Here is a 115,343-nt window from a genome sequence, read left to right as displayed (position 1 = left end):
GCGGCGGTTGCCGAGCCGGTCGCCCAGATAACCGGTGAGCGGCATGGTGATACCCATGCTCACCATAAAAGCCGCGACAATCCAGGTTGCCCACAGCGGGCCTATCGCAAACACCTCGATAAACACCGGTAACGCCGGGTTAAGCGAGCTGTTATTCAGGCTGACGGTGGTGGTGCCGAGCAACACGGTGGCCACCACCAGCCCGCGCGATGGCTGGCGTTCCGTTACCTGACATTGAGTTACCGGATGTTCAGTTACCGGATGTTCGATCACCTGACGTTCACTCACCAAGCAGGGCTCCGTCGGCATCACGCATCACCGCATCCGCGTCCATAAACGCCTGTATCGGACGGGGATGGCAGAGAAAATCGGCATGAGAGATGTTATAGCCATAGGCACCCGCCAGCGGCAGCACCAGAATGTCGCCCACCGCAACATCGCCCAGCCGTTGATCGCGGCTCAGGACATCTTTGGGCGTACAGAGCTGCCCGACCACCGTCCACGCCTGCGCCGTTGACGCCGCGCCGTCATGTCGCGGTGTACGATGGCGCGCAATGGGGATAATCGGGTGGTCATGCCCCTGCGCCACCGGCAAACGAAACTGATGCGTTCCCCCCCGGCAGACCAGAAAGCCTTTGCCGTGGCTGTATTTTTTATCCAGCACTTCGATGGCGTAATACCCGCAATAGGCGCTGATGAAGCGGCCCGGCTCGAAACGCAGCAGCGGCGCATCGCGCAACGGCGCCAGACGGTTTTTCAGGTCATCGCACAGCGCCTGCCAGTCAAAACGCGCAGGCGTCAGGTAGGCCACGCCGATGCCGCCGCCCACATTCAGGTGCCGCACCGTCTCTGGCCGCGCCGACAGCGCCTTCCAGTGCGGCCAGCGTGTCAGGTAGAACGCCAGCAACTGTTGATGGCGCGCGACATCCATCTGGTGCGACATCGCATGAACATGAAAGCCGGTGAGTTGCAGGTGGCTGGCGTTATCGACATCACGCACCGCCTCGGCCAGTTCGCTTTCATCGATGCCGAACGGCGTTGGCGTACCGGCCATCGCCAGTTTGCTGGTCAGCAAGTCAGGCAGCGTCGGGTTGATGCGTAACAGCACCGGCTGCACCACGCCGTGCGCGCTGGCGCACTGTTGCAGGCGCGCAATTTCACGGCGGCTTTCGACGTGGATTGCCTGCACGCCGTGCGTCAGCGCCTGAGTAAAATCGGCATCCAGCTTGCCGGGCCCGGAGAAAACAAACGGCTTGCGGGTGTCGCACCCCAGCACGCGGGCAATTTCACCACCGGAGGAGATTTCAAAGCCGTGTACCAGCGGGGCCAGCGCATCCAGTATCGGTTTTTCGCTGTTGGCTTTGATGGCGTAATACAGCTCCACCCCGTCAGGCAAGGCCGCCATCACCCGGCTGACGTGCTGGCGCAGCGCGTTCAGGTCATAGACAAAGGCCGCCAGCGGGTCAGTTTGTTGCTGCTGCAACCGGATAATGGCGGCGCGAATGTGTGCAGGCAGCGCAGGCGCGCCATCACGGGCATCGCGGTCTGCCTCAGCCCCGGCGCTGGGCGACAAAAACAGATTAGCCATAATGCACCGCCCGTGGCGACGCACCGTTATGCGAAGGCGCGCGCGAACTGGCCCCCGCCGCTGTCTGTATGGCCGGATTCGGCAGCACCGCCCAGGGCGCGGTCAAACGCACATATCCCGCCTGCCGGTCAGCCTGTGCCGCCAGCCTGACTTTCAGGTTGGTTTTGCACGCCACCGGGCCACCGGCTATCAGCGCGTCCAGCTCCGGTGCCGGGGCTGACAGCGTGTTGCGAACCAGGCACAGTTGCTGGCGTACTTTGCGCCACATCGGCGTCGCCAGGTGTGGCCGCTGATAGCTCAATGCCAAAATCGCTTCTGACAAATGATTGATAAACAGGCAATACATGATGCGGTTCCAGCCCTGCTCGCGGGAGTACAGCAGTGACTGGCGCACCCGGGGGTGAACCGCGTCGTCCAGATAACGCACGCCGAGATCATCGGTGAGTTTAACGCCTTCAAAATCACGCAGCAGCACCTGCTGAGGACGCCCCCGGTGGTGTACCAGTACGCTGTTTTGCAGATGCGGCTCCATCACTACGCCGTGATTGAAAAACAGGGACAACACCGGGTTAACCAGCTGTGCCTGATAGAGATCAAACCAATGCAACAAGGCGTGGTCGTCAAGCGCGACACCATACTGAGCACGCAGGAAGGGCTGGATCATCGGTTGCAGATCAACGCCTCGGGCAAACAGCGCGCCTGCCATCAGGCTGTGTTGCGCGCCGCTGCGCTGGCAGAAGTTCTCGCGCAAAATGCCGCCGGTTTGCTCACGAAACCAGTGGCTATCCTCCTCACTCGCCCCGGCCGGACTCCAGCTCACCACGCCGGGCTCCGCCACCGTCATAAGCCCGCCCAGCGAATCGGCATGGTGGCGGTGCAACTGGCGGAACAGGCGGTCAATCAACACCGTGCTCTCCAGCTCATACCAGGCATTTTTGCGCACACAGTTGGTGATGCGCACGTTGAGCGAGCCCTTGATAAAGTAGTCGTGATCGGCAATAAACCAGGTACGGATCGAGGCGGTGGGGCTGGCCACTCGCCCGCTCTGCCCCAAATCACGAATCTGGCCATCGCGCAGTAATTGCGCCACCCGCTCATCTTGCATAAACAGCTGCGCCTGTACCGGATGCATACAGATAATGGCGTGCCCCGGCGAGGCGGGTTGCTGGTCGGCAAACCCTTCAAGCACCTGTGCAGGCGTGAGGCCATTCGCGCCGATGTGCAGGCCATCTTGCGGCACCTCGAACTGATGCAGCGCGGCACTGGCCTGAAATTCCGGTGCCCACTGCCGCTGGCCAAGATGCGCGGGCCATAGGCGGGCTTTCGGTGCCGGGTGGCTGGGGTGGCCAAACCACAACCCCTGCTCACTTTGCAGGTAATGTTGCAGCGGCGCGGCGTTAGATACGCCGCTGCCCTCAGGCGCGCGGTTATGACTGACAATCTCGCTAACCAGCCGTTGGCTTTGCAGAATTTGCTGATATAACTCCGGGTTCTGACGCCCCATCTCCTGCTCACAGGCAGCCAGTAATCGCGCCACCAGCGTGGCAAAGTCCGGGCAGCGCCAGGTGTCCTGCGGCTGGCGCAGGTAAACATCGGACTGATAATACTGGCTGCCAAAACTGTCTTTACGATCCACCATGACGAACAGCTCGCCTTGATTGGGCAGCGCAATCAACAGCGGAATCCCGTTCCAGTCTGCACCATCAAAATACGCCCCCGGCGCAATTCCGTTCATTTCGTCTGGCCACCGATATCGCACGTTCCCATTCGGTATGGCGAATTCTTTGATAAAGCAATTAAGCAAACCCTGTAGGGCGGCTTTTTCACTTATCATGTTGGACAAAACATCATGATTTCGGCTATTCATCTCTGCTCCATAAGAATAATCATTGGCCGGCGGTGTATTTCGCAATAAAGGTTAATCATCCTGAATAATAAGCGTCACCTTGCCCCGCCTTGCGGCGGGACAATTTATCAGAAGTCAACGCTATAACCCAATGTCACGGTTCTTCCCCGCCCGGAAAAATAACGCGATGGATTGACAATCGCACTCTGCGAGTAATAGGTGATGTACTGTTTATCTAATAAGTTTGCGACCGATAAATTCACTTTCCCTTTCGGTAATTTATAACCGACCGCCGCATCCAATAATAAATAACCATTAAAGTCTTTCGCACTTTCATCCATTATGCGGTCAAAGGTATAGTTCGCCTGAATAAAGGACGACCATTGCGGTGTCCAGTTGGCCGACCAGCTTGCTGTCATACGATCCGGCGGCACATTCAGCCCGTCCAGTTTGCCCTCAAGACCGCCATTCCCTTTGCTGTCATAGCGGCCCTGCACGTGGGAGTAGCCCAGTTTCAGGCGGTGGTCGTCATTGAGTTTATAGCCAAGCGAAGCTTCGATGCCGTCAATACGGGTGCGCTGACGTTCGCTCTGGAACGTGCCGCCAGCGTCCACCACACGCTCGCCCAGCTTGGCGCTGGAGCGGTAGTAACTGAGCTCAAGATCCACCGGGTCTTTCTGGATACGAAAACCGGTTTCGATGTTATCGGTGACAATCGGCTCCAGCGGCAGCATGCTGACTGACTGATTGGCAACTTTAATACCGCGCAGCGTACGCCCGACATCAGGAATACCAAACCCCTGCGAGTAGTTGACGAACAGACTCAGTGGCTGGTAGGGCGTAGTCCATACCGTACCGACGTTATACAGCGTCTTGTTAAAGCTCAAGCGCCCGCCTTGCACATCCACGCTGCTATTCGGTGCCTTGACGGTACTCGCCGCCACGGTACGGAAGCTGTCAATATCCAGACGCGCGTATTCATAACGCACCCCGGCGGTGATTTTCAGCGAGTCCACCGGTTGAATATCCCACTGCATAAACGGCGACAGATCGGTGTATTTCATCTCAGGCGCATACAGGCGCTGGGTCAGCCATAAATCTTGTTTACCGGTATCAATCAGGGTGTCAAAGCCGACCGTGGCTTTCAGGTAGTCGTCCCAGAGGTCATCCTTGGTCAACGACACTTTTGTACCGTAGCGGCTGGATGTGACCCGAGACTGGTCATACAACCGGTTGAGCGGCGCGAGGCGAATGTCCTGGAATGAAGCGGAGGTATCCGCGCCAAATAGCGACTCGTAATTCTGGTAATAGGCCAGCGAATTGAACTTCATGCCCGCCAGATTGTAATTGTCATAGGTTGCGCTGGTCATCCACACCTGATTCATCGGCGCATCGCCAACCGGGCGCTGGGCTATCGATGTGGTCGGGATGCCCTTATCCCTATCGCCCGCCACACCGAGGTAATTCATCTTACCTTTCACCTGATAGCGGTTCAGGCTCACCTGCACGCGCTGGTCATTGTCCAGCCAGTACCCGACCTTCGCCATCAGGTCATACGCGCGGGAATCCATCATATCGCCCTGGGTGTTATCGACACCGACCGGGCGATTTTTCCCGTCAAGAAACAGGCCCTGATCTTCATAACTCATGGAGAACAGGTAATCGAGGTAGTCTTCACGTCCGTTAAACCCGTAGGTGGTTTTATAGCTCATGGTATCGCCATCCAGCCTGGAGGTGGGCGATGTCGCCTCGACGCTGAAATGCTGATTAAACGCCCCCGGCTGCGGGCGGCGGGTAATAATATTGATAACACCGCCGGTGGCACCAATACCATTGCTGGCGCTGGCACCGTGAATCACCTCGATACGCTCCACCATCGCAAAATCGATAGTGTGCATCTCGCGCCCGGTCGGTCGCAGCGGGTTGGACTGCGGAATACCATCAATCAACACCAGCGGCGCACGGCCACGAAAAGTTTCGCCGCTGCCGCTCATTTTCTGACGACTGGGTGCCATTGCCGGTAATAAATTACTTAATATTTGCGATGAGTCGCTGGTAATTTGCCGCTGTTGATCAATTTGCTCTTTGGTAATAATCGTCACTACCTGTGGTGAGTCTTTTTTCTCGGTATCCGTTCGGGAAGCCGTAACGACCATTTCATTATCATTTTTATTTACACTGTCTGCCGCATTAGCCTGCGAAAATAAAAACAGCGGCGTTAACGCAGATAATACCCGAACCTTCATTTATTCAGCCTCATGATAGAATTTCCCAGTCAAAAATAATGAGCACCGGTTTTCATTACCTGTGCCGATAACTAATAAGATAAATACCGTTTTTTATAATGGTGCCAGCGGCCCTCGTATTGGCAAAAACAGGAATTAACCACGCACCTGCGCCAAGGCTTCGATTAATGCGCGCTCAAAGCAGGCCACCACCTGTACACATTGCGGTTCGCTAATGATTAATGGCGGCAGCAGCCGGATAACATTCCCCTGCCGCCCGCCACGCTCCAGCAACAGCCCCTGACGGAAGCAGTGCTGTTGGATCGCCACCGCTAATTCGGCATCCAGCGGGTAAGCGCCGGTGGCATCGGCAGCCTGACGTTCATCAACAATTTCAAGCCCCAGCATCAGCCCACGCCCGCGTACCTGTCCAAGGCAGGGGAAGCGAGTTTGCAAGCGGGCAAACTGTTGCTTTAGCCACTCACCGCGCACGCCTGCCTGTGCCGCCAGCCCGTCGCGCAGCAAAATCTCGATGGTGGTTTTGCCCGTCGCCATCGCCATCTGGTTGCCGCGAAACGTGCCGGTATGGGTGCCGGGCTTCCAGGCATCATATTCACGGCGTATCGCCAGCAGTGCCATCGGCAAGCCGCCGCCGACCGCCTTTGACATCACGATAATATCCGGCTCAATGCCCGCCTGCTCAAAAGCAAACAGGCTACCGGTGCGGCCAAACCCGGTCTGGACTTCATCGACAATCAGCAAAATACCGTGACGCTGGGTAATGTCGCGCAGGGTTTGCAGCCAGCGCACTGGCGCCGGATTCACGCCGCCTTCGCCCTGTACCGCCTCAACAATCACCGCTGCGGGCAGAGGCATACCGCGCTCAACATCCTCAATAAACCGTAGTGATATAGTGGCAAAGCGCCGTGACACCTGCGTCACCGCCGAGTCCCAGCGGGCAGCGATACTCATGGGGATACGGCAGGAATTGCACGCCGGGCATCAAATTGTGTACGGCATCTTTCGGGCCGGTATTGCCCGTTACCGCTAACGCGCCATGGGTCATGCCGTGGTAGCCGCCGGAAAAGCTGATGATACCGCCGCGTCCGGTATAGGTTTTGGCAAGCTTTAAGGCGGCCTCGACCGCATCGGCTCCCGACGGGCCGCAAAATTGCAGGCAGTAATGCGCATCACCGCCCGGCAACTGCGCCAGCAGGGTTTCACAAAAGGCATCTTTCAGCGGGGTAGTGAGATCCAGCGTGTGCATCGGCAGGCCGGAGGAGAGAAACGCGTGAATGCTGGCCACCACCTCCGGGTGGTTGTGCCCTAGCGCCAATGTCCCGGCACCGGCCAGACAGTCGAGATAGTCATTGCCCTCGACATCCGTCACCCATACGCCTTGCGCCTGCCGGATGACCAGCGGCAGTTTGCGTGGGTAACTACGCACATTCGACTCAAACCATCCTTGTCGTGCCAGATAATCCGCATTGGTTTTTTGCAGAGCATCCTTAACAGCAAATTGTGTTGGTAACATCGCTCTCACTCCGTGTGATATTGATAATGACAACAATTATCATTAACAATAATGGCACTCAAGTGTTATTTAGATGCTGTTTTTCATAACCAAATCCTTACAATTTCTGACGCTATATTCACTAAATGCATACAGAATCGGCAGTTACTCCCCTTTTTCCCGCTGCTGGAACGCCGGAATCAGCCAAAAGGCAAAGCGCCATTTTGTGATCTTAATCACATACGACTGCGCTCTGTTTCGTAGCCAAATCGCCTTCATCACCGGGGGAATAAAAGGCCGTCTCGCCTCACGCAGGCGTGTGGATTGAAAGAGTGGTTGCCGATCGGAATAGCTGTGCGCTGGATTGTGCCGGATGGGAGATGAGCGGTTGTGAAAAGAAAAAGCCAGTCGGATGATCAGACTGGCTTGGTGTGTCGCCTCAGCTGCGGGCTGAGTGCATCAGAAGGGGTGTTCACTGGAGTGCGGGTTCCTTATTGACAGGTTTCGGTTTCGCCTCTTCTACCGCACGCAGGCTAACCAGCGCACGTTCGGCTTCTTGCAACACCTGCTGGCATTGCGCAGGGGTGATGGTCAGCGGCGGTTCGATGCGAATGGTGCGGGCGTTATTCAGCGTACCGGCCACCAGCACCCGACGCTGAAACAGCTCGCTGGCAAACGCATAACCGGTGGTGTTGTCCTTAAACTCTATTGCTTGCAACAAGCCTTTGCCGCGCGCCTCGACAATCAAATCCGGGTAAGCGCGCACCAGCGTTTGTAGCCCGTCCAGCAACAATGCGCCCTGACGTGCCGCCTGCGTTGCCAAATCGTCACGCAGCAACACGTTGATAGCCGCCAGCGCCGCCGCACAAGCCAGCGGGTTGCCGCCAAAGGTGGTGGTATGCAAAAACGGGTTGTCAAACAGCACCGAAAAGACCGCTTCCGTCGCTACCGTTGCGCCAATCGGCATTACGCCGCCGCCAAGCGCCTTCGCCAGACACAAAATATCCGGCTGCACGCCGTAGTGTTCGCAGGCAAACATTTTGCCGGTGCGCCCCATGCCGGTTTGCACCTCATCGAGGATAAGCAATGCGCCAATCTCATCGCACAAGGCGCGGACTGCGGGCAGATAGCTATCCGGCGGCACGATCACCCCGCCTTCCCCTTGAATCGGCTCAAGAATAATCGCGGCAATGCCTTCACCGCTGCGCTGGCAGGCGATGACCTGCTGGCGCATGGCGGCAATATCACCGAACGCGACATGATGAAAACCGGGCAATAACGGCATAAAGGGGCGGCGAAACACCGGCTTGGCCGTCGCCGACAGCGCGCCGAGTGATTTGCCATGGAACGCGCCGTGCGTGGCAATGAAGCTGAATTTACCGTGCGGCGACTGGTAGGCTTTCGCCAGCTTTAGCGCCGCTTCTACTGCTTCGGTGCCGCTATTACTAAAAAAGCTGTATTTCAGGTTGCCGGGCGTTATTCCAGCGAGCGTTTTCGCCAGCATCGCCCGCAGCGGGTCAAGCAATTCCTGGCTGTGCAGCGGCTGGCGAGCCAGCTGTTTTTCCACCGCCGCCACTACCGTCGGGTTACGGTGGCCAACGTTGAAAATGCCATAACCGCCGAGGCAGTCGAGGTACTCATTACCGTTGGTATCAATCAGCGTGTTGGGGCCGCTGGTGCGCCATTCCACCGCAGCAAATCCGCCACCGGCGGTAACGGATTTTCTGTATTCCAGAAAACCGGGGTTAACGTAGTCCCGAAACGCGTTGAGGGTGTCGCGGTTTAGGGCCGCCAGCGTTTGCGGGGAAGGGGTGTCGTTCATTATCCAATCGAGGGCCAGCTGAGAACTCTCTAGCGGGTTAAGGGGCGTAGGCATTCTGGACAAAATGAGCTCCTTGGGCGTGAGGTATCACGTGATACCGCCTCTTATCATGCATATCCCACACCACTTGCTCGTGCTGCGAAAAAATAAATATTTTTCGCTTAAAATAGCGCTTTTGACAAAATTTCATATAAAAGATGCGGCATCGGGTGGGCGCGTTGACACGCCCCCGATGAAGCGGCCAGCCCGATGCCACGTGGCGCACCGCCAGCCCAACCCGCTGCCGGTGACTGCGCCGGTGAACAGACACCGATGCTGCACAGTCACTGTGCAATCGGTGTGCCATTCGCCCTGTTATGGCACAGACGCGCGTGATGGCCGCCGCTTAGTGGCGAATCATCACATGGCGCACGATGGTGTAATCCTCCAGCCCGTAAATGGACATGTCCTTGCCGTAACCGGAGAGTTTCTGGCCGCCGTGCGGCATTTCACTGACCAGCATGAAATGGGTGTTGACCCAGGTGCAGCCATACTCCAGACAGGCCGCCAGCCGATGCGCACGGCCAATATCCTGCGTCCATACCGACGAGGCGAGGCCGTAGTGCGAGTCATTCGCCCAGGCGACCACCTGGGCTTCATCGTCAAACGGGGTGATGGAAATCACCGGGCCGAACACCTCCTGCTGCACGATTTCATCGTCCTGACGCGCATCCGCCAGCACCGTGGGCTGGAAATAGTAACCCGCGCCGGGCACGCGTTCGCCGCCGGTAATCAGCCGGATGTGCGGCTGGGCGCGGGCGCGCGCCACAAACCCGGCCACCCGTTCAAGCTGTGCGGCAGTAATCAGCGGCCCGAGTTCGGTGGCCGGGTCTTCCGGCGCGCCGATGTTCAGGCTGGCGACCGCGTTACCCAGTTTCTCCACCAGTTGCTCATAGATGGGGCGCTGCACGTAGAGACGGCAGGCGGCGGTGCAATCCTGCCCGGCGTTATAAAAGCCGAAGCTGCGGATGCCATCAACCACTTGCTCCAGGTCAGCATCCTCAAACACGATGACCGGCGCTTTGCCGCCCAGTTCCATATGCGTGCGTTTCACGCTGCTGGCTGCATTCGCCACGATGTGCGCACCGGTGGCAATCGAGCCGGTTAGCGACACCATGCGCACCCGTTCATGGCCGGTCAGCACATCGCCGATTTCCCGCCCTTGCCCGAACAGGATATTGACCACCCCGGCCGGAAACAGATCGGCCAGCAGGCTTGCCAGATACAGCGTGGTCAGCGGGGTTTGCTCGGCAGGCTTGAGCACCACGCAGTTGCCCGCCGCCAGCGCCGGAGCCAGCTTCCACGCCGCCATCATCAGCGGGTAGTTCCATGGCGCGATGGACGCCACCACACCGACCGGGTCGCGGCGAATCATCGAGGTGTGGCCCTCAAGGTATTCGCCTGCCGCAGAACCATTCAGGCAGCGCGCCGCGCCAGCGAAAAAGCGAAACACATCCACCACCGCCGGTATCTCATCATTGAGTACCGCATGATAAGGCTTGCCGCAGTTTAATGATTCCAGCCGGGCCAGCGTCGGGCCGTGCTGCTCAATGTTATCAGCCAGTTTCAGCAACAGCGTGGCGCGGGTTTTTGGCGTGGTTTGCCCCCAGTGGGCAAAGGCGCTGTCGGCGGCGAGAATAGCCGCTTCAACCTGGGACAAATCCGCCTGCGCAATAGCGACAATCGCCTCCCCTGTCGCCGGGTTGTACACCGTGTAAGGCGCGCCGTGCCCCGCCACCCGCTTCCCGTCAATCAACATGTCAATCAGCACATTATCGTGCGCATTAGTGCGAATAGTATTGTGCATAGTATCGTGCATCGTTGCTCTCCTTACCGTGGTTGCCGTGGGTTGCGCACTGCTCCCGTCACCAACCTTTAAGCAAGATACCTGCCAATTTTTAAGCACCCTCTTTCTGTTTATCACTCGGCCACCGAATAGCCGTGACGCAATAATGGTTGTTTTTAAGGTTAACTGAATGTCATTCTCAGATAATTAATGGCCGAACAATACCGAATCATTGAAAAGGGAAATATGTGACAACGTTGGCAGATTTATTAATAACGCGCCAAATGGAATGAAAAATATGCGCAATTATCGCTTGTCGGCAGGCGGGGTTATTTGACATTATTAATAAAATAGCGTTCAGATGAGAAAACAATTAAAAATCATGCAATTAATATTAAACATGGATATATTCTATTATTATTCATCTTTTATCGAAGGCATCGCGCACCAAATAAAGGCAAATAACCAACGATAAAAAAACCATGTTACAACAAAAAAATCACAACTAAACATAACAAAAAACACAACAACATGAAAATAAAAACATTTTTATTGCGACACATCTTTATTGATGTTTAAAAAATTAATCTTTTGATTAAAAAACTAAAAAAATCAGTTATTTTTTATTCTATTGCCATGCAGCAATTAATTGTCGATTAATAAAAGAAAGAATTGAAATACTAGACTTAGATCAAGAAAAAACACTCGGAATAATCCCTATAGTACCCATGACGACAGTAATCCAATCTCAATTAATTAACTCGTCATGCTGAGTAATGGGGAATTTATGGACTTTATCATTCAACTTGTCATAGTCCTGATCTGCCTGTTTTACGGTGCGCGCAAAGGGGGTATCGCGCTCGGATTACTAGGGGGTATCGGACTCGTCATTCTGGTTTTTGTATTCAAACTCGAACCTGGGAAACCACCGGTAGATGTCATGCTGGTGATTATTTCTGTGGTCGCGGCCTCAGCCACGCTGCAAGCATCAGGCGGCCTGGACGTGATGCTGCAAGTCGCGGAGAAAATGCTGCGGCGTAACCCGAAATACGTCTCTGTTATTGCGCCGTTCGTCACCTGTATTCTGACGATTCTGTGTGGTACCGGCCACGTGGTCTACACCATCCTGCCGATTATTTATGATGTCGCCATCAAGAATAATATCCGCCCGGAGCGCCCTATGGCCGCCAGCTCGATTGGCGCACAAATGGGGATTATCGCCAGCCCGGTGTCTGTGGCCGTGGTGTCGTTAGTGGCCATGCTGGGTAAATTCACCTTCCACGGCAAACACCTTGAGTTTCTGGACTTACTGGCTATCACCATTCCGTCTACCCTGCTGGGTATTCTGGCGATCGGGATTTTCAGTTGGTTCCGGGGGAAAGATCTGGATAAAGACCCGGATTTCCAGAAATTTATCTCTGTGCCGGAAAACCGTGAATACGTTTATGGTGATACCGCTACCCTGCTGGATCGCAAACTGCCGCGCAGCAACTGGGTCGCAATGTGGATTTTTCTGGCAACGATCGCCGCTGTCGCCCTGCTGGGCGCGGTAGAAAGCCTGCGCCCGTCATTTGACGGCAAACCGCTGTCGATGGTGCTGGTTATCCAGATGTTTATGCTGCTCTCCGGTGCCATCATTATCATCGCCACCAAAACCAACCCCGGTTCGATTTCGAAAAACGAAGTGTTCCGCTCCGGGATGATCGCTATCGTGGCGGTGTACGGTATTGCCTGGATGGCGGAAACCATGTTTGGTGCCCATCTGTCAGAAATTAAAAACACGCTGGGTGCGCTGGTGAAACAGTATCCGTGGGCCTATGCGCTGATACTGCTGCTGGTGTCCAAGTTCGTCAACTCGCAGGCTGCGGCGCTGGCCGCCATTGTGCCGGTTGCGCTGGCGATTGGCGTTGACCCGGCGTATATCGTCGCCTCGGCACCGGCTTGCTATGGTTACTATATTCTGCCGACCTACCCAAGCGACCTTGCCGCAATTCAGTTTGACCGCTCCGGCACCACCCGCATCGGCCGCTTTGTCATTAACCACAGCTTTATTCTGCCGGGGTTGATTGGCGTGAGCACCTCGTGTGTGTTTGGCTGGGTCATCGCTGCACTGTACGGTTACTACTAAGGCGTTACGCCGTCAGGCTGCGTTTGTTGTCTCCCCCCACCGCCCGTTTGGCTGCTGCCTGCGGGCGGTTTTTCGTCGCGGCCACATACGTCAGCGCGCATGCAGAACCCATTATCTTATCAGCCGCGCCAGTGCCTGATGCTGCATGACCCGCGCCCACGCGCAGGCCACGTTATCAGGCAGGGTCACATGACCAATAAACCCCGCTCCCGACGGCCCATACCCTTCTTTGTCATCCCGCAGCCGCCTAACCTCGCCCAGGATCATGGCAATATAGCGCTCCGGTTGCCAGATGCCCGGCAACGACGCCCCGGTGATGAGAATCTCATCATGAACGCTTATCAGCCGAGGTGTGAACACCGGCCAGTTGATAAACCGGCTCGTCAGATTCTTGTTACTCCAGCTAAACCGGTATGTTTCAGCGGTACGTCGCTGCATCAGCGGGTCTTGCACCAAAATAATCGTCTGGTGTGGCAGCCGTTTTTCGAGCAGGTAATCACGGCTAAAGTCGGCATTTTCACCACAATTCCTTGAGTCGCTCTCAATCAACATTCTCTCGGCTGGAATAGCAAATAGCGCCTCACCGATACGGGCAATGATAGCGGCTTCGCTTTGCCCCTCGGGGTTGATTGCAGCGGTCATCGGGTTATTTTTTACCGCTTGCTGCAATAATGGCGTGGAATGCCCAACCCCACCACTGACCAGCACCGGGATATCGGCCTGTTTTGCCAATGCCAACGCCCCAAAAATCGTCGGCAGGATCGCATGGCCCGCCATCACCATCAGATCCGGCTGCACAGCCTCAAGGGAGGAGAAATCATCACAGGCCAGCCAGCTCGCCAGTTGGTTTAAATCGCTGATTATTTCATCAGATAAGTTCATTGTGCCCCCTCTGGATAGCAAAAAACACCCTGCGAGCAAAACGCTTGCAGGGTGAGAGATAATGGCAGTAAATCGGGCCGTTAAACAGCAAGACGTCCGGTTAACCGGACGTCGTAGCGATAGGGTTATACAGCAGGGTTACACGGTAAAGTTACGCGGTAAGTGACGCAGAAAAGTTACGCAGCAGGGTTAGCCTGCGCACGGTTAAGCGCTTGTTCGTACTCGCGCGCTTTATCTTCGTCAAACTGCCCTTCCCATTTTGCGATGACCAGCACCGCCAGCGCATTGCCCACCACATTGAGTGCGGTGCGCGCCATATCCAGAATACGGTCAACACCGGCAATAAACGCCAGCCCTTCCAGCGGGATCCCAACACTGCCAAGTGTGGCCAGCAACACCACAAAGGAGACGCCCGGCACACCGGCAATCCCTTTAGAGGTGATCATCAGCGTCAGCACCAGTACCAGCTCCTGCCACAAACTGAGATCGATACCGTATAGCTGGGCGATAAAAATCGCGGCGATGCTCTGATAGAGCGTTGACCCATCAAGGTTGAACGAGTAACCGGTCGGCACCACAAAGCTGGTGATGGCTTTCGGCGCACCGTAGGCTTCCATTTTTTGAATAATACGCGGCAACACCGTTTCCGAGCTCGCCGTCGAGTACGCCAGCACCAGCTCATCTTTCAGAATGCGGATAAGCGTCATGATGCGCAGGCCGCACATTCTCGCCACCGACCCCAGCACCACCAGCGCAAAAAACAGCACCGAGAGATACACCAGCACCACCAGTTTGGCCAGCGGCCACAGTGACGCGAAACCGAAGTTGGCCACGGTGACGGAAATCAGCGCAAACACGCCCACGGGCGCATAACGCATGATCATGTTGGTGACGCGAAACATGGTTTCCGAGGCGCTACGAAAAACGTTAAGCAGCGGATCGCGCTGTTCGCGCGGCAGTGATGACAAACCAAGGCCGAACAGCACCGAGAAAAAGATAACCGGCAGCATGTCGCCTTTGGCGAGTGCTGCAAAAATATTGGCAGGAATCAATGACAAAATCGTGCTCACCAGGCCGTGCGCACCGCTTTGCACCTGCTCGGTGGTTTTTTCATATTGGGAGATATCCACCCGGGTCAGCGCCGACATATCAATGCCGTGGCCCGGCTGGAACACGTTGGCCAGCGTAATCCCCAGCACAATCGCCAGTGTGGTGATGATTTCGAAATAGACGATGGTTTTAAACCCGATACGCCCCAGTTTCTTGGCATCGCCCACGCCAGCAATCCCCACCACCAGCGTAGTGATGACGATAGGCACGACAATCATTTTGATAAGGCGGATAAAGATATCCCCGGCCGGACTGAGCACATTGAGAATCAGCCACTGTTTATTCGCCGGATGCTCATGCAACCAGGCCCCGACAGCAATGCCGATAATCAATGCGACGAGAATCTGCCAGGCCAGGCTAAATTTTTGTTTTTTCATAATAAAAGTCCATTGTCTGTGCTCCCTGTAACGACTCGCCGATAGCCTGCTACGGCTAACGGGCGCTTCAGCGACAGCTGAATTGCGACAGATGAAGGAGGTGGTTTAAGGATGTGTGTTGCGTACTGACGTCACGTTGCATTCATGGCCCACAGGTAAAATATGATGCACCAAAACAGAACGTAACATCCAGATAGTTATGCACAAAAACAGATAGTTATGCATTAAAGCCGCACAACCATTTGTATTGCCGAAGAAAATGATGCGCATAACCTATTGTTATGGCGGGACATGCTACTATCCCCTCCCCCTGAGATCAAGCGCTACCTTTACTGGAGTTTTCATAATTATGCGTTTCATCACTATCAGGCAGGTCAGTGCAGGCGGCGGGATGACATCGTGAACACATCGGCGGGAAAGCGAAACGGCGCGGTTTTTCCACACGAGGGGAAACAAAATAACACAGATGACGCAACAGACCGATAACCTTTACATTCGCCTTTTGGCGGTTGATTGTTCGGCCTGTTACGTGTGACGCGGCGCCGTCAAATTTGATAATCAATCACCACGTCATCGTCAGCGAACACCCGCGCCTTGATCTCTTCTGGCGTCAGTTCAGGGTTGCACAGCTGAATGAATTTCCAGGTGTAGTTGCGCTGCAATTGCCCGCGCTTTAACCCAAGCCACACGGTGTTCGCCTCAAACAGATGCTGGGCCTCGAGCCTGACCAGGCCCGCGTCACGCGTCGGGTCAAACGACATGTCAGCGACAATTCCCACGCCCAGCCCTAGTTCGACATAGGTTTTAATCACATCCGAGTCTTGTGCGCTGATGGCAATGTGCGGCGTCAACCCGGCGGCGCTGAAGGCGCGGTCAATACGCGAGCGGCCAGTAATGCCCTGCCGGTAAGTAATCAGTGGCACCTGGCTCAGTTTATCCAGCGTCACCACCGGCTCTTGCGCCAACGCATGACCCTGCGGCACTAAAATCGCGTGGTGCCAGCGGTAATAAGAGAACGCGGCCAGAGAATTGACGTTGATAAGCAGCTCGGTCGCAATACCGATATCGGCTTCGCCCGACTCCAGCATCGCGACAATCTCATCCGGCGTGCCCTGATTGAGCACCAGTTGAACCTGCGGGTAGAGCGTGCGAAACGCTTTAATCACCGCAGGCAGGCTGTAACGCGCCTGCGTGTGCGTTGTCGCAATCACCAGTTGCCCGGCGTCATTATCGCTAAACACATTGGCTAACCGCCTGATGTGGTTCGCATCATTCAGGATGCGCTCGGCCATCACCAGCAGCTCTTTGCCCGGCTCGGTCATGCCCAGCAAGCGCTTGCCGCGACGAATAAAAATCTCAATCCCCAGCTCATCTTCCAGCTCGCGAATATGGCGACTCACGCCTGACTGAGAAGTGAACAGGGTATTGGCCACCTCAGTCAGGTTATAGTTGCACCGGGCCGATTCACGGATAATTTTTAATTGTTGGAAATTCACACTGTTGCCCTCTGACAATGGCCGCTATTCGCCGACGAATAGGGTAATTCCTTTGACTGTTAGCACTATTGATACGAAGTATTGTTATTCCGCACAAATAAAGAAAACTTACTTGTTATAACCTTAATGCATATAAGCGCGGTATTGACCGTCAATATTTACCGTCAACCCCCGGACAGGGGTTTGCCTTTCGCTCATGGCTCTGTGACCATGGCGCACGGTATCAGCGCCCCGGGCGGTCACGGACGGGCAACGAGGTGAATGTGGTGAACGTGGTAAGAAACAGGGTAAGAAAATGATAACTGGCGTCGTGTTTGCACTATCCGCTGGCTTGATGTGGGGAGTGGTCTTTGTCGCCCCGTTGTTAATACCGGATTATCCAGCGGCGCTGCAATCAACCGGGCGTTATCTGGCATTTGGCATGATTGTGCTGCCGCTGGCCTGGTTTGACCGGGCGCAACTGCGGCAACTGACGCGCCGCGACTGGCAAGAGGCGCTGCGTCTGGCATGCGTGGGTAATCTGCTCTATTACCTGTTTCTGGCCAGCGCCATTCAACGCACGGGAACACCTGTCACCAGTATGCTTATCGGTACGCTGCCAGTTGTGATGGCAGTCAGTGCCAATCTGCTCTACGGTCATCACGATGGCCGCATGCCGTGGCGACGGTTAATTCCGCCGCTGGTGCTCATCACGCTGGGGCTGATACTGGTTAACCTGTCCGAGCTGCATGGCGATGCCGCCAATATTGCGCCAGCGCGCTATCTGGCGGGTCTCGCACTGGCGCTACTGGCGCTGGCCTGCTGGACATGGTATCCGCTGCGCAACGCGCGCTGGCTCCGCCAACACCCGCAAACGCCCCCGTCAACCTGGGCAACGGCGCAGGGGCTGGCAACCTTGCCGATGGCGTTCGTCGGTTTTATCGCGGTGAATGGTTATTTATCGCTGCATGCACCCGATTTTCCACTGCCCTTTGGCCCGTTGCCGTGGCGCTTTCTCGCCTTGATGGTGATTATCGGCCTGTTCAGTTCCTGGCTGGGTACGCTGTGCTGGAATGCGGCCAGTCAGCGTCTGCCGACGGTGCTGGTCGGCCCGTTACTGGTGTTTGAAACCCTGGCGGCGCTGGCTTATACCTTTTTGTTACGCCAGAGCTGGCCGCCCTTGATGACCAGCGCTGGCATAGTGTGCCTGATAACCGGCGTCGTATCTGCCATGCGAATCAAGCTCGAGCCGGTCATCAGGGTCAGTGAGGCGCAGCGCCCGGCCGCGTCGCCTCGCGAATAACGGCGTGGCCGGATGCAGGCCGTTCAGGGCAATCAGTGCTGGAGGAAATGGGCCACATCCTGCTCCACTTCCTCCATCTGTTTTAACGCCTCCAGCGTATCGCGCGCTTCCTGCTCATCCAGCCGACTCATGGCAAACCCGACGTGTACCAGCACCCACTGGCCCATCAGGGTCTCAGGCGTAATACCATCAAGCACCAGTGTGACATTGACTTCTCGCCGCACGCCGCAGACATCCACCCACGCCAGCTGATTATCATCCGACGCCCACGCCACGACTTGCCCTGGAATTCCCAGACACATATCCCTCATCCTCGTCATTGACTGCAACATGCCTCAGCGCAAGCCTAAGCAAATTTGATGCCAGCTGATTTGATCCCACGCACGAAGCAGCGCGATCGCGCCCTGCCACGGCTTACCCTGAGCTGCGACCGGCGCGGTCAGTCAAGAGTGACGACCTGCGCGCCCGGTGGCGTCAAAAACGTCGTCACTAATGTCGAGCCCGCCCCTGTCGAGGGGTGCTCCTCCGGCCAGGAGAAAATTAACATATTGATTTAAAAGAACATCACACCCATTTTTTTCTTATGGCATGGAATATGCTTGGGCCGCAGTAAACATTTCTATCACCCTGGATTTCTATCACCCTGGAGGGTATGGCTATGAACCGCTTCGTCATTGCGGAGCCAACACGTTGTATCGGATGCAACACCTGCATGGCCGCCTGCACGCAGGTGCATCGCCAGCATGGGTTGCAGGCTCATCCGAGACTAAGCGTTGAGCGCGAAGCTGGCGGCACGGCACCCGTGTTGTGCCGACACTGTGAAGACGCACCCTGCGCCAAAGTGTGTCCGGTGAATGCTATCAAGCATCAGGACAACGCCGTCATGTTGGACGAAAACACCTGTATTGGCTGCAAACTGTGCGCCATTGCCTGTCCGTTTGGCGCGATCACGCCATCTGGCAGCACCCCGCTGGCGACACCGGCGACGTTTGAACAACACATCCCGCTGTCACTGCTGTCGGATGTGCCGGTCAGCCTGCCGTCGGTACATCCGATGCTGTCATGGAATGCCGGTGTGCGCAGTATCGCGGTGAAATGCGACCTGTGTGACTTCCACGCGCAAGGGCCGGAATGCGTGCGCGTCTGCCCGACGCAGGCACTCTATCTGGTCGATGACGCCAACCTTGATGAAGCGATTGCCGCCAAACGCCGTCAGGCGGCGCAGTGGCCGCAGGGCAATCTGCCCTTTCCACCCGATGAGACTGACTGGGGGCACAACCTATGATGACGCCATTAGCATGGCTGGGCCTGTCGCTGGCGCTCTATCTGGCCGGTGCGCTCTGCTCACTCCTGTTTTGCCGTCAGGAAGCGCTGGCTATCCGCCTGAGCGGTTGCTGCGCACTGGCCGCTGGTTGTGCCGGTCTGCTGGCCGCCGCACCGGTATTGCTGCAAGGCGGTGCCATCAATGTGGTTTTCGCCGGCCCCTTTGATGCCTTCGCCCACCTGACGCTGCGCATTGATTCGCTGGCCGCGTTCATGACGCTGGTTATCTCGCTGCTGGCCGCGCTCTGCGCGCTCTACTCGCTGGCCTATCTGGAGGAGTATCGCGGGCGCGGTGCCTGGGCGATGGGGTTCTTCATGAACCTGTTTATCGCCTCGATGGTGGCGCTGGTGGTGGTGGATAACACCTTCTACTTCATCGTGCTGTTCGAGGTGATGTCACTGAGCTCCTATTTCCTGGTGATTGCCGATCAGGATGAAGAAGCGGTGAGCGCCGGGCTGCTCTACTTCCTGATAGCGCACGCCGGCTCAGTGCTTATCATGATTGCCTTCTTCCTGCTCTACCGTCACAGCAACAGCCTGGATTTCGCTGATTTCCGTCAGGCTTCGCTGTCGGCACCGCAGGCCTCCATCGTGTTCCTGCTGGCGTTCTTCGGTTTTGGTGCCAAAGCGGGCATGCTGCCGCTGCACGGCTGGCTGCCGCGCGCACACCCGGCCGCACCGTCACACGCCTCGGCGTTGATGTCCGGCGTGATGGTGAAAATCGGCGTGTTTGGCATTATCAAAGTCGGCATTGATTTACTGGGCGCGACCGAAGCCTGGTGGGGCGTCGTGGTGCTGGCCTTTGGCGCGGTGTCCTCGGTGCTAGGCGTGCTGTATGCGCTGGCCGAGCATGACATCAAACGCCTGCTGGCGTACCACACGGTGGAGAACATCGGCATCATCCTGATGGGGGTCGGCACCGGCATGATAGGCATCGCCACCCATCATCCGCTGCTGGCGCTGCTCGGTTTGCTGGGCGGGCTGTATCACCTCATCAACCACGCTGTCTTCAAGGGGTTGCTGTTTCTCGGGGCCGGGGCGGTTATCTCGCGCGTACACACCAAAGACATGGAGAAAATGGGCGGGCTGGCCCGTTTGATGCCGCGCACCGCGCTGGCGTTCCTGATGGGCTGTATGGCGATTTCCGCCCTGCCGCCGCTGAACGGTTTCGTCAGCGAATGGTTCACCTATCAGTCGCTGTTTACCCTCAGCCATGACGGTCACATCGGTATGAAACTGCTGGCACCGCTAGCGATTGTGATGCTGGCGATCACCGGCGCGCTGGCGGCAATGTGCTTTGTCAAAGTGTATGGCATCAGTTTTTGCGGCGCACCGCGCAGCGAAAAAGCCAGCCACGCCGCCGAAGTGCCGTGGCCGATGACCGCCGCCATGCTGCTGCTGGCGCTGCTGTGTGTGCTGCTGGGTGTTGGGGCAAGCGTGGTGTCACCGGTTATCACCCGTATCGCCGCCGATCTTGCGCACACTCCGGCGCTGACGATGGCCGCTGGCCTTGGCGTGTTCCCCGGCGATGCCGGGCAAACCCGCCTGAATACCCCGCTGATTTTCATCTTGCTGCTGGCGCTGCCGCTGCTGCCGCTGATGCTCTACAGCCTGCTGCGCGGGCCGCGTCTGGCATTTCGCCAAAAAGGGACGCCCTGGGCGTGCGGTTATGGCTATGAACAGGCGATGTCAGCTTCCGCCGGGAGCTTCACCCAGCCGCTGCGGGTGATGTTCGCGCCGCTCTATCGCCTGCGCAAAACCCTCGACCCGGCCCCGTCCATGCAACAGGCGCTGGAGTTGACCACCCGCTCGGCGGCCAGGGTTGAACCGGTGCTTGACGAGCGCATCGTGCTGCCGCTGGCGCGCGCGGTGCAGGGCCTTGGCCGGGCGGTGCAATGGATTCAGCACGGCGACTTTCGGGTCTACTGCCTGTATGTGGTGGCCGCGCTGGTGGCCTTACTGCTGACGACGCTGGTTTAAGGAGAGCACAATGAATCCGTCTTCGGTTATTTTTCCGCTGCTCTGTGCGCTGGTGCAGGCGCTGGTGTTGATGGCCGCTGCCCCGCTGCTGTCCGGCATGTCGCGGGTTATCCGCGCCAAGATGCACTCACGTCAGGGCCCCGGTGTCTGGCAGGACTACCGCGATATCGTCAAACTGCTGCGCCGTCAGGAAGTGGCGCCAGAGCACAGCGGCGGCGTATTCCGCCTGATGCCGTTTATTCTCAACGGCTCGATGCTGCTGGTGGCGATGACGCTACCGGCTATCACCACCCAGTCGCCGCTCGGCGCAGCCGGTGATGTGATAACGCTGCTGTACCTGTTTGCCATTTTCCGCTTTTTCTTCTCGCTGTCCGGCCTCGACTCCGGCAGCACCTTCGCCGCCATCGGTGCCAGCCGCGAGCTGACGCTCGGCATTCTGGTGGAACCGATTCTGATGCTCGCCCTGCTGGTGGTCGCCCTGATAGCCGGTTCCACCAACATCGGCAATATCAGCCAGCAACTGGCCAGCGGCGATTGGGTTGCCCCCACCGCAACCGGCCTGGCGCTGCTGGCCTGCGCCTTCGCCACCTTCATCGAGATGGGCAAAATCCCGTTTGATGTGGCTGAAGCCGAGCAGGAGTTGCAGGAAGGCCCGTTGACCGAATACGCCGGTGCCGGGCTGGCGCTGGTGAAATGGGGCATCAGCCTCAAACAAGTGGTGGTAGCGACGCTGTTTTTGTCGGTCTTTGTGCCGTTTGGCAAGGCAGAAACCCTCAGCGCGGCGGGCCTGCTGTGGGGCACGCTGGCGCTGGCTATCAAACTGGTGGTGGTATTTACCCTCGCCGCCCTGATTGAAAACAGTCTGGCGCGCGGGCGCTTTTTGCTGACCGGCCGCGTTACCTGGCTCGGCTTCGGCGTTGCCGCGCTGGCCTTTGTTTTCTACCTCACCGGACTATAAGGAGTCGGCACCCATCATGGAGACTATTGCTCTCGCCACCCTGCTGCTGCCGTTTCTCGGCGCGCTGTTAATAGCCGTGGTGCCGCAGCGCCTGGCTAAAGGGGTGTGTACGCTGTTTGCGCTGCTGGCAACACTCGGTATGGCCTGGCTTGCCGGGTGCTACCTGCAAAGCGGCAAGCTCGACACCGTCGTCACCCTCTACCGTTACGGCCAGGCCGATTTGTTCGGCTTTGTGTTTGACCGCGTCAGCCTGTTAATTGGTTTTGCCGTGGTTTCGCTCGGCTTTCTGGTTAGCCTCTACTCGTGCGGCTACCTGACGCTCGGCAACCGCGAACACCCGCACGAAGGCAGCAACCGTTACTACGCCTTCCTGCTGGTGTTTATCGGCGCAATGGCCGGGTTAACGCTCTCATCAACGCTGCTCGGCCAGTTAGTGTTCTTTGAAATCACCGGCGGCTGCTCCTGGGCGTTAATTGGCTATTACCAGAAACCGAAATCACTGCGCTCGGCGCTCAAAGCGCTGCTGGTCACGCATGTGGCCTCCGTCGGCCTGTATCTGGCCGCCGCCTGGCTGTTCGCCACCACCGGCACCTTCGCCCTGAGCGCCATCGCCCAGTTAGATGACACCAGCAAAATCGTCGTGTTTGGCGGCATTCTGCTGGCGGCCTGGGGGAAATCAGCCCAGTTACCGCTGCACATCTGGCTGCCGGATGCGATGGAAGCGCCTACGCCGGTGAGTGCCTACCTGCACGCCGCGTCGATGGTGAAAGTCGGGGTGTATATTTTCGCCCGGGCGATTTTGTCAGCCGTCGAGGTGCCGCACATTATCGGCGTGGTCGGTGTGATTATGGCAACCCTGACGCTGGTGTACGGTTTCTGGATGTACCTGCCGCAAAAAGACATGAAGCGGCTGCTGGCCTACTCCACCATCACCCAGTTGGCCTACATCTTTCTGGCGCTGTCGCTGTCGATTTTTGGCTCGCGCATGGCTTTTGATGCGGGCCTTGCCTACATCTTTAACCACGCCTATGCCAAGAGCCTGTTCTTCCTGGTGGCCGGGGCGCTCAGTTATAGCTGCGGCACCCGCATGTTGCCGCAACTGCGCGGCATGTTAACGCGCCTGCCGCTGCTCGGCGTCGGCTTTTGCGTCGCGGCGCTCGCCATCACCGGGGTGCCGCCGTTTAACGGCTTTTTCAGCAAATTCCCGCTGTTTGCCGCCGGGTTCACCCTGTCAAACGAGGCGGTGTGGCTGCTGCCGGTGTTGATAATCGCCCTGGTGGAATCCGTCGCCAGCTTTGCCTGGTTCCTCTACTGGTTTGGCCGCACCGTGCCGGGTAAACCCTCCGAGGAGGTGGCCGGTGCGATACCGGTGCCGGCGTCAATGAATCTGGTATTGCTGGTGCTGATTGTGATGTCGCTGTGCTCAAGCGTCATCGCCGCACTCTGGCTGAAATAAGGAACGCCCATGACTGGATCGCTTCTCGTCAATAATCTGGCTGGTCTGTTAATCATCACCTCGATGCTGGTGATAGCCGCCAGAAAACCCACGGTTTCCGCCGTGCTGTACGCCTTGCAATCGCTGGTGCTGGTGCTGATTTTTATCGCGCTCGGCAACCTGCTGGGCTCTCACGAACTCTTTTTGTGGTCGATGACGGCCTTCGCCACCAAGGTGGTGTTGGTGCCGGTCATCATGTACCGCGCCTTTCGCCGCCTGAGTGACCCGCAGGCCGACGGCGGCGTGCTCAGTACCGCCACGCTTATTCTGATTGCCAGCGTGATTGTGCTGCTGAGTTATTTCGCCGTCGCCCCGGTGCAATTGCCGATAGTCAGCGCACTTAAGCCGGTGCTGGCGGTGTCGCTTGGCCATTTTCTGATTGGCCTGCTGTGCATCGTCAGCCAGCGCAACATCCTCAAGCAGGTGTTCGGCTACTGCCTGATGGAGAACGGCGCGCACCTGACGCTGGCGCTGCTGGCCTACCGCGCGCCTGAACTGGTGGAAGTGGGAATTGCCACCGATGCCATTTTCGCGGTCATCGTGATGGCGCTGATGGCGCGCAAGATCCACCGCACGCTGCACACCCTGAATGTTCAGCAACTGACCGCGCTGAAAGGATGATGACCATGACAACGTTGGATCTGTTTTCTGTGCTGCTGGGGGTGCCGCTGGTAGCGGCGCTGCTGGCATTCGCCTGTCGCTTTACCGGCGTGGCCGCGCGCCAGTTGGTCAGCCTGATGCACCTGCTCGGCATCGGCGCACTGCTGGTGGTCACGCTGCTGTCGGTATGGACGGTCTACCAGCAAGGCGAACTGTTGGCCGCCGGGCGCTGGTTACATCTCGACAGCCTGAGCGCGCTGTTTTTAGCCATTCTCGGTGTGATTGGTTTTCTCACCGGCCTTTACTCCATGGGGTATATGAACCATGAAGTGGACAGCGGCGAAGTCAGCGTCACCACGCTGTGCCACTATTACGGCTTTTTCCACCTGTTCCTGTTCACCATGCTGCTGGTGATAACCAGCAATAACCTGATTCTGATGTGGGCGGCGATTGAAGCCACCACGCTCAGTTCCGCGTTTCTGGTCGGGTTGTATGGTCAGCGCTCGTCGCTGGAAGCGGCGTGGAAGTACATCATCATCTGTACTGTCGGCGTCGCCTTCGGCTTATATGGCACGGTGCTGGTGTACGCCAACGCCGCCAACGTGATGGCCGAGCCGGGCAACGCCATTTTCTGGACTGAAGTGCTGCACCACGCCAGCGAGCTCGACACCACGCTGATGCACCTGGCGTTCATCTTCATTCTGATTGGCTTTGGCACCAAAACCGGCCTGTTCCCGATGCACGCCTGGCTGCCGGATGCGCACAGTGAAGCGCCAAGCCCCACCAGCGCCCTGCTCTCTGCGGTGTTGCTGAACTGCGCGCTGCTGGTGATTGTGCGCTACACCATCCTTATCAGCGCCGCCATCGGCCCGGACTTCCCGCAGCGTTTACTGCTGGTGTTTGGCCTGCTGTCGGTGGCGGTCGCCGCCCTGCTGATTCTGGTGCAACGCGACATGAAACGCCTGCTGGCCTACTCCAGCGTGGAAAACATGGGGCTGATTGCCGTGGCGCTCGGCATCGGCGGCCCGCTGGGGGTTCTGGCGGCGCTGCTGCACACCCTCAACCACAGCCTGGCGAAAACGCTGCTGTTCTGCGGCTCAGGTAATGTGCTGCTGAAATACGGCACCCGCGACATGGACGCCGTCAAAGGCATTTTGCGTGTCGCCCCGGTGACGGGCGCACTGCTGGCCGCAGGCGCACTGGCGCTCGGTGGGATGCCGCCGTTTAACGTGTTCCTCAGTGAGTTTATGACCGTGACCGCCGGTATCCACGCCGGTCATCTGCCGCTGGTCATCGTGCTGCTGGTGCTGCTCACCGTGGTGCTGGCCGGGCTGGTGCGCATGGTGGCGACCACGGTGCTCGGCAGCCAGCCGGAGGCAGTCAGTAAAGGCGAGCTCGGCTGGCTCACCACCGCCCCGATGCTGGTGCTGCTGGTGCTTATGCTGGTGATGGGCACGCGCATTCCGCAACCCGTGACCCAGTTGCTGGAGCGGGCCACGGCGATTGTGCTCAATGACACCGTGCTCAATGACAGCACAGCCCGCCCTGACGCCGCCAACGCCCTCAGCCTGCGCCCGCAGCCTGCGCCGCGTGAGGCTGGCGCATTTATACCGATGACAGGCACGGAGCCTGCCGTTTTATCCACTGCTTCCCGTCAGGAGATGTCCCGTGACTAATTCATTCACTGCCACTGCCCAGCCTGCGTTAGGCGCGCAATACGTCGCCCAGGTCAGAGCCCAATTCCCGACGGCTATTCTGGAAGAAGAGCGCCAGACCGAAAACCAACTGACGATAACGGTTAAGCTCAATAGCCTGCCGGAAGTGGTGGAGTATTTGTATTATCAGCACGGCGGCTGGCTGTCGGTGCTGTTCGGCAATGACGAGCGCTCGCTTAACGGCCATTTCGCCGTCTACTACGTGCTCTCAATGGAGCAAGGCGAGAAGTGCTGGGTGGTGGTCAAAGCGCTGGTGAACCCGACGGTGCCGGAGTTCCCGTCCGTCACGCCGCGCGTGCCTGCCGCTGTGTGGGGCGAGCGCGAAGTGCGCGACATGTACGGCTTGATCCCGGTCGGCCTGCCGGATGAACGCCGTCTGGTGTTACCGGATGACTGGCCGGATGAACTCTACCCGCTGCGTAAAGACGCGATGGATTACCGCCAGCGCCCGGCCCCGACCCGCGACGATGAATCCTACACCTTCGTCAACGAAGCCACCGGCGACACCCGCGTGGTGCCCATCGGCCCGATGCACATCACCTCCGACGAACCCGGCCATTTCCGGCTGTTTGTTGATGGCGAGCAGATTATCGACGCCGACTATCGGCTGTTTTATGTCCATCGCGGCATGGAAAAGCTGGCGGAAACCCGCATGGGTTACAACGAAGTGACCTTCCTGTCTGACCGGGTGTGCGGCATTTGCGGCTTTACCCACAGCGTGGCCTACACCAACTCTATTGAGAATGCGCTGGGCGTGGTGGTGCCGCCACGCGCCCATGCCATCCGCAGTGTGCTGCTGGAAGTCGAACGCCTGCACAGCCACCTGCTGAATATCGGCTTATCCAGCCACTTTGTTGGTTTCGACACCGGTTTTATGCAGTTCTTCCGGGTGCGTGAAAAATCGATGCAGATTGCCGAAATCCTGACCGGTGCGCGTAAAACCTACGGCCTGAACCTGATAGGCGGCATTCGTCGTGACATTCTCAAAGATGACCGGCTGAAAACCATCAAGCTTATCCGTGAAATGCGCGAAGAGGTGACACAGCTGACCGATATGCTGCTTGGCACCGCCAATATGGGCCAGCGCACCCAGGGTATTGGCGTGCTGGATAAGCAAATCGCCCGCGATTACAGCCCGGTCGGGCCGATGATCCGCGCCAGCGGCTTTAAGCGCGACGTGCGCGTTGACCACCCGTTCGCCGCCTATCTCGATTTACCGATGGAGCTGCATCACCTCGATGCCGGTGACGTCTATTCGCGCGTGCTGGTGCGGGTGCGCGAAGTGTTTACTTCGCTGGCGATGATTGAGTTTAGCCTCGACAACCTGCCGGAAGGCCCGATCCTCAATGAGAACATTCACTATCAGCCGCACAAGTTCGCGCTCGGCTTTACCGAAGCGCCGCGCGGCGAGGACATTCACTGGAGTATGACCGGCGACAACCAGAAGTTGTTCCGCTGGCGCTGCCGTGCCGCCACCTACGCCAACTGGCCGGTGCTGCGCTTTATGCTGCGCGGCAACACCATATCGGACGCGCCGCTGATTATCGGCAGCCTTGACCCCTGCTACTCCTGTACCGACCGCGTCACGCTGGTGGATGTGCGCAAAAACAAGATAACCACCGTGCCGTATAAAGAGATTGAGCGTTACGGGCTGGAACGCACCCGTTCACCGCTGAAATGAGGAATCGCTGATGATCAAATTATTCAAAACCATCCTCAAAGCGGGCAACAGCACCGTGAAATACCCGTTCGCGCCGCTGCCGGTGCCAGCCGGATTTCGCGGCCGCCCCGAGTACGACCCGCAGCAGTGTATCGGCTGTGCCGCCTGTACCATGGCTTGCCCGGCCAATGCGCTGACGATGGAAAACGCGCTGGAAAGCGGCACCCGTATCTGGCAACTGTTCCTTGGCCGCTGCATTTTTTGCGGCCGCTGCGAGGAGGTGTGCCCTACCCGCGCCATTGTGTTGTCGCAGGATTTTGAAATGGCGGTGGCCAGCAAAGCGGATTTGTATCAGCGCGCCACCTTCCAGCTACTTAACTGCCACGTTTGCCAGCGCCCGTTCGCGCCGCAAAAAGAGGTGGAGTACGCCATGGCGCTGCTGGCGCACGCCGGGGTGCCGGAAAGCGAAGTCGAAGCGCGCCGCGCACAGTTTGAAACCTGCCCGGATTGCAAACGTAAACAGAACATGAACCATCGGGGCAAGGTGCCGCTCAGTCAGCACCTGCCGACCCCGAGTACACAGAAAGGGGATGCGTCATGACCCAACTTCCCGACGGTGTCGATCACTACCAGACCACACCCATCACGCTGGATGAACAGGCACAGCAGCTCAAGAAAACGCTGCTCAAAGACATTAAACGCTCCGCTTACGTCTATCGCGTGGACTGCGGCGGCTGCAACGGCTGTGAAATCGAGATTTTCTCCGCCATTACGCCACTGTTTGATGCCGAGCGTTTCGGTATCAAAGTGGTGGCCTCACCGCGCCATGCCGATATTTTGCTGTTTACCGGCGCGGTGACGCGCGCCATGCGCACACCGGCGTTGCGTGCGTATGAATCCGCCCCCGACCCGAAAATTTGTATCTCGTACGGGGCCTGCGGCTGCGGCGGCGGCATCTTCCACGACCTGTATTGCGTGTGGGGCGGCAGCGACAAAATCGTGCCGATTGATGTCTATATTCCCGGCTGCCCGCCAACACCGGCGGCGACCATTTACGGCTTTGCCGTGGCATTAGGGCTTCTTGAGCAAAAACTGCACGGCAAAGATCACCAGCAGGCCGAACAGGAAAAAGCCGCGCTGATCCACCCCTCGCTGCCGCTCGATCTGCGCGTGCAGGTTGAACGCGAAGCCCGCCTGATGGCCGGTTATCGCCAGGGCCGTGAAATCAGCGACAGCTTCCTGCGGCTGCTGGAAAACCAGCCGCTGGCCGGGTTTGAACAGCGGGTCACACGCTGGCTTGACCAGCACAACGACCCGCGCCTGAACGAAATCACCGGCCATTTGTTGCGCATTTACCACGCCATGCTAAACGGGGAGACGGTACGATGAGCGCCGACGTGCGTTTTTACGCGTTAAACCGCAAGTTCCTCGACAGCCGCGACAAAATCCCGGAGCAGGCGCAGCAGGTGATGTACTACTCGCTGGCTATCGGCCACCACGTCGGCGTGATTGATTGCCTGAAACAGGTGCTGCACTGCCCGCTGTCGGAGTACGAAGGCTGGGTCGGCCAGTTGGCTGATGACGAGGCGCGCCGCAAAATGCTCGGTCTGCTGCGCTTTGGCGAAATCACCATCGACAGCACCCATGTGACCTTGCTGGGAAGCGCCTTCGGTGCGCTAAACGAGCGCGACAGCCACCCGGACTGGACGCAGTCGCTAATGGGCCAACTGGCGGCAATCCAACAAGAGCCTGCCATCTACTTAATGGTGAAACGCCTTGATAACTGAACACCCTCTGCGCACCGATAATATGGTGCTGACCGTCGGTAACACCATGATGGGCGATGACGGCGCAGGCCCGCTGCTGGCCGAGCGCATGACGCAGCAACCGGTCAATGGCTGGTCGGTGATTGACGGCGGTGCGATTCCCGAGAACGCCGCCCATACGCTGCGCTCGCTCAAGCCACGCCGCCTGCTGGTGGTCGATGCCACCGACATGGGGCTGGCACCGGGAGAGATGCGCATCGTTGACCCGCAACGCATCGCCGAAGACATGCTGATGAACACCCACAGCCTGCCGCTCAATTACCTGATAGACAGCCTGAAAGAAGACATTCCCGAGGTGATTTTTATCGGTATTCAGCCAGCGCTGGTGGCGTTCTACTTCCCGATAAGCCAGGAAGTGACGCAGGCCGTCGAGCAGCTCTACCAGCGTCTGGCTGCCTGGGAGGGCAACGGCGGCATTGAGGCGCTCGTCTCGGCCTGATAGCGAGGCGATGACGGGCGTGGTTATTTGCCCGGCATTGCCGCGCTATAGCACAGCTATATCATCGACCGTGTGGCGATTCAGCCGGTCAGGAACTCGCCCGGTCATGGTGTCGTTCCCCGCATAATAGCCACTTCGTGGCCGGGGAGCGGCCCGCCAACCTCCACACCGGCAAGATCATATCGTCGCTGCATGCATATATAGCCGCACGTATGTACAACCGCGCACATGCATAGCGGCGCACATGCATAGCGGCGCAATTGACCCACGGCTTGCGTGCAATAACCGAATAGCATCAATCATTGAATAATATCAATCGTTGAAACACATATTCCCTCAAGCAATAGCGCTATTCCTTGCCCTTATTTACTGGCGAGAAAAATAACGGCAATAACAGTGAGAGAATATTATTCACCACAATAAACACACTGAGAATATTACTATCCCCACACTATCGTTACGATTATTTCCAACCCGGAATTTATTGGGTTAATCAATAATAAGCACGGTATTTTTCTGTTACGCCATATGCCGCATGGCCGCCAACGCCAGCCACGGCGCTAATAACATCGCTAATAACATTGCCATTACCCGGCGTTCATATCAGCGCACGCTTCAGCGAAAATCGTATTGAACACCTCAGCGCATACCAGCACAAAATTAGTATTAAATACCATTAATTTAATAATTAACAGAATAATAAAATGCAATAAAGCCAATTATCACCATTAATACTCCACTAAGTGACTTTATCACGCGGTTTAATTTTTTATTACCCCTCGATGTTGCTTAAATGTTAATGATGAATTATTTTTTTAAAGCTTATGGCTAACTGAAGCGCGCCAAAAATGTGAGATTGATCATGCTATTGCGTATTTTATTACTCTGCAATCGCAATCAAATCATGGCGCTCAGTCAGTGTAAAATAAGCCGCTCTAAAATAGGGATACCGTTTACTGGCATGGATGGCTGGCATGTTATTTACCTTAGGTGTTTCAATGATTGTTACCGTGTGGTTTGCCATTACCATGGTGTTTGGTTTGATCTTACTATTAAAGTAAGTCATTTCCCTGCACGTCATAATGGCTATCACTCTGCTGGGCGGATAATGCAGGCCGCGACGCGTCCCCGCGTCTGAAATAGTTCTGAGTCTGCAACGCAAAATATAAAGATTCACGTCTCTCTTAACAGGTCGCACCCGTTTATTGCTATTCGGGTTCCCCTCTCTTTTTCCATAATTCAGGATAACTATTGATGCGAAGCCTTTATGATGAGCAGGAGAAATTAACCACCACGTGCAGTTGCGATGACCCGATTGCCTGCCTGCAACATATGTTCGTGGATATGACAGCCAAACGGCGCGTGGCGCAGGGGCAATGCCCGGCGCGTCGCCCGGTCTTTCTGCGTACCCACGGGATTATCAAAGGTGCCCTGACGTTTCATCCCGACATTCCGGCTCCGTTACAGCACGGGCTGTTTGCCCAACCCGGCAGCCAGCATCCGGTTTATGTGCGTTATTCGTCAGACCTGGCCGATGGCCGCCCGGACTGGGAGAGCACCATCGGTATCGGCATCAAGATTTTTGATGTCCCCGGTAAGAAAGTGGTCAGTGATGACGGTGAAAACACCGCCGACCTGCTGTTACAGAATGTGCCGTTCTTCTTTGTTGATAACGCGCGCCAGATGTGTGAATTCACCAAAGCCAGCTTCGAAGGCTGGGGCAATGAATGGGTGCGCCGCTTCGCACCGGCCACCAACCAACTGCTTGATGACATGGCCAAACCCATCCGCTCGGTGCTGGAAACCCGCCTGTGGAGCGTGGTGCCGTTTCAGTTAGGCGACACCTACTGCAAATATATTCTGTCGCCCGGCACCTCCACTTTCGCCGATGACCCGGACATCAACGACCCGAACTTTCTGGCCACCGATCTGGCCGCCCGGCTGTTAAAAGGCGACGTGACGCTGGAGATTTTTATTCAGCCGCGCCCGGACGCCGCCCAATATGGCGACGCCTACCTTGATGAGCATTTCCCGCTGGATAAGGCCACGGTCATCTGGGATGAGAAAATCGCCAAACCGGTACCTGTCGCCACCATTGTGTTGCCAGCCCAGGATATTCGCCAGCAAGAACAGGCGATTTACGGCGACTGGCTGGCCTTTAATATTGGCCGGGTGCCGCACGCCAACCGCCCGGTCGGCAGCCTTGCCGAAGCCCGTATGGTGGTGTATCAGGCCAGTGCCGATTACCGGCGCAGGCAAAACGACCAACCGGTCAGCGAACCCAGCGCGCCGGGTGAACCCCAGATTAAAAACCCCAGTTGCCCGTTCCCGCACCATAAAGCGCCAGAGCAACCGCAGGCGCTCTCTGACGAGCAAATAGCCCGCATCACCCAGGTGCGCATTCACCCCGGTATCGGCGTGATGCGCGTTGGCAACAGCCAGAACGATTACACGATAGGCCCGGAAGTGACGCACCCGGCGCGCACCGAATTTGGCCAAACCCGTGACGAAGGCGGCGCGATGAAACGTCAGGCGGCGCGCTTTCGCCTGTATGGGTATGACCAGTACGGCAATGTGGTCGGCGAAATTCAGCAAAGCCACAACAGCCAGATTGAGTGGTCAGTACATCTGGCGAACCGCAAGGCGCAGTGGTTTGAATTCAATGCGGCGATGGATTTGCCCGCAACCTGCAACCTGACGGTGCCGCTGCGTAACCCGGATGTCACCGGCAGCGATCGCGCGGCGCTGTGTATCGACCCCGGTGAAAAACGCATCAGCGGCCTGAGTATGCAGGACGGCAGCTTTGCCCTGACGGGCAATTTCCAGGGCACGCCGGTCTACCTTGGCGAGCTGCGTACCGACGCCGTTGGCCGCCTGCTGGTGCTGCCCGGCTACGGCGTTTCCGCCAGCCCGGAAAATAAACCGGTGTACGTGCCAAGCCACCCCACCAGCTTTAATAACGCCGCCGGTTGGTATGACGACATCGCCGACGGCCCGGTTCACGCCAAAGTGACCATAGGCGACAAAGATTTTACGGCCGATGCCGCCTGGGTATTCTCGGCACCGCCGAACTACGCCCCGGACTTAACCAGCTGGCGCACGCTGGATGACCTGCTGCGCAGCGTCTACATTCAGGCGGGCATGATGTCGCTGCCGGAGCAGGTGTCTTTCAACACGCACATTCGCCCCATTCTTGAGCGCATCAGCAATCTGCAATGGGTGAATAAAGGCATTTCGGCGATGTTTGGCGCTGACGGCCCGATGAATTTCAATGATGCCGCCCTGATGCGCAAGCTGTCCTTCGCGCCCGAAAGCAGCCTCTACCCCGACCCTTATGGCGAACTGCGCCGCACCGTGTACAACAGCTTCCGCTCGGCGTTCGGGCAGGATCAAGATCTGAACGGCTGGCCGTGGCAGTATGGCGACACCTTTGGCTATAGCGATCCGAGCGAAGCCAGCGCAGTGGAGGCACAGACCTATCTGCGCCTACCGGCCTACTATGACTACCTGCTCTCAAGCTGGGTGAAGGGCGATTTTATTGATGACTACGCGCCCGAGGAGCCGCAGCCCCACACGCTGGCACAAGTGCCGCTCCAGCATCAGCCGGAAATGCTTGACCGCGCCGCTATGCACTTCTGCCTGGCCGATGCCTTCCACCCCGGCTGTGAGCTGACCTGGCCGATACGCCATGCTTCGCTGTTCCGCGCGCCCTATCGCATTCGCGAGCGCGTGCCCGGCAGCGGCGAGCCGGATTATGGCAGCACCCTGACGCAAACCGATGTGCTGCGCATCAACGGCCCGCTCTACGCGCAAGGCCCCGGTGATTTAACGCGCTGGATGGCCGTACCCTGGCAGGGCGACACCGCCTATTGCCGTTCCGGTTACGATATGGAGTATGACCCGTATTTGCCGACCTACTGGCCGGCGCATGTGCCAAATCAGGTGCTGACGCTGATTGACTATGAAACCCTGTGCGACACGCGCAAACCTCTGGATGAACGCATTGCCGCCTTCCATAACCGCCCGTCGTGGTTACGCCAGTTGCCCAGCCAGAACCCGGCACCGGAGCAAATGATGTACATGATTGCGCATTTCGGCGAGCTGGGCATTCTGGAGGCGCGTCCTCGCCCGGCGGATTTAAGCTGGCTGCCCGAATTCTTGTATGTGGAAAACCTGACGGTCGCCAAAGAGGGCGAGCTGGAAGAGGCGCACCGTATCTTTACTGAACGCTATGTGCGGCTGGGCTTCCATGACCGGTTGCTGGCGGAAGCCGGATGGTTTAACGAGGAGCACCGTAATGCCTTTGCCACCATCAAACTGCGCAGCAGTTAATCCCGCACGCTCGTCACCCCGCGTGCTGCGCCCGCGCGTCGTGGTACTGGGCAACGGCCCGGCAGGTATTGCAGCGGCCTGCGTACTGGCGCAGGCCGGTGTTGACACCGTGCTGGTCGGGCAAGAGACCGGCCATCAGCTTAAGGCGGGTGAATCGCTACCGGGGGCGGCGCTGCGGCTGTTGCGCCGCCTGGGTATCGCCTCGCTGGAGTCACTGCTCACCCCGGACGCATTTCTCGGGTGCAGTGCCACGGTATCGGCCTGGGGGGAAGATAACTGGACGTACAAAGACGCGCTCTATAACCCGGAGGGCGGCGGCTGGCACCTGCTGCGCCACCGCTTTGATGCCATGCTGCTGGCCCATGCCCGCACGCAAGGCGTAGCAACGCTGTTCGGCCACGGCCACAGCCTGACCCCGCTGGGGTCAGGCCACCGGCTGACCTTCTGCGACCCGCCTGCGGGCAGCGCCGGAGACGATGCGCTGCCGGTTATCGAAGCCGACTTTTTGATTGACGCCACCGGGCGTCACTGCTGGGCTGGCCGCCGTCTGGGTGCCAGGCCGGTCAAACTCAGCCAACAGTTGGCCGCCGTCGGCTGGCTCAACGGCCTGCATGATGACCGGGATGACAGCACCCGGATTAAATCGGTGGCGGACGGCTGGTGGTACAGCGCACGCTTGCCGCAAGGGTTACGGGTGGTAGCCTTTCACGGCTTACCCCGTGCGGTGATGGCGCTCACTCGCCACCCTGAGGCGTTTCGCGCTGCCTGCCACGCCAGCGGCGTGTTGCCCGCCTCGCTCAAGGCAATCCCGCGCCCGCAAAAACTCAACGCCTGCGATGCCAGCGTCACGCTGACGCCACATGCCGCCGGGGAGAACTGGCTGGCCGTCGGCGATGCCGCGCTTTCGTTCGACCCGCTCTCTTCTCAGGGCATCTTTTTTGCGCTCTACAGCGGCATTCGCGGTGCCGAGGCCGCCCTCGCCTGCCTGCACCAGCCCGCGCAGCGCGCGCAGGCGCTGGACGATTACCGCCAGCAGGTCATGCGGGTGTTCGCCGTCAATCAGCAAACCCGGCAATTGTTCTATACCCGCGAGCTGCGCTACCGCCAGCATGACTACTGGCAGACCCAACAGCGCGCTGTACGTATTCACCGTTAACTGCTCTTGCACTGACAACCCGTGTCACAGCGGGCTGAGGCTGTTGACAAACAGCGATATTGTGTTGTGACGGGTGAAGTTTGTCCGGTCAGTGAAGCATGTCGTGCGGGATAAACGGTGTTATTTCTTTGCAGCTTCATCGCTCGCACGACAAGGAGAGGTGCAAGCGCCACCTCTCCTTGACCTCTGGCTGGTGGCTAAACTGTGCCGCTTCGCGGTCCCTTCGGCGTTCGCCTTCGCGGTTCGGGCCGCCCGTGACGTGTTCCCAACACGGCACGGGCTTTCGCCGCATCCATGCGGTTCACCCGGCGAAGTCGCCCACCTCAGCACAGTTTTTGACGCCGAAAAGAGGCGTCGTCCTGGACTTAATACGTTTGTCAGCCGTCTGGCTGCCGCTGGTTTTATCTGCGTGTCATCCGCCATCGTCAAATCTGCCGATAGCCGCATTACGACACTCGACATCCTGAGAAACGTCAGGGCATTTTTTCTTCTTAAATTCTTTAATTCATTAAAAATCAAATCATTAAACCATAAGCCTTCATTCTGGCATAAACCCTGCTTTGTCTATGGCGATGTGTCGGCGGCGCTGCCCTCGACATAACCCTTAGACCCTCTGAGCCGCGCAAGGAGATCTTGTCATGAACCGGTTCGTTTTAGCAGACCCCAGGAAATGTATTGGCTGCCGCACCTGCGAAGTTGCCTGTGTATTGGCACACAATGACGGCCATCCGTCATCGCTGTCGGCGGAACATTTCGCGCCACGCCTGAAAGTGGTGAAGGGGCTGAATGTCAGTACCACGATTCAATGTCGTCACTGTGAAGACGCCCCCTGCGCGAACGTCTGTCCGAATGGCGCTATCGTGCATGCTGGCGACCATATTCAGGTGCAACAGGAAAAATGCATCGGCTGTAAAACCTGCGTGGTGGCCTGCCCTTACGGTGCCATGACGGTGATCAGTAAACCGGTGGCCCGCATCAGCCATTATCAAACGCTGGGTAACTGCATCAAGGCTGAAGCGCACAAGTGTGACCTGTGTGAAGGGCGCGCCAATGGCCCGGCCTGTATCGAAGTCTGCCCGACCAAGGCCCTGCGCATGATAAGCCGGGACGACATTCAGGACATGATCCAACGTAAACAGCGGCGTGCCGCACTCGATGAAGCCGTGGAAATAAAATTCTGACCGTGCCCGAGCGGTACGATGAAGGAGAGCAATGTCATGCAGAAAGTAATCACCGTCTGCCCTTATTGTGGGTCGGGCTGTAAAATCAACCTGTTGGTGGAAAATGGCAAAGTGGTCGGCGCAGAAGGCGCCAACGGCCTCACCAACGAAGGCGAGCTGTGCTTAAAAGGCTACTACGGCTGGGATTTCCTCAACGATACCAAGTTGCTGACCCCACGCCTGAAACAGCCGATGATCCGCCGTCAAAAAGGCGCGCCGTTTGAAGTGGTGTCCTGGGAAGAGGCTATCGAATTTGCCAGCTCTCGCCTGCTGGCCATCAAAGAGAAATACGGCCCGGATGCCATCATGCATACCGGCTCATCACGTGGGCCAGGTAACGAAACCAACTACGTGATGCAAAAATTTGCCCGCGCCGTCACCGGCACCAACAACATCGACTGTTGTGCCCGCGTGTGCCACGGCCCGTCCGTTTCCGGCTTGCAGGTGACGCTGGGTAACGGTGCCATGAGTAACTCGATTTGTGAAATCGAAAACACCGAGTGCATTTTGGTGTTCGGCTACAACGCCGCCGATTCCCACCCGATTGTGGCGCGCCGCATCATCAAGGCCAAAGAGCGCGGAGCGAAAATCATCGTCTGCGACCCACGCCACATCGAAACCGCCCGCATCGCCGACCTGTGGCTGCCGCTGAAAAACGGCTCCAACATGGCGCTGGTCAACGCATTTGCCAACGTGCTGATTAACGAAGGGCTGTACAACACCAATTTCGTGGCGCAGCACACCGAAGGGTTTGAGGAATACCGCGAGATAGTGGCGAAATATACCCCGGAATATGTCGCTGACATCACCGGCCTTGACCCGCAGCTTATCCGCAAGGCTATCCGCATGTATGCCGCCGCGCCGTCCGCCACCATTCTGTGGGGCATGGGCGTTACCCAGTGGACGCAGGGTGTGGATGTGGTGAAAGGGTTGTCTGGCCTGGCGCTGCTGACCGGCAATCTGGGCCGCCCGAATGTGGGTGTGGGCCCGGTGCGCGGTCAAAACAACGTGCAGGGTGCCTGCGACATGGGCGCGCTGCCCAACCAGTTCCCCGGCTACCAGAAAGTCACCGATGCCGACGTGCGCGAGAAATTTGCCAAAGCCTGGGGCGTGCCGTCGCTGTCCGATCGTATCGGCTATTCGCTGACCGATGTGCCGCACAAAATTAAAGAAGGCAAAATCAGGGCTAACTACCTGATGGGGGAAGACCCGCTGCAAACCGAACCGGATTTGTCGGTGGTGCGCGAAACCTTCAACCAGCTGGATTTGCTGATAGTCCAGGATATCTTCATGACCAAAACGGCGGCCGTGGCCGACGTTATCTTCCCGGCCACCTCATGGGGTGAACATGAAGGGGTGTATTCTGCGGCCGACCGTGGCTTCCAGCGCTTCTATAAAGCGGTTGAAGCACAGGGCAACGTGAAACCGGACTGGGAAATCATCAGCCTGATGGCGACGGCAATGGGCTACCCGATGCACTACAACAACACCCAGGAGATCTGGGATGAGTTGCGTCATCTGTGCCCGCTCTACTACGGCGCGACCTACGATAAAATGGCCGGTCTTGGCTATATACCGTGGCCATGTACTACCGAAGACAGCCCCGGCACACCGTGGTTGTACGAGGGTAACAAGTTTGACCGCCCGAACGGTAAAGGGCTGCTGTTTGCAACAGAATGGCACCCGCCGATGGAGCTGACCGACGCCGACTACCCGCTGGTGCTCTCTACCGTGCGTGAAGTCGGCCACTACTCCTGCCGCTCCATGACCGGTAACTGTACGGCGCTGCAAACCCTGGCCGATGAACCCGGCTACGTGCAGATGAACCCGGAAGATGCCGCCGCACTCGGTATTCGCGATCAGCAATTGACCTGGGTGGCGTCGCGTCGCGGCAAAGTCATCAGCCGGGCGATGGTCAGCGAGCGCATCAACAAAGGCGCGGTGTACATGACCTACCAGTGGTGGATTGGTGCCTGTAACGAGCTGACGCTCGATGAAGTTGACCCGATCGCCAAAACGCCGGAATACAAGCACTGTGCGGTGAAACTCGAGCCGATTGCCGACCAGCACTGGGCGGAGAACTACGTGCAACAGGAGTACAGCGCACTGAAAGCCCGGCTGCGTAAAGAAGCTGAAGTCGCCGGTTAATACCGACCGGCTGCGCCCGCGACACACCACATATCTGCACGGTGTCGCGGGTGCCGCCCAAACGACATGCTGGGTCAGCCGCCTGCGGCTGACCGGTCATTCACGGCTTATCCGCGCGTCGGGTAGGCCGTTTTACCAGCTCGCCGCCGCAGTTCGGGCATTTCCCGGCTAACCGCTGCGTGGCGCATGACGCGCAAAACGTGCATTCAAACGAGCAAATCCGTGCGTCCTCAGCCATCAACGGCAACGGTTTTTCGCAGCATTCACAATAGGGTTTCATCGCCAACATCGTCTCTCTCCTCCACAGTTATCCGCCACCATCCTGACACCTTTATTCTGGCCCTCATCCTGACACAATATCGCACCAGACCGACAGGCCAAAACAGAACAGCGTCATGCAGGTAAAGGACTGCGCGCGCCGGTTTCAACACACCGACGCCGCACCTGGCGCATCAGGCAATCCCTTCGATTTCCCGGGTGGAGATGCCCATACGCTGCATCCGTGACAGCAATGACCTGCCCCCGGGATTAAATACAAAACTCAGTTAGTAATGTCGGCTCCTTCACTCTCAGAATTACCCTTTCTCCAGCTCGCTGCAAATTCAGACGGCGTCTGATAATTCAGCGTGGAGTGCGGGCGACATTCGTTATAATCCTGACGCCATTCGCTGATGGTTTTCCTGGCATGACTGACGTCGCTGAACCCGTGTTCATTCAGGCATTCATCGCGAAAGCGTCCGTTAAAACTCTCAATAAATCCGTTCTGTGTCGGCTTGCCGGGCTGGATAAGTCGCAACTCCACTCCATGCTCAAAGGCCCACTGTTCGAGCGCGCGGCAGGTAAACTCCGGGCCCTGATCGGTTCTTATCGTAGCCGGATAGCCGCGAAACAGCGCAATGCTGTCCAGAATACGCGTGACCTGCACGCCTGAAATCCCGAAGGCAACAGTGACCGTCAGGCATTCCTTTGTGAAGTCATCGACGCAGGTAAGGCACTTGATCCTGCGACCGGTAGCCAGCGCATCCATGACGAAATCCATCGACCAGGTCATGTTGGGCGCCGCCGGGCGGAGCAGCGGCAGACGTTCTGTTGCAAGCCCTTTACGACGACGTCTGCGTTTAACGACCAGCCCGTTCAGATGATAAAGGCGGTACACGCGCTTGTGATTAACCAGAAGCCCTTCACGGCGCAGTAACTGCCATATGCGGCGGTAGCCAAAACGCCTGCGCTCCAGTGCCAGTTCAGTAATGCGCCCTGATAAATTGGCATCAGCCGCCGGACGCTGAGCGTCATAGCGGCAGGTCGACAGGGACAAACCTGTGAGTCTGCAGGCACGACGTTGCGACAGACCGGTCGCATCACACATCAACACCACGACTTCGCGCTTCTGGTCTGTCGTCAGTACTTTCGCCCAAGAGCCACCTGAAGCGCCTCCTTATCCAGCATGGCCTCGGCGAGCAGCTTCTTGAGTCTGGCGTTCTCTTCCTCAAGTGACTTCAGGCGCTTAACCTCAGGCACCTCCACGCCGCCATACTTCTTACGCCAGGTATAAAACGTGGCGTCGGAAATGGCGTGCTTACGGCAGAGCTCCCGGGCTGAAACGCCGACTTCAGCCTCGCGGAGGATACTGATGATCTGTTCATCGGAAAAACGCTTCTTCATGGGGATGTCCTCATGTGGCTTATGAAGACATTACTAACATCGCGGTGTATTAATCAATGGGGAGCAGGTCAGCAAGGTGGTGCGTTTTAGCCCCAGTCGCGCCTTTAGGAAAGTGAGGAACCAGAGAGTTAGTTTTTGCAGACAGCCCACAAATGCTATGCTCAGCACAACGAAATCCAGTTAGTAAATAGCGGCCCATCGCGTCTGAATCCGCCATCAGAAAATGACAGTCAGGCAATGCGATTTGCACTGTAGGAGTATAAACATGCAAAGATTAACCGATGAAGAGCTGTTAGCGCTGTTAAATGATACAGAGTCTGACCGTGCCGAACGCAAAGAAACGTTTAAAGGCGATGTACCAAAGAAAGCACGCCAGGCTGTCTGCGCCTTTGCCAACGATCTCCCCGGTTATAATCGCCCTGGCGTCCTGTTTATTGGAGCCAGGGACGACGGCAGTCCCAGTCATCTCGACATTACGGATCAACTACTGTTGTCTCTGGCGGATATGAAAACGGACGGGAATATTCTTCCTCTGCCTGTTTTAACCGTGGAGAAGCGCCGTCTTAACGACGCTGACATGGCGGTTGTTACCGTCATTCCATCCGATATGCCCCCCGTAAAATACGAAGGCCGTATCTGGATACGTACCGGCCCCCGGCGCTCAATAGCCAACGTACAGGAAGAAAGGATACTCAGTGAGAAACGCCGTTATAAAAATCTCCCGTTTGATATCTATCCGTTACCAATCGCACGGCTAAATGACCTGTCTCGTATGATGTTTGAAAGCGAATACCTGCCGCAGGCGTTTGCCGACGATGTGCTGGAGGAAAATGGCCGAAGTTATGAAGAGCGTCTGGCATCGTGCCGGATGATAGTCTCCCCTGACGATACAACACCAACCGTGTTAGGCCTGCTGGCGCTTGGCAAGAGCCCGCAAGATTTTCTGCCTGGTGCCTATATTCAGTTTTTACGTCTAGACGGCACAGAACTGGCTGACCCGGTTATCGATGAAGAAGAGATCAGCGGCAGCATCGTCGATATGCTGCGTCGAACAGAAGAAAAGTTAAAAGCACATAATCGCTCGGCTGTGGACATTACCTCTGGCCCAACTCATCTGATTTCATCGCCCTACCCACAGGCCGCGCTCCAGCAAATTCTTTATAATGCTGTGCTACACAGAACGTATGAAAGTACCAATGCACCTATTCGGGTGTATTGGTTTAATGATCGTATCGAAATCAACAGTCCCGGCGGGCCCTACGGTAATGTCACGTCAGAGAATTTTGGTCAACCCGGTGTAACGGACTATAGAAATCCCAATATTGCCGATGTGTTAAAGACATTTGGTTTTATACAAGCTTTCGGCCGTGGTATCGCGACAGCCAGACGGGAAATGGACAGGAATGGTAATCCCCCGCTGGAATTCGAGACTAACCAGACGGCAGTGGTATGCATTTTGCGAGGTAAACAATGAGCACTCCGGTGTTGACATTCTTCAATAACAAAGGCGGCGTCGGCAAAACCTCGTTGATTTATCACCTGGCATGGATGTTTGCCAGCCTGAGGAAAAGAGTGGTAATCGCCGATCTGGATCCTCAGGCCAATCTCACTGCGGCCTTTCTGGATGAAGATGCTATAGAAGACATCTGGAGCGCCCGCCATTCCAGTGCCACCATTTACCAATGCATAAAACCGTTGACGGGAGTTGGCGATATTACTCAGCCACATCTGCAAAACATTACTACCGATCTTTACCTTTTGCCTGGAGATGTCGCGTTATCGGGTTTTGAAGACGCACTCTCATCTGAATGGCCAAACAGCATGGCCGATAACAATTTATACCGGCCAATGCGGATATTGACCGCATTTTGGCAGGTCATGCAAATGGCCGCCGAAAAAGTACAAGCGGATATTATTCTGGTTGATATCGGCCCTAACCTGGGCGCAATTAATCGCTCGGTACTCCTGGCGACGGATTATGTTGCTATCCCACTCGGAGCCGATCTCTTTTCACTGCAAGGCCTGAGCAACTTAGGGCCAACTCTCAGAAGCTGGAAGAATCTTTGGCGCAAGCGTCTGGAGAACTGGAAAGACAGTCCTGAGTCAGCCAATTATCCTGATTTCAGTCTGCCTACAGGGCAAATGCAGGCCATTGGCTACCTGTGTCAACAGCATGGTGTACGCCTGGATCGCCCGGTAAAAGCGTATGATAAGTGGGTACAACGGATACCGTCGGTATATCGTGCGGCAGTCCTCAATGAGAACCCTGTTCAGGGGATGAAACAAGAATCCGATCCTTACTGTCTGGCAACCATCAAACATTACCGTAGTCTGATCCCGATGGCACAGGAATACCGCAAACCCATTTTCAATCTGACATCCGCCGACGGCGCTATCGGCAGTCATGCCAATGCCGTCAGCGATGCAAGAAAAGATTTCCGACAATTAGCCATTAAAATCGCAGCCCAGATAGGTATGACGATATAAAGGCTGATAACGACGAATGACGCATAAACCGGGTGACGCCAACCCCGGTTTATACATCAGGCAATCCCTTCGATTTCCCGGGTGGAGATGCCCATACGCTGCATCCGTGACAGCAAGGTGGTGCGTTTTAGCCCCAGTCGCGCCGCCGCCCCTTTCGGGCCCGCCACGATGCCGTTGGTTTCACGCAGTACCCGAATAATGCGATCTCGCTCCGACTCGCCCTGGCCCGCCGATGGCTGAAGCTCATCCTGCCCGGCCGCCTGCGCTGGTGGGGCTGCATAGGCTGGCGGAGCAGAATATGCTGGTGGAGCAGAATGTGCTGACGGGGCCGAATGTACGGGCGGAGCAGAATGCGCTGCAAGCGGATGAGCCGTTATGTGATGCGAGGCCGGTTTCGGCACATCCAGCGGCGACAAATGGTGCTGCAACTCATCCATATGCAGATTAAGCGTGGTGCCGCGCGTCAGGATCACCGCACGCTCCACCACATTTTCCAGTTCGCGCACATTGCCGGGCCACGGCAGGCGGCTTAACTGGCGCAGCATGTCACTGGGAATGCTATCAATGGTACGGTTCATACGCCGGGCTATTTTGCGGGTAAAAAATTTCACCAGCAGCGGAATATCTTCCGGGCGTTCGCGCAATGGCGGGATGACGATAGGAAATACATTCAGGCGGTAGTAGAGATCGCTGCGGTACTCTCTGTCTGCCACCATCTGTTTGAGATCGCGATTGGTGGCGGCAATCAGCCGCACATCCACCGGAATCACTTTGCTGCCGCCCAGCCGTTCAATTTCCCGCTCCTGCAACACCCGTAATAATTTGGGTTGCAGCTCCAGCGGAATATCGCCGACCTCATCGAGAAACAGCGTGCTGTTATCCGCCAGTTCAAAGCGCCCCTGCCGCTGGCTGGTCGCCCCGGTAAAGGCACCTTTCTCATGGCCAAACAGGTCACTTTCCAGCAAACCGGAAGGGATGGCGGCACAGTTCATTTTCACCATGCGCTGTGACTTACGCTGGCTCAGGCTATGAATGGCGCGGGCAATCAACTCTTTCCCGGTGCCGGTTTCACCTAAAATCAGCACCGTGCTATCGCTGGCGGCGACCATTTCCACCTGCTCCAGCACCTGACGAATCGCCGCGCTGCGGCCAATAATCTCGCCAAACTCATCGCCGCTACGCTGGTGAATGTGCTCGGTTAACTGCTCGGTCAGGTAGAAATTTTCATGCACCAGCGAGTCTTTCATGCGGGTGATTTGCTCATACGCCAGTGCGTTATCCAGCGCAATCGCGATACGGGCGGCAATCTGGCGCAGCAGACGCAAGTCAGCCTCACTGACCGCCAGCGCGGTGCGGTGCGCCAGTTCCAGCACCCCCAGCACCCGGTTGCCAAACGCCAGCGGCAACAGACAGGCGTGAGACAACGCGCTATCAAAAAACAGTCCGAGCGGCCTTGGCTGGCTGCTGTTGTGAGGCTCATCGCAGCTTATCAACTGGTATTGGTTGTGCGCCATCACCTCATCGGCCAGCATTCCGGCGCGATCCACCTCGCCCTGCACCGTTTTCGGCGCACCGGCATGGGGGGATTGCCCCGGTTGCAGCACCCGGTTATCGGGATAAATCGCCGCGAAATACTTCGCCCGGCTGTCGTTTTCCGCCTCTTTTAATACCAGCGCGATAAAATCGATGCCGAAGAAGCGGTGTATTTCACGCGACACCTCCAGCGCCAGCGCTTTGAGCTCCAGCTTGGAAATCACCGTATTGGTGACATCCACCAGAATGCGCAGATGATCGCGCTCATGACGCAATAGCGCCTCTTCGCGCCGCACCTGTTCGCGCTCATGGATGTTTTCCACCGCCAGCGCCACCACGCCAGCGACCGCCTGGAAAAACGCCAGTTCGCTGTCGGTAAACTGGCTGCCGTCAGTCTTGATAAACTCCACGCCACCCAGCCCCCGGTGGCTGCCTCGCAACGGGCATTGATAGTAATCACTCAAACCGCAATAGGCGGGTTGGTCAATCAGTTGGGGGAAATCGCGCTGAAAATGCAGACGATCGCAGTGCAACGGCGTCTGGCTGCCCCACACTATCGCACCGGGGCCGCTGGCCATTAACAGCGCATCATCGCTGTGCTGCGTCTGACCCGTGGCGCGGTCATGACGATAAAACGCCATCTGATTGTGCAGCGGGTCAAGCAGCAGCAAATTTACGCGGCCAAAACGCACCACGGAAAACGACATGCTATCAAGCGCTTGCAGCAAATCAGGCAGGCTACGCTGTTGCAGCAGCGTCTGAGACACTTTCAGCAAGGCATCCTGCCACAGAATGGACAGTCGGGACGGGGAATCTGTCAGTCGTGTCGCCATAACCACCGTAATCTAATCTCCATAGATATGCTGGGGAAATAGTGTAAAAGCTTCACCAACGAAATGACATGCCACCTCACCAATAGCTTGATCTGAATCGTGCTAAATCCGCTAACCGCTCACCGGACAAGCATTCGAACGACATGGGCGAATTATAATAAGAACCATTTACCTGTTTGTATAACTTTCAGCCAGCGTCACGCGCTCCGCGAGCGCCACATATTCTGGCGCAATGATAAGCGCCATGACGGCTTCCCCTCACCTTTGCACTTTATATAAACACCGCATAAACATTTTAATTACATTGAACGCCGTAAAATAACACGCCATTTTCAATTATTCGATATTAAAGCAGGTCATTAAAATACTTGTCATTTTTAATTCGTCACGGCCAATGCCGTCATCAACGGGCGATATAAATATTTTCTAAAAAAAGAATGATTACTATTTATTAATCACCTGCGTCATTAGCAAATAATAGTGTGTTTAACGCGGATAAATAATTTAGCGGTCATTATTGAATTTATTACTGACTCGATGCGAGATATAAGAAAATATTATGGTTAATACAAAAACCGCCCTCCCGACGAACACAGTAAAAAATAACGCATTGAAATATAAAAAATTAAACAATAGCGGGAATGATGAGCAGGCAGGGGGTTCACCGATAAAAGGCATGGGAATAGCCCTGTTTTATGCCTGTTAAGTGATGAAATTCATTTTATAAGCAGAAAAAAAGGGCAAAAATCCGATTTCGTTGTACTATTCCGCCCGGCAGACACAACACCCCACAAACATCCCAGGGTATAGGGCTGCGCCAGCGCAGGCCGTTACACCACAATAAGACTTGTGTGTTGTCTGAAATACATACATCAACATGAGGTTTATATGCAAAGGCAGAAGTTATTAATACAGATAATGCTGGCGATAGTGCTCGGTATTTTGATCGGCTGGGCGTGCCACCAGTATCTTGATGCGTCCCGCGCCAAGGAAGTCGCCTCCTATTTTAATATGGTGACGGATATTTTCCTTCGTCTTATCAAGATGATTATCGCCCCGCTGGTGTTTGCCACACTGGTTTCCGGTCTGGCGAGCATGGGCAACTCCTCTGCGGTAGGTCGCGTTGGCCTGAAAGCGATGACCTGGTTTATCACCGCATCCTTTCTGTCACTGCTGATTGGCATGATGCTGGCAAACTTCTTCCAGCCGGGCGTCGGTATGAATCTGGTCGCCGCGACAAACCATGTCACCACCGGCCTGAACACCGATGGGTTTACCCTGAAAAACTTCATCAGCCATATCTTCCCGAAAAGCATCATCGAGGCGATGGCGAACAACGAAATTCTGCAAATTCTGGTGTTCTCGCTGTTCTTTGGCTCGGCGATGGCGTATGTCCGCCAGCACAACAAGCAGGCTAATTTCATTCTCTCCACCATTGAAGAACTGGCCAAAGTGATGTTCCGCGTCACCGATTACGTGATGGCGCTGGCACCGATTGCCGTCTTTGCCGCGATTGGTTCCGCCATTACCACCCAGGGCCTGGGGCTGATTTATGACTTCGGTAAATTAATCGGCGAGTTCTATCTCGGCCTGGCGCTGCTGTGGAGCGTGCTGTTCCTGGTCGGTTACGCCTTCCTTGGCCGCTCGATTAAAGACCTCGCTCGCCTTATCCGCGAACCAACCATGCTGGCTTTCGCCACGGCGAGCAGCGAGTCAGCCTATCCGAAAACCATGGACGCGCTGACCCGCTTTGGCGTACCGAAAAAAATCACCAGTTTCGTGCTGCCGCTCGGGTACTCCTTTAACCTCGACGGCTCCATGATGTACCAGTCATTCGCCATTCTGTTTATCGCTCAGGCTTACAACATTGACCTGAGCCTGACTCAGCAGATCCTGATTCTGCTGACGCTGATGATAACCAGTAAAGGTATGGCTGGCGTGGCGCGCGCCTCGGTGGTGGTGGTGGCGGCAACACTGCCGATGTTTAACCTGCCGGAAGCGGGCATTCTGCTGATTCTCGGTATCGACCAATTCCTCGATATGGGCCGTACCGCCACCAACGTTATCGGCAACAGTATCTCCACAGCGGTTGTCGCCAGCCTGGAAAAAGGCGTGACCGATGATGAGGAAGACGATGACGCCGTGGTGCTTCAGGAAGCCAGGCAAGAGGCGTGATAGCCTGTGCTAGCATCATTCGTGCTATCAAAACAGCGGCTGTGGCCGCTGTTTTTGTTTCCGTTACCGGTGCTCAGGAAACGGTTATCGCCGTCATAAACGCTCCGGCGCACGCGCCTGCATGATGCGCCAAAAGGCTTCGGAAGCCATATTCAGCCGCGCATCGAGCCGATATAAATAGACCTGCATTTTCATCACCGCCCGCTCCAGTTTCAGCACCACCAGTTCACGGCGCGCCAGCTCGTCACGAATCGCGTAATCCGGCAGCCAGGCAATGCCGTGGCCTTGCATCGCCATGCGTTTGAGCAATTCACTCATCGAGGAGACGAAATTGACGCTAAAACGCGTCGGCGGCTGTGTGGCCAGATAGCGGTTAACCTGCCGCCCCATGTAGCTGGTGTCGGTATAATTGAGTAACGGCAGCGAAGACGCTTTCAGGTCAAACAGCGGTTTGCCCGCCGCATCGCAGGCACACACCGGATAGAGCATCGAGTCCATCATCGGCGTGTGGCGAAACGGGTCAGACAGTAGCTCCTCATTATGAAACGAGAAAATAAAATCACTGCGCCCTTCCTTCAAATTACGGACGGCATCATCGACGTCGATAGACTCAACGGCAAAAATCATCGCTTGCCGGTCAGGAACGTCGGCCAGCCAGTGCGGCATCACAAACACCGATAGCGAGTGGGCTGCGGCAATGGTTATCCGGTTTTTATACTGGCTGCCGCCGTGCAGTTTATGAATCTGGTATTCGAGGTCATCGAGCGTGTTGCGCACATGGGCATGAAAAATTTTGCCGGGCTCCGTGAGCTGCAACGGTTGGGCGGCGCGATCGAATAAGGCGAACCCCACCGCCTCTTCCAGCGCCTGAATCCGGCGGCTAAAGGAGGATTGCGAGATGTTGCGGGTCTCTGCCGCCAGCGTAAAACTGCGATGTGCTTCCAGCGCAATAAAATCATATAACCATTTGGTTTCAATATTATTTAGCATTCACCACCCCTCGATTTCACCACGCATTATACGCATAACTCTGCACTCATAATGCAAAACATACATAGCAGATGGGAATTTCGCAATTCACATTTCCCCGGCTGATTGCGATGATTTTTCCACCCCCCCCTTTTTCTTTTAGTGAGGCAACGTCCATGAACCCTGTGATCGGCATTCTTGGTGGTATGGGCCCCGGAGCCACGGTGGATGCCATGCAAAAGCTCATCCGCCACACGCCCGCCCGTAAAGATCAGGAGCACATTCCGACGATTGCAGTCTCGATTCCCGATATTCCCGATCGCACCGCCTGTTTGCTTCACCACAGCGCCTCGCCGCTCGCAAAAATGATTGAGTATCTGTATGTGCTGGAGAATGCCGGGGCAACCTGCATTATTATGCCCTGCAACACCGCTCACTACTGGTTTGCCGAACTCAAGCGGCACAGCCGGGTGGAGATGCTGAGTATTATTGATGCCGCCTGCCAGCAGGTTCAGGCGCAACGCTTGCAGCATGTGGCGATTCTGGCAACCACCGCAACGGTGCAAGGCGGGATTTATCAGCAGGCGCTGGCCGCGCAACAGGTGCGCTGCACACTGCCCGATGCCGCACAACAAGAGGCGGTGATGGGCAGCATTTATGCTTACAAAGCCGGTGACGAAGCGGCAGCGCGCGCACTGCTGTTACCGGTGGCGGCGGCGCTACAGCAGCGTGGTGTGGAAAAAATCATTCTGGCCTGCACCGAGCTGCCGCTGATTCTGGCACCAGAAGTACAGGCCAGCCCAGGGCACTACCTTGATGCCACCGAAGCGTTAATTCGCCAAACCGTGGACTGGTATTACCGGCATCAACCCTCGTCGCCGCTGGCGGCATGATGTGGCTGCGCCGTCAGCGCTATGGGTATGCTTCCCGGCATGGGTTATGATGCTGCCAGATGACCCAGACAGAAAGCCCGGAAGCAAAACCGCATGAAGACAAAACCCATCACGCTTGATGACGTAGCACAACACGCTGGCGTGTCTTATCAGACGGTATCGCGGGTGCTCAATCAGGCCCCGCATGTCTCCGCGCGCACGCGTGAGAAAGTTGAACAGGCGATGGCGGCACTGCATTACGTGCCCAATCGCGTCGCGCAGCAACTGGCGCGCCGCCACGCCGCCACGATAGGGCTTGCCACCACCGACCTCTCGCTGCACGCCCCCTCGCAGATTGCGGCGGCGATTAAAACCACTGCCAGCGAACACGGCTTTAATGTGGTGATGTCGATGCTACGCCCCACGGCTCAGGGAGCGGCGTCTCAGTCAAATGACGCCCACCTCGCCGACACGCAGCTTGCCGTCAATGAGCTCCTGTCACAACGGGTGGATGGCATCATCATCAACGTGCCGCTGGAGCGTGAGGCCGCCGCCCGTATCGCGCAATTGTGTACCACCACCCCGGTGCTGTTTCTCGACACCGACCCTGACGCCGCCTTGCCCAGCGTTATGTTTGATGCCGCACAAGGCACCCGACTGGCCATCGACCATCTGGTGGCGCTGGGGCACCAGCGCATTGCGCTGTTAAATGGCCCGCTCGGTGCCGTTTCTGCTCGTTTACGTTATCACGGCTGGTTACAGGCGCTGGCCGCGCATCAGTTACGCGCCTGCGCCGTCGCCGAAGGCGACTGGAGTGCGCACGCCGGCTACCAACAGGCGCAGCGCTTACTGGCTGGCCCGGAAAAGCCCAGCGCTATCGTAGTGGCTAACGACCAAATGGCGCTCGGCGTACTGCGGGCCATCCATGAACATGGCCTGCGCGTTCCCGAGCACCTCTGCGTCATCGGGTTTGACGATACCCAGGACAGCGCCTACTTTCAGCCGCCGCTGACCACCATTCGGCAGGATTTTGCCCATCTTGGCCGCGAAAGCGTCGAGCGGCTGGTCAAACACCTGCAACGCCCGCAAACGCTGACGCCCTTAACACTGGCAACCTCGCTGGTGGCACGCCAGACCACCGCCCCGTGGCAAGCGGTGTCGCCATCGCCAGGCGAGGTGGCGCAACAACTGATGGCGCTGGCGCGCCAGTTACAGCGCTAACCCGGCACCGCTATCGCCCAGAGCAACTATAGGGGCTGATTTTGTGATCCGCCCCGCTTTCCGCCGCGCCATTCCTTTACTCCATTGCGCTAACCGACGATCCTCAACCGCAATTGTGAGCGGATAACAATTTTTCATTTTCTCTGTTTCGTTATCCGCAGAGACAACCCATACTATTGCCATCTCCCGTGAATCTCATTCTTGTGTCGATCGCGCGGCTCCGGCTCCGTTAACAAAGGAACGAACATTTTATGTCCAGCACCAGCACACATCTTCCCGTATCCGGCCTCTCGTTGGCCGCCATACTCGCCCGGCGAGACTGGGAAAACCCGGCCTGCCCGCATATCCGCCGTCTGGAGGCCCACCCGCCGTTCTCAAGCTGGCGTAATCTGGCAGACGCAAGGGATGACCGCCCCTCCGAGCGCCGTGTGTCTCTTAATGGCGAATGGGCATTCAGCTACTTCAGCCAACCGCAGGCGGTGCCGGAAAGCTGGCTGGCACAGGATTTACCCCATGCCGATCGCATCACGGTGCCCTCCAACTGGCAGTTGGCAGGCTATGACGCACCGATTTACACCAACATCAAATACCCGATCCCGGTTAACCCGCCTTTCGTGCCTGATGACAACCCCACCGGCTGTTACTCGCTCACATTCTCACTCCCCGACAACTGGCAACACAGCGGGCAAACCCGCATTGTGTTTGATGGCGTCAACTCGGCTTTTCATCTGTGGTGTAACGGGCAATGGGTCGGTTATTCACAAGACAGCCGCCTGCCCGCCGAATTTGACCTGAGCCCTTGCCTGCAGGCGGGGGAAAACCGGCTGGCAGTGCTGGTGTTGCGCTGGTCTGACGGCACCTATCTGGAAGACCAGGATATGTGGCGCATGAGCGGCATCTACCGCGACGTTTACCTGCTGCACAAACCGCTCATCCACCTCAGCGATGTGCAGATAACCACGCCACTGCGCCATGACTACAGCCAGGGCACGCTGTGCGTCAGCGCCCGGGCTACATTACCGACAACATTACCGGCCACATCCACCGCCGACGGGCCGCAGCACGCGCCGCGATTACAGGTGCAACTCTGGCGCGCCGGGCAGTGCATCGCTCAGGGCCACGCCCCCTTCGGCACCCCGGCCATTGATGAGCGCGGCGCTTATCATGACCGGGTGACATTGCAACTGGACGTTGCACATCCTGCGCTCTGGAGCGCCGAACAGCCGCATTTGTACCGCGCCGTTGTCGCGCTGGAACAGGCCGATGGCGTATTGATTGAGGCTGAAGCCTATGACGTCGGCTTTCGGGAAGTGGCGATTCGCGACGGGTTACTGCAACTGAATGGCCAACCGCTGCTGATTCGCGGCACTAATCGCCATGAGCACCACCCCACACTCGGTCAGGCCATTGATGAAGCGACGATGGTGCAGGACATCCTGCTGATGAAGCAGCACAATTTCAATGCGGTGCGTTGCTCTCATTACCCGAATCATCCGCTGTGGTATCGCCTGTGCGACCGCTATGGCCTGTACGTGGTGGATGAAGCCAATATTGAAACGCACGGCATGCAACCGATGAGCCGCCTCTCTAACGACCCAGGCTGGCTGCCCGCCTATGCCGAACGCGTCACACGTATGGTGCAACGCGATCGCAACCACCCTTGCATTATTATCTGGTCGCTGGGCAATGAGTCGGGCTATGGGCCGACCCATGCGGCACTATACCAATGGGTCAAACAGCAAGACCCGACCCGGCCAGTGCAATATGAAGGCGGCGGCGCGAATACACCGGCAACTGACATTGTCTGCCCGATGTACGCTCGCGTCGATCAAGACCAGCCGTTCCCGGCGGTGCCGAAGTGGTCTATCAAAAAATGGATTGGACTGCCGGGCGAACAGCGCCCGCTGATCTTGTGTGAATACGCCCATGCCATGGGCAACAGCCTCGGCGGATTTGACCGCTACTGGCAGGCGTTTCGCCAATACCCGCGTCTGCAAGGCGGTTTCGTGTGGGACTGGGTCGATCAGGCGCTGGTTCGTGAGCAAAATGGCAAAACGCACTGGGCCTATGGCGGTGACTTTGGCGATAAGCCAAACGATCGTCAGTTCTGCCTCAATGGTCTGGTGTTCCCCGACCGCACGCCGCACCCGTCGCTGTATGAAGCGCAGCGCGCCCAACAGTTCTTCCAGTTCACCCGGCACGCAAACGCGCCGCTAACCTGCACCATTACCAGCGAATACCTGTTTCGCCACACTGATAATGAAGAGCTGCACTGGCGCATTATGCAAGATGACGTACAACTGGCATCAGGCTGCGTCACGCTGGATATTGCGCCGCAGGGGCAACAGACGCTGGTGTTATTGCCGCACATCCCGGCGGCGCAAAACCATGCCGATATGTGGCTGACGCTCGAGGTGATACAACCTGCTGCCACCGCCTGGTCGAGCGCCGGTCATCGCTGCGCCTGGGATCAATGGCCACTTCCGCAGCCATTAGCCCGGCCAGCTCCGCGCGCGCAGCCTGCCGCGCGCCCGCAACGGATAGACACCGACAGCACTATCGACATTCAGCTCGGCGAACAGCGCTGGTCGTTTGATAAGCAAAGCGGCCTGCTGGCCCAATGGTGGCGTGAGGGTAAACCGCAGTTTGTCACACCGCTGCAAGATAATCTGGCGCGCGCGCCGCTTGATAACGACATCGGCATCAGTGAAGTGGATAATATTGACCCCAATGCCTGGGTGGAGCGCTGGAAACTGGCCGGTTTCTATCGCTACCAGACACAATGCCAGCACATTGATGCCGAAACCCTCAGCGACCGCATCGTTGTCACCACCGAGCACATCGGCCATGACCAGCAACAGGTGCTGTTTATCAGCCGCAAGCGCTGGCAGATAACCGCCGAAGGCATCGTTGACGTCAGTGTCGAGGTCGAACTGTCCAGCACCCTGCCGCCACCGGCACGGGTAGGATTGAGCGTGCAGTTGGCAGACGTCCACCCTGAGGTCAGTTGGCTTGGGCTCGGGCCGCATGAAAACTACCCCGATCGCCGCCTCAGCGCCCTGCATGGCCGCTGGCACCAGCCGCTGGAAGCGATGCACACGCCGTACATTTTCCCCTCAGAAAATGGCCTGCGCTGCCACACCCGGCAGTTGCACTACGGCGACTGGCAGATTAGCGGTGATTTCCACTTCGGCATCGGCCGCTACAGCCGACAGCAACTGATGGATTGCACCCACCAGCATCTGTTACAGCCTGAAGCGGGCACCTGGCTCAATCTCGACGGCTTCCACATGGGCATCGGCGGCGATGACTCCTGGAGCCCAAGCGTTGCGCCAGACTTCCTGCTCACCGCTCCGCATTACCGCTACCAATTACAGTTACAACTGCGCTAAACCCTCTGACCGGCAGCCTCCCGCTGCCGGTTCAGCCACCGGGCCCGGCACAACTGGCTAATTCAAGCGCAAAAATGCGAAAAAAACGCCACATTGCACACTCACTCGCCAAACGCACCAAAAATCTGTTTTTCACCTTTGACATGCCCATCCTCCCCCGCTATTATTCGCCCCGTTCACAAGATTCCTCTGTAGTTCAGTCGGTAGAACGGCGGACTGTTAATCCGTATGTCACTGGTTCGAGTCCAGTCAGAGGAGCCAATTTAAAGAAAGCAGACGTTCACCAACGTCTGCTTTTTTGCTTTTTATCAATCAGTTATCCCCCTCTTCAGGTTCTCCCTCGTTCACCAAAAAACGCTACTGCCCACGACTTTTGTTGGTAGAATTGTTGGTATTTCTGGTTCGATTCTGCTTATACCAACAACTCAAGGGGGCAAATCGTGTCTCTAACTGATTCCAAAGTAAAAAATGCCAAATCTCTTGAGAAGGAATATAAGCTTACTGATGGCTTTGGTATGCACCTGTTAGTGCATCCTAATGGGTCTAAATACTGGCGCTTGTCTTATCGTTTCGAAAAGAAGCAAAAAATACTCGCTTTAGGCGTCTACCCGGCTGTTTCACTGGCAGATGCCAGACAACGGCGAGATGAAGCGAAAAAGCTGTTAGCGGCAGGAATTGATCCGAGCGCTAAAAAGCAGGCTGATAACAAAGCGATTCAGGAAAAACGTAACAATACCCGCGCTTTCAAAACGGTAGCCAGAAACTGGTTTGCCACCAAAACCACATGGTCGGAAGATTATCAGCGTTCTGTCTGGACCCGTATTGAAACCTACCTGTTCCCTGATATTGGCAATAGAGATATTGCTGAACTGGATACGGGCGATCTGCTGGTTCCCATCAAAAAGATAGAAAAGCTGGGCTATCTGGAAATCGCTATGCGGGTGAAGCAATATGCCACTGCTATTATGCGTTATGCCGTCCAGCAAAAGATGATCCGCTTTAACCCTGCCTATGATTTGGAAGGTGCGGTTCAGAAGCCACAGACAGAGCACCGCCCCGCTATCGAGCTGGAAGAGATACCCGCCCTACTGGAACGCATTGAAGGCTATCAGGGACGTAGCAGGCTGACCCTGCTGGCGATAAAACTCACTCTGCTGATATTTATTCGCTCCAGCGAACTCCGCTTTGCCAGATGGTCAGAGATCGATTTTAACAGTGCCTTATGGGTTATCCCTGAACAGCGTGAAGCGATTGCAGGGATCAAACATTCAGGCCGTGGGGCTAAAATGCGCAGAAAGCACTATGTTCCTCTGTGCCGTCAGGCGCTGGACATTCTGAAAGAGCTAAAAAACCTCACCTATGACGTTAACGGTGACGACGGCTTTATCCTGACGGGCTGTTATGATGCGATGAAGCCAATGAGTGAAAACACCATTAACAAGGCGCTGCGTAAAATGGGTTATGACACCAAAACCGATCTGTGCGGTCATGGTTTCCGTACGCTGGCGTGTAGTGCCTTGATTGAATCGGGTATCTGGCCGGAAGATGTGGTTGAGCTTCAAATGAGCCATATGGAAAAGAACAACGTTCGCGCTGCCTATACTCATAAGGCCAAACACCTTGAGCAACGTCGCCTGATGCTGCAATGGTGGGCTGATTTCCTCGATGCTAACAGTAACGGGATGGTTAGGCCGTTTGAGTTTACGCAGGAAGGATAGTTTTTAAGCGACCGATACAGATGGCTTGTTTAACTTAAAACCAGTAAGTTTGATCTAAAAAATCTTTTTTTGCTCTTATTATCATTTTTTCTAATTATCAAGAAACAAGGAGTAGAACATGATAATCCTATTTTGTAACATTGGATGGATGAAAAAATATGATGGAATTGACGGGGACTCTATCGAACGTGGAGGGGCCTACAACAAAACGGCTACAGGCCATGAAGTTTGTAATTTTACGAACTCTGATGGGTATGTATATGGATATGTACAACCAACTGGGCAGATAAAAATAGAAAAATTAGGTGCCAAAAGGAAGGATAAAAAGATTGATGGTATAACTGTTGTTTGGCTTGCCGGTCCCGATTCTGGCGGTACTGCTGTTGTTGGTTGGTATAAGAACGCGACAATATTCCGTGAATCACAAGATCTAACATCTCCCTCACTAACACATAAAAAAAACGGCATAACTACTTTTAGAGTAAAAGCGTTATGGAAGGATGCTTTTTTATTACCCTATGATAATAGAAGCCTAATGATCCCTAGAGCCGTCAAAGGTGGAATTGGACAAAGTAATGTTTGGTATGCCAATACTCCAGAAAGTAATGAACATGTCACTAAAGTAAAAAAACTTATTTCTGAATTTGATATAAATAATCATATACCAGATATAGACCAAGAGGTTATGGGAATCGAAGGCAATCCCAGATTTAGAGCACACATACAAAGAGAAAGAAACTCAAAAATTGTTAAAGAAAAAAAGCGAATTACACTGAAAGAAAAAGGTTGTTTGAAATGTGAAGTATGCAACTTTGATTTTTTTGAATTTTATGGTGAAGATGGATATGATTTTTGCGAAGTACATCACTTGATACCGCTACACAAATCAGACGGGACTACTATTACTAAACTATCTGACCTTGCGATAGTTTGCTCAAATTGCCATAGGATAATACATAGAACAATACCAATGAATTCACTTGATGAGTTATCTAATAAAATTAATCAGCGAAAAATTCAAAATTGAATTTAATATAATACCAAGAATAAGATTATTCGCCTCACTTCGCTTAGCCGCCGGTTCATATAGTTTTGGGATTATGTGAATCTGAAAAGTGGGAGACTTATCTGCCATAAATTTTCTTGTATTACGTTTAGCAATTGACTAGCACCAATCCTAGCCTTACATTGCAGCCGATCAGGTACGAACACCTGAACACCCGTTTCGCCCCTGAAAGGTATTGGCGTACCAAACAGGGGCTAACCACACCGTTATGGAGCTAACGCTATGGCTGTTTATCAGTTTACCCATTCCCCACCTGAAGATCTGCATCTGGATACGGGCTTTTTTACTTCGGGCCAGTCTGTTCTGGAGGTGTGTTATGTTCGATAACACGCCGCTGGAACTGGAAGAAATTATCGATCAGTGTCGGGCATTGATTTACGCTGTTGTTGAAATTGATAATCCCCAAGTCAAAGAGATCCTGAGTTTTGTGCTGTGGGAGCGCCTTGATTTCCTGTATCGGACATTTCATTCCGACAGCACTGACGACACAGAGGGCGAATTTCAGGCATAACCGATAGGAAAAAAGTCAGATTGGCCTTGCGGTGGATCTGACTTTTAAACGATGTTATGGATAATACAGAGTGAAAACAAATGCTCTGTCAGTTTGATGAACAGAATACAGGCTCATTCCAGTTTGACGCATAACCGCCGCCGCACCCTTCACCTAATGTACGCCATGAACTCCAGTCGCCATTATGTTCAACACGTCCCACTTCGAGAGGCCATTGCCCACCACAATAATTTGCACAAACCTTAATCGAATTACCGTCAGCCGCTTTCCAGAGACCATTAACACAGGAAAGAATCGCGCCATTTGCTGCTCTTCCCTGCAAGCCATTCGGTGAACATCCCCAACCAACATTGGCTACGCCATTAATCTGTAAGAACTCTCCTGTTGTTAATCGTTGGCTAGCAGTAATTTGAGAATACGAGTTAATATTTCCATTTGCATTAATATTTCCATCTAACTGGGCATTTCCAGAACCATAGATATTACCATCTTTATTCATATAGGCTTTTGTTGAGGATTCATTTCCGGTATAAATACTGTTTTTGGCATAGACGCTATCTCCCGTACTGATACTTCCATTTGCTGTTATAGTTTGGCCTGAAAAAATATTTCCTGATGCATAAATATAACCATCTTTGTTAATCATTGTAGCAAACTGAGCATCAGTTCCTGTTGTTCCCGGCTTCAGGGTTGCAATGGTTCCTCCAGCTATGATGTCCCATGTTCTTAAACCTCCCCCCCATCCAGCCGGATGATCACCGGGAGACAAACCATTAGTTGCCATATTACCATTTGCAATCACACTCTGGCCTGAATAGACATTGCCTGAAGCAGTAATATCACCACCAACACTTGCATTACTACCCACGGTAAGTGTTGTTCCCACCTGTGTTTCGCCGGTTGATTTCAATGTCCCTGACATCGTTGTCCCGGCTGCTGTGATGTTTTGAGCGTTGTATATGTTCTGACCACCCATATTCAGATCGCCCGTCATAGGGAGCGTTCCATCACGACGCAGGTAAACAGAATACATTGCAGAATCATATCCCACACGATAAGCCAGAAGCCCCGCAGCGGTGATATTGCTGTAGTCCGTAGAGAGTTCTGACCACTGACCACCATAACCTGATGCAGCGGTAGTTGTTTTTGTCATTCCACTGTCAATGCCAGCCGCCTGCATTGCCTTACCCAATAAGTCATAACGAACCTTGCTGCCATCAGCCCATACGTTCGTCGTCGTGATCAGGCCATTAATGATGTAGTTGGGAACGTTCCCTGAGCGTCTCAAAAAAATTTTATATGAAGACTTTTGCGCATTAATACCAGAAAAAGAGGAAGGTAATAACCCTTCATTAACCAGCGTCTGATAGGTAATTTCACAGACTGAACCCGAACACATTCTTGGTCCCGGATCACTTGACTGGCTGCTACTGGATGTCAGGGTAGAAAGCTTGTCATATCGGATATTGATATAGCTATTTACCGCCTCACCCATTTGCTTTATCTGGTCCCCCACGGCTTTAGCAACAACAGTTTCCTGTTCATTTTTCATATCCTGAAATTTCATAAAAGTCACTGTGGTTCCAACACCCAGCACCAAAATGAGTTCTAACAATGAGAACCCTTTCTTATTTTGTTTTTTCATTTTCATCGTCCTTTTTATTTCCACGTACTATTCAATTAACAAAAATAAAAAAGAGGTCAATATAAACAATAGGGTTTTAATCAATCAAATTAATAATATCTCTGGTATATTCTCAAATGAGAATATTAATCAATACTTACTTTTTTATTTACGATGAATCATTTTTATATACTATAGAACGAACCTGAGTATAGAATATAATCACCCACATAAATCAGACACATTTAATTCTTTCAAAAAACACCTTAATCATTAGAAATAGCACTTCAGGATCTTTTATTGCTGATTGAGTAATGCCGTGGATAAAAACATCATTAATATAATTCAAAATCGGCGCATCAAATTTATGTTCTCCGTTTTTTACAATGATTTCATTTATTCGCTTATATGAATCCAAGTCAAACACTACATTGCTTTTAATTTTTTCAACATTTTCTTTAATAACATATAAATAAACCCGAATAACCCAAGCATCTTCGTCCTGTATCAATCTAAAGAAAGGTTGTTCAAAAATGATTATATTTTCTGTTTGGCCTTTATTTTCTCTTATTGTATATAGCATTACACCTCCATTTAAAAATAATGTTCTTGTCGGAGAGCATGGTGGTCAAAATATGTCCACCCCGCCAGTATTACGAACATTGTACTTATAACTATAGCATCGCAATTCAAATACAAAATAATACGAGGTCTATGATACCGCCCGTTTCGGTTTATTTTTATTATATAAATTATATTTTATCAAATTCAAATTTTTAATCACTAAATAACACATCCTCTCGTTTTATTTTTCAGATATATGTATACTAAAAATGATTCTCAACCATCAGGATAACTAACAATGAGTGAAGCCCTAAAAATATTAAATAACATTCGCACTCTTCGCGCTCAGGCCCGTGAAACCGATTTGGCAACACTGGAAGAAATGCTGGAAAAGCTGACCGCCATTGTTGAAGACCGGCGTGAAGAAGAATCCAGCGCACAACAACAAAACGCAGAGCGTCAGGCTAAAATCGAAGCCTTACGCGCCAGACTGCTGGAAGATGGTATTGATCCGTCTGAACTGCTCGACGCAGGTGTTACCAGCAAAACAGCAAAAGCCAAACGCACTCCCCGTCCAGCTAAATACAAATATACCGACGAAAACGGCAACGAACAGACGTGGACAGGTCAGGGACGGACACCTAAAGCTATCGCCGCAGCGCTGGAAAGTGGTAAAACGCTGGAAGACTTTGCTATCTAATCAATGACTCCCTGTTGCATTGATGCAATGGGGAGTCACTTTATCGGACAGGCTGTTCTGTGCCAAATGCGAACTTTGCTTGCTTTACAATGTATTCATTATTGAGAAGCAGGCCACTTTACTGAACCTAACCTTAGGGAAACATCATTTTAACCAACTGAATTTCTTAGTTTTATTTTTCCGATAGACTTGTTGTAGAGCATTGATTTTAGTCAGGTTAAGTAGGAAAATGGAGAAAGTTAAAGAATTCTTCAGGGATTAGAACAGATGAGCATGTTAGAGTGGAAAAGAAAAAATGGCACAGATAGCTTAGTTCTTTTTATACATGGACTTAAAGGTGGAAGCGATACGTGGTCATTTAATAAATCTATTTCGTTTCCTATTTTGCTCTGCGGTGATATCGAGTTGGAAAATTACGATATTGCTTGTTTTGAATACTTCACTAATTTTACCAATTTATTCGGTAATAAAACAGGAATGTTACGAAGATTTTTCAATAATACTAAGAAGAGAGAAATTAACCTTCCTGTAAGTGAAATATCTCAACTTTTAGTTACAGAGATAGACTTACATTTAGGTCAGTACAATAACATCATAATTATAGCGCATAGTATGGGAGGGTTGATTGCAAAGTCTTGTATCCTCAAACTAATCAACTACGAGCGTTCAAGAAACATTAAGGGGTTCATTTCTTTAGCTGTTCCTCATTCTGGCTCGACTATTGCAAATATCATGTCATCTTTAGTTACTAAGAATATTCAAATTTCAGACTTAAGTGTCTTTAGCAATGAGACAGATGCTTTAAATCGCGATTGGCTTAATGCTAATAATCTGCCTAAGGCAAAATTTGTTTATGGCACTAACGATAATATAGTTAAGAAACAAAGTGCATTGCCATTGCATATTCAAGAAAAAGACTACATTGCAGTGAATGAAGATCATCAATCAATTTGCAAACCAGAAAGCATTGAAAACAATGTATATGCTGTGGTTAAAAAATTCATAATTGAGATTTCCAACGAAGAGTCTGATCTACTTACACAGGCAGAGTTTATTGACGAAAACCAATATGACAATGAGTTTTTTGTTTTAAAGTTAATGCTTGCCGATGTGCATAATGATTTTACTAATCACGCCAAAGAATATTATTATAATGCTGAATTGGCACGTAATTTATTTACAAGTGATTATGACAGAAATCTATTGGGTAAAATTTACAGACAAATTAAAAGTCTCTATCAAACACAATACCAATTAGCATTATCCAATCGATTGTCCTCCGATCAGTTAGTTGCATCAATACATAGTAAAATTGATCAAGAAGATAAAAAAGAACTATCAACTGTTTTATCTAATTTAGATAGTTTGCACAAGAAAGGAATGCTTCATCAGTTAGCTAATAAATTGAATAGAGATGTTATTTGGTCAGCGGATACAACAGTGGAATCTCTGAGTATTCTTAAGGGTAAGAAATGAATGCATTACCATATATTCCCTTGGATGAAGAGCTATCCTTAAATTTGGCTATTTTCTCAAAGATCTTACATTTACTAGGGAAGAACAAACTTGGTAAACCAACTTTGGATATAGACAAAGCCAAGATTTTTATGTATCTAATAAAAAACCCATCAAAGATAGAGAGGGTCATGATATTAGCGGGTAAAAAAGCGCCTTCAATTGATATAACTCAAATATATACAATAAAAAGCATGTCAATCAATGTTGATATCCTGTTCTCGAAAGAAAAAATTAAAGAAGTATTAATTAATATGTCAGCTCTAGGTTTCTTAACTGTAAAAAAGATTGAAGATGTTACCTTTTTGGAATTATCAGAGTCTGGATTGAGTTTTGCAGAGTCGTTAGTAGGTGGATATTATGATCAGATACATTTATATATTGATGGAGTTTCCTCTTTAAAATCATTAAGCGCTAGTAAACTTTATAAAATTCTAAATAATGTTTTCACGGAGGCAGAATGACATCTTATCTACGGATTGATAGATTAATCTTGGTGGGAAGCCGGAAAAATTATTCCGTGAGTTTTGAAGATGGGTTGAACGTCATTCATGGAGATTCTGATACAGGAAAATCCAGTATTTTGGAATTTGTAAATTATTTGCTCGGTAGTAGTAACATTGAACTTGCCGATGAGATGCTAACTTCTCTTGAATATGCAGCCTTAGAGCTAACAATTAATGATGAAGCTTGCACAATAGTGCGGAATATATTCAATCCTAATGAGTTAATTGACACTTATAATTGTCATTTTCATGATATATCAAATCATGTACCGAAAAAATTCGCACCAAAATTTAATTCAAAACCCGGCCCGGATGGTTTCTTTTCAGATTACTTAATGGATTTATTAAACTTCCCAAAACTCAAACTTAAAGTATCACCTACACAAGATAGTTCAAAATTCAGGCGGTTAAGTTTTAGGGATTTAATGAGATTCTGTTATGTAGATCAAGACGACATGGGTAGTAAATCTCTACTGCATTTAACCGAATGGACAAGATATGCTCATGTTAAGGAAGTATTTAAATATATATTTAATGTCTTTGATGCTGATATTTCTGATTTAGAATCTCAAATATCCGATAAGAATACTCAGCTAAATAAGTTATCAAAAAAATATGAAAATGTGTCTGATTTTTTACGTGAAACTGGTTATGAGTCAGTTTCATCAATTGATGATGAAATAAATTCTTGTGATATTTCACTTGAAGAAATTACTGAGGCTATTAATGCTCTTAATCAGAACATGACTTCGAATTCTGAAACATACAAGGAACTTAAAGCATTTCATACTGAGTTTAATCTTAAACTTAAATTAACCATTAAAAAATTATCTGAACTATCAACCAAGCAAGAACAGTATATTCGTCTAAAAAACGATTATAAAAATGACATATCCAAAATACAAGCGATACACTTGGCCAATTCAAAGATTGGAAAGATTAATGAATTGAAATGTAATTGCCCTATTTGTGATAATGTTATTAATATTAAAGATGTAGATAGCTTGAACAGATCAAAACCCGAAAAACTTGATGAAGAATTAAGCTCTCTAATTCGAAGAGTTAAATCAATTGAAGAACTGATATTTTCTCTTGCCAATGAGCAAGTTGTGCTGAATAAGGTCAGAGTTTCTCTTGAAGAAGATTTGAATAAATCGGCATCTATGATTGATACTGAAACAAAGGATATGATAACTCCATTCTTAACTCAGCGAGATGCATTCTTAAAAGAAGCAAATGACCTGAAGAATAGAAGAGCTAATTTAGTATCGAGTTTAAGAATAAGAAATCATCAAGAAGAAATTCTTAATGCACAGAGCAGGCTGAAAGATAATCTGATAAAACTGCAAGATGAACTGGAAAGAATGCGTAGTGAAGCACCTGACATTACTGGGGTTTTATCTAATTTAGGGGATAATCTCAGTGAGTTCCTTGAGCATGTTAATATTAAAAATAGGACTGGCATCTCCATACATTCAACTACATATTCTGCAGTTGTAAGAGGTAGGGATTATTTCAAAATCACCTCTGGAGGTCTTAGGACATTGATTACAATTGGATATATGACATCCATACTTAAATACTCTATATTCAATAATATCAATCACCCTAAGTTTTTGTTATTAGATACTGTGGGTAAATATTTGGGGAAGAATACGAAGCAACAGTATCTTTCTGGTACTGACGCGAAAGAAGATGTAATAGAAGGAACATCTGATCCTAAGAAATATGAATTGGTCTTCAGTGCCTTAATCGAACTTTGTAACCTAGCCGAAAATAAAAAAATTCCGTGCCAAATAATCGTAGTTGATAATGACGTGCCTACGGTGTTAGCTGATTGGCTCAAAGAAAGAACTGTTGCTCAGTACAGTTCGACCGGAGAAAATGGTTTACTTAAAGGATTAATAGATGATATCTAAATGTGCCCCAATTAAGGGACATAATTAATACGAATTATCAATGTATTGCTCAGATTGGGCTGTTTGTGGTCATCCCTCCCAAAAATCGATGACGGTGTAAGTGTCCAGACAAAACACATTATTCACTTTAGAAATTATTCGGCATCACTTTATGTGAAAAACGTCTGCTGCTCGCTCAGAGTAGACAGCCATATTCTGCCACGCCTAATACCCTAGATAAGCTACCGCGCCCTCTAGGGCTTGCTCAACAGCTCACCGACCTAAAAGCAAGTTTTAGGCCGGTTCACCGTTCGGACGTGAAAAAAATAATTAACATTTGGATTTATTTATAACATTTTCGATATAGACTTGACCTTGTGCTCTGTAAACCTGAACATCACGCTCAGATAGATTAGATATGTTAAGCAGAACCCCAAAGACTAATTCTTTATCTACATAACCAATATCACATCCTAAAACTTTGGCAACCTCTGCACCGAAAATAATTTTCTGGCGGGTGTTTTCTTTTTTTGTCTGCTGTTTCTTTTTGGCTTCCAAGAAATATAAGCGTTCCTGTGCTGAAGCAATTTGTTGTTTTATATCCTTTCTAGTCATTTATGTTCTCCCCAATGTTTTTTCTTGTTGGCATAAGGGACATCTGCATAATCATAACCATTACCAATTTGTTTCTTGATTGACTTAATCTTCAATTTAAATTGTTGCTTTATCTGGCGCTGTTTTGCTTGTTCCCTAATATTGATTACTATCTTTTCTGCTTCTAAATAGGCTTATACTGTATCGGTATAGATACCATCATCTAAAAGTCGCTTGGCTTCCCAATCAATGGCTTCATCATTATTTTTATACATTATACCTCCTTGTTTTTGTTATATATTATCCTTTATCACATTTTTGATAATTATCAATACAGGAAGATGATTTTATTTAACGTCATGCAAGTAGCATCTTTTTAAGAAGAGTCATTTATCTGATATATTTGTTTTTATCAAAAGCAGCACTTTGTGATTGTTTACGACAATCACTATGCTGAAAGTAGGTTAAAAACAAAGTTTACAAACAGGGTATACAAAATCACCTTGTACTTAAAGCTCCGGCCTCTCCGCGTTACTTATTTTTGTTTATTAATGTTTTCCATTCCACCTTTAAATTTTTTACTTTGATTCCTTATCTTAACCTGTGAATTGTGCAACAGGGAAAACTACCGATAAACTTACCTATTTTCTTGTTTTAGCGCTTTCCCGCCTTACGGCGGGATAAATTAACACTCTTTTTGTCCTTCGGACGCTATCTAAAACCCATCGTTATAATATCGAGTAATACTTCGCCCGTTTATCCAGATTGCGCCGCTTAATTCGGCGTTTTGTTTTACAGGCATTCATATATTTCGTATTAATTAAGTAGGGAGGCTTTTACATTGTCTCTATTTTTAATAAGACAATGCCCACTTATACACTGCTACGCAGTGTGTGGGGTCTACCGACGGTTGCCTGCCGCAGGCTAACACCGTTTCCTTCGGAAACAACGTCAACGTCAACCCCGAAGTTTTTCTTGCGAAAAACTAACGGCAGCATAGTTATCGTTGCGTTTTATATTTTGGTTTTATTTTATATTGAGGTCTTTTATTATATGGCGATATTTCATCTGGAGTTTAAAATTGTGAAACGTTCTGAGGGTATGTCTTCCTGCAGGAAGGCAGCCTATCATAACAGGTCAAGAATAACAGATGATCGCACTGGCAATACTTATGATTTCAGCCACCGAACAGATTTATTCCATCATCTGATATTAGCGCCTGTTTCAGCACCTGCTCATATTGTCGAAAACTCAAGCTCCTTGTGGAATGAAGTTGAAAGGGTTGAGCGTCAGAAAGATGGTCAAACAGCCCGTTATTTTGATGTGGCTATTCCCTGTGAACTGAATAATGAAGAAAAGATAAAACTGGTCGTTGAATACTGCCAGAAGAATTTCGTTGATAAAGGGATGATTGCCGATATCGCTTTCCACGATCTTGATGGTAATAATCCCCATGCACATGTGATGTTGACATTAAAACCGATCACCGCTGATGGCTTTGGTAAAAAAGAAAGAAGCTGGAACGACAAGAAAAACGTAATCCTGTGGCGTGAAGCGTGGTCTGCTCTTGCCAACCGCTACCTTGAAGCTTCCGGCGTGTCAGAACGTATTGATCATCGTTCTATTGAGGCTCAACATAATGAAGCACTCGAACATGCTGCTATTACCTTGGATGCAGAAGAAAAAGCACTATGGCTTGCCAAAGCAACAGCAACCAGCCGCCCGGCAATGCAACGTATTCATCGTGCCAAATGGAACAGTCGAAGCGTTCAGGAAAAACGTGCTGCTGAACAGGCTGTACGTGATGAGATGAAACAGGAAGCTCAGGGCACATATAGTGTCTTCAAAGATTTGGATCTTCAGATCGTTGTTGACCTCAGAAGCTTTACCGTATCGCAGCTTCCTGAACCTGTTGAAATCGTCTTACCTGAAATACAACCTCGAACAGAGTTCTCTGAAACAGGTTCGCAGTCAGCATCATCAGAAGACCAAAAGCCTGTTCTGGTTGCCCCTGCGCCTCATACACGCACCAAATTGAAAACCCCATCCTCTTCAACGGCCAGAGCGGTTAAACGCGCTCCTGTTAAAAGTAAGAGAAAGCAGGTTAAACCCCGTCAGGACGGTATTTTTAAACGTTTCACTTTGCTGGTAGTGGAATATATAAGAGAAAAATTTGTCTGGGCCAGAAAGAAACCAGCTCCTGTTTCCGTTGAAGCTGATCACGATAAGCGTATTGCTGAAAACTATGTGTTTGATGAGGTGCAGGGGATCTATATTCCACGTGCTGAGTATGAAAGACGCGCAAGGTTTAACAGTGACACTTATAGTCCAACACCTGATGAAATAAGACGTTTTCCAAGTCGTCCGGTTAAGTCAGTACAGCCTGATGATGATCTTGACTACATACCTACGCTTTCTAGTGGCAAAAAACCGCTATTGCCTAAACTTAGACCGCATAATTATCATAATGAGTAATAATAACAGTTGGCATATGTATAATTGATTGTGATAATCATATTGAACGTTATAAAATATCATGAGAAAATCTAATTTAATTTTTTCATTATGGAACAGTACATCAGAATGTGTGCGCACGAAATATACTCAAGCCCAGCCGAACTATACTGGCATGAGCCAATAAATCTTGTCGAAATCAACTACAACCGAAAACACGAACTGATATATCAAATACCGGAAAGTTATGGTATTTATATTTTCCATCGGCGTTATGCTGAATTCGGCGAGGCATTATACATTGGCAAGGCTTCTAATTTAAGGAGAAGGATATCTCAAGAGTTAAATGCCAAAGAGCTGATTGAGCATGTGAGAGATGCGAAAAGAGGAGCTAAGCTATTATCTTTTGCAGAAATAAAAATGCATGGCAATTGCAATAAAGATAAGTGTATCGATGATATAGAAAGTGCTCTGATAGAATTATCTATGAACAGAGGTGACCATCTATTTAATACTAAAAAAACAAAAGTACACCTTCAAGAGGTAACGTCACTAGGTGAGAAACCATCATTTTTAGAAAAAAAATTATATATGTATCAATAATAAGCAGAAAAAATGGAAGGCAAAAAACTGTCTTCCATTTTTTAATTTATTCGTTAGTGGGGTTTCTCTGATCTAAAGCATCCTGATATCGCTGCCGTTCAACAATATTCAGATTTGCATCAAGCAAAACACTCCGCCCCTTCACAGCAATATCGTAGTCAATTTGTGATTGCATCTCATATTCTTTAGTCGGTTTAAAATAATCCGACTGCGGTGCATATGACGATGCAGAATAACCAGAATATGTTTTACTCCCAGCACAACCGAGATAAGCCAGCAGACAGGCAAACAGGAAGCACAACGTCCATACCACATTGAATCCATTAAGCGTGTATCCGCTGCCACTCACATTTGAAAATACGCTATGAAATCTGACGGCATAGACAATCAGGAATGATGAGAGGATAACAACCCTACTTTTACCTACGGTCAAATGCTTACGTATAAATTTTATCGTTGGCACCAGTGTGACCATAAACAGCCCGATAGCAGCTAACATCAGCCATAACGGGAACAGTCCGTATTTTTGCGTGGTGTTCTGCGATAGCGTCACAATAGAAAGTACCAAGAAGGCGTTCAGCAGAAAAAGTCTCAGGGCCAACGATGCCTTAACCTTCTTTGGTATCTTACGGAGAAACAGTACCGGTGCCAGTGATGGTATGTTCATCAGCAGAGCAATCAAAAACATCCAGATAGTGTTCATAGCGTCTTTTCCTGAAATTACTGTGCTGACCAGCCGTTATTGGTTTTCACCAGAACAGTTTTGGTTTCTTCAGGTGTAGCCATCCCCTTGACGCCAGAAAAGGCTTTCTTATCCACCCAGCCCGGCACACCATCGAGTTTCCACGTATAGGTCACTTGCGTCATTTTAACGCCATTACCTTCGCTGGGTTCGGTCCAGCTTTTAACCTCAGCGACAGCACGATGACCCACACAGGCACCATCTTTGCGATCCCAAAACTCGACTTCCTGACCTTTATCGGTAACTTCCAGAACATCAACACTGTTAAACCCGTTAGATTCTTGTGAAACCTTTAACAGCCCTTGTTCAACAAGCCCTTTAAGGATTTCATCACTGGCACTGTATCCGGCAGAGCGAAAACCACGGTTCACACGTCTGGGGAAGCCTTTATTGAATACAACATCATTGTCTTTTAGTGAGTAGCACACGTTGGACTGTGATATTTTTGCGTTGATAGCCTTCTCAAAGTCGCCTTTCTCACCACATCCCGCCAGAACCAGTGCCGTGCCAGCAACGAGCAAAATCTTCTTCATCTACTTATCCATCCTGATAATCAAAAACGCTGTCATTTAAGGGAGGCGACTGTTTACCGGTGTCCGTTACAGCTTGTTCTGAAAGACACATAAGAGCAAAGCCACCTCATTAACCAATTGATAGCTTTCAATTATTTCTGCTGGCCGTCATATCGTTTGTAACGATCAAAACTGAAATAATGATAGACATTAACTATCATAACTTGCATATTCGATCGATTAAAACAATTAAAATACCGATCGATAAACCTATTTTAATCGCTATCATCTATCAATATGCAATTATCGATCTGATATACCGATCATTTTACTTGCCATACCTGACGCTGATAGATAGAGTTAACCAGAGGCTCATAAAGCGATTTGCCACGTACTTCTGGCTCAGTAAAAGCAAATGCCTTAGATGGTAAGAAACGCGCTACAGGCTGTTTATGGGGCAGGACATGGCTGTTATGCACATCAGGGAAACTACGCAGGCAAGATTTCATATGGAATAACGTGATAATCACTTAATTTACCCGATTACTCGTTCACCTAATGCTTTTCCATTTTCTGTGGAGGCATACGTTCGCCAGTAATCAATGAAACAGGCTTGTGGCGGTTTATGACCAACACGATTTTTAATCTCCCTCATACTGCTTTTTTATTGTTATGTTTTATCGGAGTTAATATGAAAAAAATGCTTATTGCGGCACTGGTGATCCTACCTCTTTCCGCCTGTACGACTTATGGTAATAAATCTCTGAAAAACGAAACCCAACAGAGCGTTAAAACCAAAATCGTTAAAGGGAAAACTACCCAGCAGGAAATCTTAGCTGCATTCGGTGATCCTCAATCACGCGCCAGCAATGATGGTCAGGAAATGTGGTCCTACTCCAGTATGTCAGGCGAGAGTCAGATATCGAACTACATCCCCGGTCTGGCCCTACTGAAGAACAGCAACACCGCTCATATGAACTCCCTTGAGATCTGGTTCAAGGGGAATGTTGTTGACCGATATAATTTCAGCCAGACGGCGAGTAAGGTTTCGCGGGGGTTGTTGGATTGATGGTTGTATAATTGACGTCATATACTTTTAAATACCAATAGCCACAATGAGCATCTACACCCGTTGAGGCTATACTTTCATTTTCTATATAACCTGACTGAAATTCATATTATATAATTCATATGGCGACGCCAATTTTTTTCGATAAATATTTATAATTTTATATAGGTGTTATTATCATTCTATTTTATGCCGCCAATCTTTACATAAACTAATAAATCAACCCTATAGATTTATAGCCTATTGAACCTTAATTTCATTACTCCAATTGAAAATTTCATTTCCACGACCATTGAAAATAAATAACTTTCTGATGGTGGTAAATTAAACAATCACCTTCTCCGAATAAATTAAAATAAATATATCAGAATTATAACCACCTATTAATTATAGTTTTAGTAAGGTAAATAAAGAAAAACCCATACTTAATCGGAATCATTTTATCTATATCTCGCATTATTTTTAACCGCTATAAAATCAGACACATCATCTTCTTGATGATATATTTTTTCATGTGTTGTCTTATAATTAAAAAAAGAATCAAAATAATGCCTTGTCAAAACATTAGAACAACTATATACGATACGCAATTTCTCTGCCGACTCTTGAAAAAAAGCAAGGTTAATCCCTGTATTGTCTTTAATTGAATTATACATGATTGCATCAATTTCAGGATTTATCTCATAAATAGCCTCAGACAATAATGCTGACAGGTAATATGAATATTCCGTTTTATCGTTCAATATTGACAAAAGAACATTTTCTGCCGCTGCTAACCCCATAATAAATCCATCAGTAAAATTTTCACCAAATATAGACCTGTAGAAGTCGTTTGTTTCCTTTGAATCTCTTGGACGTTGAAAGTAAGAGTTTAAAAAATACCCTAGCTTGTAAAAACTTATATTCCCCGTTCTAAATTTTGTAAGTTGAAATCGTTGATTTTCTGCAATCCCTGACTCAGCTATTGCTGTAAACTCATGAAAAGACGTGTATAATATTTGTTTGTGCGTTGTATTTAATCGTCCGAGTTTAGTGTTTTTTAACGGGGGATACATTAAATCCTCTCTAGTTGAGTAATAATTAATATTTTCATCACCTATGTATCTTACTCGGTATAAATTAGTATCAGTTTCAATCTGATTAGTTATCCGTAAAAAACTCAATAACTCTTTAAAAATATTGATAACCCTTATACCTTCATTACATTCTCGAAATATTATTTTATTTCTATATAACTCATCATTTTTTATTCTATTTTTTATTTCTTCTAACATTTCTTTGAATCTCATCACTTGATCTAAATTCAACCCTAAAAGAGCCATCATTGAAATCCTCATGTATCATTTTCACCAAATATCACACTCAGCGGTCTTAAGCGTGTCAACAGCTTGAGATAGTGCATCGCCTCATAGAGATCACCGTTAAGACTATGCTCCAACTCGTCGTTTCTGAACACTATCACGTAGCCATTAGTAAGTTCCCACATGTCTGGAGGGTTTGTCGATTCTATCGCTATTTTGTGTCAGTACCAATATATTCAGCTACTGGATAGCCCATATCTGTGTGAAGCACCATACCGCCAAAGGTATTCAATTCAGATAAGAAGTTATCTTCAGGGACAAGCGCATTCATCAATATGGACTCATCTGGAGCATTGGTTTTCATCCTACCACATCATCCAGAACACTAACGGGCGTTTTGGGATTCTGACCGTTATAGGTTTCAGGTTATGGCAGCAGCGACCTTACAGTTTCTTCGCTGACTTGGCTGAGTTCAGGAATCAATTTCCAGATTATTATCCGCATTTACAAACGTTCTAATGTCAACTTATAACGCCAATTTTCTTTGGACCGCCCAGAACAAGGAATACCACTGACTATTGAAACAGGTTTCGATTTTTCAGTAGTAATGTTTATTCTTTGCATTATCTGTGATGTAATGGGGGCTTCAGCATAAACAATACTATTTTGATCTCCAATCTTTTGAATCCCATCAATGCTTGTAATGGTGTAGTTCAGTAAAACATCAACTGTATCTGATAATCCATTATGCCTTTTCGGATAAAGAATGGCAGAAACTGAGCTAATAGATGATGTTTCATTTTTAATATCAAATTGAATTGGAGTAATATCACCACCAGAGGTAGATGCAGTAATATAAACTGGTTTAGATGGATCAGATCCGTCACATGAATCAACGAAAGAAATTTTAAACTTTAAAACCTCATGATTAGACTGAACCTTATCTGTTTTTGCATAGGCGACTCCATTTAAAGAAAATAAATAAATCGCTACAACAGTCACTAATGTTTTTAAAAACCCGATGTTTTTACCTTGAGATTCTTTTTTATAAAAATGAATCCTGCCATTTCCCGATATAACTTTTTTTATTGTAATCATATTTACCTCTTTTATTATTATTTAATAAATATAATATATACCCATAATCATAATCAAAATCAAATTTATTACTCTCTTCAGAGTAAAGTAATTACCACAGAGATCATCGGATTCTTTTTTATTTTTTCAATATCTGAATTTCCCTAGCGTTAGTAATTTAGCATGCTGTCGTTTTTACGCTTGAAAATGACATAGAAACTGATTACAGAGTCAGGAACACTGACCGTACGGTCAGTCATATACTTTCGTCCTAAGTCTTATACTGTAAGAGCTACAGGCCAATTTTTCCTTAATTTAATTTTTGCAATAAGTAAGATGTAATACTTAAGAGGGTTAAAAGAAACCGGGCGATTTTTATGATCGCCATGAGGGGTTTCGACATTAAAAATGATTAGTTGTTTATGAATGAAGTTTATATTTTTTATTGTGAAGCTTTCCTTTTTATTTCACTAACCTCTTTTTGAAAATCTCCACCATCTATGAGTTGAAGCTCATGTGCTGACGCACGGCTACGCCCTAACGCTGTAAAATATATTTAACGATTTAACAATAGTGTTTTCTATGTTGAGAGGAAAGCCAAAAGGATCGATCAATCTCTGTTCATTTAATCATAATAAGATATGTCTGAACCTATATGTCATAACAGTATTAGCACTAAAACATATAGCATTTGCTCTTAAACGTATAGGAAAACTATACTCAGAGAAGCAGCACTTCGTGATTGTCCGAAACAATCACATTGCTGGAACAGGGCTTGCCCCTGTTAGTGATGGATTTATCCATAAAGAATTGCGGCGATAGCCGCCAATAAAATATAAGAAAAACAATTGCAGTATTCCTAAAACACCAGCAGCGCTTCGTGATTGTATGAAACAATCACATCGCTGAAAATTAGCATCAAGAAAACCGCATATTTTCACGTAAAACTCTCTTTACATAAGAAAAAAGGAAAGCTGGACTCTCTTAACTTCTTACTAATTATTTAATTATAAGCACTGTCCCAGCCCAATAAAATCAAGGCTTCATAACTTTTTTTGCTATGTTCGAACATAGCAAACTCCTATGTGCGCACATAGATCCGTCCTATGTTCGAACATAGCAAGATCTATGTTTGAACATAGTTTTTTTAACATATAACAATAGCATAATAATAAAATCTCTATTTTATTTATAGTTTAACTATTGACTTTTATTTTTCTGCATAGTATTAAAAATAACATAATAAAAACTATAAGAGAGAATACTATGAATACTAATGACACTGAACTACTTAGCCTATTTGAAACATTAACCACGGAACAAAAGATTTATATCGCAAGACATTTACTGCAAAACAAAGAAATAAAATCGACCACAGTCATCGCAACAGATGAAGATAAAGCGATCTCATTTGCACAGCCTTATGTTTTTGCTTTTACTTCTAACTTTCGTGTTTTTTCTGATTTGGATATATCTAAGAATGAATTCCGCGTATTGACCTATATATTGGAATACATGGAGTTCGGAAATCTTATCAACCTTTCACAGTCATCACTCTGTAAAGCATTGAATATCGCATCCGGTAATATGTCAAACATATTCAAAAAACTAAAACAGAAAGGAATACTCGTTGAGCATCATGGTCACCTGTATATTAACTCGAACATTTTCGCCAAAGGTCTAAGCCATCAACTTGATGAGAAGCGTAAAGAGCATTTAAGTAATGCCAGAAGTCTTCATGCAGAGATTGAACAATACCCAGAAAACTATACTGATTACTCAAAGCAAGAAAGACGAAACTTAGCGTTGGAAACAGAAACGAAAGAGATCTACACGGATGCCTTTATTTTTAGTAAGAAGAAAAAGAATAATGCTGTTCCTAATGCTAAAAATAGTATCAAGATCGATAAACCCCGAAAGGTATACAAACGAACGAAAGAAAATGAAGTGGCAAGAAAAAACTTAGCTGATGGCACAAATCTTTTGAAAGCAGTATCCTGATAAAACAATAATAACAAGAAAAAAAATGAAAAAACTACCCGGTTCACTTGTGATAAAACTTCATGAAAAACTATCTAAAAACGACATTCTGAATGTCTTAGCTGAACAGATGGCTATGCTTGAGGAAACATTTGGCATTGAAGAGTTCAAACTCTATTCTTATCTTGAATGTTATCGTGACAATAAAAAACAAGCTTTATATCACAATAGCCGAAACACCGTTGTAGGTTCATTTAATTTAAGAAGTCAGGAAAACTTAGAGAATACAGCAAAACTAATCGCAAAAGAGGGTAATAATCGTATTATTTCTTTTGATAAAAAACTTGATACAAATAAAATATTCACTACAGTTGAAAACATTCAGTCGAGTAATCCTTATCGATATTGGGAAAATAACATTCAGGTTATTCCAGCTTCGCAGGTAAGTAGCATCATTCAAAATGAACAAAATCGCCAACAGGCAGAGAAAGATAGGCTCTATCTCATCGAACAGCAACGTAAGAAGGAAGAACAAACCCGTAAAGCCAGAGAGAAAGAAGAATATGAGCGACCGCTAAAATTTTTTATCACCAAAAAAATTAAAGAAAGTGGCTTATCCGAAAGGGACTTCAAAAAACATATTTGTTCAAGCTATAACTATCTAATAAATCATACAACAAAGTCAAAATATTTTGCTAATCGAAAAGATCTGTTAGATAAATATTACGATATCAGATTGATTCGTTATTCAATCAAAAGACCTGATGGTAAAATAGGTAAGGTTGAGATTTATACTGATAATGGTGAGCTGATTTTTGAGCAATATAAAACGCTTCAGCTTGTTTAAAACACCCCTTTACAATTTATTATGCCAGAATGGTATAGGGTTAATATTACACTCACCGGGAACGCAGATGAAAATAATTTTTAACCATCTGCTCAATTTGACACTTTCTCTATATACCTTAATATATAAATATAACAATCATTATTAACGAGGTATTTATGAGGAATGTAAAATTAGACAACAGCGATTTATTAGCATATTTAGATACTATTGAAAAACTAAAACAACAACCATCAATGGATGAATATAAAGGAGGATATCGTAAACTGCGTAATGAAGACGCATTTGAATATGAAATTAAGAAATATAAATCTGCACATACAGAACTACACAGGCTAGATAAAAAGAGAAAATCTCTAATGGTTAATTTCATCGATGAACTTAATCCTATAAGTTATTCAGAAGCTAAAAAATCTGTCCAATCATCAGGGGATTTTAATAAGCTTTATGAACGCAGGCTTTATGCGAAAGCGATTGTAGAAAAAAGTGATGATGAAATTATCGCTCTCGTGGTAAAGCAACGAACTGAAGCGGCACTTGATTTTCAGCAGTCTGTTGAGAAAAACCTTGAGCAACTTTCTGATATATCATTTTTAGTAAATGGATATGCGATAACGAATACAAAAAACAGGAAAATGGATGTTTAAATACTTATGATAACAATAATATTTGCAGCACCAACAATACGGTGTAATATTATCTAATAACGCTCTGAGTTTTATCAGATTGAACCTGACAGTGGTGAAATGCAGACATTACGCCCGCACCACCAGAAAATAATATTGATAGACTTTTACTACTAAGATGATTAATACTTTGAACGTGTTGCATATTCACTGCTAAGAGTTTTCAACAGTTCATTATCATGTTCACTTTGAAGCGTTCGCTTCTCTTCTTCCTGTTCAATCTCTTTTTCAATTTGAGAAAATGTTTTACGTCCACGCGTACTTAGTTTAGCCTTGACCGTTGGTTCGTTGCTTGTGAAATTTTTTTCAAAATCTAATTTAATGGTTCTCATTTCAGCGTGCATTTTTACGTACCCTCTAACCATGCTTTCTTTAAACTTATAAAATCCACGCCTTTTATTTCCGAAAGCTGAAACAACAATCTCTCCATAATCAGCCTTGCCTAATAGAGACAATATCCTTCCAAACTTTTTCTCGTCAGGTGGAGCATTAGTTATTAATTTTTTCCAGACAAGTTGATCAATCACGTCAGAGTAAGAAATAAAAATATCACTTTTTTTACGCTGCATATCTGCCGAATCCGCCACAGCCCAAAGAAGATACGCCACATCCGGGCTTCTACCTGCTGTAGCTAAGTTATAATCTTTCTTCAAAAACTCAGCGACAGAACTAACAGCATCTTTTAAACCGTCTAAAAACAAATGAAAATTTATTTCATCCGTGTTATTCTGATAAGCCTTAATTAACATCTTTTCACAGATAAGATGAACATAATGCGGATAACCATCACTAAGACCAGCAATTCTAAAACGGATATCATCAGGTACTGATAGATCAAATTCCTTAAATGCCCTATCAATAATAGCGTAGCGTCCACTCCACGACAGTGGCTCAAGATTTAACTCTTGGATTTGGCGTGAGCTTGAAGCATGTCCACCCAGCAATTCATTTAATGAATCGCCTATACCTGTAAATATGATTTTTACAGGGCTTTTCTTATCACCGAGCTGTTTTAATAGAGTGCCAAATTTCTCTTTCTCTTCAAGTGATATTATCCTATCAAACTCATCAATGACAATATAAGGGGCTTTTGAGTGAATTTTTGTTAATAAGCCCAATGCATACACAGCAGAAGAAACATCATTGATCTCCACTTTTTCTTGCTGTTGTTTATGCGTTTTGTTTTCAATCTTAACCCAAGTGGCACTAATACCTATAGATGCGCTCGCAGACCACTCCGAACGACTAGCATCAATCTGTTCGACCGCATCCCGAAAAGCATCAGCAATGATCCCTGCAAGCGTAGACTCTGGAACACAGCTCACAAAAATAGGATCATTCTCTTCTTGCATATTGAAAGCAACGGTATGCGCTAAAGAGGATTTACCAACTCCGCGATCACCATAAATAAAAGCATGGCGACCCGGCGCATGTAGTGCTGTTTCGAGTGTATCCACCTGATCGCTTCGACCGAACAGAAACTCATTAGTATCAATTGGTTCTGCCGGACGGACAACGGTGTATAAATCGTTTAAGAACTCATTTCTTGAGACTTGTAGAAAATTTTTCACTAACGCCCCTTGATAACTGTGCAGCGGACGAACGGATATACAGATGTATATAAATACTGCACCTAACGACACTACACCGGATCTTATATCCTATAGTTAAGATATAAAACAATCAACAGCAATTAATTATCACTGTTGGTGGTATAGCAGGAAGAGGAGTGATCTATTCCCCAGTTTTTAACGCATTATATAGTTTGTAATGTTCTCCTATGGCTCAAAACGGCCTATCAGATGATAGTATAGCCCCATTAATAAAAATACCGATCAAATCTGAATTACCGCCAGTCACGCAGATCCTCTGGTGATACCCCATCCTTCTCCATCAACTGAGGAGCCTCTTCATCTTCAGCTTACGCGCCTTCTTCTCACCAATCTCCTGATAGTATTCTTTACGCCGCTCCGCTACAACCTTGCGGAACTTCTTCAACAGTTGGTTCAGGGTTTTAAGGTCTGTCGTAGCGGCTTCAGCTTGGATTTTTCTGTACATAAACATTACGTGGAATTCATCAATCATATTAAGCCTCTCAGTTTTATTTTCTATTTTATTTCCCTCTCAGCGAGGGAATACAGCCATTAATCATTGATGATTTACTGTTATTTTAAGTTTCCAATAAATACGGTCATCAGTGCCATCTTGCTCTATGTTTTTTAACACCAGTTCAATGATATGTTCTTTATGCCAATATAAAATCTTTTCCTTCAACTCATCAAGATTGATGTCAGATAAATCTTTATATCTCTCATCTTTAACACACACCTCAACTTCATGTGCAGTCAGAACGTCATAAAATATTTCTGATAGCATTTCTCCTGATACAATATTCATTGCTGTTTCAGGCTCTTTTTCATTTATGTGATAAATCGTTTCACAATACCCCTGTAATACTGTTGAAATAATATATATTGCTGCTTCACTTTTTTCTTTCAATACTATCTCTTTCATTTTTAATCCTTCTGTTATATTTATGGTTGTTAGCCCCTTGCGGGGCAACGCTAAACTTACTTTCTAAAACAATCTGAATACCGCACCAACATTGCCGCGACTTGTTCAAAGTTTACTTCGGTAATATCACCACGATTACCTTCTTGGGCCGTAAACTTCTCAAAGTTGTTCTGGATATGGTCAAATACATTCATAATGAATGGACTCATAAAATCAGGCTCATCCAGCAGCTCCGTACTTTCACCATTAATCTCTTGCAGGACTTTCCAGCTTGCCTTAAACGACCTTTTAGCAAGATCAAAGAACAGTGCCGTGGATTTATTTTCAATAACGTTTTCTTTAAACATATTTATATCCTCATAGTTAAATGCTTTTATATTTCACTTTGATATTATTTACCCTGACGAGGCAGATCTAACACCTACTGGTGGTCGTTTAAAATATAGAAGCTCACTGCATTGTGTATTTCGCGTAGATTCACAAGAACTTCATCAAAGTGAACATCATTAAGTGAACCTTTATATTTGTGCCTTTTTAAAAACTTGTTAAAACCTATCTTGCTGTTTCCTATAACTGCTTTTAAAATATCTTCCATATACTCATCATCCTCAAGGAGGTAATAGAACCTTTCCCCCACACATTCCTGCATGCGTCGTAAATACTTATCATAACCCTCACAACTTTTTAATATAAAATATCTTGTGGAATCATTGGTGACATTCATTTTCATTGATGGCAATACCATACTCTTCATTTTATTTCCTCTTGTTTATATTATTTAGATACACTGCGTGATTGTGAAATGGCGTTATCAATCCACGCATCAATCTCACTTTCGATAAAAGCTACTGCTCTTACACCCGTTTTTACCTGTGTAGGAAAACGTCCGGCTTTGATAAGTTCATAAATCCACGTCTTACCAAATCCTGTTCTTCTTATTACTTCCGGCAAACGAATAAAGCGCTGTTTTTTATTTTCTTCGATTTGAACCATATTTATCTCCTGTGTTGTTCGATGGAGATAATTCTAGGATTTTGGCTTGTTCTAAACTAGGGATGTTCAGAAAAGAGTTTTTTACGCAGATTTTTGGGAGGATAAAAATTGGGTATGTTCAGATTCAGTGAATATAGGCGATATCTGCATTGCGCAACACACCGCCTCTTGAAAGGTCAGTTCTGATCAAGTTCCTCCTTGTCCTTACCAAGTTCATCTTCGATCAGTTCCTGTACTTTCCAGTGTCTTCTGTCGTCGTATCTGTACGTAAAATCGACAAAAGACTGATAGTAAGTATGCTTTGTCAGATACTTGACTGCCAGTGGATGATCTGTTGATTTCACTTTTTCAACATCACGAATACCGCCTTTGAACTCATCAGGGTATAAAAAGCTGGTCAGTTGCGGCATACCAATCCTGACCTCTTCACCCTGCGCCCAGAACAGCAAATCCATGATGGGAATGATGTTGTAATCAAGTATTCTTTTGAGGTTGCTAACCCCAAAACGGAAATCTCTGGCTGGAGGCTCAGGAGCCTGTAGTTGTTCTTTCCACTCAGGCACCATCACTTTAAGGTGATTTATGATTTCTTCGGATGACGTTTCCGCCAGATTAATTTGAACCAGCATCAGCCCCTCGTTGTTTACCCCGGCTTCCTTCAGATAGTGTGAGACTTCCATATGAGGTAGGGGTTTTCCTTCCGGGTTAACGTATTTATCGAAAGCAGCAACATAACCCGCCACCTCCCATAGCCCTTGGTGTGTGACAGGCTTGATGGCATAGCTGGAAGAAAGCTCTTTCTTTGGCCCTTCGAAGATATCCCCAAAAATGACTTTACCATCCAGCAAATCATCATAGTAATCATCATGTATCTTCCTGTTTTCGTAACTCATCGAAGCCAGACGGCTTTCCATCCGGTAAACGATAATTCGGTTCTCTATCTCTTGGAAAAGCTCTTCGACCGTCAAATCATGAAGCTCGCTGTAATTCTCAATATTGAACCATTCCTTAACAGCTTCGGCGATCTCCGCTTTGGTCATAACGTATCCTTTTGGTTTTACTTATCTCTTTGATATGTTATGCCTAAAGATATCGGTTTTGATGTTGCTAATCTATTGAAATAAAGCGGATAAAAGCAAAAGCATACCAAGCCCAAGCATGCATATTGTTCAATAGAGTTCAGCACCGCATGTTGTCATAACCAATTGTTTTTAATTGACATTTTATACAAGCAGATTAAATAATGTTGGTAGAAGTGTTGGTATAAAAAACACTAACATTATGAAAACCACGAATAACAGGAGTTACAGATGAAGTGCGAGTCCAGTCAGAGGAGCCAAATTCTTGTTTTCATGCCGCTTTGCGAATCTCTATGTGATTCAGATTCAATAAGTTAGCGTGAAAAGTCTTCCCGATGCATTTTCAGTTTTCCCTCCGCATCGGGAGAATTTGGTGGTCAGATTTGGGGTCAAGTTGGTTCGATGACGGAGTGACCCCCAAATGTCTCTTAACGACTCAAAAATCCGCAACTTAAAATCATCCGCAAAACCATTCAAAGTTTCCGATTCTCACGGTCTGTACCTGCTGGTTAATCCAGGCGGTTCACGCCTCTGGTATCTCAAATATCGTATCAATAAAAAAGAATCCCGCCTCGGCTTAGGTGCCTATCCTGATGTCTCTCTGGCCGATGCTCGTCAACAGCGTGACGGTATCCGCAAGTTGCTGGCACAGAATATCAACCCAGCGCAGCAACGTGCCGCAGAAAAGGCGGCTCGTTCACCTGCAAAGAGTTTCAAGACCGTGGCATTGAGCTGGCATAAAAGCAACAGAACCTGGTCAGAAAACCATGCCGCCCGTCTGCTCGCCAGCATGAATAACCATATCTTCCCGATAATTGGACACCTGCCGGTCACAGAACTGAAAACTCGCCACTTCATCGACCTGCTGAAAGGGATTGAGAAAAAAGGTTTGCTGGAAGTGGCGGCACGAACCCGGCAGCATATGTGCAACATCATGCGTCATGCCGTGCATCAGGAATTAATAGAGCACAATCCGGCGGCAAATTTGGATGGCATTATCGCCCCTCCAGTTAAACGTCACTACCCTGCCCTTCCGCTGGAGCGACTACCGGAGCTGTTGGCTAGCATTGAGGACTACAAGCAAGGGAGAGAATTAACCCGCTTGGCAGTCTCACTCACCCTGCACCTGTTCATCCGTTCCAGCGAATTGCGTTTTGCCCGTTGGTTTGAGATCGATTTCAGAAACAAAATCTGGACCATTCCAGCCACCCGCGAAGCCATCCCCAGAGTGCGTTATTCCGGGCGTGGGGCCAAAATGCGCACGCCGCATATCGTTCCCCTATCCCGTCAATCCGTCGCTATTCTGAAACAGATACGGGAAATTTCCGGACATCAGGAACTAATATTTCCCGGTGATCATAATCGGTATAAGCCGATGTGCGAAAACACAGTCAACAAGGCGCTGAGGTTGATGGGTTATGACACGAAAGATGAAATCTGCGGTCACGGATTCCGGGCAATGGCCTGTAGCGCCCTGATGGAGTCTGGCCTATGGTCGCAGGATGCCGTTGAACGTCAAATGAGCCATCAGGAACGCAATAGCGTTCGAGCGGCTTACATCCATAAAGCTGAATATCTCGATGCCCGTAAAGCGATGATGCAATGGTGGTCAGATTATTTGGATACCAACCGAGAAGGATATGTTGCGCCATACATTTATGCTCAACAACATAAGACGGCTGGAGCGGCCTGATCGATAATGCACCTAAAAGCAGATCCTGATAACAGGATCTGCTTTTCAGACTGCGAGAAAATCTTGCCTCAACCTTTCAAAAAAAATAGAGAAAAATCAGTGAATTATGCAGCCATGATACCTGAATGAAGGCCTATTGCGGGGTAATCAATAACGTAGAATTAGGGTTACTTTTCTTATAACGATGGTATTGCAATATTAGCGTTGCGAGATCTTCATCGACAGCATAAAAATAGGCTTCCGGCACATCCAGCACCGCCGCAAACCGGCAAACCAGACCAAAATCCGGTGAACTGACTTCCCTTTCATATTGGCTTACGCGGGAACTCGACGTCTCTTCATCCAGCCCAGCGAGACAACCGAGCTCGACCTGTTTTAACCCTGCATTCACTCGGGCCAATCTTAATCGTTTACCAATCACGGCATTACCTGCTTCGCAGATTAACATAAGCCGATTATCGCCGTTCCCGCCATGCCTCTCTTAAAGTGGTTCTTTACCCAGTAAATTTAAAATTTATTATTGGTTATTTTAAACTCAAAAATGAAGATTTAATTTATTGATAGTAGGAATAATTAAATTTAGAAGGGTAAACGCACAGGAATTGAACACCAGACGCATTAGGGCACCAACCTTACTGAGGTGTGATGAGCAGCATGGAGTTTGGGTTGGCTTTCTTGAAACGGTGATACTGTAAGATCAAGGTGGCGAGATCGTCATCGACGGCATAGAAATACGCTTCAGGAACATCCAGCACTGTAGCAAACCGAGAAACCAGCCCAAAATCTGGTGCACTGACTTCTCTTTCATATTGGCTCACGCGAGAGCTTGCCGTTTCCTCATCCAGACCAGCTAGGCAACCGAGCTCTGCCTGCTTTAATCCCTTGTTCACCCGGGCTAGTCTTAATCGCTTACCAATCACGGTGTTATCCACTGTACTGATCAACATAGACTGATTATCGCTTCTCTCTGCAAGCCCTTCTTAAAGCATTTCTTTCCTAAATAAATTTTATCTTTATTTTTGATTGTTTTTTCACCCATAATAAAGATATAGTTTACTGGAAGAAGTAAAGTTTTAATCCAAGAGGAGGAAGTATGAACATTGAACAACAGGAACAACGAATGGACTGGCATCCTGCCGATATCATTGCAGCCCTGCGCAAACGAAAGACGACGTTAGCAGCCGTATCACGTGAGGCAGGTCTTAGTTCATCAACGCTTGCAAATGCACTAAACCGACCCTGGCCGAAAGGTGAACGACTGATCGCCGACGCACTGGGCATTCCAGCGAGTGAAATCTGGCCGAATCGTTATTTCGATTCACAAGGGCAACGCATTCCGCGAGAAATTCGTCATAAAAACAATTAGATCACTTGCTGGGCTTAATCGCCAACAATCAGGGAATAACATTCTGGTCTCCACTCGATTCAACCATTCCGCATCATCAATTGGTTCGTTAATTACCTCGAACCAATTGATATGCCCTGAATCAGGATATTTTCATTCCTTTTTGATGTGGAGCTTTGGTCGTATTGCTCTGAATAAAACCAGCAACACACAGAATAAAAATCGACATTAGGAATGTTGACCCATCTGCTGATAGCGTCCCAGTTGGAACATTTTTGTGACCGCCAGCGAAAAGCGATTAATAACATCATCGTTATAATAACAACCTCTCATTAATCCTATTCCTCATTTTTAGAATCCTATCTATACGTCATGGCTGCATAAGGGAATGTTAGACACCTATGCATATATCATTTTCATATAAAGGAGATGAATCATGATAATGAAAAATAGGATGTTCAATACCAAAAGTGATGCATTTAACTGGATTACGATACCAGAAGCTATTGCAATAGCGACTCAGATAAGAAACTCACCGTTAACAGAAGCTGATATTTATCGCCATGCCTTATATGGTGACATCAACCTTTCGATCTACTTCCAATCTCCAGTCATCTTACGAAGAATCAAAACATCAAATGCTAAGGCAAAACTTAAGCCTATAGGCAATCATTTGATTAACCAGCTATGCATTCTCGAAAAAAACTGTTTCATCAATAACAGAAACTTAATCGTCACCACCGAGGGGAAATATACTTACCCCACTCAACAAGTGATTGATACAACGCTTATCGGCTATGAATATGTACTGGTTCAACGTTTATTAGCGAGATCTCTGGGTATTCCACTACCTGTAATCGGAGAAAATCACGTTAACTATGGTCTTACTGTCAATATCGGCGACGATCACTTTCAAATATTTGAGAAAATCAGGTATCGCGAAAGGATAAAACAGCAAATCATGAGACTCCCTAAAAATATCGCATCACATATTACTGAAAAAATCCTATACCAGAAAACAAGGCAGTATAGCCATAGAGAATATTTTCCGATTCATGATTTACCTAAGGATGCCTGTTTCGTCATAAAACATACCGAACTTGAGAAATTAATTAACATGCCCGCCCAAAACGATACCTCTCCCCCCTCCTCGACGCGAATATCCACTCCATTATCCAGACTGTTCTGGCTTGCCTGTAAAAACAATGAAGCTATCAGCCCATTAATCAGGCAACCTTATAAGCTTCTGTCCATCTTTGAACAATGGGCATCAGACGAAGGCATGACCGATCGATTCAGTGGCGATACGTTAAAAACGGCGCTTGAACGTGGTTCGCCGACGTCCGTTTAAGCACCCAATTAAAATGACATTACACGCTTCAATCTAAAAACCCGTATTAAGGATTGTGGTGTCCGTAATACGGGTTCTTCCACTTTCACTCCTTTCCTCACTGTGTTTTTTTGTCATCTCCGGGCATATCCCATTTCTGCACTGGAGGTATTTATGACAGCTCATCAGTTATTACGCCTGAAACAAGTGGAAGTAAAAACCGGTCTGAAACGCTCGCAAATCTACCTGTACATGAAAGAAGGTACGGTAATCCCCCCATTTTTAACCGGGCAGATAAGTAGAATCAGATAAGCGCTGAATATGCTGCATTGGTGTGAAGCCATTCAGTGCCATATTCGGTCGTTCGTGATTATAGAACCATTGCCATTGTGTGGCGTATTCCTGTAACTCACTCAGCGAATAAAACAGATAGTGCCCCAGCCAGTCATAACGCACTGTCCGGTTATAACGCTCAATATACGCATTCTGTTGTGGCTTCCCCGGCTGAATAAAATTGAGGATGATATTTTGTCGTTCAGCCCATACTATCAGAGTGTTACCTGCATATTCTGGTCCGTTGTCACATCGAATCGATGCCGGTTTCCCTTTCCATTCAATCAGTTGTTCGAGAGTTCTGACTACCCGACTGGCCGGAAGGGAAAAATCGACCTCTATTGCCAGGGCCTCGCGATTGAAATCATCAATAATATTCAGCAGACGAACGGAGCGACCATCTGACAACTGATCATGCATAAAATCCATTGACCAACTCTCGTTACTGCCAGTGGGGACCCTCAGTGGTTCCGGCTTTTCACGTTTCAACCGTTTTTTAGGTTTTATCCGCATATTCAGCGACAGTTCGCAGTAAATCCGGTAAATTCTCTTGTGGTTCCAGACAAAGCCTTTCACGTTGCGCAGATACAGGTAACACAGGCCGAAGCCCCAGTTTCGCTGGCTGTCCGTGATGCGCACCAGCCAGTCAGCAATCCGTTGATTTTCCTGACTCAGTAAGCGCCTGTATCGGTAGCAACATTCGCTGACGACAAAGAGCTGACAGGCCAGACGGATACTGATCCCCGGTGTTCAACTGCATGCAGAGCCATCTGCTTCCGGTCTGATGGCTTCACCACTTTTTTGCCATCGCTTCCTGAATAATTTCGGCCTTCAGACGCTCTTCAGCATACATTTTTTTTAGTCGGCGATTTTCTTCTTCAAGCTCTTTCAGTCGGCTCATCAGTGCAGCATCCATCCCGCCAAACTTTGAGCGCCATTTATAAAAACTGGCACTGCTGATGCCATGCTCCCGGCACAGTTCAGGAACCGGCGTACCCGCCTCAGCCTGTTTGAGAATGGTGATGATCTGACTGTCAGTAAAACGTGATCGTTTCATAGAAATCCCCCTGCATTCAGGTTAGGAGAAAATTCTACTTATGCATGCACTGGTTTTTCGGGGGGATTACCGTGGCAAAGAGGTTGAACTTCCGACTCTTAAGATTTTGATCAAAGATCAAATGATATCTTTCAGTTATCTTGATGAACTTGTCTCAAAAGGATGGGATGGTGTATTCCCTATTAAAGATTTATCCTATGTTTCAAATCCGGAAGATATTACTTTTTATGAACTAATAGATGGGCACCTTGGTTTGGACGCTGCCACTAAGGTTGCAGAAATTCTCTGTGATGCGAGTTACATGGTTCATATTCTTGAAGATACCAATAGCTTAGAATTAGTTAACTCAGACGGGTTTAAGAAGTCGCTCCAACGTGAGCGTGGGTCTATTAAAGCATTTCTAGATGGATGGCGCTTTCTAAACAGGCAAGGGATTAGTATAGGCAACATGATCTTTCGCCTTCTAACATCTGCGGGAGATATCCAACCCTTAAATCTGAATTTTGCTACCGTTACGCCACTACCACATGATATTAATGTCCTGATTGGTCCCAATGGTATTGGAAAATCACGAGCTTTAATTCAGATTGTCGATGACTGGCTTAGACAAGTCCCGGGTGAAAAAAACAAAACAGGTTTCGAAGAAGAACCTAACATTAATCAGATTGTTGTAATTTCTTACAGTCCATTTGAATTGTTCCCACTTGATAGTGAAGCAGCCGATAGAAAGAATGGTAATGAGCGAAAAGATCATGGCATTTATCGATACTTTGGCTTACGAACTTATGAAACAGGAAAGGATTCTAACGGAAAAGAATATAAAAAAATCCGTTTATCTCGACAATCGCCTCATCTTAATGCTGCTTATTCCTTGATATCATGTCTTGAAGATGATCGTAAATACGGTGCAATTAAGACTTGGTCCAATAAGATTATGACCCTTTATTCTGTACTCAAAATCGCAATTGATTTTGATGATATCGCCATTGGTGTTGCTGGTTTCAAAGATGAAGCTCAACTATTTGCAGATGGTACATGGCTACTGGAGGATTCATACATCAAAGTCGATGAGATAATTGATGGCAATGAGCAACCAGATGCATATATTCCGATTCGTCCATCCCGTATGGATGAACCTGATACAAAAAAATTACGTGAGTATCTCCACGCCCGTACCGGAATTGTTTTCCTTAAGGGAGGTTCACCTATTGAATTGAGTTCAGGTCAGCGACTGTTTTCCTACATGGTTACGAATATTTTAGGAGCAATGCGCCGAAACAGTCTCATATTAATTGATGAACCTGAACTATTCCTACACCCGACGCTTGAAATTGCATTCATCCAAATGTTGAAGAAAATCCTTAGTAACTATAGTTCCAAGGCCTTGCTGGCCACACATTCATTAGTAACTGTGCGTGAACTGCCCCGACACTGTGTACATGTTTTTGAACGCACTAATGATGGTCTATTTATCAACCATCCCCCTTTTGAAACTTTTGGTGGAGATATACAACGGATTTCGTCTTATGTTTTCGGCGATAAATCTGTTTCTAAACCATTCGAGGCGTGGCTACTAGAAAAGTTGGAAGAGTACGGGTCTGCAAAAAAACTTATTGAAGCCTTAGGTAACAACATCAACGAAGAGATGTTGATTCAGATCCATGCAATGGCGGAGGATAAGTGGTGATACACCTTAACTACCCTCGTTTAGAGCTGAATGATCTTGAGTTACTTGAGCGCATTGTTGAAGAGCGCCAGAGAGGAAAGCATCAAGCTTATTTTAACCGGATCAAAGAAGCATGGAGAATGCGGGTCCTTAAATATATTGAAATTGGTGGCAATTCAGAGTTTATTGAAGTTTGGGAAGAGATGAGTGATCCATCAGTTCATGGGCGATTCAAAAACCTATATCTATCCCCAGGGGAGCAATCTGTTCAGAAACCCCTTCTGGAAAATTTGCGAAATCGAGAGTTAGATTATTGCCCGGCATGCGGCGAAGATGGAACTCCTAATACTCTTGATCATTATTTGCCAAAGGATATTTTCCCTGAATTTTCAGTCACATTAGTAAATCTTTTCCCAATGTGTGATATTTGCCAGGGTGCTAAGGGCGTTAAGATAAATGATGATGAAGGTAACCGATTTTTTATTCACCCTTACTTTGATGATTTTATAGAACAACAAGTGCTAGTTTTGGATATTCATGAACCATTTAATGCACCTACTTCAATTGAACTTTATCCACACCCTGATATTGACAGAGAGTTGCAGAAATTAATTTCGAGACACATAACGGAATTAGAAATACCTGCACGCTACAATCGTTATTTTAAAAGTAATTATTTACGATTACTGCGTCTCGTAGGGAAAATACGCCGTAAAGGTTTGAATGTAAGAGAGCAGTTGGAGAATTTTCGTGATATGGCTCTTGAAAAGTCAATTAACTCTTGGGGATATATTTTCTATGACGGCGTGCTACGTAATGAAAATCTAATGGAATATTTATCCAATGAGGTATTACCTATGGTGTGAGTTGTATTATATTTTATAAAACAAAATTCAAGATATTCATCACGATTAAGTAGCTCAATTGTTGGAACGTCTGCTTTAGGTACAGGGCGGACGTTCTGACTGTGCAGAAGCTCCGTTGTGAGCGAAAATATGACGTTGCGATAATATCTACCAAATGCGGAAAGAGCTGTTCATGAAAATGTATAGTATTTTTTACAAATTCAAATCTACATCATCAGGATGCTTTATTGGATTTTTGTTTCTAATATCAATAATTAATTTGGCTAACTCATTATAGGTTTCAGGTATCTGAGATACTGAAAGCATCATGTTTTCAGCTAATTTTATTTTATTTATAGAATTAGGAGACCCACCATTGGAAGAAATGAATTGTGCTAATTGAGCTAACCATGGCTGAGTTGGATTAAATTTTTTTTCAAAGTCATTACGTTTTGATAAAAAAGAACTAGCTATAACATTTTGCTGAAAGCAAGCTTCTATAAAGCAATCTTTAGGAAAGCTTTCTTCAAATGTTCCGCCTAAAGATCCATCATTATAAGAAACTACAGGGCTAAATGGTATTTTAAAGTATGTGATCAATGGGCTATTTATTTTCTTTATTATTTTTCCTTCATGATCATCATCATACGTTACTATTATTGGTCGATCATGGCTCAATGTTTTATGTAGAAGTCTTATCGCGTGTTTTAAGTTACCAATCCCATTGTAATTTGCAATTACAATACCAAACTTATCGAAATCTATACCACAGTCTTCAAGTAAGGGTTGAAAAGCAAGTTCTTCAGACTCACCTTCGACAAAGATGTAAATACATTGTTTTTTTGCTTCATTCTTCATTACTTTTTCGAAGAGAAGCTCATTTAACATTTCTTCGTATTGGATGTCCTCCATTGTTGTTCCCACTAACTGACACCTCTAAGAGTTAACTCCACAAGCTATTGATAACCGAAAATACTGCGGGAAATTTATCCTACAGAGCCTAAACATTACCATGCCTTTAATTAATTAACATCTGAAATGATCATCAGCCCCAAAGCGTTCTCAACGTCCGCTTTTGGCACGGAGCGGACAGAGAGTAAAATCACCAAGCATCTTGAACAGCGTCGTCTGATGATGCAATGGTGGGCTAATTTTCCGGATGCTAACAGCAGCGGTCTGGTTAGGCTGTTTGACAGTATCAGAACGGTGGCAAGGAACGGTATTCCGGTTCCGTTTGACGACAGATGTTTCTGTTCCTCACTATCGACGAACTGGAATAGGCTCCCGTCAGCCACGATTAAAGGCATGCCTGTTTAACAGCATAGAAAGAAACGTCAGAACCCGTCAATAAGGAAGTCTATTGCAGCCTTTACCTGAGAACGGTACTGCAAAGCATCACAAAACACCGTCCCCAGGGCCTGGACAGGGATACTTGCCAGCTCGTGGGTCATTACCGCGTATTCTTTGCCGTCCGTCAGCCTGACGACGGGGACAAGGCGATCCGGTCGGCGGCCTGCCGGATACTTTTCAATAGGGAGCAATGGGATCACTATCCGACGATTCAATTGCCCAATAATATCGCTCGTGACATCGAGCAGCAGCGGGTAAATGGCGCTTTTCCCAGTATTACCGTATACGGTGAATTGCATGGTTAAAACGTCCTGTATTCATCACTGAAACAGCCGTTTTCATCATGAAAACGATTTAATGCGTCGATAGCCTCCCTGTTCTCTTCCTGCCATTTTTTCGCTTCATGACGGCGAAGCTCTGCATCCAGGGCGGTTGACAGGGTAGCACTCAGATTAATACCCGCCTCACGCGCTCTTACCAGTAAGCCACGCTCCACCGTCATGGTCACGCTCTGCGTGTTGCGTTGTTTCGCGGTCATGGTTTCTCTCCTACATGAATACGTGCGTGTTACACGGCATAATACACTTATCATAACACCAAAAACAGGCTCTGCTATCGTTGCAGTCCTGCAAACTTCACAGTCAGCCGTCATACCTGAGCCGTCGTTTACAGCAATCACCGATGTACAAACTCCGTTTGCGGGATGCGCGGGCTCTTTGCCGCCCGCACCCGCAGCCTGCGAATTTTCCGGGCATCGAATGCCCAGAAAATTCGCAGGGAAATTTAAACATCTCTCACCTTCCCTGCCCCGCAATAAGCTTAAAGCCGCACTCCTTTGCGGCTTATCATCTCCGACTCAAATCTTATCCATCAGATAACGATGCGCTTTTGAGGCGGCGCTGGCCGCTTTGAAAACATAGCGCTTATCGTTTTTCAGCGCCTGGAGCCATGAGGCAATATAGCTTTCATGCTGCACCTCTCCAACAATCCCCAAATCCGCCATCAGAAAAGCACTTCCCAGCTCAGCCACTAATTCCTCCTCCGCATAATCTGCACTGCCAAATTTCCCTTTCATTTCACGGTTAAGTCGTTTTTTACCACCGCTCCAGTGAACCAGCTCATGCAAGCCAGTAGCGTAGAAATTAGCTGCATCTGAAAACAGATGGCGCTCCGGTAGCCAGACTTCATCAGTTGAGGGCCTGAAAAAGGCGTTTTGTCCTTTCTCAATGATGTTTGCGCCGCTCTTCTGGAACAGATTTTCAGCCTCCGGCAACGGGTCAAAGGTTGCTTCAGGGCTGACTGTTTCAGTTGTCAGTGGAAGGCCATCAATTTGTTCAACATTAAACACATTGAAGGTTTTCAGCATCGGGATCTGGTCGATTTCGCCGTCTTCGTTTTCCTTCTCTAAGGTTGTATAGAAAATGGCTGTCGTGCCGTGCTCGCCTTTGCGAACCTGCCCACCTACTGCCTGCGCCTGTTTGTAGGTCATCCAACGTGAATCACCGAAGCCCTGTTCTGATGCACTGCACCACAACAGCATGATATTCATTCCGCTATACGAGATACCGGTTGCGAAGTTGGAAGGCAACCCAGACATGCCCGGCACTCGTTGCCACGGGCAAGACCACGGTTTTACACCAGCTTCAAGCGCGGTAATGATGCTGTCGGTGACGGTCTGGTAAATATCGGTTTTAGTTTTGGAAAATTTCGTTTTTGAGGAGCCTGACTGCTCCAGCGGGGATACGCTGGTCGCCGCTGCGGTGTTAGGGGCGCTAGTCTGGGTATGCAGGGAAGTCGTCATGTTTTTTCTCCGTCAGTGGTGTGAATTTCGTCTTCGTATCGCCTGACGGTTCGCTTTCCCGGCATCGTTCCGGCACGCAAGGGCGCAAAATGCGTGCCATTTACCCTTGCGGGACGGGTTGTGCTGGGAAACGATTAACCGGAAGCCGATACGGGAACGAAAAAGAACACGGGAGAAAAAACTGACCCAGCATAGTCGGGCGTAGCGCCCCTTAGGCCGCAGCGGTGAAATGGGTTTGGGTTTGGGTTTGGGTTTGGGTTTGGGTTTGGGTTTGGGGTTTGGGGTTTGGGCGAATGATTTTAGGCCGTGTCCCTTAACTTAACAACCGCTTCAAAAATAACCTGATCGCTCCCAGTTTTAGCATACTCAGGTAGTTTCTGGCGGTTTTTTCCGAGCGGGTGGCAATACGGCGATTTTCTTTGAGTATCGCAAAGCAACGCTCCACGACATTGCGTTTTTTGTACAGGCGCGTGTCGAGGGGACGACGTCCGTCCCGACTGGCCTTCTCATTCGATTTAAACGGAATAACCGCTTTTATTCCTTTCATTTTCAAATGAATGCGAAGGTTTTTACCTGAATAACCCTTATCCGCCAGCACCGCTTTCGGACGTGATTTCAGGTGCCCGCCTTTTCGGATAATCCAGACCCGGTTGAGCAACGTTTCCGCGTATCGGCTTTCGTGGGCCTGTCCACCGCTCAGGCAAAAACTCAGCGGTAATCCTGTGCCATCTGTCGCCAGATGGATTTTGGTGCCAAAGCCGCCGCGAGAGCGACCCAGCCCATGGTCCTCGCATTCATCGGGATGTTTTTTTTCGCACCAGCGGCCGCTTTCAGGGCGCGAACGTTACTGCCATCCAGCGCGATAACATCCCAGTCAATCAGCGCTTTTTCATCCAGAATCTGGAGTAATTTATTGAAAATGCTGTTCATTATTCCGGCTTTAGACCACCGATTGAAGCGGTTGTAAATGGTTTTCCATTGACCATAACGCTCAGGTAAATCCCGCCACGGCGCGCCAGAGCAAAGCACCCAAAATATGCCATTCATGACATGTCTGTGCGCAAAGTAAGGACGCCCGCCTCGGGAAGAGCCTCTTTCAGGCGGCAGCATGGGAGAAATCAGCGCCCAAGCGTCATCGGGAAAATCATAACGAGCCAAATTAAAGCACTTCTTGTGATGAAATCATGTCCCTGATTGTACAAAAAACAGTTACGGGACACACCCTAGTTCTTCGTGATAAACGTAGATAAATGGTCATCCGTGCCGATTAAGACGGGAGCGTTTACGCCGCTCAGCTCTATTTCACATCAACTCCATCGTGCAGATAGTCACTTAAAATGTAAGGGGTTATAATCAAGAAGGCCTATCTGAATCTAAGGACAATTTCAATGTCAGACAGCTTGCTTGTTCGAGCCAGTAGGGATGGAGATCAATTTCACTATCTTTGGGCTGCCCGCCGAGCCCTCCGATTGTTAGACCCTAAAGCGTCTTTAACTGCAATTACCATTGAAGGTGCTTCGACAGCGGAAATGGGATCACAACCATCGGTGGAGGAAGGCGAAGAGATCATTGATATTGCCGAATACTATGGCAGTAATGAGTTCGAGCAAGCTACTACTGTCAGATATATGCAATTGAAGCATTCAACATTACATGCTGAAACTGCATGGCCCCCCAGCGGATTACAGAAAACGATAGAAGGATTCGCTAAACGGTATAAAGAACTTTTGCAGCGATTTCCTGCTGAATCCTTGCATACTAAGCTTGAATTATGGTTTGTCACTAACCGCCCTGTCAGTACGAGTTTCAGTGAAGCAATTACAGATATGGCAAATCAACGCCCTCCTCGCCATCCAGACGACCTTGCTAAACTAAAAAAATTCACAGGTCTGGAAGATCAAAGGTTGGTGTCCTTTTGCCAAATGCTTCACATTGAAGAACGACAGGATGGTTACTGGGAACAGCGAAATATTCTCCTGAGAGAATCTAACGGATATCTCCCTGACCTTGACACCCAAGCCCCGCTGAATCTAAAAGAACTTATTACCCGGAAGGCGCTATCAGAAAGTGCATCAGATCCAGCGATTACCAGAATGGATGTTTTACGTGCGTTAGGGGTAGACGAAACAGATCTGTTCCCCGCACCTTGCCTGATAGAGAAAATTGAAAATGTGATACCTCGAATACAAGAGATTTCACTAGTCAAAAATATTGTTGAGTCTATGGACTCACCTATCATCGTTCATGCCGACGCAGGTGTCGGCAAATCAATTTTCTCAACCCGCATTCATCAACACCTGCCTGAGGGGTCAGTCAGTATTCTGTATGACTGCTTTGGTAATGGACAATATCGTAATGCTTCGGCCTATCGTCATCACCACCGAACCGCGTTAGTGCAGATTGCCAATGAGATAGCCTCACATGGCCTATGCCATCCTTTAATTCCGAACGCCAGTACTGACATTTCTCACTATATGCGTGCATTTATGCATCGTATTTCTCAGGGAATTTCCACGCTTCGAGCGTCACATCCTGAGGCAATATTGTGCATTATTGTTGATGCCGCAGATAATGCACAAATGGCTGCAGACGAAATCAACGAGTCACGTTCATTTATAAGAGATCTACTCAGAGAGAATATTCCCGCAGGAGTTTGTCTTGTTGCACTATGCAGACCACATAGGCAGAGCCTGCTTGATCCACGCACCGGCACGCCCAGCCTGACGTTACAACCTTTCGACCGTAACGAAACTGCCGCACACCTGCGTGGAATATTCCCGGATGCAAATGAGCAGGATGTGGATGAATTCCATAGACTGAGCTCTCATAACCCCAGAGTTCAGGCATTGTCACTTTCGCGACGTTTATCACTGCCAGAAACATTGAGATTATTAGGTCCTAATCCCAAAACGGTGGAAAATACTATCGGAGAAGTACTCGAAGCCGCCATCGGCCAGTTGAAAGATGCTACTGGGCATACAGAACGTACGCAGATCGATTTTATTTGTGCAGCACTGGCGGTACTTCGCCCACTCATTCCCATCTCTATTTTGTCTGCCATCGCCGAAATTGATGAATCCGCAATAAAAAGTTTTGCGTTGGATCTTGGGCGGCCGTTGATCGTCAATGGGGATACTATCCAGTTCTTTGATGAACCCGCTGAAACTTGGTTTCAGGAACGATATCGCCCTAAAGAAAAAGAGCTTCGTCAGTTTATTGCCCGACTGACGCCGTTAACAAAAAACAGTGCCTATGCTGCGTCAGTATTACCACCGTTAATGCTTGAGGCTGGGCAATTTTCGGAACTCGTCACTCTGGCAATGACATCACAAGGGTTGCCAGAAACGAGTCCTATCGAACGTCGTGATGTTGAATTTCAAAGACTGCAGTTTGCCCTGAAAGCAGCGTTACGCCTTGAGAAATATCAGGATGCTGCAAAACTTGCGCTCAAAGCAGGTGGAGAAAGTGCTGGCGACAGCAGGCAGCGAAAATTATTGCAGGATAATCTAGATCTGACCGCAAAATTTATGGACAGCCACAGTGTCCAGGAGCTTATCTCACGCCGTGCCTTCTCTGATACTGGTTGGGTTGGGTCACAAAACGTCTATAACTCTGCACTTTTATCGGAATTTCCTGAGCTCTCTGGTGACGCCCGTAGCCGACTGCGTATCGCTTTGGAATGGTTAGATAATTGGAGTTCACTAAATGATGCTGAACGCAGCAGAGAAAACGTAACCGCTCAGGATAGAGCGGTTATGGCGATCGCCTATCTTAATATTCATGGGGCAGATGAAGCAGCAAGAAGCCTTCGCCAATGGCGACCTCGAGAATTATCTTTCGATGCTGGCATAATCATTGCTAAACAATTACTGGATCACGGCCGTTATACTGACCTGAACCAGTTAGCGATTGCGGCAGGAAATGATCTTGGATTAATTTTGGCGATTGTGCTGATTGCTAGAAAATTCCATTATCAATTACCTGAGCAATCTATTAAGAGAGGCTACCGTTTATTGGCTAGTTCTCATCTTCACATTAAAATCAGATACTCGTATGATAATCAAACAATAGCGGCAATAACGAACATAACTGAAATGGCGTTGCAGCTTAATATTTGTAATGCTGAAGAAGCTGTAACTCTTTTAAACCGCTATCTACCCCAATCCCCTCCTAATACCCTGTCCTCTGAGTACAGTAAAGAACGTGTGCAATATATACGAATGTATGCACTGCGCGCTGTATTAAGCAATTCACTATTAAGCTTGAACGATATTGCATCTGATAAGATCATTGAAGAAATTAATGCTGAAAAAAAGTATAGTGAATCACAGGAGCTTCGCGAACTAAAGCAACATAGTGGTGTGTTAATTCCTTGGTATAACTTATGGGCTAAAGCTTTTTTAGGGAAAGTACCCAAGGCTGAGTTAGAGAATCAACTCGCTGATGCAAAAAAGTTATCAGCAGAAATAAAAGGTTATTCATACTCGGAACATTCCTCTAGCAGTGATGAAATAGTTAATATCTGGTTCGATATTTTATCTGAAGTCGGAAATATTAGCTGTACTGATATCGAAGAAATCATTGCATGGTATCAGCATAAAGACAATCGGGTCTTTACACCGACATTGCACAGATTTTCCCGTCTTTGCTCGCAGATAATTGGGCTTGAAAAATTTTCATTTATCTTCACGCAACAGGCACTATCTTTGTGGAAGGATGACCACACTGACGCACAAACCAAGGCTGAGAACTATATCGATATAGCTAGATCGCTTATTTTACTCGATAAGTCAGAAGCTCAAGAATATTTTAACCTCGCTATTGAGGTCACCAATAAACTCGGTGATGAAAATCTGGAACGATGGGGAGCATTACTTGATCTGGCAGAATACATTGCCGACAAAAACATAGCATCACCAGAAATTGCCTATAAATTTTCACGCTGTGCCGAAGTCACTCGAGAATATGTTGATCGTGATAAACATTTTGCATGGAATGATACGATCAAAGCGTTGTCTGAATTATGCCCATCTTCCACTCTGGCCATCATTAGCCGTTGGCGAGATCGTACGTTTGGTGATCACCGAAATATACTGGCGCTAACGATAGAACAACTAGTAAAGAAAAATAAAATCAATCCACTTGATGCAATAGCATTAATCCCTTTCCGGGAAGCGTGGGACGAAGATAAGTTGTTGATGGCTGCTTTGCCTTTATGTAAAAATGATCAGGACAGACAAACGCTTTTTCAATGGATTTATAATTACATCCAGTTCACCTCACCTCGTTCAGAAAAATTAGCACGAATTAAAACCATTGCTTTATCCATCGGAATAGATCCCACTGTTCTTAATATATACATTTCAGATGAAGATCAGTCCAGATCAGATTTGGAATCAACAAGCGACCACGCCACCGAAATTGACGAAAAAGCTAAAGCAGCATGGCAAAGAGTTTTTAACATGTGTGATTTATCCACATCGGAAGGGATTTCTATCGCATACCAAAACTTCCGTCATGAACCTGATCTCTATTCAACCGAGTTATTTATTCAAGAGGCGATAACTCGTATTAGTTTTGGCAAAGAAAAAGACTTTATTAACGCTTTTGGTAACTTATCTGAGATCAGCCTTTATAGCTTCGGGACTTTTCTTGAATCCATCCCTGAGGAATGGACAACCCGGTTAAGCATAAAAACAGCTATTGCTTCAGTAACCAAAAGTTACTGCCAGCGGTTCGGCATGCTTATTAGAAAGCATCGCTACTACGAAGTGTTCCCTTTTAAGGTTGCCAGCGAACTTTCCGGGCTCAATGAAGATGAGTTAATCAGTATTGTTCTAAATGCGACATCTGAATCACCAGAACCATCAGATTCACGACAGTTGTTTAGCCTTGTCGGGCTATTGGTTAATAGATTGACCCCAGAAGAAGCATTAAATGTTCTGTCTTATGGACTGGACTTATTCAATGAAGTATTGAAAGAGGAAGATGGTGATGGCCCATGGGGACCTACATTAGTTCCCCCAACTCAGATAGAGGATTCTCTTGCGGGGTATATATGGGCCAGGCTAGCGTCGCCAGAATCAACCGTTCGCTGGGAAGCCGCCCATGCAGTTCTTATGCTTTGTCGACTAGAACGTTCCGAAGTGCTTCAAGGAATATTTCAACATGCAGAAAATTACTCGACGCAGCCTTTTTGCGATCGTAATCTTCCCTTCTATACCCTTCACGCTCAATTATGGTTATTAATTGCTGTTGCACGTGCCGCACAAGATGACGGAAAAGCATTGATACCCTACACCGATTATTTTTATCGCTATGCCAAAAGTGAACAGCCACATGTATTAATCCGTCTTTTTGCCGCCAGAACCCTGCTCGCACTTAGTGAAGCCAGGTTGATATCTATAACCAATCAAGAAAGGGACAAACTTTGCAACATAAACCAGTCAACATATGACCCTACAGTGAGCCAATCTGAAAGCCTAATAGGCGAAGATTCGTACACTTTTGGTATCGATTTTGGCCCATATTGGCTGAAACCTTTAGGCCGCTGTTTTGGAGTATCTCAAAAACAGCTTGAACCTGAAATGTTACGTATTATTCGCAATGACTTTGGTTTCAAAGGAAGCCGTAACTGGAAAGAAGATGAGCGTAATAAACGACGCTACTATCAAGACAGAGATAATCATCACAGCCATGGCTCCTATCCACGTGTTGATGATTACCACTTTTATCTCCACTATCATGCAATGTTCATGTGCGCTGGAAAGCTACTAGCGACTAAACCTCTGGTTGATCGTCGTTACGACGAAGTAGAAGATGTTTTTCAGGATTGGCTCAAAAGACATGATATTTCACGCCGCGATGGCCGTTGGCTCGCTGATCGGCGAGATCCGCAACCCGAGATCAGACCAAGCTGGATTAATGATACTTCTGGTAATCTCAATGAATGGCTGGGATCAATTTCAGAAAACATTTTTGACAAAGCATTAAGTCCCGCAGCTGGATTGCTAACCGTATGGGGGCACTGGTCAGAGAACCGTACGGATCGAAGAGAATCAGTTTCCGTTTATACGGCCTTAGTTTCACCTGAAAGATCATTCTCTTTACTCCGGGCACTACAAACTGCCGAAAATGTATATGACTATAAAATTCCCAGTGCTGGTGAGGATATGGAAATTGATCATATGTCCTATCAATTAAAGGGATGGATTAAAGACATCAGTGAATATAAAGGCATTGATAAACACGACCCATGGGCTGGTGATGTAACATTCCCGTTACCTAAGCCAGCGCCGTTTATCGTTGAAGCCATGAAATTAACTACAGATAAAGACCAGCGAGTATGGCATACCACTCATAGCACCGAACCAGAAATGATCTCCAGTATCTGGGGTAACCTAGCAGAAAAAAATGAAGACGAAAAACCAAGTGGTCACAAACTTTGCGCCTCGGTGGATTTTATCAAAAACGTGTTAGCTACATTAAACATGGATCTCATTATAGAGGTTGATGTAAATCGCTACTCGCGGAGCGACAGATATGGGCGGAGTAATGAAAATGAGCTCGAGAATATCCCCTCAAGTACCAGAATCTTCCTCGTTAAACATGACGGAATCTTCCGAACGCTACACGGCAATTATACAACTGGGGAAAAAGCTGGTTGAAGAACTTGAGTTAAACAATTCTGCTGATACGTTAGGCCGTTGGATGGCTCACCATATTGCAGAACTGATTTACGACGCAGAAAATACCACGAATGAAACTGTGCGCATCGCGAAACAGTTGGAGATCAGGGGCTCAGTTTGGGCCTTCTGGGCTAACCGCTACGAATTACCATTTGGCAATAAGCCATTTAAAGAGCTAGAACCCATCCTAAGGGCTTTAGAAAGTCTTGATCCTGAAAACCAACAGCCGAGATACTTCTTTCCCCACCCAGGGCTAACGAATAGAGAAAAGGAATCTACGGAAACTCAGAAATGGTTAAAAGTGGCCGAAAATATCGATTCGTCTTCAAAAATCCTGATTGATTATTGCCTCTCTTTAGCCGCAGAAAATTCTATTGATAAATCTCAAGAATGGGTGGAACTGGCACAAAAAGCTGGATTAGACGACGACATTGATCTAATTGAATTTCGTATTTTTCAATTACGTGGGAACCCAGCAAACACAACTCATCCCAGCAGTGCGCAACGGCGAGTTCTGGAAAAACGACAAAAAAATCTTGCCGCATTTCTTTCATTGGCCACTCAGTTAGACGAACAACTCAAATCACAACTTGAGGCCCTACCAGCAATTGAAGATGAGCAAACAGAGGATGATACAATCCTATGACATTACTCACTTTAATAATTAGTACGGTTTAGTAAGGCAACAATTTAACAACCTTACTTTTTATCTTTTCTGGTCGCTGAATTAGGCTTTGGGGGATCATGAAACGCTGATTGACGGAATACAAAAGTGCTCAACCTCATGAATTCCTGAATAGTCCGATACTGAAATAGTACCGGCTAATGACTGAGAAAATGGAAATATCAAAAAAATGCATTGAACTAAAACTGGCATACAACTGACGCATTATCACTAAAAAGTTGTCTACTTCACTAATCTTCTGAGGGAACTATGAATTTTGATAATTTAATATTAGATCCACGTTTTTATGACATATTTGGAGCGGACAAGCAAGCCTGCGCTCTCCAGATTTGGCTCATGGAGTTCAAGAGTGCTGAGGAGACACAGGTTAAATGGCTTTATGGCCGTGCGCTTCCAGCAGATTTTATTGGTAGCCAATGGAGAGGTAATGTTAAGGGTAAAATGACAAAATTGTCAGAACAAGATTCCGTTCGCGTTCTCCCATTTACTGTTTATATTTCAGCTAGTTCTCTGAAACTCTTTGCTGAGAGCTTGATTAAAGGTTCAACGATCCACGATGCCAGCATCGCTGCAAACATCGATGCCGATGAGAAAATTATTAAACTTTTTAAGTTCGTCACTTTTAAACCAGACACATGCGTTCGGCCCGTGATGCATTTACCGACACGTGATTATTTCAAATCCGTGACAAAAAAACTCAGTCCCAGTTCATATGCCAGCTACGACAGTGGGGCCATCTCCTCAGTAAGTAAAGCATCTCTGTTTGAGAGTTTCGACAGTAAGAATGCTGCTCGTGTAGCAAGAATTGCCTGCGATTCAATTGATGCCGATACCGGTATGGCATTTGCTGAATATGACGCATGGCGTTTTGGTGATTTTGAATTCCTTTGTGCACCAGCGCTCAATCGTAAAGAAGCCTCTCGAATTTCTTTTAAAACTAAAGGTGAGCTTACTTCACTGACACTTTTTGAATCACTTACACACTTTCCAGCTAAGCTTCTTGTAATCATTAAATCCTTTAGTGGCGATTGCCTGCAATCGACGCATGTAACGACCATAGACAAAAACGAAACCTACCCTATAACGAAGCGATTTGATGTGGACTCATTTAAAAAGCAAACAGCTACCGCCTATACTCTTGAAATCTTGGCACAACCAGATGATACCGACGAAGCATTTATGTGTGTTTTAGATGGACATAAATTTAATCGCAGCATGAATATGAATTTAAATGTATATCAATCAATCAGAACCGGAGATAAAACTGACTGGCTGGCAAAACAGGTTCCCAAAGGGGAACGACACAGACTTGAAAGTGCATGGGAGATAAGTCGTTCAACCATACGTTCACGGCACGTTTATGGTAATTATCGGGACGACCCATGGGTTGATCTTAATTATACTGTTGCAAGGTCTCTGACTCGTTTGCTTCCGAAAAAATCAGAATCTCAATTCTTTCCTAAACTTTCCGATAGCAGAGGCATGAGCCGTCTGGAACTGGTGGCGTGGCTCCGCAAGACTTTTGATGCATATCCCACAGCACAAATTGCCTGGTTTGATCCGTACATGGAGGATGTGGGTATAGAATTACTCAATCGTATGGGGACGAAAAACGGGGACTATTTAATTTTTACTTCCGAAAAGCCACAAAGTTCTACCAATTTGCAGAAAATCAATACCACAATACAGGTCGATGTTAGTAAACAAATTAATGAAACCTCCCAACAAATTACAGACTGTAAAGCCGCGCAAGATCGTATTCAAAATCTAATTCAGAAATGCCAAGAATGGGGAAATTCTTCTTTCGGTAACGTGCATCTGCGTGTTGTTGCACTGCCCGCAGAAAAAATACATGATCGAATGATTCTTGTTCGTTCTCCTCAAGGTCTCCCTGTAGTGGGTTACCATGTCTCAAACTCTATACAACTGGCAAATGAAAATAATCCATTGCTGGTAACATCTATTCCTGGAGATGTACTGCCAGATGTTTTCAGCTATATGGATGACCTGATTGAATCATCACTATATACGACAGAAGAATCAAAAATCGGGAAAGTGATTTTCGATTCACGGGATCATGACATTAATCCCGGAAAAACTAATTTCAAGTATTTAACACCATTTGATTTTAAGCACAGTGGTGATGTTTTTTCTTGGTGGTTAAATCTTCCTGAGATGAAGGGATTGTACGGAGATAAGCTTAGAGAGACGGCTGGAAAACTGGATTTGTACAAAGATGATAAACTCAATGAGCAGATATTTGGCGACATTCCTTCACGCTTCTGGGAAACGGGGTTTGATCTAGAACCATTCAACTGTAATTGGGATGCTTTTGGTAAGGTTCTGGCAAATTTACCTGCAGGTGAATTGTACCGAATGGGTAATAGACCGTTACTGTCATCCGTAGAGGACAAACTTGTTCAATATCTTGACGCTAACAGGCAAGTACATCTTGATCACAGGAAGCACTCAAAGTTACTCATAGACTATGACCAATACCTTGATAAAGATCTTCACTTTTGGCTCAAAGATGGCGGTCCACCGGAGCGAATTTTTAGTTATTCTCCCGGGAGTTACCTGTACGGAGATTATTACGCAATTACACTAATGTGGATGAAAGCACCAGTTAGGTTTGTCAGGTGGCTTTCTGAACAAATCAACTCATGGTCACATGGTAATGTTAAGTGGGCTAAATCTCAAGTTCGCCTGTATGACCTTATCACGACAGCCCTCCGCCATATATGTGTTGACCTATATCACGGGAATCGTCAGGAATCCGTAAACGCACTTATATCAAGTGGCACCCCTATTTTACAATGGATTGGCCTGCATTTTCTGAGCAACCAAATAAAGAATAACGATGATGCAATACAACATTTTGACAAATTAGATTGTTTCAGCACCAAGGAAAAACTCTACATCCTTTGTTGGCTGATTAATGAGGCGAATTATTTTCAATCAGATAGTCGCGAAGCGCTCGTTAAACACTTGGGAACGTTAATTCAGCAACCATTAGCGGATCAGGAATTTCGTGAACTGCTCGAGCCTGTTCGCGGCCATTCTGGAAGGTTGCATCATATGACAGCATGGATTTTGGAGGCAATGCTTGTTCCAATGCTTGAACAAGGGGTAGTTAATCCAAACCAGATAGCCTTCCAGTGGCTGGAAGACCTGGTTGTACAATGGAAACCCGAAGGCGGTGACCAGCATATATTTTTCAACATGAAACGTGAAGGTGCTTTCACTGATGAGTTGGTGATTCTTTTCAGTTGCTTAAGCGGAATAGATCAGTTGATAATTGTTAATAACATCAAGATAATAGCTGATAAAATGGCTCGTAATATCAGAAAGCCTATTGCAGCTCAGGTGGACTGGAGAATTTATAGTTACTCACATTTTATAAATTTGTGGATTTTTGCATTGACCAGTCGGTTGCAACTATTCTCAAAAGTGCCCAAGGTTGAAAATGTCATAATATCAATACAGGACGAATGCAATTCCCTGATTGACCGCCTATCACAAAATTATCGGGACGTTCTGTATAATGATGAATTGATAAAGTACGCAATGGGCGATCCTGAGCAACTCCGTAGTCATCTTCTTTTGGGTGTAGTTAGCAATATCATAAACAAGAGGTAGAAGCGATCATTCGATTTCCATAAATTGCAGGATGATAATCAACAACGTAATACCTATCATTTTAGGTGGTCATTCTGGTGGTCTTGACAGAAAGGGAATTGAGAGTTAGCTTAAATATTAGCCAGTTACTGGCAAAGGCGATCCCAGTCAGAGGAGCCAATTTAAAGAAAGCAGACGTTCACTGACGTCTGCTTTTTTGCTTTTTATCAATCGGTTATCCCCTTCTTTAGGTTCACCCTCGCTCACCCAAAAACGCTACTGCCCACGACTTTTGTGGGTAAAATTGTTGGTATCTCTGGTTCGATTTTACTTATACCAACAACTCAAAGGGGCAAATCATGTCTCTAACTGATTCCAAAGTAAAAAATGCCAAATCTCTTGAGAAGGAATATAAGCTTACTGATGGCTTTGGCATGCACCTGGACTGCCCCCACAGCCGAAACTACCAATTTTCATAATATCGATATATAAAAGATGCTCTGGTAATCCCCCCGAAAAACCAGTGCATGCATAAGTAGAATTTTCTCCTAACCTGAATGCAGGGGGATTTCTATGAAACGATCACGTTTTACTGACAGTCAGATCATCACCATTCTCAAACAGGCTGAGGCGGGTACGCCGGTTCCTGAACTGTGCCGGGAGCATGGCATCAGCAGTGCCAGTTTTTATAAATGGCGCTCAAAGTTTGGCGGGATGGATGCTGCACTGATGAGCCGACTGAAAGAGCTTGAAGAAGAAAATCGCCGACTAAAAAAAATGTATGCTGAAGAGCGTCTGAAGGCCGAAATTATTCAGGAAGCGATGGCAAAAAAGTGGTGAAGCCATCAGACCGGAAGCAGATGGCTCTGCATGCAGTTGAACACCGGGGATCAGTATCCGTCTGGCCTGTCAGCTCTTTGTCGTCAGCGAATGTTGCTACCGATACAGGCGCTTACTGAGTCAGGAAAATCAACGGATTGCTGACTGGCTGGTGCGCATCACGGACAGCCAGCGAAACTGGGGCTTCGGCCTGTGTTACCTGTATCTGCGCAACGTGAAAGGCTTTGTCTGGAACCACAAGAGAATTTACCGGATTTACTGCGAACTGTCGCTGAATATGCGGATAAAACCTAAAAAACGGTTGAAACGTGAAAAGCCGGAACCACTGAGGGTCCCCACTGGCAGTAACGAGAGTTGGTCAATGGATTTTATGCATGATCAGTTGTCAGATGGTCGCTCCGTTCGTCTGCTGAATATTATTGATGATTTCAATCGCGAGGCCCTGGCAATAGAGGTCGATTTTTCCCTTCCGGCCAGTCGGGTAGTCAGAACTCTCGAACAACTGATTGAATGGAAAGGGAAACCGGCATCGATTCGATGTGACAACGGACCAGAATATGCAGGTAACACTCTGATAGTATGGGCTGAACGACAAAATATCATCCTCAATTTTATTCAGCCGGGGAAGCCACAACAGAATGCGTATATTGAGCGTTATAACCGGACAGTGCGTTATGACTGGCTGGGGCACTATCTGTTTTATTCGCTGAGTGAGTTACAGGAATACGCCACACAATGGCAATGGTTCTATAATCACGAACGACCGAATATGGCACTGAATGGCTTCACACCAATGCAGCATATTCAGCGCTTATCTGATTCTACTTATCTGCCCGGTTAAAAATGGGGGGATTACCGAATTATCGTATGTAATCCGGTACCATTAGCGATACCGGAACGACTGAATCAGATCTGGTCAATGTATTTGATAGATCACCTTGTATTTTTATCAAATAAAAAATCAAATTGCATATTTATTATTTAAAAATACTTTGTAATCATGGAACCTGGTTTTACCATCCTTTACACTTGTTATTGTCCACATGAAAGAGTTTTCTCGATGATTGATATCAAACAATAATGAAAGTTCTATTCTATGAGCATGAATACTATTTTTATCTTTATCAAAGACAGCTGATAGCGCAACTTGATCTAAAAACCAGTTAGTATTACCTTGCTCTATATTATTCCATATAAAACAAGCAACCTTTTTTATAAATGATTTACTTTTACTCGTATTCCTTAAATACACAAACCCAGCACAAATATCTTCCCAGAAGGGAGACGCCTCATCTTTAGTAATAATAATATCAGCATCTTTACTCACAGACGCATTTATCATAGACCATGGATTACGCACAAGTGAATCTGCGTCAAGGATTAGCACATCACCACTAACTTTAGAAAGCATATGATTTGCAAAAACGAATCGACGAGAAGCATAATGAACATTACAATCTTTCGAATCATCAAATGATTCTGTAGAGCATGATATATTTAACTCTAAGAATCTATTTTTCTTTTTCTCTATATCAATAAAAACCTGATTACTTATATTATAAACATGGAAATGAACATTAAATTCATGCTTGTTATTTTCATAAATAGAATAGAGAAGGGATATTGCATGTTCAAAATAATATCTATTATCACACGCAATAACGATTGTTGGTTTATTATTCGATTCCCTCGCATCTAAAACCCACGAGTAATAATTCAATGGCAGTAAGGTTTTTTTGTTTAAAATAGATGTGAAATCAATATAACTATCAGGATAACCACCATTTTTAAAAATAGTAGTGAGTATCATCATCATGATAAGAATATCTTGACCTAATAACTCTGGTTGCTTCGTGATTTTTTGAACCAATGGAATGGCAGCAGCATAGTCTTTTTCAAAAATACATATTGTCAGAAGTAAGTTATATATAGAAGGTATTTCGTCTAATATAGAGAAATTATTCTCGATTAAGTTAACAGCATGCTCTATTGCCCCTATACGGAACAGTAATTGAATAGAAACGACAAGATACTCAACATTCATTCCAAGATGGATAATATCATCAATACACCCAATTATCATATTGATATATTCATCCGGTAATCGTACATTTTTACCACCCCATTTATCATTTAACGCTAAATTTGACATAGCTATAGCATTTAGCATCAAAAAAAGCTTTTTCTCATCATCAGGTGGAAGATGGGTATCAACCTTCAACAATTTTTTATTTAACTCATAAGTATTTATTTCCCTCTTTATGAGAACATCAAAGATAATTTCACGAGGTAAGTCACCAACATCCCCGAGAATAAATTCCTTTGTAAATACATCTCTATAGTATTGATGAGCTAATTTGATAGAATCATATTTTGACATTTAAACCCTCAAATTATTCTTTTATATAAAAATCAGTTAGAAAGACGATGAATTAGCCAGTTTAAACAACATGCATAATCGATAAAGTCATTAGGAATCGAAAATACTCACATCATTTTCCTTCACAACCCTTGCCGGACTGCCAAAAGCAATAATCTTATCAGGCAGATCACTTACTACCACGGATCCCATACCTATTACACTAAAATCGCCTATTTTTCGTCTTTCCCTAACCATAACTCCCATACCAATAAAGACTCTTTTCCCTACATTACATCCACCGGCTAAACATACACCTGAAGCAAGAACTGTATTTTCGTGTATACTGCAGTCATGTGAAATTCTTGACATTTGTTGTATACAAACATTAGCACCTATGTATACGTCACAGGATAAAAAAACGCCTTCATTAATAATGCATCCTTCTTTTATCACAGTATTCTCGGGAACAAAAACTGAAGGATGAATTAGCGTGGCTAAAGGAATAGATAGATGGCTTATGTTATTTTTAAATTTTTCTCTTAGTATTGGTTCACCAACTGCTATAACTATCTCAGCAGTAAAGGATATATCATGAGGAATCGTCGTAGATGAGAAAACACGATGGCCATTAAGGATACGATCATAATTTATATCATCAATAAAAAATATCTCATCCCATCGTTTATTCACATCGTTTATACATTGAGCTAATAACAAGGCCTCCCTTCCTAATCCACCTGCGCCATATATACCTAATTTCATGCTTCCTCCAGATCTTGATACTTACTCATAGCATTTAGAAGAGCTTCGATAATACCATCCTGTTCATCATAAGATAAATCCGCATACATAGGTAAACACAAGACTTGATGAGACACGCGAGTTGCAACAGGTAGATTGTTCTCATTCGCGCTATTTAGTCCTCTATACATAGGAAAGGAACTGATTAATGGGAAGAAATATCTTCGCGTAAAGATATCGCTTTTTTTCATTTCCTCATAAACAAAATCCCTTAGACTAGGTGTTTTAATCTCAAAAAAGACAGGAAAATAGGCATAATTCCATTCAAAATTATTTATATCTTTAATTACCTTGACTGTTGGTAGCTTAGATAATAATAGAACGTATCTTTCATAGAGTTTTTTTCTCAACTCAAGAGCATTATCTATATATTTCAGCTGTAACAAACCAAAGGCGGCCTGAACCTCATTCATTTTTGAATTTATACCAGCAGCAACAACAGTCGTCTCATCAACAAAACCGAAGTTCTTCAAATGATCAATACGTTTCTTAGTTTTAAGATCATGAGAGATTATTGCGCCACCCTCAATCGTATTGAAAACTTTTGTTGCATGAAAACTAAGTATTGATAGATCGCCATAATTCAATATGCTTTGATTATCAATCTTAACACCAAAAGCATGAGCGGCATCATAAATGACTTTAACACCATAATTATCTGCTACCCTCTGTATTCCCTCAACATCACATGGAATACCGTAACAATGTACAGGTAATATTGCTGAAGTTGCAGGTGTGATTGCATTTTCAATTTTATTTACATCAATATTGCATGAATTAGGATCGATATCCACAAATACAGGTGTAAGCCCATTCCATAAAAGAGAATGAGAGGTCGCAACAAAAGAATAAGGGGTTGTGATAACCTCTCCCGTGACTTTTAATGCCTGAAGAGCAGTCAATAATGCTAGTGTTCCATTATTGAATAAACTAACATACTTAACACCAAGATAATTAGCTAATTCACTCTCTAACATATCATGGAATGGTCCACTATTCGTTAAAATTTGATTGGACCATATTTTTTCCAGGTATGGAGTAAACTCTGATAACGGGGGAATTAATGGCCTTGTAACAAATATTTTATCTTTCATATTACCCCTTAGCATACAAGAAACATTGAGTAAACGTTTTTACAATCTCATGCTGCCGTACTTATTCAACTAATAATTAATATCGGAGCATGAAATTGTTTTCATTTTTACTATTTGATAAATAGTCATAATTTCTCTATAGAAAAACTATGTGCAATTTCACCTTTGCAATAAATCTCCCATACTTTCGTTAGCATTTTTTCGAAAAAGAATGATTGGCTGACACCCGTTACTATTCCATTAGAGATCTTGGTACGCAAGCTACGACGAACCTCAGACAGTCTCTCTGGGTCATTACTGAATTTAATAGCTTTTTCTTTATATTCTTCTATTGAATACGCAGCAAAATCATCCACGCCTAAACCACTGGCAGAGAATAGCCCTTGCATTGTACACAGCGTCTCTCCAATCAACGTGAGGGTCGGAACACCCATCCATAATGCATGATTTGTCGTTGTACCTCCAGTATAAGGAAAGGTATCCAGCAACATATCAATCTCATGATGCATTTTAAGGTAGTCTTTTATACCTGTTTTTATGCGAAAATCTAGGCGATCGCTACTAACGCCCCATTGATTCATTTTTTCTTTAAAAATGTCAATTAATTCTTGCCCTGGCATATACCCGATTAACATTTTAGAATTAGGTACCGAACATAATATTTCGGCCCAAACCTTTAGCATTTCATCATTAATTTTTTGAGGGCGATTTAGTGAGCCAAAAGTAATATATTTATTCGATAAGAGAGGCAATTCATTTACATCAGGACTCAGCTCAGATGGTTCAAACATTTTTACAAACGGTAAAAAAATCAAATTTTCAATGAACTGTGCATGTAAGGAATCAGGCAGATCCATATTTGTATTAATAACATAATAATCGACCTCAGGAAGACCTGTAGTTCCAGGATAACCGATCCAACTCATTTGAATTGGTGCTGGTTTTAAGGCAAAAACAGGTAGACGGTTATATGCAGTATGCCCAGATAAATCGATAAGAATATCTATCTCATCATTATTAATTAGCTTTGCTAACTCGACATCACTCATCATATCGACATCGTGCCATTTATCTGTAACCATTTTTAGTTTTTCTGAACCATTCCTTTTGAAGCATGAATAAGCAAAAATAGAGAATGTTTCTTTATCCAATTCATCCCAAATAGGCCTGATAAAATTAGTTACTGGATGCTCTCCAAGATCACCTGACACGAACCCAATACGAAGACGACGATTAGGTTCTATAGCATTTCCATGATTAAATTTTAGCTTATAAGTATCAATTAAGTTATGGACTCTCCTACCATAAGCAAGATGCTCATCAAATAATGACTTAGCTGTAACACTTATATCATGAGATAATGCAAACAACAAATTACTATGTAAATGGAATGCTTCTGGCATTAACTCTACAGTCTTCCTATGGAATTTTATTCCATCCTTACTACCCAAGTTATGAGCAATAGACCCCATATGACTAATAAAATTAGAATTATTAGGCTCTATCGCCAAAGCTTTCTCCATACATATAAACGCTGTAGGAATATCTCCAAAAATATTTAATAATAATGCCAACGTATCCCACGCTAATGCACGATTATCATCACATCGCAAAACCCTTCGGATGAGCCTTAATCCATGATATAACTGATCCACCTTCCAAAAACAAATCACCAAATCAACATAATATCCCCAGTTAAATGGATTAAGTGAAATTGCTCTTGCAATAATTTCTATTGCACCATGAAAATCCTTAGTTTTAACAAATGTATTAACAAATGGATACCAAACATGGGCACTTTCAGGATGGGCCTTTATAACCTCTCTTGCTTTGTTTCGAGCTTCATCAAAAAATCCCAAATCAGTAAGTTTATCGATTTCTTCATATACTTTCCTACTAATCTGTGATTTGGCTAATATGGAGTTCAGTTTAGGTGCAGTTATCTTTTCGCTCCAAAACCCCCCCATACTGATATCTGTCGTATACAGAGTAATAGGCTGTATATAATTACCGATTTGACTAATTAACGCATTCTTAACGGCTTTCTGATAAAAATCTCGCCATGCTTTAGTTGTGCCAAAAAATACACCCTTATTACGTAAATCAAATAATTTTTGGTAGAAAGAAGCCTCTCTTTCTTTAATCAGGAAGTCAGGTTCTTTTAGAATTTTATAGTCATCTTCATCTAATAAGATAGTGTCATGCCAAAGATTGAAAGAAAGTTCACCATCTACAATTCCGGGTAGTACACTAAGAGATTTTTGTTTGCTGCGACGATAAACACAGTTACCCACATGAGGATAAAGACAAGACAGCCCTTTAATAAATAGGCTAGTCAGTGCATCTATTACATTTTTTTTATGTTCAGCATTTACTTTCTCTGGCAAGCTAGTATTAAACGCTATTTGATCAACACTCAGGCTATTTGGCCAGGCATCACCCAACAAATCTAATATACCTAAAACAAGGTCACTATCTGTAGTGATAGTTTCATCATGACCTGATTTATGGACATTTAACGCCTTACCATCATCTGTCATTACTCGCCTGAAATTACCAGCCCAATTTAGGGTTGCCAATTTATTTAAATCAGGCTCAGGATAAATACTATCCTCTCTATCCTTGCTGACTAGAATACTAAATCGTTGAGATCGATTTACTGCAAAATCTAAATATTGCTGGCGGAGATAGTTTTTATTTTCAGGGCATATTGTTTTATGTAATTGTGATACATTATTACCATAATGCTCAGCCAACTCGGTATACGCTTTCGCATCGCCGACATAAGCTAAACCTGCATTATTAGCTTGAGCATAGAAATCAACAAAATAACAAGGTTGATTAAAACCTTGCATATAATATAAGGCTAACTCAGTGTCTGATAATTTTTCAGCCTGACCAATTAATTCATTTAAAGATGCATACTGCGTATTACCTGATGACATTCCTAGTGATAAATAGGTTAGCATAGCCCGTGCACTTTCTTGTGCCGTTTTTTCATCACTAGCTAAACTACTATGTAATTGAATAGCATCACGTAATACCTCACCTGTTTTCCACCCGGGAAACGTATTATATCCATAGCAAATCAACCCATCAGGTGTTAGATGTTTTTTACAGAACTGCAACAAATTATCACGAACCTCTCCACCCAAGAGGCTAAAAACACCATGAACAATAATATAATCAAAATCTCCTGGTTCACTAGATAGAAGAGAGTCAAGATCTAATGAAAATAACTCAATATTATTGATATTTAACTTTCTTATCAGTGCATTACCTTTCTCAATTTTATCTGTATCAATATCAATACCTAGTGAATGGGATTTCGGATTTGCGATTGCAAAGGGAAAAAGATTACCACCATCTTGTGTCCCAATCTCTAAAATGCGGGCTGTTTCAGGTGCAGCAGACTTTATGCCGTAAAGATAAGCCATAGCCTGCAAATAATATGGAGCAGTGTGCACAATTGGAGGGCTGATCACGTTTTTTTTTGCAGGAATATCTGACGACTGCACATTTGACATTATCACAAAACGTTCCTTTTACACTCTTAAAAATAAACCCATTATATATAAATAAATCATTGAACAATCAACCGATAATCGAAGTATTCAGTTTCTTATTTACGCATTCGGAGTTAACAGGCGAGACTTCAGTGAAAAATATTTAAAAGTGGGTAGTTGAAGAAAATTTACAATATGCGCTTTCCTCTCAGCTGTATAGGCTCACCAGAGGAAAGAATTTCCGCTCATATATAAAAAATTAGAAATGCAATACCGTGGAGGAAAACCAGGAAAGGCCCGAATCGCCTGATATCGGGCGGGCTCGATGATAGTTTAGGGTGTTGATTTACCAACCAGTAAATCATTCGAAAATTCAGCATAGGCATTATTGATAGTTTTTTGATTCTGCCCTTGCTGAATCAGCATTGCCAACTCTTCCATTCTTTTTTGTAGCAACTCTTTTACCTGAGCTTCTGTATCAAGAATCTCCTGAAGAAGTTGCCTAAATTGTAACTGAATAACACTTGGCATATTGACAGGTGCAGATATCTGACTGATTCTCTCTATTGCCTGAATATAGATAATCTCCTGCTCAACAACGTCATCCCATGCCCCATTTAACGCCATGAGCTTAATACTCTGAATGAGTTTAAGCAGCCCCTGATACTCAGTTAATAATGGAGAGACATTTTCCATTAGCGCATTTCCGTTGTTGATTGATAGCCTGGACCAATTTTTTTCCACGCATCCGCAATATTATCAAGCAAAACTTCAACTTCTGCAATTGCATTGATATCATTATGAATGTTTGCATACAAGAGCCGACGAATCATGTAATCATAAAGGTCAGAAAGATTCTCTGCCAACTCCCCTCCGTTCTGCATATCCAAACCTAACTGCAGTCCATTGCTAATAATATCAATAGCTTTAGACAGGGAGTTTCCTTTATTAATAATATCTCCCTGCTCTATGAGTATGCGAGCTCTTACCAGCGCACTTTTAGCGCCATCAAACAACATAACAATTAATTGATGAGGGCTCGCACTCATTACAGCACTCTCTAAACCAATCTGAGAGTAAGCCTGAGACGCATTTTTTCTATACATGACCATACATGAATCAACTCGACTAGCAATGGAAAAATAAACAGGAAGAGCGCTTAATATTTAAACACTCAACCTGCTATATTCAGATTAACTTGAACTGCTATTTGTTTTGAATTGTTGGGTCAAGTAGTTATTCTGCGAACTAAGTTTTGACATCAGCGAAGACAGCTGGGCAAATTGTTTTTGATAACGTGCCATATTGTTATCAATGCTATCATTAATTTTCTGAATCTGATTAGCTACCGATGTTTGGCTGGATGCCAGACCATCTTTGACAGATTTCAACACACCATTCGTCGTATTTAATACACTATCAAGATATTTTGACGCCTGTGTAGCAAATCCCGTAGTAGAACCATCACCGGCAAAAAATGCACCAACAGCGCTGGAATTCGTTTTTAGTGCGCTATCAAGCTTGGCTGAATCTACTTTCAATTTCCCATTATTCAATGGATCTTGAGTAATTCCCAAATCGGCCAAAATTCTCAGGGAGTCATTGCCTGTTTGTACATTAGTTAATTGCCCCTGCAATCTTGCCTGTATCTGACTAACGGTACTATTACCCATCAATGCACCGTTACTTGATGACTGTGAACCGCTTGCTTTTTCAGTCGACGATGGAGCTGAATAGTTGGTCTGCGTTTTAATAACATCTAAGACATTGTTATAAGCAGACACCCAGTCTTGTATCGCTTTCTTAGTGCTGGACGTATCAGAACCAATCGTCAAAGTTTCAGGGGTGGCGCTTGATGATGTGGATTTTAGAGTCAATGTAACGCCAGATATTGCTGTCGATACGGTGTTGCTCTGGCTGGTTACATCCATACCATTCAGTTTGAATGCGGCGTCCTGTGCGGCAACGTTTTCAGTGAATGAGCCCAAGGGCGTTGCTAACGCACCAGAAACAGAGACACTCATAGCAGACTTCGTACCAGTATCTTTCGCTGTCAACATCAGGTAACTTTGTGAGCCGTTATTAACAACAGTTGCACTAACGCTGCCACCAGCATTATTGATAGCATCACGAATATCATTCAACGACGTTTTATCATCAGTCAAAGTGACGGTGAGTGGTTTTGACTGGCTGGCTTGATTGATAGTAATAACACTCGACGTACTGGATGTACCTCCAGTGACTAAAGCCGTTGACGCACTACTAAACCCACCGGATATTTGGGCCTGGGCCTGAGCCAATTTACTAACCGATAAGCTATAGACACCAGCAACAGCGGAACTGTCTGTAGTTACACCGAAAGAGGTATTGGTGCTATTGACTGTAGTGGACGAAATAGTTTTAAAATTTTTCAGCGTCGTTGTTGCTGTGTTAAGGCTATTTAAGGCAGCCTCTACCGCGCTAAGACCGCGCGACTGAGCAGTCAACGTATTCTGCTTGTTGGTATAAGGCGTTAAACGAGCTTGTTCTGATGTCTGTAAATTGGTTAATAACGTCGTCAGGTTGAGGCTACTGCCGTTTAGCGTATTTGCAAAGCTTAACCCCAAGAGCGACGTGGTATTACTAACGAGAGTAGCCATGGTGAACCCTTCATCTAATTTGCAAGATAACTCACTTATCGGCACGA

Annotated in this window: 89 protein-coding genes, 1 tRNA gene and 8 pseudogenes (1 of these 98 only partly in view); 52 read left to right on the top strand and 46 right to left on the bottom strand. The window is 47.9% G+C overall.

Going from position 1 to position 115,343, the window contains the following annotated elements; translation table 11 throughout:
* From O1Q98_RS19075 to patD, 7 genes and pseudogenes are all read right to left on the bottom strand, one after another.
* Window positions 1-288: the 5' end (the start) of a DHA2 family efflux MFS transporter permease subunit gene (locus tag O1Q98_RS19075; protein WP_240632783.1), read on the bottom strand. It extends 1,200 nt beyond the left edge of the window; the window shows 288 of its 1,488 coding nt (coding positions 1-288); its start codon is at window positions 286-288; the stop codon falls past the left edge of the window.
* On the bottom strand, window positions 281-1,588 hold the full coding sequence (locus tag O1Q98_RS19070) for a type III PLP-dependent enzyme (protein ID WP_125259971.1): 1,308 nt from the start codon (window positions 1,586-1,588) through the stop codon (window positions 281-283). The genes O1Q98_RS19075 and O1Q98_RS19070 overlap by 8 nt, the downstream gene beginning before the upstream one ends.
* Window positions 1,581-3,455, bottom strand: coding sequence for an IucA/IucC family protein (locus tag O1Q98_RS19065; RefSeq protein ID WP_125259972.1), 1,875 nt, complete (start codon window positions 3,453-3,455; stop codon window positions 1,581-1,583). Before O1Q98_RS19065 ends, O1Q98_RS19070 begins: the two co-directional genes overlap by 8 nt.
* A 107-nt stretch (window positions 3,456-3,562) precedes the next feature.
* On the bottom strand, window positions 3,563-5,680 hold the full coding sequence (locus O1Q98_RS19060; protein WP_125259973.1) for a TonB-dependent receptor: 2,118 nt from the start codon (window positions 5,678-5,680) through the stop codon (window positions 3,563-3,565).
* A 135-nt stretch (window positions 5,681-5,815) separates the two neighbouring features.
* Window positions 5,816-7,193: pseudogene (locus O1Q98_RS19055) on the bottom strand (diaminobutyrate--2-oxoglutarate transaminase).
* Window positions 7,194-7,644: 451 nt separating this feature from the next.
* Window positions 7,645-9,057 (bottom strand): putrescine aminotransferase, encoded by a 1,413-nt coding sequence (gene ygjG, locus O1Q98_RS19050; protein ID WP_205744271.1) that lies wholly within the window; start codon window positions 9,055-9,057, stop codon window positions 7,645-7,647.
* 322 nt (window positions 9,058-9,379) lie between these two features.
* Window positions 9,380-10,852: an aminobutyraldehyde dehydrogenase gene (gene patD / locus O1Q98_RS19045; protein ID WP_416232422.1), complete on the bottom strand. Its 1,473-nt coding sequence runs from the start codon at window positions 10,850-10,852 to the stop codon at window positions 9,380-9,382.
* 754 nt (window positions 10,853-11,606) lie between these two features.
* Here patD and O1Q98_RS19040 point away from each other — a divergent pair.
* Complete coding sequence (locus O1Q98_RS19040) at window positions 11,607-12,947, top strand: anaerobic C4-dicarboxylate transporter (protein WP_125259975.1); 1,341 nt, start codon at window positions 11,607-11,609, stop codon at window positions 12,945-12,947.
* Between the two features lie 111 nt (window positions 12,948-13,058).
* On the opposite strand, the gene O1Q98_RS19035 is transcribed toward O1Q98_RS19040, so the two are convergent.
* The 3 genes from O1Q98_RS19035 to cbl all read right to left on the bottom strand — a co-directional run bounded on the left by O1Q98_RS19035 (window position 13,059) and on the right by cbl (window position 16,812).
* Window positions 13,059-13,829, bottom strand: a complete 771-nt coding sequence (locus tag O1Q98_RS19035; RefSeq protein ID WP_125259976.1) for a YdcF family protein — start codon at window positions 13,827-13,829, stop codon at window positions 13,059-13,061.
* Between the two features lie 176 nt (window positions 13,830-14,005).
* Window positions 14,006-15,316: a glutamate/aspartate:proton symporter GltP gene (gltP, locus tag O1Q98_RS19030; RefSeq protein WP_125259977.1), complete on the bottom strand. Its 1,311-nt coding sequence runs from the start codon at window positions 15,314-15,316 to the stop codon at window positions 14,006-14,008.
* Between the two features lie 545 nt (window positions 15,317-15,861).
* Window positions 15,862-16,812 carry an HTH-type transcriptional regulator Cbl gene (gene cbl, locus O1Q98_RS19025; RefSeq protein WP_125259978.1) on the bottom strand — a complete coding sequence of 317 codons (951 nt, stop codon included), beginning with the start codon at window positions 16,810-16,812 and terminating at the stop codon, window positions 15,862-15,864.
* Between the two features lie 295 nt (window positions 16,813-17,107).
* Here cbl and O1Q98_RS19020 point away from each other — a divergent pair, with 295 nt between their 5' ends.
* Window positions 17,108-18,094: a DMT family transporter gene (locus tag O1Q98_RS19020; protein WP_125259979.1), complete on the top strand. Its 987-nt coding sequence runs from the start codon at window positions 17,108-17,110 to the stop codon at window positions 18,092-18,094.
* A gap of 32 nt (window positions 18,095-18,126) precedes the next feature.
* On the opposite strand, the gene hybG is transcribed toward O1Q98_RS19020, so the two are convergent.
* Window positions 18,127-18,396, bottom strand: coding sequence for a hydrogenase maturation factor HybG (gene hybG / locus O1Q98_RS19015; RefSeq protein WP_125259980.1), 270 nt, complete (start codon window positions 18,394-18,396; stop codon window positions 18,127-18,129).
* Window positions 18,397-18,453: 57 nt separating this feature from the next.
* On the opposite strand from hybG, the gene O1Q98_RS19010 reads away from it, so the two are divergent.
* The 17 genes from O1Q98_RS19010 (at window position 18,454) to fdhF (ending at window position 38,946) form a co-directional block, all read left to right on the top strand.
* Window positions 18,454-18,651: a hypothetical protein gene (locus tag O1Q98_RS19010; protein ID WP_125259981.1), complete on the top strand. Its 198-nt coding sequence runs from the start codon at window positions 18,454-18,456 to the stop codon at window positions 18,649-18,651.
* 101 nt (window positions 18,652-18,752) lie between these two features.
* Complete coding sequence (locus tag O1Q98_RS19005; RefSeq protein WP_125259982.1) at window positions 18,753-19,379, top strand: 4Fe-4S dicluster domain-containing protein; 627 nt, start codon at window positions 18,753-18,755, stop codon at window positions 19,377-19,379.
* Window positions 19,376-21,397, top strand: a complete 2,022-nt coding sequence (hyfB, locus tag O1Q98_RS19000; protein WP_125259983.1) for a hydrogenase 4 subunit B — start codon at window positions 19,376-19,378, stop codon at window positions 21,395-21,397. The genes O1Q98_RS19005 and hyfB overlap by 4 nt, the downstream gene beginning before the upstream one ends.
* Window positions 21,398-21,407: 10 nt before the next feature.
* Window positions 21,408-22,355, top strand: a complete 948-nt coding sequence (locus O1Q98_RS18995) for a respiratory chain complex I subunit 1 family protein (protein WP_125259984.1) — start codon at window positions 21,408-21,410, stop codon at window positions 22,353-22,355.
* Window positions 22,356-22,371: 16 nt separating this feature from the next.
* Window positions 22,372-23,811, top strand: coding sequence for a hydrogenase 4 subunit D (locus tag O1Q98_RS18990; protein ID WP_125259985.1), 1,440 nt, complete (start codon window positions 22,372-22,374; stop codon window positions 23,809-23,811).
* Window positions 23,812-23,820: 9 nt separating this feature from the next.
* Window positions 23,821-24,471: a hydrogenase 4 membrane subunit gene (gene hyfE, locus O1Q98_RS18985; protein ID WP_125259986.1), complete on the top strand. Its 651-nt coding sequence runs from the start codon at window positions 23,821-23,823 to the stop codon at window positions 24,469-24,471.
* Window positions 24,472-24,476: 5 nt separating this feature from the next.
* Window positions 24,477-26,126 (top strand): hydrogenase 4 subunit F, encoded by a 1,650-nt coding sequence (locus tag O1Q98_RS18980; protein WP_125259987.1) that lies wholly within the window; start codon window positions 24,477-24,479, stop codon window positions 26,124-26,126.
* Window positions 26,119-27,846: a hydrogenase large subunit gene (locus O1Q98_RS18975; RefSeq protein WP_035342882.1), complete on the top strand. Its 1,728-nt coding sequence runs from the start codon at window positions 26,119-26,121 to the stop codon at window positions 27,844-27,846. The genes O1Q98_RS18980 and O1Q98_RS18975 overlap by 8 nt, the downstream gene beginning before the upstream one ends.
* Before the next feature lie 10 nt (window positions 27,847-27,856).
* Complete coding sequence (hyfH, locus tag O1Q98_RS18970; RefSeq protein ID WP_035342884.1) at window positions 27,857-28,426, top strand: hydrogenase 4 subunit H; 570 nt, start codon at window positions 27,857-27,859, stop codon at window positions 28,424-28,426.
* Window positions 28,423-29,214, top strand: coding sequence for an NADH-quinone oxidoreductase subunit B family protein (locus tag O1Q98_RS18965; protein ID WP_125259988.1), 792 nt, complete (start codon window positions 28,423-28,425; stop codon window positions 29,212-29,214). The genes hyfH and O1Q98_RS18965 overlap by 4 nt, the downstream gene beginning before the upstream one ends.
* A complete protein-coding gene (locus O1Q98_RS18960) occupies window positions 29,211-29,612 on the top strand; it encodes a formate hydrogenlyase maturation HycH family protein (RefSeq protein ID WP_125259989.1) in 402 nt (133 codons plus the stop codon). The genes O1Q98_RS18965 and O1Q98_RS18960 overlap by 4 nt, the downstream gene beginning before the upstream one ends.
* 22 nt (window positions 29,613-29,634) lie before the next feature.
* Window positions 29,635-30,090: a hydrogenase maturation peptidase HycI gene (gene hycI, locus O1Q98_RS18955; protein ID WP_125259999.1), complete on the top strand. Its 456-nt coding sequence runs from the start codon at window positions 29,635-29,637 to the stop codon at window positions 30,088-30,090.
* A gap of 1,254 nt (window positions 30,091-31,344) precedes the next feature.
* Window positions 31,345-34,422 carry a LodA/GoxA family CTQ-dependent oxidase gene (locus O1Q98_RS18950; protein ID WP_125259990.1) on the top strand — a complete coding sequence of 1,026 codons (3,078 nt, stop codon included), beginning with the start codon at window positions 31,345-31,347 and terminating at the stop codon, window positions 34,420-34,422.
* The gene (locus O1Q98_RS18945) at window positions 34,388-35,578 is read left to right on the top strand and encodes an NAD(P)/FAD-dependent oxidoreductase (RefSeq protein WP_164513010.1); all 1,191 of its coding nucleotides are present in this window, start codon (window positions 34,388-34,390) and stop codon (window positions 35,576-35,578) included. The genes O1Q98_RS18950 and O1Q98_RS18945 overlap by 35 nt, the downstream gene beginning before the upstream one ends.
* A gap of 91 nt (window positions 35,579-35,669) precedes the next feature.
* Window positions 35,670-36,179, top strand: a complete 510-nt coding sequence (locus O1Q98_RS18940) for a hypothetical protein (RefSeq protein WP_240632784.1) — start codon at window positions 35,670-35,672, stop codon at window positions 36,177-36,179.
* Between the two features lie 37 nt (window positions 36,180-36,216).
* A complete protein-coding gene (locus O1Q98_RS18935) occupies window positions 36,217-36,759 on the top strand; it encodes a 4Fe-4S dicluster domain-containing protein (protein WP_125259992.1) in 543 nt (180 codons plus the stop codon).
* A 36-nt stretch (window positions 36,760-36,795) separates the two neighbouring features.
* Window positions 36,796-38,946 (top strand): formate dehydrogenase subunit alpha, encoded by a 2,151-nt coding sequence (gene fdhF, locus O1Q98_RS18930; protein ID WP_125259993.1) that lies wholly within the window; start codon window positions 36,796-36,798, stop codon window positions 38,944-38,946.
* A 100-nt stretch (window positions 38,947-39,046) separates the two neighbouring features.
* Here the strand turns inward: fdhF and O1Q98_RS18925 are convergent, their stop codons facing one another.
* Window positions 39,047-39,235, bottom strand: a complete 189-nt coding sequence (locus O1Q98_RS18925; protein WP_125259994.1) for a DUF1272 domain-containing protein — start codon at window positions 39,233-39,235, stop codon at window positions 39,047-39,049.
* Between the two features lie 252 nt (window positions 39,236-39,487).
* Window positions 39,488-40,608, bottom strand: a protein-coding gene (locus O1Q98_RS18920) for an IS3 family transposase (protein WP_278142463.1) whose coding sequence is annotated in 2 segments (ribosomal slippage) — window positions 39,488-40,350 and window positions 40,350-40,608 — 1,122 coding nt in all. Because the reading frame shifts where the segments join, the coding sequence is not laid out codon by codon here.
* A gap of 265 nt (window positions 40,609-40,873) precedes the next feature.
* Between O1Q98_RS18920 and O1Q98_RS18915 the strand changes: the two genes are divergently transcribed.
* Window positions 40,874-42,082 carry an ATP-binding protein gene (locus tag O1Q98_RS18915; RefSeq protein ID WP_125259777.1) on the top strand — a complete coding sequence of 403 codons (1,209 nt, stop codon included), beginning with the start codon at window positions 40,874-40,876 and terminating at the stop codon, window positions 42,080-42,082.
* On the top strand, window positions 42,079-43,095 hold the full coding sequence (locus O1Q98_RS18910; protein ID WP_125259778.1) for a ParA family protein: 1,017 nt from the start codon (window positions 42,079-42,081) through the stop codon (window positions 43,093-43,095). Before O1Q98_RS18915 ends, O1Q98_RS18910 begins: the two co-directional genes overlap by 4 nt.
* 56 nt (window positions 43,096-43,151) lie before the next feature.
* Here the strand turns inward: O1Q98_RS18910 and O1Q98_RS18905 are convergent, their stop codons facing one another.
* Entirely contained in the window at window positions 43,152-45,461 is a 2,310-nt protein-coding gene (locus tag O1Q98_RS18905) for a sigma 54-interacting transcriptional regulator (RefSeq protein ID WP_125259779.1), read from the bottom strand.
* A 559-nt stretch (window positions 45,462-46,020) separates the two neighbouring features.
* Here O1Q98_RS18905 and O1Q98_RS18900 point away from each other — a divergent pair.
* Complete coding sequence (locus O1Q98_RS18900) at window positions 46,021-46,167, top strand: hypothetical protein (RefSeq protein WP_269975696.1); 147 nt, start codon at window positions 46,021-46,023, stop codon at window positions 46,165-46,167.
* Between the two features lie 182 nt (window positions 46,168-46,349).
* A complete protein-coding gene (locus tag O1Q98_RS18895) occupies window positions 46,350-47,636 on the top strand; it encodes a dicarboxylate/amino acid:cation symporter (RefSeq protein WP_125259780.1) in 1,287 nt (428 codons plus the stop codon).
* A gap of 93 nt (window positions 47,637-47,729) precedes the next feature.
* Here the strand turns inward: O1Q98_RS18895 and hypT are convergent, their stop codons facing one another.
* Entirely contained in the window at window positions 47,730-48,626 is an 897-nt protein-coding gene (gene hypT, locus O1Q98_RS18890) for a hypochlorite stress DNA-binding transcriptional regulator HypT (RefSeq protein WP_125259781.1), read from the bottom strand.
* 155 nt (window positions 48,627-48,781) lie between these two features.
* Between hypT and cuyB the strand changes: the two genes are divergently transcribed.
* From cuyB to O1Q98_RS18855, 7 genes are all read left to right on the top strand, one after another.
* Window positions 48,782-49,498, top strand: coding sequence for a cysteate racemase (cuyB, locus tag O1Q98_RS18885; RefSeq protein ID WP_125259782.1), 717 nt, complete (start codon window positions 48,782-48,784; stop codon window positions 49,496-49,498).
* A gap of 93 nt (window positions 49,499-49,591) precedes the next feature.
* Entirely contained in the window at window positions 49,592-50,698 is a 1,107-nt protein-coding gene (locus tag O1Q98_RS18880; RefSeq protein WP_125259783.1) for a LacI family DNA-binding transcriptional regulator, read from the top strand.
* A 251-nt stretch (window positions 50,699-50,949) separates the two neighbouring features.
* The gene (locus O1Q98_RS18875) at window positions 50,950-54,090 is read left to right on the top strand and encodes a beta-galactosidase (protein ID WP_125259784.1); all 3,141 of its coding nucleotides are present in this window, start codon (window positions 50,950-50,952) and stop codon (window positions 54,088-54,090) included.
* Between the two features lie 185 nt (window positions 54,091-54,275).
* Window positions 54,276-54,351: transfer RNA gene (locus tag O1Q98_RS18870), tRNA-Asn, on the top strand.
* A gap of 179 nt (window positions 54,352-54,530) precedes the next feature.
* Window positions 54,531-55,808: a tyrosine-type recombinase/integrase gene (locus tag O1Q98_RS18865; protein ID WP_125259785.1), complete on the top strand. Its 1,278-nt coding sequence runs from the start codon at window positions 54,531-54,533 to the stop codon at window positions 55,806-55,808.
* A 118-nt stretch (window positions 55,809-55,926) separates the two neighbouring features.
* Window positions 55,927-56,835 carry an HNH endonuclease gene (locus tag O1Q98_RS18860; RefSeq protein WP_125259786.1) on the top strand — a complete coding sequence of 303 codons (909 nt, stop codon included), beginning with the start codon at window positions 55,927-55,929 and terminating at the stop codon, window positions 56,833-56,835.
* A gap of 355 nt (window positions 56,836-57,190) precedes the next feature.
* Window positions 57,191-57,385 (top strand): hypothetical protein, encoded by a 195-nt coding sequence (locus O1Q98_RS18855; protein ID WP_125259787.1) that lies wholly within the window; start codon window positions 57,191-57,193, stop codon window positions 57,383-57,385.
* Between the two features lie 88 nt (window positions 57,386-57,473).
* Here the strand turns inward: O1Q98_RS18855 and pilV are convergent, their stop codons facing one another.
* Window positions 57,474-59,030, bottom strand: a complete 1,557-nt coding sequence (gene pilV / locus O1Q98_RS18850) for a shufflon system plasmid conjugative transfer pilus tip adhesin PilV (protein WP_125259788.1) — start codon at window positions 59,028-59,030, stop codon at window positions 57,474-57,476.
* A gap of 214 nt (window positions 59,031-59,244) precedes the next feature.
* Window positions 59,245-59,592 (bottom strand): hypothetical protein, encoded by a 348-nt coding sequence (locus O1Q98_RS18845; protein ID WP_125259789.1) that lies wholly within the window; start codon window positions 59,590-59,592, stop codon window positions 59,245-59,247.
* Window positions 59,593-59,871: 279 nt separating this feature from the next.
* Here O1Q98_RS18845 and O1Q98_RS18840 point away from each other — a divergent pair, with 279 nt between their 5' ends.
* The 4 genes from O1Q98_RS18840 (at window position 59,872) to O1Q98_RS18825 (ending at window position 64,213) form a co-directional block, all read left to right on the top strand.
* A complete protein-coding gene (locus O1Q98_RS18840) occupies window positions 59,872-60,273 on the top strand; it encodes an H-NS family histone-like protein (RefSeq protein WP_125259790.1) in 402 nt (133 codons plus the stop codon).
* 267 nt (window positions 60,274-60,540) lie between these two features.
* On the top strand, window positions 60,541-61,749 hold the full coding sequence (locus tag O1Q98_RS18835; protein WP_125259791.1) for an ABC-three component system protein: 1,209 nt from the start codon (window positions 60,541-60,543) through the stop codon (window positions 61,747-61,749).
* Window positions 61,746-62,252 (top strand): ABC-three component system middle component 4, encoded by a 507-nt coding sequence (locus O1Q98_RS18830; RefSeq protein WP_125259792.1) that lies wholly within the window; start codon window positions 61,746-61,748, stop codon window positions 62,250-62,252. Before O1Q98_RS18835 ends, O1Q98_RS18830 begins: the two co-directional genes overlap by 4 nt.
* Complete coding sequence (locus O1Q98_RS18825; protein WP_125259793.1) at window positions 62,249-64,213, top strand: SMC family protein; 1,965 nt, start codon at window positions 62,249-62,251, stop codon at window positions 64,211-64,213. The genes O1Q98_RS18830 and O1Q98_RS18825 overlap by 4 nt, the downstream gene beginning before the upstream one ends.
* A gap of 309 nt (window positions 64,214-64,522) precedes the next feature.
* Here O1Q98_RS18825 and O1Q98_RS18820 read toward each other — a convergent pair whose 3' ends face one another.
* Both O1Q98_RS18820 and O1Q98_RS18815 read right to left on the bottom strand, forming a co-directional pair.
* On the bottom strand, window positions 64,523-64,807 hold the full coding sequence (locus O1Q98_RS18820) for a conjugal transfer protein TraD (protein WP_125259794.1): 285 nt from the start codon (window positions 64,805-64,807) through the stop codon (window positions 64,523-64,525).
* Window positions 64,804-65,061, bottom strand: a pseudogene (locus O1Q98_RS18815) (hypothetical protein). Before O1Q98_RS18815 ends, O1Q98_RS18820 begins: the two are co-directional and overlap by 4 nt.
* Before the next feature lie 778 nt (window positions 65,062-65,839).
* On the opposite strand from O1Q98_RS18815, the gene mobQ reads away from it, so the two are divergent.
* Together mobQ and O1Q98_RS18805 are read left to right on the top strand one after the other, a co-directional pair.
* Window positions 65,840-67,261: a MobQ family relaxase gene (mobQ, locus tag O1Q98_RS18810; protein ID WP_125259795.1), complete on the top strand. Its 1,422-nt coding sequence runs from the start codon at window positions 65,840-65,842 to the stop codon at window positions 67,259-67,261.
* A gap of 108 nt (window positions 67,262-67,369) precedes the next feature.
* On the top strand, window positions 67,370-67,843 hold the full coding sequence (locus tag O1Q98_RS18805) for a GIY-YIG nuclease family protein (protein ID WP_164513003.1): 474 nt from the start codon (window positions 67,370-67,372) through the stop codon (window positions 67,841-67,843).
* A gap of 46 nt (window positions 67,844-67,889) precedes the next feature.
* Here O1Q98_RS18805 and O1Q98_RS18800 read toward each other — a convergent pair whose 3' ends face one another.
* Together O1Q98_RS18800 and O1Q98_RS18795 are read right to left on the bottom strand one after the other, a co-directional pair.
* Complete coding sequence (locus O1Q98_RS18800) at window positions 67,890-68,546, bottom strand: hypothetical protein (RefSeq protein ID WP_125259797.1); 657 nt, start codon at window positions 68,544-68,546, stop codon at window positions 67,890-67,892.
* A gap of 17 nt (window positions 68,547-68,563) precedes the next feature.
* Complete coding sequence (locus O1Q98_RS18795) at window positions 68,564-69,118, bottom strand: membrane lipoprotein lipid attachment site-containing protein (RefSeq protein WP_125259798.1); 555 nt, start codon at window positions 69,116-69,118, stop codon at window positions 68,564-68,566.
* 670 nt (window positions 69,119-69,788) lie between these two features.
* Here O1Q98_RS18795 and O1Q98_RS18790 point away from each other — a divergent pair.
* Complete coding sequence (locus tag O1Q98_RS18790) at window positions 69,789-70,166, top strand: hypothetical protein (RefSeq protein WP_125259816.1); 378 nt, start codon at window positions 69,789-69,791, stop codon at window positions 70,164-70,166.
* 440 nt (window positions 70,167-70,606) lie between these two features.
* Here the strand turns inward: O1Q98_RS18790 and O1Q98_RS18785 are convergent, their stop codons facing one another.
* The 3 genes from O1Q98_RS18785 to O1Q98_RS18775 all read right to left on the bottom strand — a co-directional run bounded on the left by O1Q98_RS18785 (window position 70,607) and on the right by O1Q98_RS18775 (window position 72,565).
* Window positions 70,607-71,491 carry an RES domain-containing protein gene (locus tag O1Q98_RS18785; protein ID WP_164513004.1) on the bottom strand — a complete coding sequence of 295 codons (885 nt, stop codon included), beginning with the start codon at window positions 71,489-71,491 and terminating at the stop codon, window positions 70,607-70,609.
* 187 nt (window positions 71,492-71,678) lie between these two features.
* Window positions 71,679-71,831, bottom strand: coding sequence for a hypothetical protein (locus O1Q98_RS18780; RefSeq protein ID WP_240632767.1), 153 nt, complete (start codon window positions 71,829-71,831; stop codon window positions 71,679-71,681).
* 140 nt (window positions 71,832-71,971) lie between these two features.
* On the bottom strand, window positions 71,972-72,565 hold the full coding sequence (locus tag O1Q98_RS18775; RefSeq protein ID WP_125259800.1) for a hypothetical protein: 594 nt from the start codon (window positions 72,563-72,565) through the stop codon (window positions 71,972-71,974).
* Between the two features lie 1,245 nt (window positions 72,566-73,810).
* Here O1Q98_RS18775 and O1Q98_RS18770 point away from each other — a divergent pair.
* From O1Q98_RS18770 to O1Q98_RS18760, 3 genes are all read left to right on the top strand, one after another.
* Window positions 73,811-74,545: a helix-turn-helix domain-containing protein gene (locus O1Q98_RS18770; protein WP_125259802.1), complete on the top strand. Its 735-nt coding sequence runs from the start codon at window positions 73,811-73,813 to the stop codon at window positions 74,543-74,545.
* Window positions 74,546-74,570: 25 nt separating this feature from the next.
* Window positions 74,571-75,371, top strand: coding sequence for a hypothetical protein (locus O1Q98_RS18765; protein WP_125259803.1), 801 nt, complete (start codon window positions 74,571-74,573; stop codon window positions 75,369-75,371).
* Window positions 75,372-75,529: 158 nt separating this feature from the next.
* Entirely contained in the window at window positions 75,530-76,018 is a 489-nt protein-coding gene (locus O1Q98_RS18760; RefSeq protein ID WP_125259804.1) for a DUF4756 family protein, read from the top strand.
* 161 nt (window positions 76,019-76,179) lie between these two features.
* Here O1Q98_RS18760 and O1Q98_RS18755 read toward each other — a convergent pair whose 3' ends face one another.
* The 7 genes and pseudogenes from O1Q98_RS18755 to O1Q98_RS18725 all read right to left on the bottom strand — a co-directional run bounded on the left by O1Q98_RS18755 (window position 76,180) and on the right by O1Q98_RS18725 (window position 80,604).
* The gene (locus O1Q98_RS18755; protein WP_125259805.1) at window positions 76,180-77,628 is read right to left on the bottom strand and encodes an ATP-binding protein; all 1,449 of its coding nucleotides are present in this window, start codon (window positions 77,626-77,628) and stop codon (window positions 76,180-76,182) included.
* A 275-nt stretch (window positions 77,629-77,903) separates the two neighbouring features.
* Window positions 77,904-78,142, bottom strand: a pseudogene (locus O1Q98_RS18750) (H-NS family histone-like protein).
* 63 nt (window positions 78,143-78,205) lie between these two features.
* Complete coding sequence (locus O1Q98_RS18745) at window positions 78,206-78,571, bottom strand: hypothetical protein (RefSeq protein WP_125259807.1); 366 nt, start codon at window positions 78,569-78,571, stop codon at window positions 78,206-78,208.
* A gap of 56 nt (window positions 78,572-78,627) precedes the next feature.
* A complete protein-coding gene (locus O1Q98_RS18740; protein ID WP_125259808.1) occupies window positions 78,628-78,918 on the bottom strand; it encodes a hypothetical protein in 291 nt (96 codons plus the stop codon).
* A gap of 74 nt (window positions 78,919-78,992) precedes the next feature.
* On the bottom strand, window positions 78,993-79,325 hold the full coding sequence (locus O1Q98_RS18735; protein WP_125259809.1) for a hypothetical protein: 333 nt from the start codon (window positions 79,323-79,325) through the stop codon (window positions 78,993-78,995).
* A gap of 20 nt (window positions 79,326-79,345) precedes the next feature.
* Complete coding sequence (locus O1Q98_RS18730; RefSeq protein WP_125259810.1) at window positions 79,346-79,564, bottom strand: helix-turn-helix transcriptional regulator; 219 nt, start codon at window positions 79,562-79,564, stop codon at window positions 79,346-79,348.
* A 176-nt stretch (window positions 79,565-79,740) separates the two neighbouring features.
* Complete coding sequence (locus tag O1Q98_RS18725) at window positions 79,741-80,604, bottom strand: DUF6387 family protein (protein WP_125259811.1); 864 nt, start codon at window positions 80,602-80,604, stop codon at window positions 79,741-79,743.
* Window positions 80,605-81,064: 460 nt separating this feature from the next.
* On the opposite strand from O1Q98_RS18725, the gene O1Q98_RS18720 reads away from it, so the two are divergent.
* Entirely contained in the window at window positions 81,065-82,336 is a 1,272-nt protein-coding gene (locus tag O1Q98_RS18720) for a tyrosine-type recombinase/integrase (protein WP_125259812.1), read from the top strand.
* A 133-nt stretch (window positions 82,337-82,469) separates the two neighbouring features.
* On the opposite strand, the gene O1Q98_RS18715 is transcribed toward O1Q98_RS18720, so the two are convergent.
* Window positions 82,470-82,784, bottom strand: coding sequence for a helix-turn-helix domain-containing protein (locus O1Q98_RS18715; protein ID WP_025918867.1), 315 nt, complete (start codon window positions 82,782-82,784; stop codon window positions 82,470-82,472).
* A 184-nt stretch (window positions 82,785-82,968) separates the two neighbouring features.
* Window positions 82,969-83,283: a helix-turn-helix domain-containing protein gene (locus tag O1Q98_RS18710; protein WP_125259813.1), complete on the bottom strand. Its 315-nt coding sequence runs from the start codon at window positions 83,281-83,283 to the stop codon at window positions 82,969-82,971.
* Window positions 83,284-83,429: 146 nt separating this feature from the next.
* Between O1Q98_RS18710 and O1Q98_RS18705 the strand changes: the two genes are divergently transcribed.
* The 3 genes and pseudogenes from O1Q98_RS18705 to O1Q98_RS18695 form a co-directional block, all read left to right on the top strand.
* The gene (locus O1Q98_RS18705; RefSeq protein WP_014699383.1) at window positions 83,430-83,702 is read left to right on the top strand and encodes a helix-turn-helix domain-containing protein; all 273 of its coding nucleotides are present in this window, start codon (window positions 83,430-83,432) and stop codon (window positions 83,700-83,702) included.
* A 415-nt stretch (window positions 83,703-84,117) separates the two neighbouring features.
* A complete protein-coding gene (locus O1Q98_RS18700; RefSeq protein ID WP_125259814.1) occupies window positions 84,118-85,032 on the top strand; it encodes a hypothetical protein in 915 nt (304 codons plus the stop codon).
* A 153-nt stretch (window positions 85,033-85,185) separates the two neighbouring features.
* Window positions 85,186-85,278, top strand: a pseudogene (locus tag O1Q98_RS18695) (AlpA family phage regulatory protein); the annotation flags it as partial.
* Between the two features lie 15 nt (window positions 85,279-85,293).
* Here O1Q98_RS18695 and O1Q98_RS18690 read toward each other — a convergent pair.
* Window positions 85,294-86,401, bottom strand: a pseudogene (locus O1Q98_RS18690) (IS3-like element ISKpn20 family transposase).
* A 40-nt stretch (window positions 86,402-86,441) separates the two neighbouring features.
* Between O1Q98_RS18690 and O1Q98_RS18685 the strand changes: the two are divergent.
* Together O1Q98_RS18685 and O1Q98_RS18680 are read left to right on the top strand one after the other, a co-directional pair.
* Window positions 86,442-88,088: an AAA family ATPase gene (locus tag O1Q98_RS18685; RefSeq protein ID WP_125260003.1), complete on the top strand. Its 1,647-nt coding sequence runs from the start codon at window positions 86,442-86,444 to the stop codon at window positions 88,086-88,088.
* Complete coding sequence (locus O1Q98_RS18680; protein ID WP_205744273.1) at window positions 88,082-88,933, top strand: hypothetical protein; 852 nt, start codon at window positions 88,082-88,084, stop codon at window positions 88,931-88,933. The genes O1Q98_RS18685 and O1Q98_RS18680 overlap by 7 nt, the downstream gene beginning before the upstream one ends.
* Window positions 88,934-89,125: 192 nt before the next feature.
* Here O1Q98_RS18680 and O1Q98_RS18675 read toward each other — a convergent pair whose 3' ends face one another.
* Window positions 89,126-89,836, bottom strand: coding sequence for a TOPRIM nucleotidyl transferase/hydrolase domain-containing protein (locus tag O1Q98_RS18675; RefSeq protein ID WP_240632785.1), 711 nt, complete (start codon window positions 89,834-89,836; stop codon window positions 89,126-89,128).
* Window positions 89,837-90,019: 183 nt separating this feature from the next.
* On the opposite strand from O1Q98_RS18675, the pseudogene O1Q98_RS19830 reads away from it, so the two are divergent.
* Window positions 90,020-90,106 (top strand): annotated as a pseudogene (locus O1Q98_RS19830) (mobilization protein mobC); the annotation flags it as partial.
* Window positions 90,107-90,246: 140 nt separating this feature from the next.
* Here the strand turns inward: O1Q98_RS19830 and O1Q98_RS18670 are convergent.
* The 4 genes from O1Q98_RS18670 to O1Q98_RS18655 form a co-directional block, all read right to left on the bottom strand.
* Window positions 90,247-90,561 carry a CcdB family protein gene (locus O1Q98_RS18670; RefSeq protein WP_125260002.1) on the bottom strand — a complete coding sequence of 105 codons (315 nt, stop codon included), beginning with the start codon at window positions 90,559-90,561 and terminating at the stop codon, window positions 90,247-90,249.
* A 2-nt stretch (window positions 90,562-90,563) separates the two neighbouring features.
* Window positions 90,564-90,800 carry a type II toxin-antitoxin system CcdA family antitoxin gene (locus tag O1Q98_RS18665; protein ID WP_125260001.1) on the bottom strand — a complete coding sequence of 79 codons (237 nt, stop codon included), beginning with the start codon at window positions 90,798-90,800 and terminating at the stop codon, window positions 90,564-90,566.
* Between the two features lie 318 nt (window positions 90,801-91,118).
* Complete coding sequence (locus tag O1Q98_RS18660) at window positions 91,119-92,063, bottom strand: ArdC family protein (protein ID WP_125260000.1); 945 nt, start codon at window positions 92,061-92,063, stop codon at window positions 91,119-91,121.
* 313 nt (window positions 92,064-92,376) lie between these two features.
* Window positions 92,377-93,221, bottom strand: a protein-coding gene (locus tag O1Q98_RS18655) for an IS5 family transposase (protein WP_278142462.1) whose coding sequence is annotated in 2 segments (ribosomal slippage) — window positions 92,377-92,876 and window positions 92,876-93,221 — 846 coding nt in all. Because the reading frame shifts where the segments join, the coding sequence is not laid out codon by codon here.
* A 230-nt stretch (window positions 93,222-93,451) separates the two neighbouring features.
* Here O1Q98_RS18655 and avs3a point away from each other — a divergent pair.
* From avs3a to O1Q98_RS18630, 5 genes and pseudogenes are all read left to right on the top strand, one after another.
* Window positions 93,452-99,730, top strand: coding sequence for an AVAST type 3 anti-phage nuclease/ATPase Avs3a (gene avs3a / locus O1Q98_RS18650; RefSeq protein WP_125261322.1), 6,279 nt, complete (start codon window positions 93,452-93,454; stop codon window positions 99,728-99,730).
* On the top strand, window positions 99,672-100,397 hold the full coding sequence (avs3b, locus tag O1Q98_RS18645) for an AVAST type 3 anti-phage protein Avs3b (protein WP_125261323.1): 726 nt from the start codon (window positions 99,672-99,674) through the stop codon (window positions 100,395-100,397). Before avs3a ends, avs3b begins: the two co-directional genes overlap by 59 nt.
* A gap of 288 nt (window positions 100,398-100,685) precedes the next feature.
* The gene (locus O1Q98_RS18640; protein ID WP_125261324.1) at window positions 100,686-104,075 is read left to right on the top strand and encodes a VPA1262 family protein; all 3,390 of its coding nucleotides are present in this window, start codon (window positions 100,686-100,688) and stop codon (window positions 104,073-104,075) included.
* 338 nt (window positions 104,076-104,413) lie between these two features.
* Window positions 104,414-104,497: pseudogene (locus O1Q98_RS18635) on the top strand (tyrosine-type recombinase/integrase); the annotation flags it as partial.
* Between the two features lie 130 nt (window positions 104,498-104,627).
* Window positions 104,628-105,735: pseudogene (locus O1Q98_RS18630) on the top strand (IS3-like element ISKpn20 family transposase).
* Between the two features lie 120 nt (window positions 105,736-105,855).
* Here O1Q98_RS18630 and O1Q98_RS18625 read toward each other — a convergent pair.
* The 7 genes from O1Q98_RS18625 to fliD all read right to left on the bottom strand — a co-directional run bounded on the left by O1Q98_RS18625 (window position 105,856) and on the right by fliD (window position 115,296).
* Window positions 105,856-107,274 carry a putative nucleotide-diphospho-sugar transferase gene (locus O1Q98_RS18625; RefSeq protein ID WP_125258958.1) on the bottom strand — a complete coding sequence of 473 codons (1,419 nt, stop codon included), beginning with the start codon at window positions 107,272-107,274 and terminating at the stop codon, window positions 105,856-105,858.
* A gap of 90 nt (window positions 107,275-107,364) precedes the next feature.
* Complete coding sequence (locus O1Q98_RS18620; RefSeq protein ID WP_125258957.1) at window positions 107,365-108,018, bottom strand: acetyltransferase; 654 nt, start codon at window positions 108,016-108,018, stop codon at window positions 107,365-107,367.
* A complete protein-coding gene (locus O1Q98_RS18615; protein ID WP_125258956.1) occupies window positions 108,015-109,151 on the bottom strand; it encodes a DegT/DnrJ/EryC1/StrS family aminotransferase in 1,137 nt (378 codons plus the stop codon). The genes O1Q98_RS18620 and O1Q98_RS18615 overlap by 4 nt, the downstream gene beginning before the upstream one ends.
* A gap of 125 nt (window positions 109,152-109,276) precedes the next feature.
* Window positions 109,277-112,678, bottom strand: a complete 3,402-nt coding sequence (locus tag O1Q98_RS18610) for an O-linked N-acetylglucosamine transferase family protein (RefSeq protein ID WP_125258955.1) — start codon at window positions 112,676-112,678, stop codon at window positions 109,277-109,279.
* Window positions 112,679-112,990: 312 nt separating this feature from the next.
* Window positions 112,991-113,353: a flagellar protein FliT gene (fliT, locus tag O1Q98_RS18605; RefSeq protein WP_125258954.1), complete on the bottom strand. Its 363-nt coding sequence runs from the start codon at window positions 113,351-113,353 to the stop codon at window positions 112,991-112,993.
* Entirely contained in the window at window positions 113,353-113,763 is a 411-nt protein-coding gene (gene fliS / locus O1Q98_RS18600; RefSeq protein ID WP_125258953.1) for a flagellar export chaperone FliS, read from the bottom strand. The genes fliT and fliS overlap by 1 nt, the downstream gene beginning before the upstream one ends.
* An 87-nt stretch (window positions 113,764-113,850) precedes the next feature.
* The gene (gene fliD, locus O1Q98_RS18595) at window positions 113,851-115,296 is read right to left on the bottom strand and encodes a flagellar filament capping protein FliD (protein ID WP_125258952.1); all 1,446 of its coding nucleotides are present in this window, start codon (window positions 115,294-115,296) and stop codon (window positions 113,851-113,853) included.
* Between the last annotated feature and the right edge of the window lie 47 nt (window positions 115,297-115,343).

The organism is Dickeya lacustris, assembly GCF_029635795.1.
GTDB lineage: Bacteria > Pseudomonadota > Gammaproteobacteria > Enterobacterales > Enterobacteriaceae > Dickeya > Dickeya lacustris.
Note: the sequence above shows the minus strand (reverse complement) of the source record. Positions and strands in the feature narration are given on the sequence as shown.

Coding starts and splice junctions, on each gene's coding strand:
- avs3a (WP_125261322.1), top strand. CDS start 93,452: ATGTCAGACAGCTTGCTTGTTCGAGCCAGTAGGGATGGAGATCAATTT.
- O1Q98_RS18760 (WP_125259804.1), top strand. CDS start 75,530: ATGAGGAATGTAAAATTAGACAACAGCGATTTATTAGCATATTTAGAT.
- O1Q98_RS18860 (WP_125259786.1), top strand. CDS start 55,927: ATGATAATCCTATTTTGTAACATTGGATGGATGAAAAAATATGATGGA.
- O1Q98_RS18805 (WP_164513003.1), top strand. CDS start 67,370: ATGTGTGCGCACGAAATATACTCAAGCCCAGCCGAACTATACTGGCAT.
- O1Q98_RS18775 (WP_125259800.1), bottom strand. CDS start 72,565: ATGATTACAATAAAAAAAGTTATATCGGGAAATGGCAGGATTCATTTT.
- O1Q98_RS18795 (WP_125259798.1), bottom strand. CDS start 69,118: ATGAAGAAGATTTTGCTCGTTGCTGGCACGGCACTGGTTCTGGCGGGA.
- O1Q98_RS18835 (WP_125259791.1), top strand. CDS start 60,541: ATGAGCATGTTAGAGTGGAAAAGAAAAAATGGCACAGATAGCTTAGTT.
- O1Q98_RS18825 (WP_125259793.1), top strand. CDS start 62,249: ATGACATCTTATCTACGGATTGATAGATTAATCTTGGTGGGAAGCCGG.
- fliT (WP_125258954.1), bottom strand. CDS start 113,353: ATGGAAAATGTCTCTCCATTATTAACTGAGTATCAGGGGCTGCTTAAA.
- O1Q98_RS18880 (WP_125259783.1), top strand. CDS start 49,592: ATGAAGACAAAACCCATCACGCTTGATGACGTAGCACAACACGCTGGC.
- fdhF (WP_125259993.1), top strand. CDS start 36,796: ATGCAGAAAGTAATCACCGTCTGCCCTTATTGTGGGTCGGGCTGTAAA.
- O1Q98_RS18840 (WP_125259790.1), top strand. CDS start 59,872: ATGAGTGAAGCCCTAAAAATATTAAATAACATTCGCACTCTTCGCGCT.
- O1Q98_RS18610 (WP_125258955.1), bottom strand. CDS start 112,678: ATGTCAAATGTGCAGTCGTCAGATATTCCTGCAAAAAAAAACGTGATC.
- O1Q98_RS18965 (WP_125259988.1), top strand. CDS start 28,423: ATGACCCAACTTCCCGACGGTGTCGATCACTACCAGACCACACCCATC.
- O1Q98_RS18745 (WP_125259807.1), bottom strand. CDS start 78,571: ATGAAAGAGATAGTATTGAAAGAAAAAAGTGAAGCAGCAATATATATT.
- cuyB (WP_125259782.1), top strand. CDS start 48,782: ATGAACCCTGTGATCGGCATTCTTGGTGGTATGGGCCCCGGAGCCACG.
- O1Q98_RS18735 (WP_125259809.1), bottom strand. CDS start 79,325: ATGAAGAGTATGGTATTGCCATCAATGAAAATGAATGTCACCAATGAT.
- hyfE (WP_125259986.1), top strand. CDS start 23,821: ATGACTGGATCGCTTCTCGTCAATAATCTGGCTGGTCTGTTAATCATC.
- patD (WP_416232422.1), bottom strand. CDS start 10,852: ATGCACGATACTATGCACAATACTATTCGCACTAATGCGCACGATAAT.
- O1Q98_RS19040 (WP_125259975.1), top strand. CDS start 11,607: ATGGACTTTATCATTCAACTTGTCATAGTCCTGATCTGCCTGTTTTAC.
- O1Q98_RS18945 (WP_164513010.1), top strand. CDS start 34,388: ATGCCTTTGCCACCATCAAACTGCGCAGCAGTTAATCCCGCACGCTCG.
- O1Q98_RS18665 (WP_125260001.1), bottom strand. CDS start 90,800: ATGACCGCGAAACAACGCAACACGCAGAGCGTGACCATGACGGTGGAG.
- O1Q98_RS18960 (WP_125259989.1), top strand. CDS start 29,211: ATGAGCGCCGACGTGCGTTTTTACGCGTTAAACCGCAAGTTCCTCGAC.
- fliS (WP_125258953.1), bottom strand. CDS start 113,763: ATGTATAGAAAAAATGCGTCTCAGGCTTACTCTCAGATTGGTTTAGAG.
- pilV (WP_125259788.1), bottom strand. CDS start 59,030: ATGAAAAAACAAAATAAGAAAGGGTTCTCATTGTTAGAACTCATTTTG.
- O1Q98_RS19020 (WP_125259979.1), top strand. CDS start 17,108: ATGATAACTGGCGTCGTGTTTGCACTATCCGCTGGCTTGATGTGGGGA.
- hyfB (WP_125259983.1), top strand. CDS start 19,376: ATGATGACGCCATTAGCATGGCTGGGCCTGTCGCTGGCGCTCTATCTG.
- O1Q98_RS18700 (WP_125259814.1), top strand. CDS start 84,118: ATGATAATGAAAAATAGGATGTTCAATACCAAAAGTGATGCATTTAAC.
- O1Q98_RS18705 (WP_014699383.1), top strand. CDS start 83,430: ATGAACATTGAACAACAGGAACAACGAATGGACTGGCATCCTGCCGAT.
- O1Q98_RS18830 (WP_125259792.1), top strand. CDS start 61,746: ATGAATGCATTACCATATATTCCCTTGGATGAAGAGCTATCCTTAAAT.
- O1Q98_RS18915 (WP_125259777.1), top strand. CDS start 40,874: ATGCAAAGATTAACCGATGAAGAGCTGTTAGCGCTGTTAAATGATACA.
- avs3b (WP_125261323.1), top strand. CDS start 99,672: ATGACGGAATCTTCCGAACGCTACACGGCAATTATACAACTGGGGAAA.
- hycI (WP_125259999.1), top strand. CDS start 29,635: ATGGTGCTGACCGTCGGTAACACCATGATGGGCGATGACGGCGCAGGC.
- O1Q98_RS18820 (WP_125259794.1), bottom strand. CDS start 64,807: ATGACTAGAAAGGATATAAAACAACAAATTGCTTCAGCACAGGAACGC.
- O1Q98_RS18990 (WP_125259985.1), top strand. CDS start 22,372: ATGGAGACTATTGCTCTCGCCACCCTGCTGCTGCCGTTTCTCGGCGCG.
- O1Q98_RS18730 (WP_125259810.1), bottom strand. CDS start 79,564: ATGGTTCAAATCGAAGAAAATAAAAAACAGCGCTTTATTCGTTTGCCG.
- O1Q98_RS18895 (WP_125259780.1), top strand. CDS start 46,350: ATGCAAAGGCAGAAGTTATTAATACAGATAATGCTGGCGATAGTGCTC.
- O1Q98_RS18765 (WP_125259803.1), top strand. CDS start 74,571: ATGAAAAAACTACCCGGTTCACTTGTGATAAAACTTCATGAAAAACTA.
- O1Q98_RS18770 (WP_125259802.1), top strand. CDS start 73,811: ATGAATACTAATGACACTGAACTACTTAGCCTATTTGAAACATTAACC.
- hyfH (WP_035342884.1), top strand. CDS start 27,857: ATGATCAAATTATTCAAAACCATCCTCAAAGCGGGCAACAGCACCGTG.
- O1Q98_RS18905 (WP_125259779.1), bottom strand. CDS start 45,461: ATGGCGACACGACTGACAGATTCCCCGTCCCGACTGTCCATTCTGTGG.
- O1Q98_RS18620 (WP_125258957.1), bottom strand. CDS start 108,018: ATGAAATTAGGTATATATGGCGCAGGTGGATTAGGAAGGGAGGCCTTG.
- O1Q98_RS18725 (WP_125259811.1), bottom strand. CDS start 80,604: ATGACCAAAGCGGAGATCGCCGAAGCTGTTAAGGAATGGTTCAATATT.
- O1Q98_RS18785 (WP_164513004.1), bottom strand. CDS start 71,491: ATGATGGCTCTTTTAGGGTTGAATTTAGATCAAGTGATGAGATTCAAA.
- O1Q98_RS18790 (WP_125259816.1), top strand. CDS start 69,789: ATGAAAAAAATGCTTATTGCGGCACTGGTGATCCTACCTCTTTCCGCC.
- O1Q98_RS18995 (WP_125259984.1), top strand. CDS start 21,408: ATGAATCCGTCTTCGGTTATTTTTCCGCTGCTCTGTGCGCTGGTGCAG.
- O1Q98_RS18845 (WP_125259789.1), bottom strand. CDS start 59,592: ATGCTATATACAATAAGAGAAAATAAAGGCCAAACAGAAAATATAATC.
- O1Q98_RS18685 (WP_125260003.1), top strand. CDS start 86,442: ATGCATGCACTGGTTTTTCGGGGGGATTACCGTGGCAAAGAGGTTGAA.
- O1Q98_RS18660 (WP_125260000.1), bottom strand. CDS start 92,063: ATGACGACTTCCCTGCATACCCAGACTAGCGCCCCTAACACCGCAGCG.
- O1Q98_RS18980 (WP_125259987.1), top strand. CDS start 24,477: ATGACAACGTTGGATCTGTTTTCTGTGCTGCTGGGGGTGCCGCTGGTA.
- O1Q98_RS18720 (WP_125259812.1), top strand. CDS start 81,065: ATGTCTCTTAACGACTCAAAAATCCGCAACTTAAAATCATCCGCAAAA.
- hybG (WP_125259980.1), bottom strand. CDS start 18,396: ATGTGTCTGGGAATTCCAGGGCAAGTCGTGGCGTGGGCGTCGGATGAT.
- gltP (WP_125259977.1), bottom strand. CDS start 15,316: ATGAAAAAACAAAAATTTAGCCTGGCCTGGCAGATTCTCGTCGCATTG.
- O1Q98_RS18900 (WP_269975696.1), top strand. CDS start 46,021: ATGGTTAATACAAAAACCGCCCTCCCGACGAACACAGTAAAAAATAAC.
- hypT (WP_125259781.1), bottom strand. CDS start 48,626: ATGCTAAATAATATTGAAACCAAATGGTTATATGATTTTATTGCGCTG.
- O1Q98_RS19065 (WP_125259972.1), bottom strand. CDS start 3,455: ATGAATAGCCGAAATCATGATGTTTTGTCCAACATGATAAGTGAAAAA.
- fliD (WP_125258952.1), bottom strand. CDS start 115,296: ATGGCTACTCTCGTTAGTAATACCACGTCGCTCTTGGGGTTAAGCTTT.
- O1Q98_RS18615 (WP_125258956.1), bottom strand. CDS start 109,151: ATGAAAGATAAAATATTTGTTACAAGGCCATTAATTCCCCCGTTATCA.
- mobQ (WP_125259795.1), top strand. CDS start 65,840: ATGGCGATATTTCATCTGGAGTTTAAAATTGTGAAACGTTCTGAGGGT.
- O1Q98_RS18715 (WP_025918867.1), bottom strand. CDS start 82,784: ATGTTAATCTGCGAAGCAGGTAATGCCGTGATTGGTAAACGATTAAGA.
- O1Q98_RS18780 (WP_240632767.1), bottom strand. CDS start 71,831: ATGAAAACCAATGCTCCAGATGAGTCCATATTGATGAATGCGCTTGTC.
- O1Q98_RS19060 (WP_125259973.1), bottom strand. CDS start 5,680: ATGAAGGTTCGGGTATTATCTGCGTTAACGCCGCTGTTTTTATTTTCG.
- O1Q98_RS18640 (WP_125261324.1), top strand. CDS start 100,686: ATGAATTTTGATAATTTAATATTAGATCCACGTTTTTATGACATATTT.
- O1Q98_RS18950 (WP_125259990.1), top strand. CDS start 31,345: ATGCGAAGCCTTTATGATGAGCAGGAGAAATTAACCACCACGTGCAGT.
- O1Q98_RS18800 (WP_125259797.1), bottom strand. CDS start 68,546: ATGAACACTATCTGGATGTTTTTGATTGCTCTGCTGATGAACATACCA.
- O1Q98_RS19035 (WP_125259976.1), bottom strand. CDS start 13,829: ATGAACTTATCTGATGAAATAATCAGCGATTTAAACCAACTGGCGAGC.
- O1Q98_RS18625 (WP_125258958.1), bottom strand. CDS start 107,274: ATGTCAAAATATGATTCTATCAAATTAGCTCATCAATACTATAGAGAT.
- O1Q98_RS18710 (WP_125259813.1), bottom strand. CDS start 83,283: ATGTTGATCAGTACAGTGGATAACACCGTGATTGGTAAGCGATTAAGA.
- O1Q98_RS18855 (WP_125259787.1), top strand. CDS start 57,191: ATGTTCGATAACACGCCGCTGGAACTGGAAGAAATTATCGATCAGTGT.
- O1Q98_RS18910 (WP_125259778.1), top strand. CDS start 42,079: ATGAGCACTCCGGTGTTGACATTCTTCAATAACAAAGGCGGCGTCGGC.
- O1Q98_RS18935 (WP_125259992.1), top strand. CDS start 36,217: ATGAACCGGTTCGTTTTAGCAGACCCCAGGAAATGTATTGGCTGCCGC.
- O1Q98_RS19005 (WP_125259982.1), top strand. CDS start 18,753: ATGAACCGCTTCGTCATTGCGGAGCCAACACGTTGTATCGGATGCAAC.
- O1Q98_RS18925 (WP_125259994.1), bottom strand. CDS start 39,235: ATGTTGGCGATGAAACCCTATTGTGAATGCTGCGAAAAACCGTTGCCG.
- O1Q98_RS18670 (WP_125260002.1), bottom strand. CDS start 90,561: ATGCAATTCACCGTATACGGTAATACTGGGAAAAGCGCCATTTACCCG.
- O1Q98_RS18740 (WP_125259808.1), bottom strand. CDS start 78,918: ATGTTTAAAGAAAACGTTATTGAAAATAAATCCACGGCACTGTTCTTT.
- O1Q98_RS19070 (WP_125259971.1), bottom strand. CDS start 1,588: ATGGCTAATCTGTTTTTGTCGCCCAGCGCCGGGGCTGAGGCAGACCGC.
- O1Q98_RS18875 (WP_125259784.1), top strand. CDS start 50,950: ATGTCCAGCACCAGCACACATCTTCCCGTATCCGGCCTCTCGTTGGCC.
- O1Q98_RS19010 (WP_125259981.1), top strand. CDS start 18,454: ATGCCAGCTGATTTGATCCCACGCACGAAGCAGCGCGATCGCGCCCTG.